The following is a 111660-nucleotide window of genomic DNA, read 5'->3' on the forward strand; positions in this document are numbered from 1 at the left end:
TTTCTTCGCGGCTGCGGGTGAAACGTTCGGCTGGCACACGCCGCTTCTGGACGGCACCGAAGTCAGCATTGCGTATGACGACGGCAATATCGACCGCCCTTATATCGCCCATGCGTTTCACGACGCTGAACATGCCGACATCGTCTCGCGCGACAACCGTAGCCAGAACATCCTGCGCACCGCGGCGCACAATGAACTGCGGCTGGAGGATCTGCGCGGGCAGGAGCACGTGGCGCTCTCCACTCCATTCGGTGCATCTTCTCTGAATCAGGGCCACATCACGGATGAACAGAGTCAACAGCGTGGCGCGGGTTTTGAACTCAGAACGGATGAATATGGCGTTATCCGCGTGGCGAAAGGGCTGTTTGTCACTGCAGACGGCCAGACGAAAGCCGCAGGCGAGGTGCTGGAGAGGGAGGCGGCGCAGAGAGAAATAGAAATTTGCCTTAACCAGATCCAACAGTTAGCTGACGCCGCAGCGCAGGCACAGGCGCTGGAAGCAGATATTGCCAGCCAGATTGCGATGTTTAATGAGCGGCTAAAGCCGTTAAACCAGATGGTGCATTTCCACGGCCCGCAGGGAACGGCGTTCACCAGCGGCGAACATCTACAAATGACGGCCAGCAAGAATGTGGTAATGAATGCCGGCGGCTCTCTGAGTATGGGCGCAATGGGCAACATGACCCTGAACGCCGGTGAAAAAATCGGCCTGTTTGCCCGAACGGGCAAACTGAATGTTATTTCAGGCGAAGGCCCGGTGCAGTTTCAGGCACAGAACGGTGCGATGTCTTTGAGCGCGCAGCAAAAAATCAGTCTGGTTTCGACAGGCGATATGCTGTTTGCCGGCAAGAAGAAGGTGACGCTGATTGGCGGCGGCAGCTACCTGAAAATAGAGCAAGGGAAAATAGAGTACGGAACGACGGCCACCTATTTACGCAAGGTGGAGCGGACGTTTGTTGCTGGTTCTGCCTCTCAGCCTCTGACGTTCCCCGAAATTCATCCGGTGATACAGAGCACTATTTGCATTCCATGTCTGCTCAAAGCGATTCAGGCGAATGATGCCATTATTGAGGGATTATAACGATGGACAATACCGCGCTATTCACGGCACTGAGTGTCGCCAGGGAAGAGAACATAAGCCTGCTTTTTGAAGCGGGGGCGCAACCGGAAGCCGATTTCCTGGCATTCAGGGCGAAAAACGAGAACAGGCTGCACTCGCTCTATATTCACCCGCAACTTACGGCACTCCAGAATTACGGACCATGGTTGCTTGACGTTGATGATACGGAGCAACTACAGAGCGACATGAACACGCTGCCGGGCAGTGTGGCCGTCATTGTCTCCACACTCAACCGCCCCTTTCTGGCGATTCAGTTGTCCCGCGCCTGCACTATCGTCCAGCCAGAAGGAGCCACTGCGCTGGTGCGCTTCTATGCAAATCATGTCATTACCGTACTCGCCGCCTGCGCAGATTATGGCTGGCATGCGTGTTTATTTGATGGCATCACGCAGTGGTGGTTACCCGAAGGCACGCAGTGGCAACCTCTTCACATTCCACCATCACAAGCAGAAACGGCCGACAACCCGATTATTCGGCTTGATGAAACCACCTGGCAGCAGATTGCGGATAATCCACTGGTGAAGAGTGTGCTGAGCGAATGGCGGAAAATGGCGTCCAGTCACGCTTTCCCGGCATGTACGCAGCGACGAATGGTTATCAGGGCACTGGACAAGGCGAAAAGCTTCGGGCTGGATGCGCCCGCCGACCGGCAACTGTATGCGCTTTGTTATCTCAATGGCGGGAAGAAGATACTGGAGTCAAAGACGGTTCGCGCGTTATTGCCCGGAGTTGTGACCGGGAAGGAATCTCTGGCAAACGTGTTATCCCGGGCGTCTGAATGCTGATGATTCGATAAAAGGGATTTTGGCGCTAATGAATTCAAGGAAAACATATGGAGTTATATAACCTTGTGAAACGTGCTGATAGCGAGCTAACGCAACTCTACGCCCGGCGTAAGCGCTGGCTATGGGGGTTTTTACTTACCCCTTTTATCCTGTTGTTTGCCTGGACGTTTTGGGTGGCAAACGGGGGGGAGACAGCGGGCGGGGTGACGCTAATAATCCACAGCAGGCTGGATAGACCTGTTCTCGGGTTCAGTGTAAATGGTGTCGCCGGAGGTAATGCAGGTGCTTTTAATCCTAAGAATAAATATGCTGGTGAAAATGGCGCATCAACTTGCTGTGGAGTAATCGAAGGGAAAATGGCGGAGGTTATCTGGACGCTAAGTGTTACTGGCCCGCAATATGAAGCGGGTATGCGACCAGAAAAACACCGGGTAGTGATTCCGCTGCCCGAGAGAAAGCGTGGTGAAAACGATCTTCATGTGCACTTTTTACCGGGGGATAAAGTGTTACTGGGCTGGAGCGATAATGCCTGGTCGCCTTATGATGAACATAATCCGAATTATATCTCACCTTCACAGTAATAATTGAATATACGCTAGGGATTAATAATGCGGTGTTATTCCTGCAAAACATAAGGATATGCAATGAAATCAAATAAAATATTTAAGCGAATTGACGATGCTCTCAACCAGTTTTATGCACGGCGTAAGCGCTGGCTATGGGGGTTTTTACTTACCCCTTTTATCCTGATGTTTGCCTGGACGTTTTGGATGGCAAACTCGGGAGAGCCAGCGGGCGGGGTGACGCTAATAATTCACAGCAGGCTGGATAGACCTATTATAGGTTTTAGCGTGAATGGAGCTGCTGGCGGAAATTCGGCTGCATATGATCCTCACAACGCTTATGCTTTAGAAGGTGGGAAAACCACTTGTTGTGCATCAATTAAAGGGAAAATGGCTGAGGTTATCTGGACGCTGAGTGTTACCGGCCCGCAATATGAAGCGGGTATGCGGCCAGAAAAACACCGGGTGGTGATTCCGCTGCCCGAGAGAAAGCGCGGTGAAAACGATCTTCATGTGCACTTTTTACCGGGAGATAAAGTGTTGCTGGGCTGGAGCGATAATGCCTGGTCGCCTTATGATAAAAATAATCCTGAGTTTGATTTATCCGCTGATGATAAGGAGTAACTTATATGGATATAGATGCAATAATTGCAGCGGCAAGCCGTGCAAACCAGTCAATTCAGTATAATTTAGGGAGCTGCTCCCGGATTTTGCATATTGGGTTTTTCTTTGATGGGGTGGGGCGCAATGTTGAGCAGGATGTACCCAATCAACGGTTGAGTAATATTTCCCGGTTATATAGAGCGTTTCCATTACCAGAGAAAAGTACCGATAGTGAGGTATATAAAGCACACTATATCTCCGGCTTAGGCACGCCCTTTAACGACGACCCCGCAGAGTTTTTGCAGTCTCAAATGGATAAGGCGCGCGATGATTATCAGGGCGGTTTGCCCACGGACCCGAAAGACGCGGCAGAGGATTTTGCCAAAGACGCGCTATCGGGTAAAAGCCCGAAAGAGACGTTGACTGAAATGAGAAATAAACTTCTGTCTCCTGTCGGGCGCCTTGATTCACTTAAACAATCTTATATGGGAAACCTTAAGAAAATTGTTACGGAAGCGACTCCCTGGCTACGCGACTCTCGCATCATGGCTTATAATTTTGCGACAGGTGTTGATAGCCGTCTGGAAAGCGCGAAGTCACGCTTTGCCTCTTCCTTTAAGGAGGCCGTCAGCACGGGAGAAATTCCTGTTAAGCTCATTTCTGTTTCGTTCTTCGGATATGATCTTGGCGCAACGTTAGCGCGTCAGTTTATAGACATGTTATTGACCGAAATATGTAAGAAAAATGGCGAGCAGTATATCTATGAGTCGGTGCCTGTTGATATTGTCTTTACCGGACTATTTGATTGCTCAAGAGATACGCCTGCAAGTAGCAATAATGGTATGGAATATGCCGGTACCGCCGCTGCGTTTATTCCTGGAGGTATTGCGAAAGTAGCGGCTACGATATGTTCTATGTTGGGACGTAAATATATTGATCATATGTCCCCTCTACCAGAGCAGGTTAAAAAGTCTCTGCATTTGGTTGCAGCCCATGAACGCAGACCGTGGCGCTGTCTTTACCGAACAGGACAAAATGATCGTCATTGCGAAGAGCTGATGCCGGGATGTAGTGAAGATATCGGAGGTGGGCTGAAACCCGATGAGCAGAAACCCAGCGCGGAACTGAGCCGTGTAGCTCTTAACCGGATGTATCGTGAAGCGATGAAAGCAGGTGTGCCTTTCCCCGATTTAAGTTCTCTGTACCAGACGGACGCAATGGTGTGGTCATATTTTGCGATGAGCGATACCGTTAACGGGTTAACAGCCTCTGAATGGACTGCGCGTTACCAGCGTGCCGTGTCGCCAAAACGTGTGACATATCAGGCATTGAATCGACATCTTGATAGCTATTTTGAATGGCTGGGTGCGCAGTATTATCTATACAGAAAAAGATTACGACTGCTTGAGGCGCAACATAGCGCTATTTACAGATCGTATGAAGCCGCCAACGGGCTGCTGGGCATTTCATCTCAGGCGAAAAGCGCAGCGGATGATATTGTTGAGGATATTGCCATCCTTAAAAAGCACTGGGGTTGGCTTGATGAGGTTCGTGATGCGGCATACCAGCAATTAAGGGATGACCAGGATCTTCCGCCAGTTTATTACGAGAATGTTTACGAACCCGCTTGTATCAGAGCGCAATATTTTATCGACTGTGGTGGCTTTGGTTATCGAGGGGAACCTGCTCCGCCGAAATGGGATCGCGCACCTTCTGAAATTTACTCATGGTTTGTGCATGACGTTCAGACGCTACGGAATGGCGATAGTATTACCAACGAATTCTTTTGCATCAGATGGATGGAGCCTCATTAATGGCAGCGATTAACTCACCCTTATAGAAAATGATTTTATTTTCCAGAGTATATGGCTGGCATTTTAATGGGGAACCTGAGCGCTGGCCCTTGTGCAAATTGCATAAAGGGTATTATCAAAGCTGGCGGAAAATTGTACCCGATAAGCCTTAAACAGCTCATGATGAGCGGACTTATCCGCGCGGATGAAATCGCCCGTAATTACTACTGGTATTACAAAGCAGAAGTGCCGTTTGATATGCGCACCACGCCGCCACGTCCGTTTCTTAGTCATACATTGAAGCGAGACGACGGCGCTCGCAGACGCCACACCACCAATCTCTTCCCGGTACCCGGTAAAGGAATTTATCGTCGTCCTGACGTCATTATCGTGAAAGACAAACAGGATCGCTGGCCTGGGCTGGCGGGGCCGGATCATGATGATCCTCCGGGTATGCATGGCGACAATCTGGCCCGTCTGGTAGAGGTCAAGTTTCCGGGGGATGAGCTAAAACGTGGGCAGTACGACGAATATATGCAGATTGTTGGTGACGATCCCACACGCATGACCATTCTGGAGATCCACGACTGCCGCCCGCAAAAGCAGCAGTGGGTGGATCAGGTCGTGAATGTGACGATGAAAGCCTGGCAAACCAGCGGGGCAAAATACTGGCCGCTGTTTCTCTACCCGCCGATATTTATGCCTCGCCCGCCTTCCACGCCAGTAGCCGCACGAATTGAGCCGTGGACATACGCCGGGCAAGCCGTGGCCAGTCTTAGCGATGGCGTGATTCGTGGCGTCGCTGAAGGCTGGAGCTCGCTATCAAAAGAGACACAACAGCTCCTGAACTCGACGGCAGGCTGGCTTAACGACAGCGGGGAGTGGATCTACCGGCAGGGAAGTGAAGTCTGGATATGGGCCAGTAAAACCGGTAAGGCGGTGAAATCCTGGAGCAACACCCGGATAAAAGCTGCATGGGCGGAAATCCAATACGCCACGGATATGACGCTGGACCTGCTAAAGCAGGTGGACTGGGTACAAATTTTAACGAATGTAGCGAAAACGGTGGGCGTTATCCTGGTGGCTGTTGGCGTCGGCGCGCTGGTAGTGACGCTGGGTATCCCGGAGGCCATTATTAGCGCATTTCTTCTGATTATTCGTCTGGCTATAACCGCCTGGGAAACCCTTGTAACAATTCTCGGCGGTGGCGCAGGCGCAGCGGCGCTGGGTGCCGGTTAAAAGGAGCAGGTATGGTATTACGGGATGTTGAGCTGAACTACCTTGAGAAGTGGCTGCCGGAAGCGTCAGTGAAATATAAAAACGGCAGCCCGGCAGTTAATCTTGGTCTGATTATCACGGTATTTTTTAAGGGCGGGCATACGCCTGACGTGCGCCGCAGGATGGTGGAGTGTGTCGATCGTTTTTATACGGAATTTAAGCCGTATCTGAAAAAGCATCTCACCCAAAACTGGGTTGGAATTACGGAGAAAAATTACGCCAGAAAGCGGCAGGAGATTATCGATTCAACACCTGAAGAGATCTTTTCCTGGTATATGGGCAGCGCAGAGAAAGACTTTTTAGCGCCCGATTACGACATTCTAATTATGGGCAAACGTATCTTCCATAAAGATACTGATCGCTCCGTTATTAAACTGACATTTCCGCTCTCGCTGCTGAAAGAGCCTGACGGTAAAGCGGGATATGAAGGCTGGCTGCTGTGGCTGTGTAACACCTTTGCCGTGGAAAGCGGCTATGCGGGGCTGTCCTTTGTTCTTCCTTACGCATTCGAACGGATGTTCCCCTATGAGTACGCCCTGGCGCAGCGTTTCTCCGGTGTGATGGTGGATTCTATTGGTACGCTTGAAGGCAGAGTTGCAGTGAATAGTTTAAAAGGCGCTTGCTGGTACACCATTCTCGGCACCCCGTGGCTGGAAAAGCTGGGGGGTGCAGAACAGTTAACGCATCGCCTGGTTGAAACGCCGGAAATCAGGCTGCTGCCCTACAGCAATGGTGTGATCCTTAAGGCCGGAGAGCTTCCTCCGCCGTTGGGTGACATGAAAACGGAAGGGTTGCTGTCATTGCTGGTGAAAGTTAATCAGCTTATTAAGCCAGTGCGGTTTAATGAATCGCGTTCCCTTCATTTCTATTCCGAGTATGAAGGGCTTCAGTTCGACAAAGACTCTACCATGGCCTGGTTTGCCCGCTTTGACGACGCCAGCGCTCAACTGGATAAAGCCGAAGCAGAGACATCCCGCGAGCCGTGAGGCGAGTAAGTAAATTTAAGATACAAAAAACCCGGCGATCTTGAGCAGAAGCGCCGGGTTAATTTGTTTTTAGCATCCCGGGATTGACTAACACATCACAGGATTAAAATCTGGCTCCTCTGACTGGACTCGAACCAGTGACATACGGATTAACAGTCCGCCGTTCTACCGACTGAACTACAGAGGAATTGCGAGAACGGGGCGCATAGTAACGGCAGCGTTTCGGGTTGTCAAAGCCTGAATGTGAAATGCTGAACCGTTTGCTGAATAATTCCGCAAACCCCGGCGCGGACAGCGCTACGCCGGGGTTGCGTTAATCAGCGGAAGGGCGGCTCGTTAAAGGTACGCAGTTTACGCGAATGCAGGCGTTCGCCTTCGGCGCGTAGCAAATCGATGGCGCGAATGCCGATCTGCAGGTGTTCGGAAATCGCGCCCTCATAGAAGCGGTTCGCCTGGCCCGGCAGCTTGATTTCACCGTGCAGCGGTTTATCGGAAACGCACAGCAGCGTACCGTAAGGCACGCGGAAGCGATAACCCTGGGCGGCGATAGTCGCGCTTTCCATATCGATAGCCACCGCGCGGCTCAGGTTAAAACGCAGCGCCGAGGCGGAGTAGCGCAGCTCCCAGTTGCGGTCATCGGTCGTTACCACGGTGCCGGTACGCAGACGCTGTTTCACTTCCTCGCCCGGCATATTGCTGACAAGCTTCGTGGCGTCATAGAGCGCGCGCTGCACTTCGGCGATGCTCGGCACAGGAATATCCGGTGGTAGCACGGCGTCCAGCACGTGATCGTCGCGCAGATACGCGTGCGCCAGCACGTAGTCGCCAATCGACTGGCTTTCACGCAGGCCGCCGCAGTGGCCAATCATCAGCCAGACATCCGGGCGCAGCACCGCGAGATGATCGCAAATCGTTTTGGCATTCGACGGCCCGACGCCGATATTCACCAGCGTAATGCCCTGACCGTCAGCGGTAATTAAATGCCAGGCGGGCATCTGGTGTTTTTTCCACGCGAGATCGGAAATCGCCGCTTCCGGCGCTTCGGTATCCGCAGTTATCCAGCTACCACCCGCGCACGAGAGCGCCACGTACGGGCTGTCCGGATCGAGGATCTGGCTGCATCCCCAGCGCACAAACTCATCGACGTAACGCGTGTAATTAGTAAAGAGCACGAAGGGCTGGAAATGCTCGACCGGCGTGCCGGTATAGTGGCGCAGGCGCGCCAGCGAGAAGTCAACGCGGCGAGCGTCGAAGTGCGACAGCGGGTAGAATTCGGTCGGGTGGAAAATCCCGTCGGCGGTCTCATCGCCAATCTGCGCCAGTTCGGTGGTCGGGAAGTGGCGGGTCAGGCCAGCGCTCATCGAGCGGTCCAGCGTCAGCGCCGAGCCGTCAATCACATACGGGTAGGGGATCTCATGCTGCGACGGGCTGACTTCAATCGTCGCGCCGTAGTCTTCATACAACAGAATCAGCTGTTCGCGCAGATAGCTGCCAAACAGCCCCGGGCGCGTGATGGTCGTGGTGTAGCAACCCGGATGTGTGAAGCGCCCGTAGGCGCGCGTCTTCTGCGCTTTGCTGCCGTCGCCGTCCCAGCATACCCGCAACTGCGGATAGACAAATAATCCTTGCGCGCGCTGCGTCTCATCCGGCAGGCGACCTTCGTTAATATAGGCGGCGATCGCCTCGCGCAGCGCGTTAACCGCGTCATCGTATAACGCTTCCAGTTTGTCGAGCGCCTCATCGGGCGTCAGAGGTGTTGCAGTGGTCGTCATCTGGTCTCCTGATCCCACGTGGCACAGCGGGAAGCTGTACTATGTGACTGATAATATGGCACAGATTTATGAAACTTATGGGAATGGCACAATGGCATTAATCTGTAAAATGTTTATTCGTTGAGATTATGCGCACTATGCCCCCTCTGGCTGCCATTCCTCCTTTCTGATGCATTCGCGCTTTAAATAAATATTTTCACTGGTTATACATCTGTTTTTACTCATTAAAGGCGCGATTGCTCCTGGTGAACAATTTTTTGTGGTCATTTTCGCGGCTTGCGATGAAAGGCGACAGGGTATACTGCTTCTTTATGTGACCTTAACATGCAGGAAAACGATGCTATCTACCCTGATTTACCGCAGCCGGCTGAAAGGCGATATCGACCAGGCAGGCCTGGAAGCGATTGTGAGACAGGCACAGACGCGTAATGCGCAGATGCAGGTGAGCGGCATTCTGGTTTTTGATGGCCATCAGTTTTTACAGGTGCTGGAAGGGCCGCTGCATTCGGTGGAAGCGCTTTTTGAACGTATCAGCCTGGACGCGCGGCACGATTTCGTTGTTGAACTGATGCGCGACTACGCCCCCCGCCGACATTTTGAAAATGTCGGTATGGCGCTGTTTGACCTGCGCTATGTCAAAGCACACACGGTGCTGAAGGCGGTGGTCAAATCAAGCGTGGTGCCGTTTAATCTCGCCCGCGAAGCGCGGGTGTATCAGTTTATTCGCTCTTTTTTGCGTCGCCAGGACAACCTGCCGATCTCACGCCAGTTTAATCCGGATGCCTGGCGGGTCGATGCTGCGCCGCCGCCCCCGACACCTACCGTAGTACCTGCCGTAGCGGATATCGCCTGCCAGTTTGCCCTGCAGCCGATTGTGGAGCCGACGACCTGCAAAATTAAAGCGTATGAGGCGCTGATCCGCTCCCCCGAAGGTGGCTCGCCCGCCGCGTTGTTTGCATCATTATCCAGCAAAGCACTGTATGACCTTGATCTCCATTCCAAAGAAATCGCGTTCGCGCTGGCGAAAGCGGTCAATATCGGCAGCCAGATGATCTCGGTTAACCTGCTGCCCGGATCGCTGGTGCAGTGCCCGAATGCGGTGGAGATCCTGCTGGCGCAGATTGCGCGCCAGGGCTTGTTGCCGCAGCAGGTGATTGTTGAGGTTACCGAGAGCGAGGTTATCTCGCGCTTTAATGAGTTTGAGTGCGTCATCCGCCAGCTGCGTGCCGCGGGCATTAACCTGGCGATAGACGACTTTGGCGCCGGGTTTGCCGGTCTGTCATTGCTGACCCGCTTTCAGCCAGGGCGCATCAAAATCGACCGCTGCATCGTCGCAGATATCCATCTTCACGGCCCGAAACAGGCCATCGTGCACGGCATTATCCGCTGCTGCGCCGAGCTTGAGATAACCGTGGTCGCTGAAGGTGTCGAAAAAGTGGAAGAGTGGTGCTGGCTGGACGCGGCAGGTATTAAATACTTCCAGGGCTATCTGTTCGCCAGGCCGCTGGTGAATTGTGCGCCGACGGTAAGCTGGCCGACGGCAAGATAAGAATATGTCACGGAGGCTGGTTCAGGGAACTGTCGCCAGCCTTAATCTGCCGACCCGTTATATCCTCTTAACTGCCGCGCCAGGCGGTCCTTCAGGAAATTTGAACCTTTATGTTAAACAAAGGGCATTTATTCTTTCCCGTTATCGGCACAGAGTAGGGCATCTGAACCAGACAACGCGGCGGGCATGGCACGATTGATATCGGTTGCGCCATTCATGCTCGCTCTGAAAACGGGATTAACATGAAAAAGATAGGCTTTTTGTCATTTGGCCACTGGACGCCGTCGCCGCAGTCCGCCACGCGAACCGCCGCGGATGCGCTGCTGCAATCCATCGATCTGGCCGTCGCGGCCGAAGAGCTGGGCGCGGATGGTGCCTATTTCCGCGTGCACCACTTCGCCCGTCAGCTCGCTTCGCCATTTCCGCTGCTGGCCGCCATCGGGGCCAGAACACGCAACATTGAGATAGGCACCGGCGTTATCGATATGCGCTATGAGAACCCGCTCTATATGGCGGAAAGCGCCGGCGCTGCGGATCTTATCGCTGGTGGTCGCCTGCAACTGGGTATCAGCCGCGGATCGCCGGAACAGGTGATCGATGGCTGGCGCTATTTTGGCTATGAGCCTGCCGCCGGTGAAAACGAATCCGATATGGCGCGCCGTCATACCGAGACGCTGCTGGAAGTGCTGCGCGGGGAAGGCTTCGCCAAACCCAATCCGCAGCCGATGTTCGCCAATCCGCCTGGCCTGTTAAGGCTCGAACCCTGGTCTGAAGGACTTCGCGAGCGCATCTGGTGGGGCGCAGGCTCCAACGCCACTGCGGTCTGGGCGGCGAAACTCGGAATGAATCTGCAAAGCTCTACCCTGAAAGACGATGAAACCGGCGAGCCATTCCACATTCAGCAGGCGCAGCAGATCCGCGCCTACCGCGCCGCCTGGGCAGAGGCCGGGCATACGCGCACGCCCCGTGTGTCGGTGAGCCGCAGCATTTTTCCGCTCATGGACAGCCGGGATCGCGCCTGGTTTGGCAACAGCCGTGACGACAGCGATAAGGTCGGTTTTCTGGATGAGAAAACGCGCGCCATTTTCGGGCGCAGCTACGCGGCTGAACCGGAGAAGCTCATCGAACAGCTTAAGCAGGACGAAGCGATTGCCGAAGCGGATACCCTGCTGCTGACGGTGCCGAATCAGCTGGGCGTGGAATACAACGTGCATGTGATTGAGTCGGTGCTGCGTCACATCGCCCCGGCCATGGGATGGCGCGATTAACGCACCGCAGAAAAGCAAAAAGCCCGCTTAAAAGCGGGCTTTTTTGAATTTGGCTCCTCTGACTGGACTCGAACCAGTGACATACGGATTAACAGTCCGCCGTTCTACCGACTGAACTACAGAGGAATCGTGTGAACGGGGCGCATAGTACCGGGGTCGCCCGGCGTTGTAAAGCCCTGAACGCGCCAGAAAATTTGTTTGCTGAGAAATTCGTCAATCAGCGCATTCCTCTCGCCTCTGCACCGTTCTGGTGCAAACGTACCTCTTATGGGGCATAAGCAAAACAGTGTTTCAACGCTGTAAACCGATAAGTTATCGCTTTCTCTTATAATTTAAGCATTTATATTAGCCGCTCACGCTTTTAAAAAAACTGGCAAGCATCTTGCAAAACCTGTTACGACATCATTGCCGGCATTGGCTCTGGCATTCCGTACAGGAGGCAAAATGAACTTAAGACGACTGAAATACTTCGTGAAAATCGTCGATATCGGTAGCCTGACGCAGGCGGCGGAAGTGCTGCACATCGCACAGCCCGCGTTAAGCCAGCAGGTTGCGACGCTCGAAGGGGAGATGGATCAGCAGCTGTTGATTCGCACCAAACGGGGCGTCACGCCAACGGAAGCCGGGAAAATTCTTTATGCGCATGCCCGCACCATTTTGCGCCAGTGCGAACAGGCGCAGCTCGCCGTCAACAATGTCGGCCAGACGCTGCAGGGCCAGGTCTCTATCGGCCTCGCGCCTGGTACGGCCGCTTCCTCGGTGACCATGCCGCTGCTGCAGGCCGTGCGCGCTGAACTCCCGGACGTGCTGGTGTATCTGCATGAAGACAGCGGTGCGACGCTCAACGACAAACTACTGAGCGGTCAGCTCGATATGGCCGTGCTGTATGACCGCGCGCCGGTGGCCGGGCTCACCAGCCAGCCGCTGATTAAAGAAGATCTGTTCCTCGTTGGTACGCGTGATTGCCCTGGGCAGAGCGTGGATCTGGCGAGTGTCGCGCAGATGAATCTCTTCCTGCCGCGCGACTATAGCGCCGTACGCAAGCGCGTCGATGAAGCTTTCTCGCTGCGTCGCCTGACGGCGAAAATCATCGGCGAGATCGAGTCGGTGTCCACGCTGAGTGCCGCCATCGCCAGCGGCATGGGCGTGACGGTGCTGCCGGAATCCGCCGCGCGCTCGCTTGCCGGTTCAACTAACGGCTGGCTCGCGCGTATCACCAGCCCCTCGATGACGCTGCCGCTCTCGCTGAATGTCTCCTCCCGCGTGCCGTTAACGCCGCAGGCGCAGGCCGTGAAAGATATTCTGCTGTCGCTGGTGGCGCGTCCGGCGCTGGAGAACCGCGAGCTGATGCTGGTGGGCTGACAGATATTCCCCAAAGGAATAACAGACAGTTTTTTATTATTTGTGATGCCCGCCGGGGGACTTTAACAATAGCGTCATGTTGAATCGCTCCCGGGGGCGCTGTGAATTTCCAGCAACTGAAAATTATTCGTGAGGCGGCAAGGCGGGATTTTAATCTCACCGAAGTGGCCAACATGCTTTATACCTCGCAATCTGGCGTCAGCCGCCATATTCGCGAACTCGAAGAAGAACTCGGCATTGAAATTTTCATTCGCCGCGGCAAACGGCTGCTGGGCATGACGGAGCCCGGCAAAGCGCTGCTGGTGATTGCCGAGCGCATTCTTAACGAGGCCAGTAATGTCCGCCGCTTAGCCGATCTCTTTACCAACGACGCCAGCGGCGTGCTGACTATCGCCACGACGCACACCCAGGCCCGCTACAGCCTGCCGTCGGTGATTAAAACCTTTCGCTCGCTCTTTCCCGAGGTACGTCTCGAACTGATTCAGGGCACGCCACAGGAGATAGAATCGCTGCTGCAAAGCGGCACGGCAGATATCGGTATCGCCAGCGAACGCTTAAGCGCCGATCCGGGGCTGGTGGCCTATCCGTGGTTTCGCTGGCATCACAGCCTGCTGGTGCCGAAGGATCATCCGCTCACACAGGCCAGCCCGCTGACGCTTGAGGAAATTAGCCGCTGGCCGCTTATTACCTACCGGCAGGGCATCACGGGACGCTCGCGTATCGATGAAGCCTTCAGCCGTAAAGGGCTGACGCCGGATATCGTGCTGAGCGCGCAGGATTCCGACGTTATCAAAACGTATGTTGAACTGGGGCTTGGCATTGGGCTGGTGGCGGAGCAGGCGAGCGAACCCCATGAAGAGAGCCTGCTTACGCGGCTCGACACGCGGCATCTGTTCGATGCTAACACCGTCTGGCTGGGCCTGAAACGCGGGCAGCTTCAGCGCAATTACGTCTGGCGCTTTATTGAGTTGTGCAACGCCGGGCTGTCGGTTGACGAGATCAAACAGCAGGCGCTGGAGCCTGCCGGTGAAGTGGTGATCGATTATCAGATTTAGCGGTAAATGCCCCGCCAGCGGTCGGCTGGCGGGGATAAATGTTTAATGCTGCTGCGGCGTTTTGATAAAGATCGCGGTCAGCGCAGAAAGCAGACAGCCCACCATCAGGTAAATCGCCACCGTATGCCACGCGCCGCCGGAAAAAGTCAGCAGGGCAGCGGCGATAAACGGCGTAAAGCCGCCACCCACCACGCTTGCCACCTGATACCCGACGCCCGCGCCGCTGTAGCGATACCCCGCGCCGAACATCTCAGTAAACATCGGCTGCTGCACGCAGACCACCATATCGTGCGCGATGTTCGCAAGCATCAGCGAGAAAATCACCACGCCGACAATCGAACGGGCTTCCAGCGCCATAAAGAATGGGAAAGCGCTCAGCGCGCCGAGCAGTGCGCCGGTGATGTATATGCGACGCCGTCCGTAACGATCCGCCATCCAGGCGAACAGCGGAATGGTCAGGCAGCTCACGCCGCCCACCAGCAGACCGATATTGAGAAACAGCTCGCGCGGCAGGCCCAGATTCTGTGTGGAGTAGCTAAGCGCAAACGCGGTGACGATATACATGGTCAGCAGTTCGCACAGGCGCAGGGCGATGATTTTCACAAACGCGCCGGGGTGACGCACCAGCGCCTCGAAGACCGGCGGCCGTTTTTTCGCGTCAGCAGGATTTGCTGCCTGCGCGCGCTCAAATTCCGCGGATTCTTCCATGCCGTTACGCACCCACAGCGCCGCCAGCACCAGCACAATGCTGAACAGGAACGGTAAGCGCCAGCCCCAGCTCAGGAACTGCGCATCGGTCGTCAGATAGCTGATAAGCGACACCAGCCCGGTGGCGAGCAGCAGGCCAACGCCATACCCCACCTGAACGCCGCTACTGTAAAACGCTTTTTTACCGCTGGGTGCGCTTTCCACCGCAAGCAGCGCCGCGCCGCCCCATTCGCCGCCCACGGCGAACCCCTGAATGGCGCGCAGCGTCACCAGCAATACCGGTGCCCACCAGCCAATGGTGGCGAACGACGGCAAAATACCGATGCAGGCGGTGGCGATGCCCATCATCCAGACGGTCATCATCAGCATCCGCTTGCGGCCGAGGCGATCGCCAAAGTGCCCGAAGACAATCCCGCCGAGCGGGCGGAATAAAAAGCCGACGCCAAAGGTGGCGAAGGCGGCAAGCGTGCCCATCGCCGGTGAGATCTGCGGGAAAAACTCGGTGTTAAACACCAGCGCCGCGGTAATGCCATAGAGTAAGAAATCAAACCAGTCTACTACCGCGCCGGCAAAGCTGCCCCAGGCAGCACGGCGCGCGCGGTTGCAGGCAGGGAGCGCCTCATCAGGGCGGGGAGTCGTGATTGTGGAATCCATCGTTGTCCTGTCCATTCGTCAACATTCTGTATTTTTATTGTTATCAAAGCAGATTGAAGGTTACTCACATCGTACGCAGCCAAAAAAAGCCGTTACTGAGACTACAGCGCTAACCGCCGGGTGAAAACCGTTTTGCGCCGTGACGGGCGTGAAAGGACCATTTGACTCAGAGAAGCCGGGTGGGCAGAGGATTATGCGGTGATAATGGCGACAAGACGCGCAGGCAGAAAAGCAAAAAGCCCGCTAAAAAGCGGGCTTTTTTAAATCTGGCTCCTCTGACTGGACTCGAACCAGTGACATACGGATTAACAGTCCGCCGTTCTACCGACTGAACTACAGAGGAATCGTGTGAACGGGGCGCATAATAATCATGCCCCGTATCGGTGTCAACGCAAAAAATTACACTATATATTCAAACGCTTAATTCTGCGTCAGTTTGTGCTTTTAATGTACCTGACCGCCTTCGGAAAGGGCAGATGTTTCACGCTGGCGCAGGCGCAGCAGCGGATCCTGACCGTAAAAGTGACAAAAGCGCTGCCACAGCGACGGGAAGCGCGGCGCGAAAAGCTCCGGCGCGCTGAAGAAATATTCGGAGAGCACCGCGAAGCACTCCGCCGGATCGGTGGCGGCGTAGGCGTCAATGCTGGCAGCGCTTTCGCCCACCAGATCTATCTCATCCTGAATATTTTCCATCGCCGCGTGCAGATCATGCTCCCAGCCTGCGACTTCACGCAGCGCGATAAGCGGGATGCCGCTTGCGCGATCGCCGTTACGCATATCGAGCTTATGCGCCACTTCGTGAATGATAAGGTTAAAACCGGAGGCGTCGAACGAGTCCTGAATATCGAGCCAGTTAAGGATAATCGGCCCCTGCTGCCAGCTCTGGCCAGACTGTACCACGCGCTGGTTATGCACCAGACCGATGTCGTCTTCCCATTCGTCATCCACCACGAACGGCGCGGGGTAAATCAGCACTTCGTGAAAGCCGTCGAGCCACTCGAAACCGAGCTCCAGCACCGGCAGGCAGAAGAGCAGGGCGATGCGGGCGCTTTTCAGCTCATCCAGCTCAAAACCCTGTAAGGGAACCAGCCGCTTCTGCTGTAAAAAACGCTCGCCTAAGCGCACCAGCTTCTGCTGCTGTTCGTCGCTCAGGCCCGCCAGTAACGGAATGGCGAGCGCCGCTTCCCAGGGAAGAGGTGCCAGCTCGGCGGTGTGATTTGCTTTCCAGGGCCACTTAATCATCTTATTGCTCGCAAACTCGTCACTTGAACAAAATCGAAGAGGCAGGGACTGTTAAAATGCCAAAGATCCTGGCATCATGGCAACCTCAAGTACGGAGAGATGCCGGAGCGGCTGAACGGACCGGTCTCGAAAACCGGAGTAGGGGCAACTCTACCGGGGGTTCAAATCCCCCTCTCTCCGCCACTATTCAAGCACTTACCGCCTCGTTTTTCAGTGATAAAAATCCCGTTGAGAAAAGATTGAGACTATTCACGTCGTGAATTGTGCCCGGGTTCGCTTCTTGTCTGCGTTCTTTTTACCTTTCTTTGCAGTTTTCACTCTCTTTCACTTTACTGATGGTCTGTCTTTTAAACGCTAAAAGGCACGTCAGTAGCCCAAAACAACTCTTAACGATTACCACTGATTTGCGCCATAAAAGTGCGGCCTGTGATGCGATCGGGTCTATTCTTATCTGATGCATGCTGATGTTAACTCGCGGAATTCACAGGGGTGTCGTCCGGCGGCTTTCAAAGCGGGCTAAAAATGGGGCTGACGCGGCTTCCGATAAACTTCAGTAAAATTAATGCAACGCGGGCAGGATACGCAGGAGGTGGCCGTCGTGCCTGAGAAAAAACAGTTTATCCGCATTCTGGCGCTGGATACGCCGCTCGGGCGCAGTCTGGCGTTCTTTCTGTTTATTCTGCTGGCGGGCAGCATTGCGGCCAATGCGGTAACGCTGTATCTCTCCTGGGAGCGCACGGTTGAAGATGCCGAGAGCAAGGCGATTAACCTGTCGCTTTCGCAGGTGCGGCAGGCGGACGATACCTTTCTCCAGACGGAGCTGACCTTACAGGAGATCCGCCGCAACCTCGCCTATGGTTATCTTCCCGATAAGGAACTCAACGCGTCGCTTGCCGAGCTGGAACAGCGGCTGCCGCAGCTTGACGGGCTGTTTATTTACGATGCGCATGGCGCATGGCGCAACAGTTCTTTCGGGCAGGAACCTGCTGAGGACAACATTGCGGACCGCGATGATTTTCTCTACCACAAAGATCATGGCTGGATGGGCGTGCATATTGGTCATGTGGTGCGCAGTAAAATCAGCGGCCAGCTGGTGATACCCGTTTCGCTACGCCTCAATGACATCACCGGCGGCTTTGCGGGCGTGGTGATGGCCACCGTGAAAATGGACTATTTCCGCCAGTTTTACAGCTACTTTGAACTGACGAATAACGACATTCTGGCGCTGCTGCTGGTGGACGGTAAACCGCTGTATATTCGCCCGTTTGACGAAAGCGTGCTGAATAAAGATCTCTCTGACAGCCCGCTTTTTACGCAGGTGTTGCTGCGATCGCGGCAGGGCAGCGCCACCTGGCTGTCAGCGCTCGATCAGGTGGTACGAATTTATGGGTTTGCGCGCTCGACGCGTTACCCGATTGTCGTGGTGGCCGGGTATGACAAAGACAACCTGCGCGCGACCTGGCTTAAAAACAGTATCCCCGATTTGCTTATTAACGGCGCGCTGCTGACCGCCATTATCCTGATGGGCATGGTGCTGTTCAGACAGGTGAGGGTGAATATCCGCGACCGCAACGAGCTGGCGACGCTGCGAGATGAGCTGGTGAAAATCAACCAGACCCTGCATTCTATGGCAATGATCGACGGCCTGACGGGGCTTGCCAACCGGCGGCGTTTTGATGCCTTTCTTGAGCAGGCGCTGGCCGACTCCGCCGTTACCGGCCACCCGGTTTCTCTCATTCTTATCGATGTCGATTTTTTCAAGCGCTATAACGATAACCGCGGGCATGTGGCCGGGGACGCCTGCCTGCGCCGTATCGGCGGTGTGCTGCAACAGGCGTCTTTTAACCACAGGGATCTGGTGGCGCGCTATGGCGGGGAAGAGTTCGCCATTATTCTTTCCGGGGCTTCCTCCGATGACGCGCTGCGCGTGGCTGAACAGGTGGTCAGCATGGTCAGGGAACAGGCGCTGCCGCACCCGAATACCGATCTGCCTGAAGGTGTGGTCACCATCAGCGCGGGCTGTTACAGCCTGACCTCAGACGGCAGAATGGCGTGCCTGACCGAGCTTATCAAAGGCGCGGATGAGGCGCTGTATCAGGCCAAAAGCACCGGCCGTAACCGCGCGGTACGTCTGGCATAACAGGCGTTAGCTCGTCGCCTGCTGCATAAAGCGAATAAATGCTTCACAGGCGGAGGACAACCCTTTGTGCGGCGCGTAGATAAGCGAAAAGGGGCGCGTGCGTCCGCGGGTCTGTGGCAGGATCTCCGCCAGTAGGCCGTTTTCCATGAGCGGGCGCGCGATAAAATCGTAGGTCTGACAGATACCCGCGCCGCTGACGGCAAGTGAGATAACGCCCAGAATGTCATCCGAGACCTGAATCTGCCCCTTTGGCGTCCACTCAATGGGTGCTCCCTCCTCGCACAGGCTCCACTGCGCGATACGCCCGCTGCTCGGCATGATAAACGGCAGGCAGCGGTGGTTTTCAAGCGCGGCTAACTGGTGCGGCTCGCCATGCTGGCGCAGGTAGGACGGGGCGGCGACCAGACACAGCGGTGCCTCTTCCAGCTTGCGCGCCACCAGCCGGCTGTCCGGCAGCGTGCCCAGACGGATAGCCAGATCGTACCCTTCGGCCACCAGATCCACGTTTCGGTTAGTGATGTTCAGCTCTACGGTAATCCCCGGATAGTGCGCGGCGAAACGCTGCAACAGCGCCGGAAGCCGGTAGTGCCCGTAGGTAGTCGGCGCGCTTAGCCGGATATGTCCGACCGTCTGTGCGCCGCGTCCCTGGATATCCCGCTCGGCGCGTTCGAACACACTAAAAGCGCTACACGCCTGCTCGTAATAGTGTCTTCCGGCCTGCGTCAGGCTGAGCTGGCGCGTGGTGCGTCTCATCAGCTGTACGCCAAGCCGCGTCTCAAGCCTTGTCAGCGCCCGGCTCAGTACCGAAGCGGTGGTGCCGAGCGTCACCGCCGCCGCGGTGATCGAGCCTTTCTCAATAATCGTTACGAAGATTTCCACATCGCTGAGATGGGCGAAGCGTCGGCTCATTATGTCTCCTGAAGAACAAATGAATGTCTTTTGCGATAGTTTATCGACTTTTAAGGAAACACTACAGTGTGCGCATCTCGCAGGCGAGGCTTGCGAACCATCCGAATAGCAACAGGAGCATATTGTGAAAATTGTTCGTCATCTCGCGCTCGCCGCAGCGCTTGGCCTTTCTGCACTCAATGCGCACGCCGCCAGCGTTCTGGTGGTGCTGTCGGATTCTGATCATCTGGATCTGAAAGACGGCAAGGTATTCCCGACAGGGTTTTACCTCAATGAACTGATGCAGCCGGTAAAACGCCTGCTGGACGCCGGGCATCAGGTCACGTTTGCCACGCCGAGCGGGCTGGCGCCGACGCTCGATAAATCCTCTGACGACAAAATGTACTTCAACAATGACGTAAACGCGTGGCGCACGCACCGCGCGTTGCTCGACAAGCTGAAACTGACGTCGGCCGCGTCCTCACCGGTTATCAGCCTGGCGCGCGCCGCGCAGCGGGGTTACGGCGAGTTTGACGCGATTTACATTCCGGGTGGCCATGCGCCGATGCAGGATCTGCTGACCAGCCCGGCGCTTGGCAAGGCGCTGGCCGCGTTTCATGCAGCCGGTAAGCCGACGGTGCTGGTCTGCCACGGCCCTATCGCGCTGCTCTCCACGCTGCCGGACGCGCCGGCGTTTACCCGCCAGCTGGCGGAAACCGGCCATGCCGCGGCGCAGTCCGGTTGGATCTACGCAGGTTACCGGATGACGGTTATCAGCAATGCTGAAGAGGAGATTGCCAAAGGTCTGCTGCCGAAAGGCGGTGCGATGAAATTCTATCCGCAAACCGCGCTCGAGCAGGCGGGCGGCAAATACAGCAGCAATACCGAACCGTTCACGTCGCATATTGTGACGGACAGAGAATTGATCACCGGGCAGAACCCGGCCTCAGCAACGGCAGTGGCGCAGGCGCTGCTGGAACGTCTCCATTAATTTTATGCACTGAGGAACCACCATGGATCTGCAACTGAACACTAAAACGGCGATAGTGACGGCGGCGACGGCAGGCATTGGGCTTGCGATCGCCCGGACGCTGGCGCGGGAAGGCGTGGCGGTGACGATTACCGGCCGTGACCGTGAAAAGCTGGCGGCTGCGGTCGCGGCTATCGACGCGGAGGCGAAAGGTGCCTCCGTGACTGGCGTGCTGGCAGACGTCAGTACCGCAGAAGGCGTCGCGGCGCTGACGGCGCAACAGCCGGAAACCGATATTCTGATTAACAACCTCGGCTTTTATGAGGCGACGCCGTTTGCGGAAATTACCGACGACGCATGGCTGCGGATGTTTGACGTTAACGTGATGTCCGGGGTGCGGCTTTCCAGGCACTATTTCCCGCAAATGCTGACAAACAACTGGGGCCGCGTCATTTTCATCTCCAGCGAAGTCGGCGCGTTTACGCCGCCGGATATGGTGCACTACGGGATGAGCAAATCGGCGCAGCTTGCCGTCTCGCGCGGGATGGCCGAATTAACTAAAGGCACCGGCGTGACGGTGAACAGCGTGTTGCCTTCGGCCACGCGGTCGGAAGGCATTATGGACTATCTGCGACAGACCGCGCCGCAACCGGGCATGACCGACGCCCAGGTGGAAGCGAATTTCTTTGCGACCTATCGCCCGAGTTCGCTGCTTGCGCGCATGATTGAAGCAGATGAGATAGCCGCAATGGTGGCGCTGCTGGCAAGCCCGCTGGGAGCGGCGTCAAACGGCGCGGCCGTGCGCGTGGAAGGCGGTACGTACCGCTCGATTCTGTAATCAGAAATGTAGCAGGAGAAAAACGCTGGCCGGGCGTTGCGCCGGGTGAGCCTTAGTAATAAAAAACCCGCTGTGGCGGGTTTTTTATTGTCGCTTATTCGTTGACCAGCCACATATCGGCTTCGTCGAACATCTCTTCCAGCATCCGGTTCAGCTTTTCACGATCGTTTTTGTTAGCGTCGGAATTGAGACCGTTTGTCTGCATTGGCTTAACGCGCACGTCAGCATCCGGAAAAATGCGGTGTACGCGGCGGGTCAGCTCGGCCAGGATAATCTCACGCGCGCCGGGCAAGCCTGCGACATTGCGTTTGTCATAAACCAGTTCAACAAACATGGAAAACTCCACAGTATGGATATATATACAGTCCTGGCACACTATAGCGCCCGCCAGGCATCCGGTAAAGTAGAGAGTGAAGGGGCGCGCGAAGAAGTGTGGAAAATAAAAAAGGCCCGCACGCGGCGAGCCTGAAAGGGGAAGAGTAAAACACTTAGAACTGATACACCATACCGATGCCGACGATGTCGTCCGTTGCGATGCCGTTGTCTTTGTAGAAGTCGTCGTCTTCATCCAGCAGGTTGATTTTGTAATCAACATAGGTCAGGAAGTTTTTGTTGAGGTACCAGCTGGCACCGACATCCGCGTATTTAACCAGATCGTTGTCCTGGTACTTACCGGCATACCAGAGATCTTTACCGCGGGATTGCAGGTACGCCAGAGACGGACGCAGGCCGAAATCGAACTGATATTGCGCCACGATTTCGATGTTCTGCGTTTTGTTGGCAATACCGTCGCCGTCGCCATACGGCGTCATGTTGCGGGTTTCGGCATAAGTCGCGGCGAGATAGATATTGTTGGCGTCATATTTCAGACCGGTCGCCCACGCATCAGCGCGATCGCCGCCTGCGACGATGGAGTCACCACGGCCATAATTGACCTGTTTTGACGTACGGTCAGCGGTGGAGTAAGCGGCAGAGGCGCTAAAGCCCATACCGAAATCGTACGTTGTGGAGAGACCGAAGCCGTCGCCGTTTTGCGTCTGAATGCCGTGACCGTTGGTGGTGCCTTCGTTACCGTTGCCGTCGTCTTCGTTATTGCCCTGGTATTGCAGCGCAAAATTAAGCCCGTCTACCATACCGAAGAAATCGGTGTTGCGGTACGTCGCCATGCCGTTACCGCGGCCTACCATGTAGTTGTCGCTGTAGGTGTAAGAGTCACCGCCGAACACTGGCAGCATATCGGTCCAGGCTTCAACGTCATAAATCACGCCGTAGTTACGGCCATAATCAAAAGAACCGTAGTCGCCATATTTCAGGCCCGCAAACGCGAGTTTGTTGTAAGAGGTGTTGCTGTCCTCGGTGCTGTTGGCCATGATTTTGTAGTTCCACATGCCATAGCCGGTCAGCTCCGTGCTGATTTGGGTTTCGCCTTTAAAGCCGAACTCCATATAGGTGCCGTCGCCATCGTCGCCCGGGTTATCGGAGAACGTATGGCGCGCGTCGACTTTACCAAACAGATCGAGTTTATTGCCGTCTTTATTATAAATCTCTGCCGCATTCGCAGCGCCTGCCACTAATAAAGCGGGCACCACAAGAGCCAGTACTTTTCTTTTCATTATTAATTTCCTTATCGTCATAAATAATATCAATGAATGGTTTAATTGAATGACGTGACGGAGAGTCGTCCGCGGCACGCATATTAGCAAGAATGAAAAAACGCCACCAAAATTATTTCGGGGGTGGGAATGTGACTGTGATTAATAATTTGCGGGGGTTATTTGATATTTGTTTTTATTATTTTTATCTATCTTTTACGCAGAAGGTTGAAATTCTTTACAAAGAATAACTCTGGGTGGGGTTGATGCCCGGGGCGCATGACAACTGGTTTTTATGAAGATACTTATCATCAAATAACTACCCATTAAAGGTATCAATAATAATAGATGGTTGCCAGTTGAATTATTATTCGGATAATTAATTTTCAGAAAAAAGAACGGTGTGAAAATAATTTTTTTTGGTCAACAAGTCCGGTTTCGGCGTGTGAAAATTAAAACCAGATTAGATGCTGAATGCTTCATCTTTTTCGTGTGCCATTTCTACGGTGCATTAATCATTATCCACGTTGCCCGGTATGCTCTTTTTACTTATCTGTATGTTACGGATGCAGAAAGCCGCTCGCGCAAAAGCGCGTAAAGCATGCTAATTTTGTGATCTGCCTTACAGAAATGAACCGGGTTGACCCGCGCAAAGGAGACGTTATGTCGCTCACCCACTGGCAGCAGCGTTTTGAAGACTGGCTGCACCAAAGCTGGAATCAGGATGATAAAGCTCATGATGTCGCGCACTTTCGCCGCGTCTGGAAAACGGCCCAGCAGATTATGGCTGGCAGCGAAGCTAACCGGCTGGTCGTGCTGACCGCCTGTTATTTTCACGATATCGTCAACCTGCCGAAAAACCATCCACAGCGGCATCTGGCCTCGACGCTCGCCGCCCAGGAGACGCTGCGCATTCTGGAAACCCACTTTCCCGATTTCCCGTACGACAGGTATGACGATGTGGCCCACGCGGTGAGAGCGCACAGTTTCAGCGCCGGGATTACGCCCACGACGCTGGAGGCGAAAATTGTGCAGGATGCCGACCGGCTGGAGTCGCTGGGCGCTATTGGTCTTGCGCGCGTCTTTTATGTCTCCGGCGCGCTTGGCCGCGCGCTGTTCGACAGCGACGATCCGCTCGCGTCAGCGCGTGAGCTTGACGACACCGCCTGGGCGCTCGATCACTTCCAGAAAAAGCTGCTGACGCTGCCTTCCACGATGCAAACCGAAGCGGGCAGGGCGCTGGCGCGCCATAACGCCGACTTTCTCGTGCACTACATGGCCAAGCTTTGCGCCGAGCTGAAAGGCGATTATTGCCAGCTTGATGAAGAGGTGCTGCGCCGCTTTATTCAGGTCACGCCTTAACCGTAGCCCCGCGCGAAAGTGTGTTACTCTGTCGTATATCGGTTTTGTATGGCGAAAGTAATGCTCGAAAATCACTCTGTTACTGAGGACGTACTGGCAGGCGCGGATTTCAACGCCGCCCCTGGGCTGAGCGCGCACGCGCTGCTGCAAAAAGTGCTGGAGATTTACGACACCAAAACGCTGGTGGCGATATTAAATGAGGCGGGCGAGAGGCGCTGGAGCCGCGCCAGGCTAAAACGCCAGATGCTCATCCCGGGCGGCGCGCGTCTTGGCGACGAAGAGTATCGCCGTCTTCTCGCGCTGCTTCCCACGCCGCCGCGCCATCATCCGAACTACGCCTTTCGCTTTATCGATCTCTTCGCCGGTATCGGCGGCATCCGCAGCGGGTTTGAAGCTGCGGGCGGCCAGTGCGTGTTTACCAGTGAGTGGAATAAACACGCGGTGCGCACCTATAAAGCCAACTGGTATTGCGATCCGCAACTGCATCAGTTCAATGAAGATATCCGTGATGTCACGCTAAGCCATAAGCCAGAAGTCAGCGACGAGGCCGCCGCCGAACATATCCGCGCGTGCATACCGCAGCATGATGTTCTGCTGGCGGGCTTTCCATGCCAGCCATTTTCACTGGCGGGCGTGTCGAAGAAAAACGCGCTGGGTCGCGCGCATGGCTTTGCCTGCGAAACTCAGGGCACGCTGTTTTTCGACGTGGTGCGTATTATCGCCGCGCGCCAGCCGGCGATTTTCGTGCTGGAAAACGTTAAGAATCTTAAAAGCCATGATAAAGGCAACACCTTTCGCATCATCATGCAGACGCTGGATGAACTGGGCTACGAAGTGGCAGATGCCGCCGAAATGGGCAAGGACGATCCGAAAATCATCGACGGCAAACATTTTCTGCCGCAGCACCGCGAGCGCATTGTGCTGGTGGGCTTTCGCCGGGATCTGAATCTGCACGAGGGCTTTACGCTGCGCGCGCTGCCTGAGTTTTACCCGGCGCGGCGCCCGGCGTTTGGCGAACTGCTCGACCCGACCGTTGACGCGCGCTACGTGCTGACGCCGACGCTGTGGAAATATCTCTACCGCTACGCCCAGAAGCACCAGGCGAAGGGCAACGGCTTCGGCTTCGGCCTGGTGGACCCGCAAAACCCGGCAAGCGTGGCGCGCACGCTCTCGGCGCGCTACTACAAAGACGGCGCGGAAATTTTAATCGACCGCGGCTGGGATAAAGCGCTGGGCGAGCGGGATTTCGACGATGCCGCCAACCAGCAGCGCCGCCCGCGCCGCCTGACGCCGCGTGAATGCGCGCGTCTGATGGGCTTTGAATCGCCGCAGGGCCACGCGTTCCGTATTCCGGTTTCCGATACCCAGGCCTATCGCCAGTTTGGTAACTCGGTGGTAGTGCCCGCTTTTGCCGCCGTTGCGCAGCTACTGCGCCCGCGTATCGCGCAGGCGGTGCGGCTGCGTCTGGAGAACCGCGATGGCAGACGTTCATAGCAAGGCCGTTCGCAGCAAAAATATGCGCGCCATCGGCACCCGCGATACCGCCATTGAAAAGCGGCTCGGCGCGCTGCTCACAGAGCAGGGATTTACCTTTCGCGTGCAGGATGCCGCGCTCGCCGGACGCCCCGATTTCGTGCTCGACGACTATCGCTGCGTCATCTTCACCCACGGCTGCTTCTGGCATCACCACAACTGTTATCTCTTTAAAGTCCCCGCCACACGCACTGAGTTCTGGCTCGATAAAATCGGTAAGAATGTGGTGCGCGATAAGCGCGATGTGGCGACGCTGCTCGGCCAAGGCTGGCGCGTGCTGTTAGTGTGGGAGTGCGCGTTACGCGGTCGTGAAAAGCTCTCTGACGCAGCGCTTGGCGAACGGCTGGAAGAGTGGATTTGCAGCGGCGTGGCGCATGCCGAAATAGACATTCAGGGCATTCACGCCCTTGAGGGCGAGCGGCCCGCGCCGCCCGCCGGTTAAGCGTTACTTCTCAATATTACAGGGCGTCACCACCGGTTTGGCCGGCAGCAGATATTTGCCGAGCGTCACCAGCAACACCGCCACAATGATCACGCCAAGCGCAATCCACTCAATCTGTGACAGGCTTTCGCCGCCAAAGCCGGTGCCGAGCAGCACCGCCACCACCGGGTTGACATAGGCGTAGCTGGTGGCGACCGCAGGCGAGACGTTGCGGATAAGATACATATAAGCGTTGATGGCGATAACCGAGCCGAACAGCGCCAGATAGCCGACCGCGAGGAAGCCGGAGAGATCGGGCATCGCGGTCATCCGCTCGCCGGTCAACAGCGACGCCGCCATCAGCACCAGACCCGCCGCCAGCATCTCAATCGCGCCCGCCATCATCCCTGTCGGCAGTTCAATGCGTGAGCCGTAGACCGAGCCGAACGCCCAACTTAGCGAGCCAATCAGAATCAACAGCGCGCCCCATGGATTACCGTTCAGGTTGCCGCCGCTGTTTAACAGCACGATGCCCGCAAGGCCGATGGCCACGCCCAGCCACTCCAGCTTGCGGGTCTGAATGCCAAAGAAACGGCTAAAAATCAGCGCGAAGAGCGGGACGGTGGCGACCATCACGGCGGCGATGCCCGACGGCACATGCTGATGCTCCGCCACCGTCACAAAACCGTTGCCGACGGCCAGCAGCAGCACGCCAATCAGCGCCGCGTTCAGCATCTGGCGACGCGCCGGGAGTTTATGGCCGGTCGCCAGCAGATATGTCAGCAGCAGAACGCCCGCGCAGAGAAAGCGCACGCCTGCCATCATAAACGGCGGCCAGCTTTTCACGCCGACGGCAATCGCAAAATAGGTAGACCCCCAAATGATATATAGCGCGAACAGCGCGCCAAGCAGCGGTAATACTCGACCGAAACGCATACTCCCTCACGACGTGAAATAAAGAACGCTTATAGTGAACGCTAAAATTATTGCCGAGGCGAGGTTTTTAATTGTTTCGCTTAGGTTAATTTTGCGTTGACAGAAGGTGGTAGTTTCGGGGCCACGGCTTTTGCTCCATACTTAACACTCCAGAATCACAACACGAAGGAATGAAATTTTGGCCGGAAGTAGTTTATTAACGCTGCTGGATGATATCGCCACGTTGCTGGACGATATCTCAATGATGGGAAAACTTGCGGCAAAAAAGACCGCGGGAGTGCTGGGCGACGATCTCTCGCTTAACGCGCAGCAGGTGACAGGCGTGCGCGCTAACCGCGAACTGCCGGTGGTCTGGGCGGTGGCGAAAGGGTCGCTGCTCAATAAACTGATTCTGGTGCCGCTCGCGCTTATCATCAGCGCCTTCGCGCCGTGGGCTATTACCCCGCTTCTGATGGTGGGCGGCGCGTTTCTGTGCTTCGAAGGCGTGGAAAAGGTGATGCACAGCATCCACGCGCGCAAACACAAAGAGACGCCGGAGCAGAAGCAGCAGCGTCTTAACGACATCGCAAAGCAGGACCCGAAGCTTTACGAGCGCGATAAAGTCAAAGGCGCGGTGCGCACCGACTTTATTCTCTCGGCGGAAATCGTTGCCATTACGCTGGGTATCGTGGCCGAAGCCCCGCTCCTAAACCAGGTGCTGGTGTTGAGCGGCATCGCGATTCTCGTCACGCTCGGCGTGTATGGCATCGTCGGGGTTATCGTAAAGCTTGACGACATGGGGTACTGGCTGGCGGACAAGCGCTCGGCGCTGGCGCGAGGCGTAGGGAAAGGGCTGCTGGTTACGGCGCCGTGGTTGATGAAAGCGCTGTCTGTCCTCGGTACGGTTGCGATGTTCCTGGTAGGCGGCGGTATTGTGGTACACGGTATCACGCCGCTGCACCACGCGATTGAACACTGGGCGCAGGGCCTGGGCGGAGCAGGCGCGGCCATCATGCCGACAGTGCTGAATCTGGTGCTTGGTTTTATTCTCGGCGCTATCGTGCTCGCGGTCGTTACGCTTATCGGCCGGCTGCGCGGTAAACCCGCGCACTGAGAATATTCCTGAAACTGTACGCATGACAGGCGAAAATCGCGCGCGTTGACTATCTTCTGGATGTTTTCACACTGATAAAGGAGGCAGGCATGGTCTTTTTAGTCAGCGATGAAGTCCGGCGCAAAAACAGCGGTCAACGCATGGTGGTGACCGGTTATTCAAGCGGCATGGTGGAATGCCGCTGGTATGACGGTTACGGCGTGCAGCGGGAAGCGTTTCGTGAAGACGAACTGCTTCCCGGCGAAAGGAAATCTCGCGAAGAACGTCGTTGAAATAACGCCCGGCCAGTGTGCCGGGCGTTTTCTTTCCCCTCCATCCTGCAACAGATCAACGACATCCTTTCACTTTCCAGGCGACAATACGTAAAAAAACGGCCACACTTTTAATATCCGCGCCGCCTGGTATTATCTGAGCCGCCTGACCTTCACTCTGCCTCATCCAGTCGAGCCATTATCAGTACAGGGAGTCTGACGTGCCTGACAAGTTACTCATCAGCCGCTGGCGGACCAAAAACCCTATCCGGGTCGTCAACTTCTGCTTCTGCGCCGTTTTCATCTTCTCCACGCTACTGACATGGCGTGAAGGAGTGATCCTGCAGGATGCTTTTATCTCCGCGCAGCGCAACCAGCTTGACAGCACCGCCACGGCGATGGACCGCAACCTACAATACAGTGTCGATAAGCTGCTGTTTTATCGCGCCGGTATGCGTTATGCCATGCATAATCTGCTAGAAGGGCCGCAGACCGACGCCCTCATCGACGGCTTTAAGGCTGAGCGCGATAAACCCGAATGGACGCTGCCGACCGGGCGCGAGCTGGCACCGGAGATCCAGGGCGTCTCTGACGCATTTATCGGTCAAAGTACGCTGCTTGAGCGCAACGACGCGCTGTTATACAGCGAGCTGAACGCAACGCTGGCGCTCGGCCATATGCTGAGCATTGCCGATGCCCGCAGCGAGCGCCCGGAAGTGCGCACCTTTTATGTGTCACGCGCCGGGTTTTACCTCACCAATTTGCCTTTTTTCGACCACGGCAGCATACCGGAGCTGTATTACCAGCAGGTCAGCAGCCGCTGGTTCATCGATCAGTCGCAGCGTCGCAATCCGGGGCGCGGCGTGCGCTGGCTGCATGGGCGCGATCTCAGCATGCCGTCCGGGCAGCGCGTTACCGCCAGTATTCCCGTTGATGACAACGGCCGCTGGTTTGGCGTGCTGGCGATGGATTTCCCCGTCAGCGCGATGCGCGATTTCCTGAAAAACGCGCTGAATGATGACGACAGCGGCGGTGAAATCCTGCTGTTTGACAGCCAGTTAAGCCCGATCGCCACGACCGCTTCCGGTAATGATGCCGCGCTGCACTTTACGGCGCAGGATAAAGCGATGCTGGCGCGCCAGATGGAGCTTGATAATGAGGGCGACGCGCGGATAGATACCCGGTTTATCACCTGGGCGAAGCTCGACTACTTCGACGGCGTGCTGGTGAAAGTCACCACGGTCTCCCAGAGCGCGGAAGGCAGATTCGGTAAGGTGGCGATGGTGCTCGGCCTGCTGTGGCTGCTTTTTACCGCTATGCTGTTTCTCTCCTGGCGGGTGATCGTGGGTATGGTGCGCAATATGCTGACCATGCAGCGCTCGCTCAAATGGCGCGCCTGGTATGACACGCTGACGCGCCTGTACAACCGCGGCGCATTCTTTGAACGCGCGCGTATGGCCGCGAAAACGTGCTTTGCGCAAAGTGAACCCTTTTCTGTTATCCAGCTCGATCTCGATCACTTTAAAAGCATCAACGACCGCTATGGACATCAGGCGGGCGATAAAGTGCTGACGTGGGCGGCGGGTATGTTAAGCCGTTCGCTGCGCGTACAGGATGTGGCGGGGCGCGTCGGTGGGGAAGAGTTCTGCGTTATCCTGCCGGGTACGCCCGCCGAAGGGGCGCGACAGGTCGCCGAGCGGATACGCCAGCGCATTAACAGCCAGGAGATCCTGGTGCGCCCGGACACCACTATTCGTATCAGCGTGTCGGTGGGGGTGAGCGAAGCGCGACGCGACGGCGATTACGATTTCGAGCATCTGCAGTCGATAGCCGATCACCGCCTCTATCTGGCCAAACAGCGCGGGCGCAACCAGGTGTGTGACGAAGGGTAAGGCTTATGCCTTATCCAGAAAGTGATCCAACCCTTCGCGAAACCCCGCCGGGCCGCTCTCTGTGGTGCGGTAGACACGATCCGGGTCGTCATGCTTAAGCATCACGCCCTGGCGGCTGAGACCTTTCACCACCACCGCCAGGTCGACATTATCCAGCAGCGAGGCGTCGTCTGGCCCGTCGCCAAGCCCCAGCGTGGTGCGCAGTTTGCCTTCACGCTTGCGGTACTGCTCCTTGAGCCAGTTCACCGCCTGGCCTTTACCACCGCGCGCGTCCAGCACGTGCCAGAAGCGGCCGCCTTCAATCATCATCAGGCCAAGCGCCTCAAGGCTTGCGGTAAAGCGCGCCAGATTTTCGTCGCTGTCGCGCCAGATAACGGTCTCGGAGGCTTCCAGCAGCTTCGCCATCGCGGCAAGTTTCGGGCTGAACCCGGTCCATTCGGCAATGGTTTTCTCATCCACGTCGCTGAAGCAGAAGAGCTTATAGCCGTGTTCATTGCGCAGGCGGTTAATCACGGCAAGGATGTCATCATGGGGAACGCCGTTCAGCAGGCGAGGGAAGTCGGGGCTATCTTCCCAGGCGGCGTCGAGCTGGATAATTGCACCGTTCTCGGCGATAAAGGGCTGTCCGGAGAGGCCCAGAGCGTCCTGGATGGCGATGATTTCCGCCGCCGTTTTGGTGCTGGAAAGAATCACCGGCACCTGATGGTCAGTCAGGCGCGCAAGCCAGCTTTGCGCGGGTTCCCACTCGTGCGTGTTGGGATCAAGCAGCGTGCCGTCCAGGTCGGTAATCACCAGCAAATCGTCATTCAGATGCGCCATGTTGGCTCCTTTTTGCGCGCTGCCGCCTGCCCGGTTAGCCAGGAATAATCTCAATTAATCGGCCTTTTTTGCAGGGTTATTTCGGGATCGTTTCCACGAAAGGCGCGCGGTTGTTGGCTTGCAGTGAATATATGGTTCCATAATATTAGCAACGTATTATTCACCAGGAAAATATATCCTTGTGCGAGAAAAATTTTGCGGTATGTTGTTCATCGACATCAGTTTCCCTGGTGTAACGAATTTTAAGTGCTTCTTGCTTTCGCAAGCTTATCCCGGCTCCCCAGGCCGGGATATTTTTATGTCTAGCGGTTCACCTCGCTCGGCCCCGCATCGCGGATATCCAGTTCAAACTCCTCGCCAAGCTCCCGACACGCATCCTGCCTGCGCGCATCCGCCAGCGTCGGGGAGACGCGTTCTGGCGTATGCCGCTCGTCTTCGCTAATCACCTCAATCGCGCCCAGCAGAGCGTCGATATCGGCCTGTGGCGTTGCTGGCGTCAGGTCTTCCGGTTTCATGGTATTCACCTCAGGCGGCCCCATCACGCTAATTATAGCTGCCCGCAGGCCGTCGCCACTCTGCGCCCGGTGCCAGCAAAGCGGTTTTGTTCTACACTGGCACAATAGTGAGAAGAGGAGCAGTTATGAACGTTAACGATCGGGTTACCGTTAAGACGGATGGCGGGCCGCGCCGCCCAGGCGTTGTGCTGGCCGTGGAGCCTTTCAATGAAGGTACGATGTATCTGGTTTCGCTTGAAGAGTATCCGCTGGGAATATGGTTCTTTAATGAGAAAGATCATCCCGACGGGATATTTGTCGAAAAGGTGGAATAACACATCATACTTTCTGCTTATTGTTACGCCGCTCCGTTAATACGGGGCGGCGTTATTTTACGGCAGGGTTCATCCTCGCCTGAGCGATACGATGAAGAATTGATTTATCCTTCCGGCGAGCGCCAGAAGCAAAGCGTGTAGGATACAGGGTAAAATTAACGCGCTGCGTTAGCGCATATTCACAAAAATGCCGTTGGTGACGTTATCGGTCAACCGCACAACATGATAGATCACTTGCTTATTATGGGTCTTGATTTTACGTTTTATATTCCCTTTATGAGACGATACTGTCTTGGCCTTAATATTCATCTGATCGGAAATCTGAATCGTATCCTGGCCCGACATCCACATTCTCAGCATACTGGATTCAGTACGGCTTAAAGAAAGTGTAGGCAAACTGATTTTACCAATGCACTGCATATCTTTGGTTAAATAATCTCCCAGAATGGCGTCCAGCGACTCTGGTTTAATCGATTTAGAGCTAATTAAAAGATTCTTACGCACCCGTAAATATTCATCGAAGTGAATATTGGCAATCGCCATAAAAACGATAAATAACGTACCGGGATGCTGATTAATGATGTGCTTTATATGCTGACTGCTTTCGGGATCGTGAATAAAACAGTCTTCATTAATAAACACCACATGGGGCTTACGTAGCTGACAGGCTTCTTCCAGAGTTTCTACGCTATCAGCATGAAATATCTGGCGTTTTCTCACTCCTCTTGTCGATAAATAACCGGTTAGCCCGAGCCTGGTATAGCTGCAGAGATCCATAATAATCGTTGACATAGCCTACCCTCACTAAACGCGTTATCCGTTAAAGCACAACGATTGCTCCACCAGCCTGAGAACGACCGCCGTTCTGCCAAGACCAGCATTTACGGGATAATAAAGCGTCAAACGGCGTACCGCAGACCGATAGCGTGAATCGTATCAGCCGGGTATCGAAGTCATTCAGGCGACCCCAACTATCCCGTAAAGTTACGTATAATTTGCCAGGAAAGTTCTTAAAGTAAAGAGGCGATCCGGTTCTGTGAGAGGCGTAAAATCATTAATTCCGCCTGGGATGTATGGTCAGCCAGAGAATATATTTTCCATATTAGGAATATCCTTAGGATGACCATTTAAAAAGAAAGGTTAACCTTTAGCAGGAATTTCACTAACGATATCAGTCAACAAGTGAAATATTTCTGCGAATAAATGTTCACAGAACGGTGCTATTAAGGGCATTAACGCGGCCATCACGATCATTCCGATGCTCAGGGTCAGCGGAAAGCCAATCGCGAATACCGTCAACTGTGGTGCCATACGGTTTAACAGGCCAAGCGCCAGGTTTAATGCGAGCAGAAGCGTAATCAGCGGCAGCGCCAGCATCACGCCGTTAACGAAAATTAAACTGCCGGCGCGGGTGAGCGCCATAAACGCGTTACTGTTAATCGCTTCGCCGCCAATCGGCAGCGTATGAAACGTATCGGCAAGAATGGAGATAAGCCACAGATGGCCGTTCACCGTGAGAAACAGCAGCATCGCCAGCATATCGATAAAGCGCGCCAGCACCGGCATATTCAGTCGGCTGCCCGGATCGAAAAACGTGGCGAATGATAGCCCCATTTGCAGGCCAATAAGCTCGCCCGCGGTACGCACCGCTGCGAACGCAAACTGCATCGTAAAGCCAATGGCGACGCCGATGAGAATCTGCTGCAATCCCAGCCACAGCCCTTCGAGCGAGAAAATCGGCACATTACTGCCGGGAATATTTGGCGCGAGCGCGATGGTAATCAGCAGCGCCAGACCAATCTTGACGCGGATGCTGATGGAGCGCTCACTTAAGATAGGCGCGGTGCTGATAAGCGCCAGCACCCGCAGCAGCGGCCAGAAGTACAGAGTCAGCCAGTGAAGATACTGGTCGCTGGTGAATTGCAGCATGGGTGCGGCCGTCAGCCGATGATATACGGCAGGTTAGAAAACAGGGTGCGCATATAGTCGAGCAGCAGGTTAAGCATCCACGGGCCTGCCGCCACGATAACCACAAACACCGCCAGAATTTTCGGAATGAACGACAGCGTCATTTCGTTAATCTGGGTGGCGGCCTGCAAAATACTGATAAACAGGCCGGTCACCAGCGCCACCAGCAGCAGCGGTGCGGCGAGCGCGAGCGCGACTTTCATGGCTTCCGTGCCCATCATCATGACCGATTCTGGCGTCATCATGCACCTCGTTAACTGTAAAAGCTTTGGGCAAGCGAACCGACAAGGAGCTGCCAGCCATCAACCAGCACAAACAGCATCAGCTTGAAGGGCAGGGCGATAGACGCAGGCGGCACCATCATCATCCCGAGCGCCATCAGCACGCTCGCCACCACCAGATCGATGATCAGGAAGGGGATAAACACGGTAAAGCCAATCTGGAACGCGGTTTTCAGCTCGCTGGTGACATACGCGGGCAGCAGGATGCGCATCGGCACCGCTTCCGGCCCCTGAATCGGCTGCGTATTGGCAAGCTTCGCGAACAGCGCCAGATCGGCCTCGCGGGTCTGACGCAGCATAAATTCACGCAGCGGTTGTGCGCCGCGATCGAGCGCCACTTCCATGGAGATTTTATTCTCGCTAAACGGCTGATAGGCGTCGGTATAGATCTTATCGATAACCGGCGACATGATAAAAAAGGTCAGGAACAGCGCGAGACCCAGCAGCACCTGGTTTGGCGGCGCGGACGGGGTGCCGAGCGCGTTTCGCAGCAGGCCGAAAACGATAATGATGCGCGTAAAGCTGGTCATCATTAACAGAATGGCGGGCAGGAACGTCAGCGAGGTGATAAACACCAGCGTCTGTACCGGCAGCGACCAGCTCTGACCGCCGCCCGACATCGGCTGGCTGACCAGACCTGGCAGTTGTGCCATCGCCGGCGCGGCCAGCAGGCCGAGCGCGAGGAAAGAAAGATTTAACCAACGACGCATTACTTTCTCCCGCTACGCTTAAGCAGATTTTTCATCAGGTTCTGGAATTCAGCGCCCGGCACGGTTTCCGGCTCCTGCGCGGGTGGCGCAGGCGGCAGGGTGTGCAGCGGCGTGATAGAGGTGGCGGTCACGCCCAGCACCAGGCGGGCGTCTTCCACTTCGACAATCACAATCTTTTCACGAGCACCAAGGCTCAGGCTGCTGTTGAGCTTCAGACCACGTATCCCGGTGGTTTTAGCCGCGAAGCCAAAACGCTTTGCCATCCAGGCAAACAGCAGAATAAAGAGGATAATCAGCGTCAGCGCGCCGCTTACCTGGATTAAGGATGAGCCGGCGTCGGGCATTGCCGGCTGTGCAACAGTGGTCTGGTTTTTCATTTAACGACTCAGGCGACGCATACGTTCTGACGGGGTGATGATGTCGGTGATGCGCACGCCATATTTATCGGCGACGACCACGACTTCACCCTGAGCAATCAGATAACCGTTAATCAGGATATCCAGCGGCTCGCCGGCGAGACCGTCCAGCGCGACCACGGAACCCTGCGTCAGACGCAGCAGCTCTTTAATGGTCATGCGGGTGCGGCCCAGTTCCACGGTGAGTTTGACCGGGATATCCATAATCAGGTTGATATCCTGGAGCGCGCCGACCATGTCGCCACCTTCCAGCGCGCGGAACACGCTGTCCGCCGAGCTTTTGCCTGCGGTTTTCTGCTCGCTCAGCGCATCGGCCCACAGATCGTCTGCGGAGTCGCCGGTGCTTTTTTGTTCTTTCAGTGCATCAGCCCACAGATCGTCCATTTCACCAGCATTTTCATCGGACGGTTTGTTAATGTCACTCATTGGGCTGTTCCTCATTCAGCGAATTCAAAATTGGGTTGATCAAATGTTCAACGCGCAGGGCATATTGCCCGTTTACGGTGCCGTACTGGCTGGTGAGAACCGGTACGCCATCCACATGCACCAGAATGCGATCCGGCTTATCAATGGGCAGCACGTCGCCTGGCTTCAGCTTCAAAATCTTCGAGAGTCGCAGCGGGATCTCGGCGAAGTTAGCAATTAACTCCAGCTCCGAGTGCTGCACCTGCCGTACCAGAGTATCGCGCCAGTTCTGATCTTCCTGACGGGAGTTTTCCAGCGGCGGGTTAACCAGCAATTCGCGCAGCGGCTCAATCATGCTGAACGGCAGGCAGATATTAAACTCGCCGGTCAGGTTACCAATCTCGACGTGAAACGGGGTGTTAACCACGATATCGTTCGGCGAGGTGGTGATATTGGTGAATTTCACCTGCATCTCTGAACGCACATACTCCACGTCCAGCGGGTTAATCGCTTTCCACGCGTCGCTGTAGGCTTCAAGCGCCAGCTTGAGCATACGGTTGATGACGCGCTGTTCGGTGTGGGTAAATTCGCGGCCTTCCACTTTGGTCGGGAAGCGGCCATCACCGCCGAACAGGTTGTCCACCGCGATAAACACCAGGCTTGGCGAGAACACAAAAAGCCCGGTGCCGCGCAGCGGTTTTAAATGAATCAGGTTAAGGTTGGTCGGCACCGGCAGGTTGCGGGCAAACTCGTGGTAGGGCTGAATACGAATCGCCCCCACGGTAATGTCCGGGCTGCGGCGCAGCAGGTTAAACAACCCCATACGGAACTGGCGCGCGAAGCGTTCGTTGATAATCTCCAGCGCCTGGAGGCGCTCGCGCACCACGCGACGCTGGGTATTGGGATCGTAGGGGCGAATGTCGCCATCGCCACCTGTCGCTTGCTGTTCCGCGCTCTGCTCGCTGTCGCCGTTTAACAGCGCATCGATTTCGGCCTGAGAAAGAATGCTGTCGCCCATGGCTTTACCGCAGAATAAAGGCAGTGTAGAGGACGTCAGTCACTACCTGCTTCGGTTGTCCTGCCACCAGCGGCGCGGAGAGCGTCTGTTTAATCGCTTCCACCAGCTTCTGTTTGCCTTCGTCGGTTGCGAGCTGCGAGGCATCCTGACGCGAGAAGAGCAGCAGCAGACGGCTGCGTACTTCCGGCAGGTAGTCGCTCAGACGCTGGCGGGTCGCCTCGTCCTTCAGACGCAGCGTAATACCGACGTACAGCACACGGTCGGCATCACCCAGGTTCACGGTGAAGGTATCCAGTGCGAAAAAGACCGGCGCTGGCGGCGGTTCTGGCGCCGCTTTAGCCGCGGTGGTGCCGTGCTGCTGCATACGCCAGTAGCTGTAACCTGCCGTCGCACAGGCAGCGAGAGTTATAATGACCAGTAACGGGATCCAGATGGAGCGTTTACGGCCTTTACCTTTGGTGATTGCGCTGTCAGTCATCAGACTCGGGTTTCCTGTATCAGTACTGCGATAGAGTGATTATCCCGTCTCTGCGCGCAGTCAAAGCCTGGAAAAAACGGGAATAATCACGTTACCTCTGGCGTTAGGCAAAGATATCGACCGCGCCGTTACCGCGAGCGGCTGCCTGAAGGCTTGCCGGAGCGGCAATCGCTTCTTCTTCACCATTCAGGCTAAAAGCGCCGCCGGAACGGGATGCGGCAGACTGTTGCGGGTTGTTTTGCTGCTGCTGACCGCTAAAGTTTTCGCTGCTGATGCTGCTCTGACCGAGCTGAATGCCGTTCTCCGCGAGCTGCGCACGCAGCGTCGGGAGGGCCGCCTCCAGCGCTGCACGCACGTGACTGTGCGGCGACACCATCTGCACCTGCGCCATGTTGTCATCAATCTTCAGGCTAATCTGTACCGCGCCCAGCTCTTCCGGATGCAGGCGCAGCTCGGCGCTCTGCTGGCCGTTGCGGGTAAACAGCGTGATGTGCTGGCTCACCGAGTTCTGCCAGTCCGGGGTGCCGAGCGGTGCGGTGACCTGCGGGGTCGGCATCGTCATTGCCGGCGTGGTGTTCTGGGCACCTTGCGTGGTCGTGGAGGCCAGCGCGTGCAGGTTCAGGTTATGCGGCACCTGCGTGCTGCTCACATCCGCGGCGGTTTTATCGAGCGTCGAGACGGGCGCGACAACATCCGCAGGCGTCTGGCCGGTGACCGGCGCAGTCGCAGCGGCGGCCATCAGCGGGGTGGCGGCGTCATCAGTTTTCGCGCTGGTTTTGGCATCGCTTTTGGCGTTGCCGAGCGTCTGGGTCAGGCTCGCCGCCGGGCTAAAGCCGCTGGCACTCAGTGCGGCTACGCCCTGGGCCTGGGTCTGCATTGTTGCACCCGCCGCCGCGTTCGGCTGCTGTGTCTGCGGCAGCATCGCGAAGAGGGCGCTTAACGCGGCCATATCTTCATCGCTGAGTTTTTTATCATCGTCAAGACCAGCGGTTTTCAGCGCGGGCTTCTCAGCACCCGGCATTACCGTCTGCGCGTCGCCGGCGGCAAGCGTCAGGTCGGCCGGGGTGATTTCGCCGTTGGTCAGTTGATCCAGCAGACGCGCGAGATCGTTCTGCACGCCTTGCTGGCCCGCCGTGGCATCAGCCAGCGTTTTACCCGCCAGCGTCTCTTTACCGGCACCCTGCAACTGCGCGAGCGACAGCGTTTTACCGTCGTCAAACGGCAGCTTGCCTGAGAAATGCTGGCCTAACAGCGCCAGGAAATCCTGCGCCGAGCCGCCGCCTTTCGCATCGGCGCCTTTCAGCCCGGCACCGGTGCCTGTCGCATCGACGTCACTGGTAAGCACAACATTGGGCAACGTAATCATTCGCCTTTCCTCATTGATGCCCGCTGGGCAAATTCATCCATTCTTTTTTGATCGAGCCGGTTTTCCGCCAGCAGCGCCGCGCTGGCGTGCCGGTCCTGGAGCGTTTGCCAGGCCTGAAGACGCTGCTTTTTCTCTTTCCAGAACGAGAGCGCCTGATCGACTTTGGTATTCCACTGCGTAAGCTGGAGGCGATGCTGTTCAATCGCTTTCTCCAGCGTCTGAATAAACTGCTGGTAATTGACCCAGCGGTTACTGGCAATCCCCTGGGTCATGGTCTGATTCAGGTTATTGCGATATTCCTGCTGATAATTCATCAGCATCGACAACTGCTCTTCCGCCTGCTGACAGCCGCGACGCATTTCGCCAAGCCGCAACGCGGCATCGTCGACTTCTTTCTCAGCCATATCTTTAAGCGTGTTCAGCGCGCCATTTTGTTTCATGGCTACCTCCCTCATACCTCATCATACTGACGGGAAGATAAGCTCCAGTGCCTGCAACGCATCCTCTACACCGGAACGTTCGTAAATACCCTGCTGCAGAAACGCTTCCAGTTGCGGCCACAGCGTAATGGCGCGATCCAGCATCGGATCGCTGCCTTTGGCATAAGCCCCAACGCTCACCAGATCGCGGTTGCGCTGGAAACTTGAAAGCAGCTGTTTGAAGGTCCGCACGCGCGCGTAATGCTCTTCGCTGATGATGGCTGTCATCACGCGGCTGATGGACGCTTCGATATCAATCGCCGGATAGTGACCGGCCTCCGCGAGGCGACGCGACAGCACGATGTGGCCGTCAAGAATGGCGCGCGCGGAGTCGGCGATCGGGTCCTGCTGGTCATCGCCTTCGGTCAGTACGGTATAAAACGCGGTAATCGAGCCGCCGCCGCTGATGCCGTTACCGGCGCGCTCGACCAGCGCGGGCAGTTTGGCGAACACCGAAGGCGGGTAGCCTTTGGTCGCGGGCGGCTCGCCGATGGCCAGCGCGATTTCACGCTGCGCCATCGCGTAACGGGTCAGCGAATCCATGATCAGCAGGACGTGCTGACCGCGGTCGCGGAAATCTTCTGCGATGCGGGTGGCGTAGGCGGCACCCTGCATACGTAATAAAGGAGAGACATCCGCCGGGGCGGCAATGACCACCGAGCGGGCGCGCCCTTCGGCGCCGAGGATGTTCTCGATAAAGTCTTTAACTTCACGGCCACGCTCGCCGATAAGCCCCACCACGATGACATCCGCCTGGGTGTAGCGCGCCATCATGCCGAGCAGTACCGACTTACCGACGCCGGAGCCCGCGAACAGGCCCATACGCTGGCCGCGACCGACGGTCAGCAGGGCGTTAATCGGGCGCACGCCCACATCCAGCACATCTTCAATGGCGGTACGTTGCAGCGGGTTAAACGGCGGGGTGATAAGCGCGCCGGTGGTTTCGGTGTCAGGGGAGGGCAGACCGTCGAGCGGCTTGCCCGCGCCGTCCAGCACGCGGCCAAGCAGTTGCGGGCCGAGCGGCAGCTGTTTGCTGCTCTGTAACCCTTCGCCACCCCCCGAACGGGCATAGACGCGCGCGCCCGGCAGAATGCCTTCGACTTCTTCGAGCGGCATTAAAAACAGTTTCTGGCCGTTAAAGCCGACCACTTCGCTTTCCACTTCCTGGAGCTGCGTGCCTTCCTGACGTTCGATAATGCAGGTCGCGCCGAGCGGCAGTTGCAGCCCGGTCGCCTCCAGCACCAGGCCGGTGGCGCGGGTCAGGCGGCCGTAGCGGCGCACCGACGGCAGTTGCGCCATTTTGGTCTCGAAGTTATCGAGCGTATTGAGCCAGCGGGTCAGACGGGCGGTCATTACACCACTCCTGGTGCGGCCAGGCGGCACAGTTCCTGCCAGCGCGTCGCCACGCTCGCATCGAGATCGCCTTCATCCGCGGAGACTTTGCAGCCGCCCGGGTGGAGCGTCGGGTCGCCGCGCAGACGCCAGCCGTGCAGGCTTAAGGTCGCGCCCAGCATCTCTTCGACGCGCTGTAAATCGTCCGGATGCACGCGCAGCTGCGGTTTGCCGCTGAACAGCGGCTCCTGCTGCAACAGCGTCTGGATCTGCTTAATCAGATGATTGTTATCCACCTGAACGTGGCCAATCACCTGGCGCGCGGCTTCCAGCGCCATCTGCATCAGGCGCGAGGCGATGACGCTGTCGAGCGCGTCCAGGGTGTACTGGAACTCGCTCACCAGCTGCTGCATACGCGCGTGTATTGGCCCCTGCTGGGCGCGCGCTTCGGCGAGCCCTTGTTCAAATCCTTTGGAATGGCCTTCCTGGCGGCCCTGCTCGAAGCCCTGCTGACGCCCTTCGGCGAGCCCGGCGTTAAAGCCTTGCTCATGCGCCTGGGTTTGCATCATCACCAGCGCCTGCTGCTGTTGCTGCAGGCGTAACTGCTCTTCGTCGACTTCTTCGCTTTCGCCGCTGACCGTCTCGTCGAATGCCATAAATTCCGGCATTACAGGCGGGGAGAGGTCATCCGGCATCCAGCGCTGCCAGGGAAGCTTATTAGACATAGGTATCCTCGCCGCTGCCAATTACCATCTCGCCGGTTTCCGCCAGACGACGGACAATGAGCAGGATAGCTTTCTGTTCGTTTTCCACCTGAGACAGACGCACCGGCCCGCGGTTGGCCAGATCGTCGCGCAGGATATCGGCCGCACGCTGCGACATGTTGCGCAGGAATTTCTCGCGCAGCGGCTGCTCGGCGCCTTTGAGGGCGATAAGCAGAGATTCGGACTCCACTTCCTGCAGCAGGCGCTGGATGGAGCGGTCGTCGACTTCCACCAGGTTTTCGAACAGGAACATTTCGTCGATGATTTTCTGCGCCAGATCGCCGTCGAATTCGCGCACTGCCGTAATAACGGCTTCTTCCTGCTGCGTTTTCATCAGGTTGATAATTTCTGCCGCCGTTCTCACGCCGCCCATTTTGCTGCGCTTGAGGTTCTGGCCGTCGAGCAGGTTGTTCAGCACTTCTGTCAGCTCCGCCAGCGCCGCCGGCTGGACGCCGCCGAAGGTGGCGATACGCAGCATCACATCGTGACGAAGACGCTCGTCGAACAGCGCCAGGATATCCGCCGCCTGAGCACGTTTGAGGTGCACCAGAATGGTGGCGATAATCTGCGGGTGTTCGTCGCGAATAAGGTCGGCGGCGCTCTGCGGCTCCATAAAGTTGAGCGTTTCCATACCCGAAGTGGTCTCTTTGGAATCGAGAATATCTTCGAGCAGGCTGGAGGCGCGCTCTTCGCCCAGCGCTTTGACCAGCACCGAACGCAGGTAGTCGTTGGTGTTGATGCTCAGCGCTGCGAACTGTTCCGCTTCCTGTTCAAACTCCGCCAGCACGTCAGTCAGCTGTTTGTTAGAGATCTGACGCACGCTCGCCATCGCGGCACTGAGGTGCTGCACCTCGCGAGGCGAGAGGTGTTTGAACACCTCCGCCGCGCGGTCTTCGCCGATGGTCATCAGCAGAATGGCGCTTTTATCGGTACCCGACAGACCATTGGCATTAGCGTTGGAATTAGCGTTACTCATAGCTCGTTACTCATCCACTGGCGGATGACCAGCGCGACCACGCGCGGATCGTTGTCTGACATTTCGCGGATACGCTGGCTCATTACTTCGGCGCTCAGGCGCTGGTTCGCGCGGCGCTGCTGCGTCTGTTCGTCTTTGCTCAGGCGAACTTCCACGGACTCTTCCACTTCTTTACGCTGCTGCTGCATTTCCTGAACGCGCTTCACTTCTTCAGCGCGGCGCTGGAACTGCGGACGAACCGCTTTACGCCACAGCAGCCAGGCGACAATCAGCACCACCAGCCAGCGGCCTGCGGACAGAAGCTGATCGATGAACGCTTGTTGCTTCCAGAACGGCAGTTCGCCACCGGATTCATCGCTCGCGGTAAACTGCGAGTTGACCACGTTCAGGGTATCGCCGCGCTTGTCGGAGTAGCCCATCGCTTCGCGGGTCAGGTCTTCAATCTGTTTCAGCTGCTCGGCGGTCAGCGCGAGCGGCTTACCGTTGCCAAGCTGACGGTAGTTCACGACTACCGCGACGGAGAGACGCTGCACGTCGCCCACGTTCATTTTGGTATGGCGAATGGTGCGATCCACTTCGTAGTTCGTGGTTTCATCACGCTGGCTGCTGTGCGGGCCGCTGCTCGCACCTGCCGTGCTGGTGCTCTGGGTACGCTGCGCGTTCTGACCATTCGCATTCTGACCGTTGGCGTTCTGAGCATTGTTCTGGCCGGCAGGCGCGTCAATCGGTGCGCTATTCGCCGGTGCAGGCTGGTTAGAGAGCGCGCCCGGTACGCCGCCCGGATAAGCGCCACCCACCTGGTCGTTGGTGTTCAACTGACGAGAACGGACGGCCATCTGCGACGGGTCGCTGTTCGGGCGGTACTGCTCTTCGGTCTGTTCTTTATTAGAGAAATCGATCTGCGCGGTAACCTGGGCATGGACGTTGCCGGTGCCGACGATAGGCGCAAGGATAGATTCGATACGGCGCTGGATACGGCCTTCAACATCGGAGGCGTATTTGAGCTGCGCGTCGTTAAGGTCACGAGCGCCGGTGCCGGACTGCGTCAGCAGGCGACCGGTTTGATCGACCAGCGTCACGTTACCCGGCGGCAGGCCCGCGACGGCGCTGGACACCATGTGCACGATGGCGGCGACCTGGCCATCATCGAGCGCGCGGCCCGGCTGCAGGTTAAGCGTGACCGACGCGGAAGGGGATTTCTGCTCGCGAACAAATAAAGAGGGCTTCGGCATGGCGAGGTGTACACGCGCATTCTTCACCGGACCTAACGTCTCGATGGTACGCGCCAGCTCGCCTTCCAGCGCGCGCTGGTAGTTAACCTGCTCGCTGAACTGGCTGATGCCGAATTTTTCCTGATCCATCAGCTCAAAGCCCACGGCGCCGCCTTTCGGCAGCCCCTGCTGGGCGAGACGCAGACGCAGATCGTATACCTTCTCGGCAGGCACCATGATAGAAGCGCCATTATCCGCGAAGTTGTAAGGAATGTTCATCTGAGTCAGCTGGGTGACGATAGCGCCGCCGTCCTGATCGCTCAGATTGCTGTAAAGCACGCGGTACTCCGGCTGTTTTGCCCAGAGCACCAGAGCCACAATAATAGCCACCGCGGCGGCCCCGGCCACCATTAAGGGGATCTTCGGGTTTGCGCGTAAGCGGTTGAGCCACTCTACGGTTTTATTTTGTGGCGTTTGAGTTGAAGCTGCGGCAGTCATTGCGCCCCTCTTGACTCAGCGTTGACAGAATAATGCGTGTTATGAAGCAAAACGGACTCCCGGGTCGGCAAGCACGACTAAAGTTCCACTTGGATGGCGAGGGTCATTATTGGCTGTCGCGCGTTTTTCTATGGGTCAAATAGGTTGGTTTTTTATCGTTATTTAGAGCCTTTATCCCATTGACAAAGTGTTACTCTGCACCCCGTTGAAAAATCATCCAGGGGTAAAAGATGGCTATTCAGGGTATTGAAGGGGTACTCCAGCAGATGCAGGCCACCATGCAGGTGGCGCGCAATAATGCTGTTGAGACGCCGCCCTCCGTGAGTTTCGCCGGAGAGTTACAGGCCGCGCTTGGACGTATCAGCGATACGCAAAACGCCGCCCGCACTCAGGCGGAAAAATTCGCAATCGGCACGCCGGGCGTGGCGCTGAACGATGTGATGGTCGACCTGCAAAAATCGTCTATCTCGCTGCAGATGGGCATCCAGGTGCGCAATAAGCTGGTTGCGGCGTACCAGGACATTATGAATATGCAGGTTTGATAGGTTTAACTCGCTGATAAGTTTGAAATTAACTAATCTGAGCCCATCACCTGGGGCATGGGTGGGGCAAAGTCAGATAATTTCTGGTTTAGCATGGTGATCTGTTCACGGTTGTTATCGGACATCCAGGAACCGTACACCTGATACACCATTTGCGAGTTAGCATGCCCCATCTGGTTTGCGATAAAATTGGGGTTTGCTCCTGCTGTTAATGACCAGCATGCGTATGTATGGCGCGACTGGTAGGCTTTCCGATACCGGACGCCAGCGCGTCGCAGTGCCGCTTCCCAGCTCTGGTTTACTGAAGCCACAGCATAGTGATGGCCCGCTTTTCCGTTGGTGGCGCTCAGGGATGGATTGAAGACAAAAGTGCAAGGGTGGATGGTAGAGCGTCCGAATTCCCGCAGCTTAACTTCGATCTGATATTGCTTACCAAGACGTGTCATTTCTGCCTGGCGTTTCAGTACATCCAGTGCAGGCTTGATCAGGTAAACGATCCTGTCTGTGCCAGCCTGAGTTTTCGGTAGCGTGAACTCTTTCATCATCGTGTGGTTTCTTCTAACCATCAGCGTTCCAGCCTTTAAATCGATATCTTCCCAGGCCAGTCCGCAAAGCTCCCCATGTCTTAATCCGGTATATACAGCGAGCGACCAGAAGTTTTTTATCTGCAGATTGCCGCAGGCTTCGATCACCCTTGAAAACTCCTCCCGCGTTAGCGGATCTGGTTCAGGCTTTGCCTTTTTAAGGGGGGATATTCCCTCAAACGGGCTTTTCTCAATGTAACCACCGCTAACGGCAAATCTGAAAATGCCATGCAGAACTGACATGTACGCGTTAACAGTTGGTACTGATCTGCCTTTAACCGGCTTTGTTTTTCCGGCTGAAAGGATCTGGTAGCCTGTCAGCAACTCTTTTCGCAGGTAAAGCAGAGCTTCAGTGTTAATCGCCGAAACCAATTTTTTTTCACCAATCATCGGGATCACATTTTTTACGATTGAGTCGTAACGTCGCATGGCATTGGTTGTTATCTCCATACGTTTGAGGCCAAGCCATCTTTCAGCCAGCGCCCCGATGGTAATTTCTCTTTTGTTTACCCCAAATTTCTCCAGATTTGGCGAGTCAGGAAACTGATTCGCATAATCAAAGCAGCCCGTTTTGATAGCAAAACAAACAGAGGCCCGCAGAACCCCGGCCACTTTGCGGTTTTTAGCGGTGTCAGGGACACCGAGGTTTTCCCTGACACGCTTTCCTTTATACAGAAACCATATGCGCAGCTTGCCGCCATGGTTTTCTACACCCGTTGGGTAAGACGTATTACTCATTGAAGCCTCCCAACGTCCAAGAGCGCACCATAGCTTAAGCCTTTCCAGACAAAACAGCACCAGGCTGTTTTGCAGCCTGTCGTTCAATCCACGCATTTATCGCTTCGCAGTTATAAACGCATTCGCTGTTTGGCTTCGGTTCACCATCTGGAGCGATATGAAGGTATTCCCGGCCCTGCATCCAGGATGTTTTGCGCGCTTTGGCGATCGTGCCGGGGCGGAGCCCGGTAACGGCGACGAGCTTATCTTCGGTGATCCATTTGTTTGGCGTTACCGCAGGTCGCAACTTATTGCGCTGCCGGTACCGGGCGGAGCCGGTCCGGTGCAGTACCGGTATGCAGTGAGAGTATCAGGCCACTGCGTGCCCGTCAGCTACCAGCTCGTTCAGCAGATGGTAGGGGAGTTTAACCGCCAGGCGGAGGCTTTCGCGTGCAGGAACTCAACAGACGATACCGCGACTGGCGGGGAACTGAAGTCCACGTCACCGGTTACGACCCAGAAAAACGACAGGTTATCTTCCGGCGCGCGGGTTACCCGCACGACTGCATGCAGCCTGTTGAGCGGTTCCGCGAGAAGTTCAAAAGGGTGGATGCATGAGCGTTAAGTTATCAGCGTACGTGTGGGATGGCTGCGCGAGTGCCGGAATCAAAGGCACGAAGCTGCTGATCCTGGCGCGCCTGGCTGATTTCTCCAGCGATGAAGGTATCAGCTGGCCCAGCGTCGACACCATCGCGCGCCAGATTGGCGCCGGTCGCAGCACCGTAATTACCGCAGTTGGTGAGCTTGAGCGTGACGGATGGCTGACCCGTAAAGAACGCCGTCAGGGCCAGCGCAGTGGTACCAACATCTACACGCTGAACGTGCCGCGCCTGCGCCAGGCGGCTGCCGGTGCTTATTCTCAGGGTCCGGTTTCTGAACATTCAGAATCTGGACGTTCAGAATCTGAAGGTTCAGAAGCTGGACGTCCAGAATCTGAACGTCCGGAAAACCGCAAAAACAGCGCTTCTCAGGGTCCAGAATCTGGACACGATCCGTCAGTAACTTCAAAACAAGAACCATCAGATAAAAAACCTTCTTGTCAGGTTGCCGGGCAACCCGACGCTGAGCAGCTGATCACCGATAAAGCGATTGCTGTGCTGAAGCACCTGAATCTGGTCACCGGCGCGCGTTACCAGAACTCGAAATCCTCACTGGAGAACATCCGGGCCCGGCTGCGCGAAGGGCATTCCGTGGAAGACCTGCAGCTCGTGGTCGACTACAAACACGAGCACTGGCACGACACGGAAATGTACGACTACATGCGCCCGCAGACGCTGTTCGTCCCGGGCAAGCTTGAAGGCTACCTGCTGAGCGCCACCCGCTGGAAAGAGCGCGGACGCCCGTCCCGCCAGCAGTGGAAGCAGCGCAGTGTGCAGCGTGACAACAGCGCATTTAAAGCCAGCTATGCCGGTGTTGATTACAGCCAGGTTCCGGAGGGGTTCAGATCATGAAAAACGAGAAGCTGAAACACGAGGTTTTTGAAGAGCTGGCCTGCCAGCTGGAAAGACAGCATCTGTGGCGCCGCGCCGCGCATGTTTACCTGGCTGCGTTCGATGCTTCGAAGAGTAACCGGGACCGCGAACGGCTGGCGAAGAAGCGAACCCAGTGCCTGAAGATGAGTAACCGCGTTGGTTACGTGGAAGGCCGTTGCTATCTGGCCGGTAACTATGTGGGGGAACTGTGATGCACGCGTTGAATACTTATAACCAGGCGCTGGCGGCGCTGCGCAGCAAACCGGCTCACGAACTTAAGGAAGTCGGCGATCAGTGGCGCACGCCGGACAATATTTTCTGGGGCATCAACGCCATGTTCGGCCCGCTCGTACTGGACCTGTTCTCTGATGGCGAGAACGCCAAATGTGAGGCTTATTACACAGCGGAAGATAACGCGCTGACGCAGGACTGGTCCGCGCGTCTGGCCGAGCTCAACGGCGCCGCGTTCGGCAACCCGCCGTACAGTCGCGCGTCCAGGCACGACGGTCAGTACATCACCGGCATGCGCTACATCATGCAGCACGCCAGCGAGATGCGGGAAAAAGGCGGGCGGTACGTCTTTTTGATTAAAGCGGCCACCAGCGAGGTCTGGTGGCCGGAAGACGCGGATCACATCGCCTTTATCCGTGGCCGCATCGGTTTCGATCTTCCGTCCTGGTTTGTACCTAAAGACGAAAAGCAGATCCCGTCCGGCGCGTTTTTTGCGGGTGCCATTGCGGTATTCGATAGGACCTGGCGCGGCCCGGCAATGAGTTACATCAGCCGCGACGAGCTGGAAGCGCACGGCGACGCGTTTATTGCACAGATACGCCGTCAGGCTGAACGCCTTCTGATGAGTAACCGCCTGGAACCTGATGAGGATGAAACAGATCCGCATTCAGAAACTGAGCCGCAACTGCAGGCTGCTGAAACAGAGTTGCCACTGACAGCAGCCGACATCCTGGAACGAAGCGGCGTTGAGGTATGGGCCTGTGCTTGCGCGGCGTTCGGCAGCAAAGAGGCGTATGCGTTCCATGAATCCCGCTTTGCTCACAGCTGGGCCGCGGACTCCGTAGAAAGCCCGATGCTGGTGACGGTGACCGCAGACGTCATTTCGCGCGCGCAGTCGCTGATTAAAGAGCATCACAACGGCGTCAAGCTGCGTGCTTTTATGGCCCTCAATGATTTTGTTTTTCAGGACGATGCGGAGCGGAAAGACATGCACGAACGGCTTGCGACGGTCGCTCGCGAAGCTGAAGAGCAGCATGGCCTGGCGATGGATGAGTTTCTGCTGGTTGTCGGGGCAATTGACACCACGCACTGGCGGAACATTCGGCAGCTTAGAGCCTCCATTCGCGAAATGGCTGGCGCGCGGGAGAAAGCGGCATGAATTCCACCTCTGCTTTGACCGCCCGCCAGCAGGAGGTGCTGAATATGCTCGCGGATTTCCAGAGACGAAACGGTTACCCGCCGACGCAGAAAGAAGTGGCCCAGCTTATGGGGGCCGCTTCACCCAACGCTGCGACCGATATGCTGCGTAAGCTGGAGAAGAAAGGCGCCATATCGTTATCAAAAGGCGTCGCCCGCGGCATCACCATCAACGGCAGGGCCAAAGAAGATGAGGCAGTTACTTTGCTGCGCGCGATGGTTGCTGGTGATGAGAACGCGAAAGCTAAGGCTGTATTGTTTCTTGAAAGGCTGAGGAGGATATCTTGATCCATTATCACGGTGGACCAATCACTCCTGATACCTGCGCCATTCGCGCATGGAAAGGAAGGCATGCCTTTGTCTCGTTTGCACATCCGGGCCAAATAAACCTTGTATCTGAATATTGCCAGTCATTCGCGCTGGACAATGGTGCATTCACTGCATGGAAGGCTGCAGGACGTAACAAAATCGACTGGCGAGATTATTACGAATTTGTAGCACGCTGGAAAAATCATCCCGGTTTCGATTTTGCAATCATCCCGGACGTGATCGATGGTGGTGAAGCTGAGAATGAGGCTTTACTCAATGAATGGCCACATGGTGCCTTTTTCGGGGTTCCTGTTTGGCACATGAACGAGAGCGATGATCGCTTTATTCGCCTCTGCAAACACTATCCGCGGGTGGCAATTGGTAGTTGCGGAGAATATGACGTTAAAAGTCCGAATCTGGCTGTGGCACGCATAAAAGACCTCATACGTCATATAACGGATGATTTCGGACAACCAGTAACGAAACTGCACGGCTTGCGCATGCTGAACCCGCTCATTTTTACAAAGCTACCACTTGCCAGTGCCGACAGCACAAACGTTGCAAGGAATATTGGGATTGATAAAGCCTGGTCAGGAGCCTACGCGCCAGCTTCCAAAGAAACCAGAGCCGCTGTGCTTGTTGAACGTATCGAATCCTTTAACAGTCCCGGCTCACTCAGCTATTGCGAGCAGAGGGATAAGCTTGTAATGCAGCTGCAATTAGCGGTTTAGGGAGGGTTATGAATATGAAACTCATCCTGCCATTCCCTCCCAGTGTTAACAGCTACTGGCGCGCCCCGACTAAGGGGCCGCTAAAAGGCCGTCACCTTGTCAGCGCCGACGGGCGCAAATATCAGAGCAATGCCGCAGCGGCAGTTGTTGAGCAACTGCGGCGCATACCCAGGCCTGTCACCAGCCTGCTGGCGGTGGAGGTGGTGCTTTATCCGCCTGACCGGAAACGCCGCGATCTGGATAACTATCTGAAGGCACTTTTCGATGCGCTGACGCTGGCCCATGTCTGGGAGGACGACAGCCAGGTGAAAAAGATGCTGGTGGAATGGGGCCCGGTAACCAGCAAAGGGAAGGTGGAAATAACGATCAGTAACTTTGTGGCGGGTGCAGCCGCCTGACAGATGGAGAAACCTATGAACCAGACACACCCGATTTCATTTTGCCCTAAGCATCATGCGGCGCTGGCAGGTCAGGAGCTTTTTATGTCCAGCCGGGAAATAGCCTCGCTTGTAGGTTCACGTCATACCGACGTATGCACCGCCATTGAGCGGTTAATAAAGAAGAGCGTCATTGATGGGTAGAGGAAGTGGAAGAACTCTGTAATCACTGCGGTGGTAAAGGGGTTATCAGTACGGCCTGCCGGGACTGCTCGGGACGGGGAACGGCGCTTGACCGTAAGCGTACCGAGTTACACGGCGTGCCGGTGCAAAAGCTGTGTGAACGATGTGGCGGTAAAGGGTTTGCACGTCTTCCCACCACTCTGGCGCGCCGTCAGGTGCAGGTGCTGGTGCCTGATATGACCGATTACCAGTGGTACAGCGGGTTTGCTGACGTCATTAATCTGCTGGTGACGAAATGCTGGCAGGAAGAAGCATTCGCGGAAAAAATGCTGCGAGAAGTCACACGTTAGAAGCCTGATTAAACATTTTAGCGACACGATGCTTGCTAAATTCAAAAAAATTGGGTAGGATTTTTCTAACGATGGGCGTTGTATATCTACCGTTCAGAACCCGCCATTGAGCGGGTTTTAAATTTTGTAGCGTAAACTTAGCTTCGATCAAAAATTCAGCTCTATAACATTCAAACTTTTCGAGGGTAATGAGATGCTACTATCTCCCCAAGCAACAGAGTGAAGAATGATGCATATCACATTTGACGATATTGTTCAGGCAAGACAAGATGTTGAGGATAAACTTAATAACCTGACACAAATTATGCGTAAAGAAGCGGGTGAGTTTCTCACGCAATACAGGAATTCCTTATCTACAGGCAGAGAGGTTTGGTCTGATGGTAATAGGACTTATCCATTTGCAAGAATAACTAACTGTAATGAACAGGGCCTTTCTCGACTTCAGCCTGTAAATGAGTTAGTTCTTGATGCAAGGAATTCTGTATCCTTTGTACTTGAAACCGTAGTTGACATTAATACTAACGGTGGCTCTTGGGAAAGTATTGATATTCGAATGTATCAGCAAGGGCGCAGCATCATTATTGAAATACATCCAGGTAATCGCTGCGTGGAAATTCCTTTTAATAGCGGTGATAATAGCTATTTCGAAGCGTGTAAGGCTGTTAAAGAAACCGTGGTTGAAAAGATTAGGTCCAGACTATCTAATTAAAGTAACTAATTTTTAAATAGGCCGCCGAGAGGTGGCCTTTTTGTTATTCAATGTATCCAATATAAAAATCATCATCAAATATATCCGCGTAACCTTATATTAATTACCGTTCACATTTCCCCTCGCTCAGAGAGGATGCACAGCATATAGAGGGGGCTAAATGTCCGATCCGGTTTCGGGAACTGTCGCGACAGGGGCTGCGCTTACTGGTGCAAGCATCTACGGACTGCTGACCGGCACAGATTACGGTGTAATTTTTGGCGCGTTTGCCGGTGCGGTCTTTTATGTTGCCACCGCGGCAGACCTAACGCTGATCAGACGCGCGGCCTATTTCGTTGTTTCGTATATCGCTGGCGTTTACGGTGCCGGACTGGTGGGCTCCAAACTTGCCAGCTGGACGGAATACAGCGACAAGCCGCTTGATGCACTGGGGGCCGTTATCCTCTCTGCGCTGACGATTAAAATCCTGACGTTCGCCAGCCAGCAAGACCCCGCGCAGTGGTTCCAGCGATGGAGAGGGGGAGCCAATGGTAATAAGTGATCCTCTGGTGCTGACCAACGTGGCGACGTGCTCGGCCATTGTGCTGAGGCTGATGCTGTTCCGTAAGCCCGGTGCCCGCCATCGCTGGTGGGCGTCGTGGCTGGCATACCTGATTATTCTGGCGTATGCCTCGGTGCCGTTTCGCTACGCCTTCGACTTTTACGTCCACACACACTGGGCGTCGGTCATCATCAACTTAATCATCTGCGCCGCCGTGTTCCGTGCCCGGGGCAACGTAGCGCGTCTGTTCAGGTACTGAGGCCCGAATGAACCAACAACAATTTCAGCAGGCGGCTGGTTTAAGCGCCAGCTTAACTGTGCGCTGGTTTCCGCACATTGACGCGGCGATGTGCGAGTACGGCATCACTGCGCCGGTCGCTCAGGCAATGTTCATTGCGCAGGTCGGCCATGAAAGCACTGGCTTTACCAGGCTGGTGGAGAGCTTCAACTACAGCATCGCAGGGTTGAACGGTTTTGTCCGGGCTGGCCGGCTAACTCAGGATCAGGCCAACATGTTGGGCCGCCGCACGTATGAAAAGGTGCTCCCCCTTGAGCGTCAGCGCGCGATTGCCAATCTGGTTTACAGCAAGCGCCTCGGTAATAACGCCCCGGGTGATGGCTGGAAATATCGCGGACGCGGGCTCATCCAGATCACCGGGCTCGAAAATTACCACAACTGCGGCGCCGCGCTGAAACTCGACCTTGTGAGCTCGCCGGAACTGCTTTCCGAAGACGCCACCGCAGCGCGCTCTGCAGCATGGTTCTATACCAGCAAAGGCTGCCTCAAATATCCGGGCGATGTGCTGCGCGTCACGCAGATTATTAACGGCGGGCAGAACGGGCTGGAAGACAGACAGGCCCGCTATGCGGCAGCGCGCCGGGTGCTCTGATGGCTGCGCTATGGGGCTTTGTTCGGACATGGTGGAAGCCGCTACTCTTCCTAGCAGCTGTTGGATTCGCGCTTTATTACCGGGCCTCGCTCACAAAAGCAGAGGCATCTTTAACCAAAGTTAATCGTGAATTAAAACTGGCTAAAGATGACATTGAGGATATGCAGCGCCGTCAGCGCGACGTAGCGGCTCTTGATGCGAAATATACGAAGGACTTAGCGGATGCTCAGAAAAATATTGCTCAGCTTGAGCGCGATGTGGCTGCTGGCCGTAAGCGGTTGCAGCTTAACGCCACCTGCCCCGCGAACGGAGCGTCCGGCACCACCCGCATGGATGATGGCACCGGCCCCCGACTTAATTACGCCGCTGAACGGGATTATTTCATACTCAGACGTAGAATAAATAGCGTTACTCGCCAATTGGTTGGTCTCCAGGAATATGTTCGCGAGCAGTGTCTAAAATAATCAATGCAGTATGCCCTTAAACAAGGAAGGGCTAGATAAACAGGCATCCTTAGTTTCAATGCTGTAAAATAAGCAGCTCTTATAATGCTACCGTTACTCATTTCTTTTCTAAATAATAATATGTTTTATCTAATTTAAAACTAAATTTAAGATTTAAAAAATCAGGGCCCGCTTCGGGAAGAAGTTAGGGCCTTTTTTATTAAAAATTAAATCTGCTTTTGTATATAATCCCTTTGTCAAATCGCGTTCCAACATATTTTCTTAAGTTGGCTTTAGGTGATGTGACAGAGGATGAGTCTAGTTTATAATCATTATCCGAAACATGTATGATCATACCATCGTAACGAGGTTCAAATGTTGAATCATTATTTATCTCTTTAATTTTCTTTATTAATAAGTCGCTAAGCTCTTCAGTGGTGAGTTTTTTGGCCTCGTCATGAATGTCGGTAAGAATACTTATTATTTTGCTTTTAGGGGAGAGTGACCGATAAGCCTTCTTGGCATCATCTATATCTTTTTGAAGCTCAGAAGCTTTTTCTTTATAACTCTCAATTTCAATATCTTTTTCATTCGACTTGCAGACGACTCGATAAGTAGTAAACCAGCCGCTAAAAAACGCTCCTACAAGATAGGTGATTACAGTTATACGGTCGCCATAACTTGTTACTGCTTCAGGGTAAAGATGTTTAATAAATATTAGCGCTCCAGTAGGCACTCCGACTGCAAGTGTGGATGCTGCCCAGCCTACAATAAAGATGTAAAGATCACTTTTCTTTTTTTGTGTTTTCATCAGTCTTTCTCTTTATCGACGGCTGGTAATATATCTACAGCTGACTTGACTAAGTCGAGGGCAATATTAACTCTGAGTTCAACTATGTCATTATTTGAGACATCACTAATAGTGATTACTTCCTCACGAGTGAATATGAACTGATTTTTTTCTTCATTAGAAACTATACATTTTGTTCCAACTGCATAGATGTTGAATTTATTAATGAGGTCAAATATTGGCGTGTTGAATTTATAGTCGGGCAATGCAATTGGATTAGAAACATTTATTACAATATATTCATCGCTGAGAGGTTTAAGCATCATAAAGAAAAGTTCTTCATCATGTTCAAAGCGAAACATTAAAGCACCCTCATCAAGCTCTCTTTCCTCGGTCACTTTAATGAAATTGATTTTTTTTATGGTTTCGCTCAATGTCTTTAAATATTTATTCACTTTTATCTCTCTATATTTTCATTTCTGTTAGTAAAATTTACTGTCAGAAATTCTATAAAATTTAACCAAATGAGTATAGTTAAATCTTTGCCAATCCAATTGGGCGTTTTTTAATCGCAAACCAGTTGTTATTTATTCGCTTGTAAATTATAGGTGTTATGCATGCCATACGCTATCCCTCGTGCCTGCCGCAAATGCGGATGTCCTGACACCACCATTGACCGTTCGGGCTACTGCGAGGCGCATCGTAATGAAGGCTGGCAGCAGCATCAGCGAGGAATGAGCCGCCACCAGCGTGGTTACGGCAGCAAATGGGATATCATCCGCGCCCGCATCCTTAAACGTGACAGGCACATCTGTCAGGAATGTCTGCGCAATGGCAGGCCGCGCCCGGCTGAAACCGTCGACCATATCATCCCGAAAGCTCATGGCGGCACGGACAACGACAGCAACCTTCAGGCGCTGTGCTGGCCATGCCATAAACGTAAAACCGGCAGAGAAAATACCAAAAATTGATAGTTTTCTTTTGTTAGCAATTGAACAACGATTCTCGTTCATTTGTTAAAACAGGAGAAAAGTATGTCTTTCCAAAAAGGCGAAGCCTCAGCCTTTATGACTCGTATGGTTAACAATACGGCCAGTTATGTAACATTAATTGCTGCCATGACATTTATTGTCATTATGGCCGATAAGAAAGGCTATCCCGGAGTGGGAGTGCCCATGGCCATTATTTACGGGCTATGTGCAATAGCTCTTCTTGCATATTGGATTAAAAATGTCATGGATGAATGCAGAAAATTTAGAGTTGATAAGGAAGGGTTTTGGGCTGGTTTACATGTATCCATCATTGGTTTAGTTACCGTATTAGGTTGTTCTGGCGCAGTCATCGTCACCATCTATACGCTTACGCGGAAGAGCCCGGCCAGAAAAAGGCTGATTCCGAAAAAGACCCCGATCCGAAAGGAAAGGGCAAGGCCAAATAAGGGGCGCAAATGCTGACCAAAGAGCAGGTTAAGCATCACTGCAATATCGAGCCGGATTTTACGGAGGACGACAACTGGATCGAAAACAGCATAAAGGCGGCTTCGCGGTATGTGGAAACGTGGACCCGCCGCCGGCTTTATGATTCATCTGAAGATCCGGGCTACCTTTCCGACCCTGACCACCTGCTTTACAGCGATGATATTGAAATGGCGATGCTGATGCTTATCGGGCACTGGTACGCGAACCGTGAAGCGGTCAACGTGGGTAACGTCACCTCTGCGCTGGCCCTCTCCACCAAAGCACTTCTTCAACCTTACCGGGTGTATGGCGTATGAAAGCAGGAAGACTACGGCACAGGGTAAGCCTGCAAAAACCAGCTACCGGGCGGCTATCGTCCGGGCACCCGCCATGAAGAGGCCACGCAAGTGGCTTTGCAGCGGATGAATCAGGCGATCGATGAGGTGCTGGCGAAGTGACGGAGGCTGATATCTACGCGCGACTCAGTACACTGGCAGGCGGCAATGTTTTCCCGTACGTCGCTCCCCAGGGCACAGCAGCCCCGTGGGTGGTTTTTCTTCTGCCCTCGTCTGCCAGCGAGGATGTTTTATGCGGACCGGCAGAAATCGCCTGCACGGTTCAGGTAGATGCCTGGGCCAGCTCGATTGACGACGCCCGCGCGCTGCGCGAGCAGGTTAAATCAGCTCTCTCTGATCTGCATCCTGTTGGTCTGAACGAGATTAACGCATACGAGCCTGATACTGCGCTGTACCGCGCCACGCTGGAAGTTCAGATCTGGCAATAATCCACTCTGCCGCCTCCGGGCGGCTTTTTTATATCCGGAGCTCTCTATGTCCTCAAAATACGAAAAAACGCAGGGAACGAAAATTAACGTTTCCGCCGATCCGGCAACGGTGCCTAATCCCACCGGTGCGACCTGGCAGTCCATTAACTGTTCGACCAAAGAACTCAGCTATACCGGCGGGCAAAAATCGGATATCGACACCACCACCCTTTGCTCCACCGAGCAGGAGATGACGAACGGCCTGGCTGCGCCCGGGGAGATGACGGTTTCCGGTAACTGGTCAGCAGATGAAGAAGGTCAGAACACGCTTCGCGCCGCCTACGATACCGATGCACTGCATGCGTTTCAGGTGATTTTCCCCTCCGGTAATGGTTATGCGTTCCTGGCAGAAGTACGCCAGAACAGCTGGAGCTTGGGCACGGCCGGGGTGGTGACGGCGTCGTTTACGCTGCGCATCAAAGGAAAACCCGTCCCGATCGTACCGGCCCCGGCAGCAGGTTAATCACAGCGGCGATAGCCGCTTTTTTAATGCTAAAACGAGAGTTATGAAATGGAAAAGCAGGTTTCACAGAGTTCACTTCGCGCGCTTGCGCTGGCACCGATGGCGGGCTTCCGTACAAAAGTCGTGACGGTACCTGAATGGGAAAACGCCACGGTAAAACTGCGTGAGCCTTCCGCTCAGGCCTGGCTGGAATGGCAGCAGGTGCTTAACCCTAAGCAGACAGATGGCGAAACGGATGAATTGACGGCTGCAGAGCGCGCGCTGCGTAACAAGAGCGCTGACGTCGTGTTGTTTATTGATGTACTTCTTGAAGAAGATGGCACGCAGGTCTTTTCTGAAGAAGACAAGCCGCAGGTGGAGCTGTTTTATGGCCCGGTGCACGCCCGTCTTCTTAAGCAGGCGCTCGATCTGACCACCTCGGCCTCCGAAGTGGAAAAGCCGTAAGCCAGCCCGGCACCTTCTTCCTGATGACGCTGGCGCTGCGTCTGGGCCGTACGCTTCACGAACTGAAGCAGACAATGACGGCGAGCGAGTTGCGTATACCGGCTTTACTCGTGGAACATATCTGGTGTTTGGTAAATGGAGCGCCGATGGTGTGACGGTTGAATATGATGGCACCAGAGTGATCGCCACACAGGAGCGTAACGGCGCAAATGTGAACGCTACAGTCACCATGGACATCGTGATATTTGCGACGGGTGTGGCCCCAGTTGCAGGTCCCGGCCTTAATTTCTTTAATGCGGCGGGTCAGTGCACATTCTCTACAACGCGCCGCCCTTTTTTATACAGCAATGCGTATTGCCGGGCGTCTAAAACCTCAACGGATATCGGCAACCGGTTCATTATGCTTGGACGTTATGGCGCTACGTCTGATATTCAGGGCGGCTGGTGTTACGCGAAATATTGCGGGATTGTCAGAAGCGGAAATTCGGTGCGAATTGGCCGCGGTTACGTGGCAACTTTCTGGACCAGTGACTATCCGGTTACGTTCGATATTGTCAGCTCTACCAATATTTTACTGCTTGAAAGCATGTATTAAGCATCACCGCGTCGGCCATTTATACTGTCAGGAGAATACCATGTCGGCAGGCAATCTTACGCTCACAAATAAATCAGCAGTGGTTACTGGAACTGGTACAACATTCACGACTGAATTAAAAGTTGGTGATTTTATTGTTTTTAATGTGGGTGGGGCGCCATACACAATTCCAGTTAAATCAATTACCAGCAACACGCAGTTAATTCTTATCAGTAATTATACAGGCCCAACACAAAGTGGTGTTGCATGGTTTTCTGTGCCGCAGGAAGCGCAGAGCCTGATTTCCTCGGCGCTTGCCACTCAGTCAGCAGAAGCGTTGCGCGGGCTTAATTATGACAAGATGAACTGGCAGCAGGTATTCAGTTCGAATGACAATATAACTGTCACTCTTCCTGATGGATCTACATTCACAGGTCCGGCATGGCTTAAGTTGGTGAGCATGCTAAATAATGGGCTAGCAAAGGACAAAAACCTATCAGACCTGCCAGACAAATCTGCAGCGCTGATCAATCTTGGTTTAGGGGACGGAAAGGGACGATTGATTGGACTGAAAGTCATTACGGCTTCTGGAATTTACTCCCCCACACCAGGAACGTCATTTATATATGCTGAGCTGGTAGGCGGTGGTGGAGGTGGGGGCGGTGCAACAACTACCACATCCGGGCAGTATTCTCCTGCAGGCGGAGGTGGTGGAGGTGGTTACACGGCAAAATTAATCCGATCCGGATTTTCTGGCCTGCAAATAAATATTGGCGCGGGCGGGCTCGGCGCTACTGGAGGATCAGCTTCGGGGGATCCAGGTGGTCCTACAACTTTTGCAGGAATGACAGCGCCTGGGGGCGGTGGTGGACAGCCAGGAGGGACCACAACCAGCAATAATACCGGCGGTGGAGGTGGGGGCGGTGGTGCGCTTGGTTCAGGTGGGGATATTAACAAGTCCGGTCAGCCTGGCGAAGGAGGCGTTTCATACTCTGCATCATCATTTGCCGGTTCCGGTGGTGGTAATGCTAAGTTTCCTTTCGGTGGCGGCGCAAGACGTGCCTCGAACAACCCTAGGATCGCCCCGACAGAACCTGGTTGCGGTGGAGGTGGTGGGAATAATAATGCGAACCAGACAGCAACCAGAACTGGCGCTTCAGGATCTGCTGGAGTGGCAATAATTTGGGAGTATGCGTAATGGTAGATATTTACGGTGTTATTGTGGATGGTGTTGTTGTTAACAGCATTATGTGGGATGGGGAAGGGCAACTGGACATGGAAGGCGATATTGTCCTGATGGGAAGCAATGGCGGTATTGGATGGGCCTATGACGGAAAAGAGTTCAGCCCGCCACCGCCTCCGCAGAAAACCCATGAAGAACATGTGGCCCTTGCTGAAAATCAACGCCTGGGGTTGGCAGCTGCCGCTGAACAGTCAATCAGCCTGATGCGGACCAAACTGTTGATGGGGCGCAAACTTACCGAAGCTGAAACGGCTAAGGTGAATGCGGTGCTGGACTACATCGACGAACTCAACTCACTGGATATGTCGGAAGCTCCCGACATCGAATGGCCTGCTATCGTTTACGATTAATAGGCCGCTTCGTCTTGATTTCGTTACCTCCTGAAACTACTGTATAAATACACAGTAATTTTACCGGGAGGTACATAATGAAAATACACCCCCTCGTCTGGCCGGTTACGCCAGTCAACATTCCATTCTATGCAGACCTGATTTCAGCTGGCTTTCCGAGTCCTGCTGCCGATTATATCGACAGCGGCATTGACCTCGTTTCCCACCTTATTGCACATCCTTCATCCACCTATGTCCTGCGGGTTGCTGGCGACTCGATGCGCGACGCTGGCATCCTTGACGGCTCGCTTTTGCTGGTGGACTTCAGTCTGCACGCGAAGCATAACGACATCGTGGTCGCCAATATTGGCGGGGAGTTCACCGTGAAAAGGCTGGTGACGTACCCGGTGGCGCAGCTGCGCGCCGAGAACCCGGCTTACCCGCCTATAGCTGTTTATGACGCCGACGACCTCGAAATCGTCGGCGTTGTCATTTGCGTGATAAATACCCTGCACCGCAATGTTCGCGCTGGTTGATATGAACTCGTTTTACACGAGTTGCGAGACGGCATTCCGTCCTGATCTGGCCGGTAAGCCCATTGTGGCGCTTTCGAATAATGATGGCTGCGTGATAGCGCGCAGCCGCGAAGCCAAAGCGCTTGGCATAAAAATGGGCATGCCCTGGTTCCAGCTTCGCGAGATGCAGTTTCCACAGCGGATTATAGCCTTCTCAAGCAACTATGAACTCTATGGCGACATGAGCCAGCGGGTGATGACCACGCTTGAGGAAATGTGCCCGCGCGTTGAGGTATACAGTATCGATGAAGCATTCTGTGACCTGACGGGTGTGCGGAACTGTCGCGACCTGGCTGATTTTGGCCGGGAGATACGCGAGACGGTGCGGCGTAACACCCGGATTCATTGTGGTGTCGGTATCGCCCAGACGAAGACGCTGGCGAAACTCGCCAATCGCGCGGCGAAGGAGTGGCCGCAGACGGGCGGGGTGGTGGACCTGTCAAACCAGGCGCGCCAGCGGCGGCTGATGGCGCTGATGCCGGTGGAGGAAGTCTGGGGCGTCGGTCGGCGTATTGCCAGAAAGCTGGAGGCGATGGGCGTTAAAAACGCTTTACAGCTCTGTGATAGTGATATCCGCTTTATCCGCAAACACTTCAATGTCGTACTGGAACGCACCGTGCGCGAGCTGCGCGGTGAGCCCTGTCTGGAGATAGATGAGTTCGCCCCGGCGAAACAGGAAATCGTCTGCAGCCGGTCCTTCGGGGAGCGAATCACCGACTATGAGGCGATGCGCCAGGCTATCTGCAGCTATGCAGCGCGCGCGGCGGAAAAACTCCGCGGCGAACATCAGTTCTGCCGGTACATTTCGGTGTTCGTGAAAACGTCGCCGTTCTCTGCTGAACCGTATTACGGCAACCACGCCGGGACTAAGCTGCTGACGCCTACACAGGACACGCGCGACATAATTGCCGCGGCGACGCGCTGCCTCGATGCAGTGTGGCGTGATGGACACCGGTACCAGAAGGCGGGGGTTATGCTGGGTGACTTTTTCAGCCAGGGCGTGGCGCAGCTGAATCTGTTTGACGAGAACGCGCCGCGCGCGAACAGCGAGGCGCTGATGTCACTGATGGACAAACTCAACCGGCAGGGGCGGGGAACCCTGTATTTTGCGGGGCAGGGTATCCAGCAGGCGTGGCAGATGAAGCGCGAGATGCTGTCGCCGTGTTACACGACGCGGCTTGCTGATGTACCGACCGTGCGGGCATGATAAAAGTGGTAGTGTTCACACCTTTATAATGCATGATAACGTTCGCTTTGAGTGAAAAGCGAATATTACATTCTGCAGCTGTGAGGATTCGGGCCGGTGGCACCGAAACTCAGTTCTCGTTGGTAATGACTAACACCACGATAAGGTAGTTGCGCAGCTCCGCCTGCTCTAAACGAAGTCGGATCTCTGCTGGCCACTATAAAATGCCACTCAGAGATCCGGGGTAATGTCCTTCTCTATAAGGGATTGAGCCAGAGCATGCCGTATTTCTGCTCCCTAGCCTCAAATGCGTGACGCCCCCCTTCAAGCACATCGCAGATTGCTCTGCGCATGCTGTTTGGTGCGTCATGATCGCCGTACTCCAATGCCCCGGCCCGGTAACTGATCACTTCATCATCATTTGTGGCAATGATCACCTGTTCCGCATCACAGTTCACCACCAGGTTAGCATTATGAGTCACTATGATGACCTGACGGTACTGTTTAATTTTTCTGAATAGCGGCACGAGATTGTGCATGATAAAATCGTTATCCAGATCATCTTCCGGCTGATCAAAGACAAAAGGTGAGCCAAAAGCATCCGTAGCCAGTTTGAGGCAGACGTAAAAGGTTCCGCGCTGACCGGCAGACAGTTTCTCGACGGTTTTTCCTTTGTATTCAAATTCTGCCCTGACGCTTAAGTACTGCTGGATATGTTCCGGATTAAAGAGGAAGTTCAGGAGAGCATACGGCCCCTGACTGTTAAAATACTCACTGCGCCACAGAAATTCTTCAATGGAAAGTTTCCTATCAGGGCATTCCGGCAGTGCCATTACGGGAGCGTTGGAGAGCAGTGCATGTAAATCAGAAATGGTTTGCACCCGGAACACATCGCGCAGCCGTTCAACAGACGTCTGTTCAGCGGAAGCCCTAAATCGGCCGCGGTTAATATGATCTAGGATACCATTATAAAACGCCTCCACATCAAAATGCGGCTGGCCATAAATACGAATGTCGGTCAGAATATTCCGGATTAGCGCCTGTTGATCGTCAGTCAGGTGCGGTTTGTTAGCCAGAGAGGCATATGAAGTATCGATGACCGCCTGCTTTGCCAGCAGCGAGTCAATAAACGTGGTAGCCAGTTCGCCTCGCTGGAGTAACTCCTGCTGATACTGTGTCTCCCGGGCGTCGATAGTGCCCAAATGTTCCTCAGCCCGATCCGCCTGCAGTTGATATTCCTGCACCTTTTCCAGTAATCCCGGGATATCCTGCCCCAGCCCCTGCTCCTGAAACGACGCCATGATACGGCAATTATCCTCAGCAAGCCGTGTAGCCTTCTCGTCAATGCTGGCCAGCTTAGTCCCGACAGCGGCGGCAAGCAATGACAGATCGGGGTACGGGATAACTGTGCCGTCATCAATAGCAGCGTTGACGGTGTCAATCTTTGTAATCAGATCCCGGGCGGATGTATCAATCGCTGTTTGCAGCCCGGATGCATGTTTTTTGACCTGTGTTAGGGTGGCCTGCTGCCCGCTGTTGTCACGAAATTGCTCGATCAGTTCCTTGTTACGAGTGCTGGTCAGGACATCAATTTTTTCCCGGGCCGTTCTGGCAAGCGCTTCCTGAAATGCACGCGTATTGATCGGCTCGCTACGCTCATTTTTAAATGTAAGAAACTCGCGCCATGCACGCCAGGCACTGAGGTTTTCGGTGAGTAGTTCCCCCGTACTGTCAGCCTCATGGTGAGAAGACAGTCGCAGCATTTTTTTAATCTCATCGCTGATAAGACCGGGCTCTTGGCAAAGTTTTTTGATCTCGCCTTGGGATACATGAAGGTATTCATATCCTTCTGAATATGCATCAAAGCGCACCTTTTCCCCGTTGGCCTTGTCCAGTTCAACGCATAGATTTTGCACATTCACCGCACGTTGCTCACTTCCCCTAGTTGCGGCTCCGGCAAACCGAGAGCGAAGCGCATCCAGGAGCAGACTTTTTCCAGTTCCTCGGCCTCCGATAATGGCAACCATGTCCTGGCTCAGGGGGATTACCAGTTGCCGGAAGCGGATCTTCTGACCATCAAAAATGGTGCCTTCCACCTCGATCTTACTGAAGTGAGCCTTGGGTGTGCGGTTGGTCAGCCAGTCATCACCGATCCTCAGTCGCGATTCGGGTTCAAGCAGAGCCTGCCGGAGTCCCTCAAATGTCGGCAGCGCCTTAACCCACGTATAACGGCCGCCAATCTGTGCCACGCTGTGCGCGTCCGAACACAGAAATACAGGTTTGATTGTGGCACCAGGATAACGGTCGGTCTGCAGGTAAAATTCACGATCGGCCGCACCACCGAAAATAATCTGTCCCTGGCGGTCAATTTCGGTCGCGGCAGCAGCCGATCGGCCTGTGGCTCCCGGACGATATCCGCCATAGCCGTTGGGGCACACTGCAATTAGAAAGTCTTGGAATGGACGCAGCACGGAATTGAGATGGGAAGTCATATCTAACAGTGCAACCGTAATAGTATCAACACCGTGACCGCTGTCGCCAACGCTTTTCTCGCAACAGTAGACATTCTTCCCCCCACCATCCGTCAGCCTGAGCGGCAGGTGGGAAAGGGCTTCATTGATGCGCTCCGTTGAAAGCTTCTCTGAAAAGAGAATATGGATGTTAATGAACTGGTCATCCCGGTTCTGCTGATCGAGACGAAATTCCACGTTGGCAAGTACTGTGATCGACAGACGCTGCCGGGCAATTTCATCCCGGATGATTTCCAATTCGTTCTGCCGCAAATAAAAGTAGTTCGTCACGGCGATAAGGGATAGCTGATGCGCCCCCAGCGTCCTAACATAATCCTCGATATTAACATTATCATAACTATTGGCCAGCCACGTCAGTGGACTGTGGATATGTAAATCCCATTTATTCCATTGTGAGCCTATCACTGGCGGATCCTTCATACAGAAAGTGTATTCGCCATCTTAATAGGGTTAAAAATTCCCGGCTACGGGATTAACGCACTTGCGTGAAGCAGATTTGATCCGGCGCGCTTTTTTCGTTTTATGAAGTCAGAAAAATGAAGTGGCCTGTTCCTCATTGAACACAAATGGTTATAAGCTAGTTTCGCTTTTGGCACATAGTAGAAAGTATTGACATTCTACAATTCTCTCTGGTTTCGGTACTTTCAGGAACCTCGCGAAGCTTGGCTTACGTATTGTGTGACAGCGACCTGTAAAAGGTGAGCTATATGCTGGGTGGCCTTTTAGGCAGTCTAACGCGTGCGCAGCTGAACCCTTTTGACGAGAACGCGCCGCGCGCGAACAGCGAGGCGCTGATATCACTAATGGACAAACTCAACCAGCAGGGGAAGGGAATACTGTATTTTGCGGGGCAGGGTATCCAGCAGTCGTGGCTGGAAATGCTGTCGCTTGCTACACAACATGACTGTCTGATGTGCCTATTGCGCGCACCTTAGAAGAACAGGCGGGATATTTCAATAAAAGGTTATTGTAAGTGAAGAACAAACTGACAATGAAAATGTAACAATTAATTTTTGACTCTAATACGATTGTCATTTTAATTAAGCTGCGATGAAGCCATAGTCCTGTGGCTTCATCGCTGTGACAGGTGAAAAAACATCAGGCGCTTTTTTCCAATTCCTTCGAGTACCGCAACATTTCCATCGATATGAACATTGGGATTGTATCGTTGATGCTAATCTCTTCACTGGTAGCCTCAAAATCAAAACTTTCGTAAAAAGCGCGGGCACCAACTTTAGCATCCAGATAAACCCCTTTAATGCCACGCACTAAATTCGCACTATCAATACAGTAATCAAGAATAGCGCGAAACAACTCATCACCCCAGCCCTGCCTTTGGTATTGCTTATCGATAGCGATCATAGGGATTTTCATTACTGCAAATACAGGTGGGACCGAATGAGGAAATATTTCTTTGGGAATTTCATCCCGGCCCAACTGATACAAAGAAGCCGTCACAAATCCCACCACTTTATCGCCTTCAAGAAGCAATAAGCCATTGATGTTGTCACGGCTATACTGGCGCTTTAGCTGCTGTAAATAGTCATTAAGCACCTTATCGCCACAATCAAACTTTTTAACCCCGGTGATTTTTACATCGGAATCAGCTTTTACAACACGAAAAATATTATCAATATTCTCGGACATATCTCGGTTTCCTCGTCATTAGCGTGCGCAACTTCTCTCTTGGCTGACGAGGTGAATTGATAAGGTCATTTAAATGATTCCACTCTTCTTCGCTGAGCTTTCGCATTCGCTGTTCGTCTAGCGCCTGCTGAGCTGCGCGTGTAGCAGCCATCAAAATAAACGCACTCATATCCACCCCAACCAGAGAGGCTGCTTCACGCAGTTTCTCTTTTATATCGACGCTGGTTCTCAGCTCGACACGTGTATCTTTGGCTCCGGCCAAAGCCAAGCTTGCGGAACCACCATTTGAATAGGTGTTTCTCATAACTTAAACCTCACAATGTAATAAATCTTATAAAATCAATATATTGCCTCCTTTGTTAATTCATCTGTAACGCTTAAAAGATGTGTTGACATTTTTCACATTCATACGGGTTCCTTACTTTTTCAGGGTCTACGGGTCTACGGGTCTACGGGTCTACGGGTCTACGGATTCTACGGGTCTACGGATTCTACGGGTCTACGGGTCTACGGGTCTACGGGTCTACGGATTCTACGGGTCTACGAGTTTAATCTTAAGCGCCACATTTCTATTAAATGTTACATATACGAACAGTTACAGGATGAATAATGCACAGAGGATTAAAAAATGTCAAGCAAGAACCGTACAATGTCCGTACATAGTGTACGTACAGCATACGGATAAAAAAGAGCGGAGCTAACGCTTCAAGGATCGACGACCATGAAGAGCAAAACATATTCTTGATCAGCATCCTGTCCACAGACAGGGTTAGTGTAAGGTTGGAACCATATCCCGTTATGCTTTTGCATTACGTATGAGGTTCATGTTTTAACTGAATTTGCGCGGGAAAGTTTTGGGGCACATATGGGACACAAAAAGGTGCACGAACTACGACGAACTACAGCGCCTCGCGAAAGCGGGGCACCTAAGAACCTGTTATGTAATGCGCTCTTGGACGAACTTTAACGTTTATAAAAAGTAGTGTTGCATATTATGAATATGCAGGTGTAGTGACCCGCAAAACGCGTTGATAGAAATCTATCAGGCACGCTTTTACGAGCAGGTGGCGATGAGCTGGCAGAGAATCTCTGTCTGTTCATGGCTGCCTGCTTTTTTGTTTTATGGGCCAGGGACTGCAGGCGGGTTGGCGGTGTGGGCGAATCCGTTTAATGCAAGTTTGTTGAAGTCACTTTGTTGGGCATATATTGGTATCAATGCAGGTTTTTAAAATATATAAAGCCTATGTTTTTATACTGACCCGGTGAATTTCAGAAACGTATTGGTGTAGCATGTTAAATCCGAAGTAAAAACGGTTCTGTATTTCCTGAGGCAAACTCAGCACATTTTAAATGATAATTTAGTCTGCTCCTCGCGTCCTCTCCGGGGTAGATGCGATATTGTGCGGGTGAAGGATTGATTCTGATTATCTGGCGTATGGAGTCAATATGAAGAGCGAGGGACGCACCGCATCAGAGAAGCGCCCATGATTCTGGCTTCAGACGTTAAAAAACGATATCTCTTTAACGTCAGCTTCAGGGTTGGCTTGTTTTACCGCAACAAGAAACTGCGCGAAATTGTGGTTAAACAGCGTGGTATTATGAAAAAAACGCGCTTCTTTTTGCAGTCCATTTTTACTATAGACCACCACCCAGTTACGGCGGTTATTGACCTCGGTATAGCCTGGTTTAACGCTGATGATTTCAGAAAGGTTAATTTCTTCCGTGGTATCACCCTTTATTCTGTATAAATAGTGCTTGTCAAAACAGAAGCGTTCTTTCGTCAGGCCCCAGCCAAACAGCGAAGGATGATAAGATATCTGTTTCATTTCATTGCTGGCTGAAAAGGCAGGTTTTGGGTTGCGCAGCTTGCGAAGAAAAAGCCTGAGCAGCAGACACATCACAACCAGGGGTAATAATCCTAATAAAACATTCACTATTTGCTGCATTTGCTTTTCCTTGCATTGTTTATATTAATCCTCACCGATGCGTACACGGGTTGTCAATCTGCTAAAAATCGTCAGCGCGAGCAGCTTGTTATACACGATAAGGTAACAAGACTGGACGCCATTCATGGTCGCGTAACCTGTGATGCGCTTACTGTAACCCACCTGGAATCCGTGGCTTCAGGCGCTCGCCCTTGTGCGTATACTCTGTTTTTCCATTTCATCCAGGATACGCCTTATGAACCATCCTTCCTCAAAGACCGTCGCCCATTTTTACCGTCAGCATGGCCTGCAATGGGACGAGATAAGACAGGCGCGATTTGTTGAGCAGCCGTGGCTCGATGCCGTACTGGAGGGGCTGGAAGAGGGCGGCACCGTGCTGGATATCGGCTGCGGTTCCGCAAGCCCGGTTGGTATGTATATCGACAGCAAAGGGTTTGATATTACCGGCGTTGATATTACGCCTGCGCTGATTGCGCTTTGCCGGGAGCGACTGCCGCGCCACCGCTGGTTAACCGGTGATATGCGAACGCTGTCACTTAACGCGCGTTTTGACGCGCTGATTGCCTGGGACAGCTTTTTTCATCTTACCCGTGAGGATCAGCGCGCCATGTTTGCCATTTTTCAGCAGCACGCAAAGCCGGGCGCGAAACTACTCTTTAACAGCGGGCCGGAAAATGGCGAAGCGGTAGGAGAATTTCTGGGGGAGCCTTTATATCACGCGAGCCTGTCGCCGGAGGAGTATACGCAATTGCTGAACGCGCACGGGTTTGACGTTCTCACCTTTCGCCCAAACGACGCGGCGAGCGGTGGGCGCACCGTCTGGCTGGCGGTGGCGCGCTGAGCTTATTGACGCCGCGGCCCGTCTCGACGGGCCATATTATTCGGCGTTACAGCCAGCCCATATAATCGGCGCTCCAGACCACGGCCGCCACCAGCAGTAAAATAATCGTTGTTTTGCGCATCGTATTTCTTCTCTGATTAAGTTCTTCCTTAACATCATACCCGTAATAGTGCGGCTTCTCTCATAACAGCGTCACACGATCGGATTATCAATGGGGGCGAGCAGATCAGGGCTTTGGTTTCTGATATTCCCGACCGCGCGATCCACCGGGTGCCAGATAAACGCCTCCGGTCCGAGCGCGCCGTCACTGGTGAGCGTTTTGGCGCGCGCGTCCGAGGTCTCCGGGCTGAGCCAGGCAAGCGCGGCCTCTGCCGTCAGCGCCACCGGGCGGCGGTCATGGATGTCGATAAGCCCTATGTCCGCCGCCGCGGTGACAATCACAAAACCTTCGCTATCGCTGCCGCTTTCAAATGGCGCTTTGCCGATCGCGGCGAAAAACAGCGGCTGACCATCGGCGCGGTGAATAAAATAAGGCTGCTTTTTGTCGCCCCGGCGTTTCCACTCATACCAGCCGTCGGCAAAGACAATCGCGCGTCCGTGCTGCCACAGCGGCTTAAACATACGGCTGGTGGCGGCCGTCTCCACGCGCGCGTTAATCAGCGGCGCTTTGTGCCACCACGGCGGCGCATAGCCCCAGTGCACAGGATCGAGATGCAACAGATCGTCGCGCTGGTTAAGGAGCAATACACGGGTGCCGGGCGCGACGTTATAGCGCGCCAGCGGCTCCGGGTCGAAAGCGATGTCGCGCTCCGTCGTTTCATCAAGCGCCGCCAGGTATTCTTCACGGCTTAAGGTCTGGGCAAATCTGCCGCACATAGCGGGCTCCGGTTAACAGGCTTTACCGAAGTATAGGGCAGGAACCGCGCGCCCTCCCGGCGGGGAGGGCGCTGAGGGTTATTTCTGGATGAGATAACGGCTGGTGGGGCCATCCTGCTGGATATTATGAATCAGCATTCAATACTCACCACGTTTGTTTCATCTCTTTATAAATCTATTTCTATATACGAGAGGCTATTGCCTGTTAAAATTTGTGACTGTGTATATGAATAAATTACTTTATAATAATAAGTTACAGGGGCTGCATGATTTTAAAAGGAGGTTTTTATGACACAGCAAGCTCAACAGGAAGGAAGTCTCAGGCTATTAACCCTTGGTGAAATCAAATTAGCAAAATCTGTATTTGATAATTCTATTGAGTACCATAAAGTCTGGATCCATCATGACAGTTACCAACCTTTCTTACGATGGCGAACTTGATGAAGCCACAGTCAGCGCGCGATACGCTTACACCCTGAAAGGATTTCCTTATGTTTAAAGCGCCGAAATTATGGCTTCTGACGGTATTTATGCTGGCGGGTTGTCCAGGGCAGGGGGACAGATTAACTCCCAGCGAAACGACTACCGTAAAACGGATTGCGCAGAATGTCTGCTTTAGTGCTCCGGATGCAGAGCATTATCAGCCCTCTGTTATTATCATCGCGCCGCGCAATACACCGCCCAAAGAAAGATGGTATCGCGAAAAGCCTGCGCTTAACGTTGAAGATGAGCAATTGTGTCTGCCACCGTCTTTTTACGCTTTCAAAAAGCAGACGCCTTATATTGTCGAATATGCGCTGATTCCCACGCGGGAAAATAAAAATGGCGCGTCACGGCATGTTGTGGTGGGGTTTGAACTGACGGATGACAAGGTTCAACCATTGACGCTGAATGAAAGCGAGATCAGTCAGTAATCGCCGCCAGGTGAAATACCGCTGATAACACGACCGCCTTCACGGCGGTTTTTTATTTTGCAGGGCAGGAACCGCGCGCCCTCCCGGCGGGGAGGGCGCTGAGGGTTATTTCTGGATGAGATAACGGATGGTGGGGCCATCCTGCTGGATATCCAGCACCGTATAGCCGTGGTTGCGGGCGTCCAGTGGAATGTTATTAATCGACTGCGGGCAGTCGCTGATCACTTCCAGAATCTCGCCCTTTTTCAGCTGCGGCAGCGCTTCGAGCGTGGCGACCGCCGGGTAAGGGCAAGGCTCGCCGGACATATCCAGGCGATAATCAGGGGTAATGGCGCTCATGCGCCCTCCTTAATAGCCGCAACGGTGGCGGCGGGTTTCTGACGGCGGAAAAAGCGTTTCTCCTGGGCAATGACCAGCATCAGCGCGACGAACAGCAGCAGATATGTCACCAGCAGACCGCCGAGCGGCCCGAATGTATTCAGCAGGTTGATTTTGTCCCAGCTTGTCGCAAGCGACGGCGCAAGGTCGTCCCAGAAATACGCCAGCACGGTGGAGCCAATTACATTGCCAAGCCCCACCCACCAGTAATGCACCTGGCCTTCCACGGCGCGATACATCCAGCCGGTTTCACAGCCGCCCGCCAGCACAATACCGAAGCCGAATAAGAGGCCGCCGAGCACCGCATTCGGGCCAGCCCACATAATTTTTGGCGTAGCGCCCATTTGCACATAGCTGAAGATGCCGATGGCGCTCGCCGCCATGCCGAAAATAATCGCTTTGGCCATATGGGTGCGTCCGGTTATCCACATATCGCGAAATGCCGAGGTAAAGCAGATCTGCGCGCGCTCGATAAGCAGGCCGAATCCGACGCCGAACAGCATCGCGAGACCCAGTTTCGGCGCGTTCATGGCGGTGAGCAGCGCCCAGCCAATCATGCCCGCAAACACCAGCATCCCGATGCGAAAGCGGCGCTTCGCCTGGTCAGGCTTTTGCGTCAGCGGCGCGGCGGCGCTCACTTTTTGCATTTTCACCGGAATGCGAAACATCGGCAGCAGGGTAAAACGCGCGCCGAACCACGAGCCGATGGCCGTCGCCAGCGCAAAAAACCAGGCGTGCAGCGAGAACTGCGGAATGCCGGTAAAAAATGCCGCCAGGTTGCAGCCCATCGCCAGACGCGCGCCGAAGCCCGCAATGATGCCGCCCGCCACCGCCTGAATAATGCGGATGCGGTGCTGCGGCATACGCAGTTTCACATTGTTGGCCCACAGCGCCGCCGCGAAGCAGCCGCCGAACATGCCGATAATCATCATCCCGTCGATGCGGGTCAGCGGGGTGCCTTCCAGATGAATCAGCTTGTAGTAACCCCAGTTTTCGGCGTGCACGCCGAAGAGCTGTAAGAGCTGTCCGCCCCAGCGGGTGAATTCGCCGGTGACGGCCCAGAAGGTGCCGGTGATGCCGAAATAGTAAGTGGAGAGGATGCCTGCGGCGATTACGGCGGGCAGCGGTGCCCAGAAACGAACGAGGTATTGCTGTTTAAAGTCGTGCCATGACATGAATTTTAGCCTCTGAACTCAGACGGAACTAAAAGGCGCTGTGAGCGCGCCAAAAGAAGCCCGCATCTTACGCCGCTGGCGGTTTTCGCACAGCAAAAATTCGGCAAAAGCGAATCTGGATCAATTCCCGCGCCGCCGCGTTGGGGTGGAAGCGTTAATGCTTTAATGCCACAATCTTTTTTTCTTCACGGGCAGGACAAACGATGAAAAAAATCGCACTGGGATTGATGATGCTGGGGCTGAGCGGATGCGTTCAGGTGGAGAACTATAACGAGGTGGTGAAAACGCCGCCGCCGGCGGGGATAGCGGGGTACTGGCAGTCGAAAGGGCCGCAAAGTGAGCTGGTAAGCCCGGAGGCGATCGCAAGCCTGGTGGTGACGCCCGCTGGTGATACCCTCGACTGCCGTCAATGGCAGCGGGTGATTGCGCTGCCAGGGAAGCTGATGCGTCGCGACGATACCCTGTATAACGTGACCAATAAGCTTGAAGTTTATAAGCTTTCTCGCGAGGGTAACACACTGGAATACGCCGGAATGACGCTTGAGCGCGTGGACCGTCCGACGACAGAATGCGCGGATTTCCTCGCCAAAAATCCGCTGGAGACGCCGCTGCCGTAACCGTGCGTTGGCAGTGAAAGTGAGCCTGGCGCGTGTCTGCGTGCCGGGCTTTTTTATGGGCGTCTGGCGGTGGGGTTGGGTATGGATTTGTGATGGCGGGTGCGCTTCGCTTACCCGCCCTACGTCAGGGTTGGGCCTGGGTTTATGAATGGCGGGTGCGCTGCGCTTACCCGCCCTGGGGACCGGAGTGTCTTTTGTAGGGTGGGTAAGCGTAAGCGCACCCACCGTTTTTTTCGCCCGCCCATAAAGCGGACGCCAGAGTGGATGGTTTTGCTCCGGCTAAAAAAATCGGCCCCTGAGGGCCGATTTCCGCCGGGAGCCGGGATTGCAAAGGGGGCGGCGGCGAGCCCCCTTTGCACGTTCGCGTGAGAAAAGCGTCCATATAAAAGTGACGTTCAGGCGAACGGAGCATATTCTTCAGCCCTGTATATCCTTTTATCCGGCGCTCTGTATAAAGGTGAGAGTGAAAATCTGGCGGCGGGTGCGCATACGCTTACCCGCCCTACGACAGGATTGGGTCTGGGTTTATGAATGGCGGGTGCGCTGCGCTTACCCGCCCTACGGCAGGATTGGGTCTGGGTTTATGAATGGCGGGTGCGCTGCGCTTACCCGCCCTACGGCAGGATTGGGTCTGGGTTTATGAATGGCGGGTGCGCATACGCTTACCCGCCCTAAAGGCCGGAGTCTCTTTTGTAGGGTGGGTAAGCGAAGCGCTCCCACCATCAGGCAAAACCCCACCATCGGGCCAGACACCTGCTTCACACATCACACTGAAATATTCACATTCCCGGACGGGAGAAAAGCGCAGGGCCGCGGCGTTAAACCACGGCCCTGAATGACAGGAAATTATTGATTAAAATCGTTTGGCATCAAAACGTTGCCGGAAAGCTTACCATAGGTGGACACCAGCGATTTCTGATTGCCGTTCTGCTCAATCAGCACGCGTAACTCTTCCATTCTCGCCTGCAGTTTGATTTTCAGCGCTGCCTCGTTGGCCAGCACCTTTGTCAGCAGCTCACGCGCTTTCTCATGAAACACGCTGTTGTCCGGCTCGATCGGATTGCGGGCAATCGCTTCCACCAGGGTAACGTACTTTACTTCCTGTTCAATCAGCTCATCCCACTGTCCTGAGTTCGCCAGGCTGAGCATGGTATTACTAAGCGCATACAGCGCCTGCCAGTTATTTAGGGATGAGATGAAATCATTCATCAGAACGTTTCCTGCGCGAGAGTGGTGCCGGGACCAATCTGCTTCCAGGCGTCAGCAATATTGGTCATCAGGGTTTCAACTTCATTGATGGCATCAACATCGTTACGCAGGTTCGCATGCAGTAAACGTCGCACCATGTATTCGTAAAGCGAGGCCAGATTACGCGGCAGGTCGCCGCCGATATCCATATTCAGGCCAGCTTTGAGTCCGTTATCGATAATGTTAATGGCCTTGGTCAGCGCCTGACCTTTCGCCACGATGTCGCCCTGTTCGATAAACAGGCGCGCGCGAACAAGGGCACTGAGTGCCCCGTCAAATAACATTACGACCAGCTGGTGTGGGCTTGCGCTCATTACCGCACTTTCCAGGCCCACCTGCTGGTAGGCCTGAACACCAGAGCTATTGTACATATCCGTTCCTTAACTGCTTGAAGAGGAGAACTGTTTAGTCAGGTACGTTGAGGTACTGTTCAGTTTATTCACCAGGGAATCCAGGTTGCTAAACTGCGACTTATAACGCGCCATGGTGGCTTCAATAGAAGCTTCCATCGCGGTATAGCGCTTATCCAGCGATTTCAGCGTGTCGTTAATACTGTCTTTCGCATTCTGAATCACCCCTTCTTTGCCGGTGGTGGTGCTCAGCATAGAGGTGAGGGTGTTATTCATCTGCGTGGCCATACCGGTCGCTTTACCATCGCCCACAAAGTACGCCTGAACGGCGTCCGGGTTTTCGGTCAGCGCTTTGGTCAGTTTCGCATCATCAACTTTCAGCACGCCAGCGGCGCCGTCGGCAGCCAGAACCGGGTCCTGCGTGATACCGAGCTGCGCCATGATAGCGATACTGCCGCTCTGCACCTGCGTCAGCGTGCTGCGCAGCTGAGACTGAATGGAACGCACGTTACTGTCGCCAATCAGCGCGCCGTTGTTGGAGGATTGCGTATCGCCTGCATCCACTTTGACGTACTTGGTCACAGACGCGATGGTTGACTGCAGCGCGTTATACGCGGTCACCCAGTCGGTCACGGCCTTTTTGTTGGCGTCGGTCGCGCGGGTCACAGAGAGCGTTTCGTTAGCGGTGCTCTGCGCTTTCAGCGTCAGCGTGGTGCCAGGCAGCGCGTCAGAAATCACGTTGGTGGAACGTTCGATTTCGATATCGTTCACCACCACTTTGGCGTTCTGAGAGGCCGTCTGGATGGAGAGCGCGCCGGTTTTGGTGCTGGAATCGAAGCCGATAATCCCCTGCAGGGTATCGTCGCCGGTGACCGTGACGGTCATGTCATTGCTGGTGCCTGTCGTTTTGGAGGTCAGCATCAGGCGGTAGTCGCCATCAGACGCTTTAATCACGCTTGCGGAAACATTGCCGCCCGCTTTGTTAATCGCTTTTGCGATGCCGTTCAGCGAGGTATCGCCATCAGCCAGAGAAACGGTCAGCGGTTTGGACGTGCCCGGCTGGCTGATGGTGACGGTTCGGGTCGTGCCAGTGGTGGCACCCAGCTGCGTGGTGTTGCTGGCGATAGAGCCAGAGGTCAGCACCTGTGCTTTCGCCATCTGTTTTACGTTGACGGTGTAATCACCGGTCATCGCATCGCTGGTGGTGGTTGCCGCAAACGCGGTGTTAGTACTGCTGACCGAGGTTGAGTTCCATGTTGCGGTTTTACCGAGCGCAGCCGTCGCGGTCTGCAGGCTCTGCAGGGAACTTTGCAGCTTGCTGTAGGCGCTCAACTGCGTGTTATAAGTTGTCTGCTGTTTGGTAATAACCGTCAGTTTGGTTTGTTCTGCCGCTTCCAGCTTGTCATACAGATCGGCAAGCCCAAGATTCGAGCCTACCCCGAGATTACTGATTGTAGCCATGCGTGATTTCCTTGAAGTCGATGGTCGTTTCAGTCTCTTATCGGCGACGCAAAGCAAAAGTTTACTCCTGGCGCTAAAAAATAATCCCAGGAATAGATGATGCAGAGAGGGGCTATTGATCCGATGGCCTGCCTTAAGTGAAATATTTCCCTTCTTTATATGTCTGCAAAAAAGTCAGAAAAAAATGACTACTCCGCATTAATAAAAGGGAAATAGCAGCCAGAATTTATTTATGCAATACATAAGAAAAATCTTAGTTCTGAGACTTATAAAAAGACATTAAATAAAACAATTCTTTAAAAAACAATAACATGTAAATTTTTTGAGTTTGTTTCTAAAGTCTTTTTAAGAAGCGTCGATAACCTTGTTGACGGTGAGAGACGCCGTGAGTGTTAGGCACCGAACCTAAACCCAATTTTTGAAGGAATTAAATTATGTCAGTTATCAATACTAACCTTTTGTCCCTGACCACTCAGACCAACCTGAACAAATCTCAGTCTGCTCTGGGCACTGCTATCGAGCGTCTGTCCTCTGGTCTGCGTATCAACAGCGCGAAAGACGACGCTGCTGGCCAGGCGATTGCTAACCGTATGACCTCTCAGGTTAAAGGTATGACCCAGGCTGCTCGTAACGCAAACGACGGCATCTCCCTGGTTCAGACCGCTGAAGGTAACCTGAACGAAATCAACACCAACTTACAGCGTATCCGTGAGCTGGCTGTTCAGGCTGCAAACGACACCAACGGTTCTACCGACCTGACTTCCATCAACACGGAAATCACTCAGCGTCTGTCTGAAATCGACCGTATCGCTGGTGGTGCTAACTTCAACGGCAAAAAACTGCTGGACGGTTCTGTAAGCACCGCTCTGAAAATTCAGGTTGGCGCTGGTACTTCTTCTAACGATACCATCTCCATCGACAGCAACGCACTGATCAACGCCACTTCCGGTACTCTGGACTCTGCCCTGAGCACCTCTATCGCAGACAACTCCTCTGCACAGGCTGTGATTTCTGCTGCTGACGCTGCTATCGCTAAGATCGATACCGCGCGTTCTAACATGGGTGCGATTCAGAACCGTTTTGAATCTACCATCAACAACCTGAACAACTCTATCAACAACCTGTCTGCGGCACAGTCCCGTATCCAGGACGCTGACTACGCGACCGAAGTTTCTAACATGTCTCGCGCTCAGATCCTGCAACAGGCTGGTACTTCTGTACTGTCTCAGGCAAACCAGGTTCCGCAGTCCATGCTGTCCCTGCTGCGTTAATAGACGCTCAAGCTTTCAAAAAGGTTGCTGGAAACAGCAACCTTTTTTTTTGCCTGTCAGTTATCGGCATTTACCTTAAATGCAATCTCCAAAATAAGCCGCTATTCGCGGGGTTTTTCACTCCATTATGCCCGCGACCCCGATGTTACCCTTTCAGGAAAGCTTCCTCTTTGCGTGTCGCGAAGGGCGATCACCTCCATGTTGCGACAGATATGGCCGGGTTGACTGGCAAAACGCCGTCGCGCGTTGCAATTAATGATGAGTTAAAACCGATGAATCAGTTTGCCCAGTGTCGTGCAATGCATCAGTACTACCGTGACATCTTCACCCGCGCCATCTATCTCCCGGAAGCGGATGTGATCCCGTCGCATCTGGTGGCGGAAGTGCTGCACTTCTGGAGCACCGATTATGCCGCGATGGAGCCTGCCATTATGGCGGCACCAATGCCGCCCGAGCTGGACGCTGAAAAAGCGCTGGCGATTAAACATCTGCTGTGCGCCGCAACGCTTGCCAACCAGGCGTTCGACAGTAAAAAGCAGGGGCATCAGATTGCCGCCGTGGAAGGTTTCGGCGATCGAGTGACCGCGCACGTGGTGGAAGCGCTTAAGCGCGACGACTCGGTTAATCTCGTGGTCGCCGCCATTCAGCTGCTGTTTCGTGTGGGCGAAATTGATGGCGCGGTCTTTTTAATCTCGAATCATCTCTCCCGTCTCAGCAACAGCGCGCCGGTCCTGAAAATCCTGCTGCTTATCTGCCTGATGGAAGAAGATTACAACCAGGCGCACGTGGTGATTCAGGCGCTGACCAGCGATTCTTCCTTAATAGAGGAAGAGTCGCTGGTGCTGCTGATGATCGTCTGCGGGATTTATAAGCTTGGCGGCTGCCCGGATTCCTTTATCGATTTCCGCCCGCTCAACGAACCGCTGCCGCTGCCGGATTACAGCCGTTACACCTGGCATATCCCGAAAGCCGCCACCGGTAACACCACGGTACTGGTCTCCTGCGATCCAAAATATTTCTTCGATCATGCCCAGGCGCTGGTGGCGTCGGTCTATGACACCAACGGCACCGCGCTGGATGTGCATCTGCACATCTATAACTGCGATGCGCGCTGCGAAGCTCGCGTGCGCGAGATGCAGGCGGCGTTCCCTGGCCTGAACTTTTCTCTCAGCAGTGAAGTTATCGCGCCGGTGCGTGGCATTAACGTGCATTACGCCTCGCGCCGTTTTGTTTTCCTGCGTTACGCGCTGGAGCAGTTCGACGCGCCGGTGATGCTGCTCGATGCCGACTGCCTGGTGCGCAAACCCTGGGCAGATGTGCATTCGCGCCTTGACGATGCTGACCTGATCCTCACCTGCAGCGACGGCGCGCCGCTCTGGGAGCGCGTGCTTGGCGGCTTTATCTATGCCCGTCCGACAGAGGCGAACTTCCGTTATCTGGATATCGTGGCCCGTTTTATCGACCGCAACCTGGCGGCGGAAAACAACGAGTGGTTCCTCGATCAGGTGGCGCTCTCCTTTGCGCTCGACACCTTACCGGCGGTGGAACAGATGCAGATCCGGCGCGAAGAGGCCGCGCGCCTTATCAGTATTAACCACACGGCGCAGGCGTTTAGCTGGGTAGTGACCACCTCTAAAAACGGCGGCGGCGCATACAGCGACTACAAAACCAGCCTGATGGCGAAATACCTCGCCGCGTAAGCTCTGGACTATTTAAAACGGATGAATGATGTGAAGACGCTCTACCCGGAACACCGCATTAGCCCTCTCGCGCTGCACGCCAGCGCTGCGCTTAACCACGTGGCGGCGGCGTCGCCTGCGTTCGCACGCGTGCTGGAGATTGGCTGCGGGGCAGGCGAGGCGCTCATCGCCCACGCCCGCGCCTGGCCGAACAGCATCGCGCTCGGGATCGATCTTGATGAAGCGCGTATCGGTGAAGGGCAACAGCAGATTCAGGCCAGTGGACTGACCAATATTGAGCTGTTCGCCGCGGGCCTCGGCGATCTGCTGGCGGTGTCGCCGGGCGAGTTTGACTACATCATTATTCACGGGCGTTTTTCTCACACCGACGACGACACGCGCGACGCGCTGCTGCGCTGGTGCCGTCAGCATCTCTCGGCACAGGGCATGATCGCGTATTACACGACGCTTGCAGAGTATGACGATGACGCCACGCTTCGCGACGCGCTCGCGTTTCACAGCCAGCGCGCCGCAAACGAGGCAGAACAGCTCAATTGCGCGCGCGCCATGCTCGGCTATCTGGCGATGACGCTGCCCGATGGCGCGCTCAAAACGCAGGTGCTGGCGGCGGAAGCGCTGGACGATGCATCGCTGATGCAGCGCTATCTGGCAGACGATACGGCTGCCCTCAACTACACCGATTTCGCCCGTGAGATGCAGGCGCTGGATCTGGCGTGTATCGGCGATGCGCTCCCGCAGACGGAACTTGCCGCGTCCTGGGGCGAACGCCAGCAGCAGCTCCATGCGATGATCGCCGGGCAGAGCGATCGCCACAGCGCGCGCCAGTATCTCGATTTCGCGGTCAACCGACGCGAGCGCTTCACGATGCTCTGCGCCAGAGACGCGGCAGAGCCGTCCTTCGTGCCGGATCTGGCAATCCTTGAGTCACTGCACTGGGCGGGCAACTTCACCCGCGTGTTCACGATTAACGGAAACGTCGTCAGCGGCCATATTTCACAGTCCGGCGTACCGGTGCGTACGGAAAACCCGGTGACGCTGCAAATTCTCGACGTGCTGGCGGGTGCCTGGCCGATGAGCCTCAGCGTCGAACAGCTGATTTTTAACTGCCGCCTGCCGGAGCGTCCGGGCGACGACACCCGCAAGCAGGTGCTGGAGTCGCTGCGCGATCTCTTTCTCAATAATCTCGACGGTCTGTTCTGGAGCGCCATGCCGGGGCCGTATAACCTGGCGGAAAACGATGTGCTGGCACCGGTCGTGCCGCTGCCGGTGACCGATGAAGAGAGCCGCGTGCTGAATCTGTGGGGCGAGGCGGTTACCGTTGCGCCCGCGCACTGGCGCTGGCTGCGCGACGGCATGCGTACGACGGATGATGACGCGTGGGCGAGTTTTACCGCGCTGCGTATTCGCGGCGTACTGAACGGCTCGCCACTTGCCTGGAAAAACGCCATTCAGCCATTTCTGCGCACCGGCAACGTGGCGTGGCTGAAACAGTGCCTGAATACGCTGCTGCTCTTAAGCGTCAGCGAGCGGCGCGGCGGCCTGCTGCAAAGCGAAGCCAATATGGACGCCGACAGCCAGACCGACAGCAGCGAGATGGATGCCGTCTATGAAGAGGCCAACCGGCTGATTGTCAAAGGTATGGCAAAAGAAGCGCGCGAGTATACCCGCGAACTGCTGGCGCAGGACCCGCAGAATATGCACATCCTGCGCTGCTATTCGCGCACCTGCGTGCTGACCGGCGCGTGGGACGAGGCGCTGGACGCGCTCTGCCGCCTGATGGGCCATTACTTCTCAAGCCTCGACATCTATTACGATCTGGCGACGGCGCTGCAAAAAACGCTCGACCACTTCAACGCCAAAAAAGTGGTGCAAGGGCTGCTGCGCCTCGATGAGAAAAACGCGGGCTTCTGGAATTCGCTTGGCACGCTCTACCACGCGCGTGGCGATATGACGCTTGCTGAAAAATGCGCCCGCGAGGCGTTCCGCTTCCAGCCGCGCAACCCGCGCTATCTGGCGATGATGGGCGTGGTGCTGAGCGATAACCAGAAGCTCGACGAAGCGCGTTATTTCCTGGAGAAATCCCTGGAACTGTCGCCTGAAGATTTTGACTGCTTCACCAGCCTGCTGTTTGTGTTGACGCACGACAACCGTGTCAGCGCGCAGGAACTGCTCGCGAAGCACCGCGACTATGGCGAGCGCGTCACGTCGTACGCCGAACGCTTAGCGCTCAATCTGCCGCTCAATAATGTGAAAGATCCGCACCGTAAGCTGCGCGTCGGGTTTGTCTCGGGCGACCTTCGCACGCACCCGGTCAGCAACTTCCTGCTGCCGTTCTGGGAGTCGTTTGACCGTACTCAGTTTGAACTGGTGGGCTATAACGCCGCGCCGATGCACGACGAGGTGACCGATCACCTGCGCGCGGGCGCGGTGCTGTGGCGTGACGTTTATCAGTTAAGCGATCGCGAGCTGGCGCGCCTGGTCAACGACGATGGCGTGGACATTCTTATCGATCTCTCCGGGCACACCACCTGGACGCGGTTGCCGATGTTTGCGCTGCGCCCGGCGCCGCTGCAAATGACCTGGATTGGCTACCCTGGCACGACGGGCGTGCCGGCGATGGATTACCGCCTGCTGTCGTCTACGCTTGCAAGCCCTCCTGGGCTCGCTGAGCAGTTTACCGAGCAGATCCTCTGGGTGCCGATGCGCAAAATTTTCGAGCCGCACCCGCAAAGCCCGGATGTGAATCCGCTGCCGGCGCTGCGTAACGGCCATCTGACGTTTGCGAGCTTCAACCGCCCGAAAAAAATTAACGATGAGGTGCTCGAACTCTGGGCGCAAATTCTGGTGCGCGAACCAGGCGCAAGACTGCTGATGGGCTTTATGGCCGATGACGAGATGATTGCCATGATGACGCGCCGCCTGACGCATTTCGGCGCGCGCCCGGAACAGCTCATTTTCAGAACGCGCACCGGGCTTATCGAGTATCTCGAATACCACCATCACATCGATATTTTGCTCGACGCCTTCCCGTATACCGGCGGCACCACCACCAACCACGGCGCGTGGATGGGCGTGCCGACGCTCACGCTCTGCGGCGAGACGATGGCGGGGCGTCAGGGCGTTGAAACAATGAATGGCTACGGACTGCCCGAATTCGTGGCGAGCGATAAAGCGGACTACGTCGACAAAGCACTCTCCTGGCAGGGCCGCTTTGAAGAACTGAACGCGATTCGTCTCTCCATGCGCAGCCGCATCCCGACGGATAACGCTGACGGGTTCCGGGTGGCTGAGACCTTTGAAAAAGGGCTGCGCGACGCGTGGAAAATTTACTGTACCGGAGAGGCGCCGCGTTCGTTCTTCGTCGAGGAATAACGCGTCGCGACGGCATTACCCATACCGGCCGGGGCCGGCAACGTTTGGTGTAAAACACCGAGGTGTATCATGCAAAATCTTTTTGTCACCAGCCCGCTGCTGCCGCCGCTGGAAGAGTTTATCCCGTATCTTGAGCAGATCTGGGAAAATAAATACCTGACCAACGGCGGCCCGTTTCATCAGGAGCTGGAGACCCGGCTCGCGGAGTATCTCGGCGTGGAACACCTCTGCCTGTTTTCCAACGGCACGCTGGCGCTCCTGACCGCGCTGCAGGCGCTGCGCATTACGGGTGAAGTGATTACCACCCCGTATTCGTTCGTCGCCACCTCGCATTCGCTGCTGTGGAACGGCCTGACGCCGGTTTTCGCCGATATCGACCCGGTCACCTGCAACATCGATCCGAACAAAATCGAACAGCTGATCACGCCAGCCACCTCGGCTATTCTGCCTGTCCACTGCTACGGCCTGCCGTGCGATGTCGACAAAATTCAGTCCATCGCTGACGCCTGGGGCCTGAAGGTGATTTACGACGCCGCGCATGCGTTCGGCGTGAAGAAAAACCACCAGAGCATCCTGAACTGCGGCGATCTGTCGATCCTGAGCTTCCACGCCACCAAAGTTTTCAACACCTTTGAAGGCGGGGCAATTATTTGCCCGGACGCGCGCATGAAACAGCGCATCGACTACCTGAAAAACTTCGGCTTTGCCGGGGAAACGACCGTGGTCGCGCCCGGTATCAACGCCAAAATGAATGAAGTGCAGGCGGCGTTCGGCCTGGTCCAGCTTGGGCATATCGATCAAGCGCTGGCGAACCGCGCGGCTATCCACGACCGCTACTGCGAGTGGCTCGCCGATATCCCTGGCATCGAAACCTTCAGCGCGCCGGATGATGTGGAGTGGAACCACTCTTACTTCCCGATCCGCGTAAACGACGACTTTCCGGTCAGCCGCGACGCGCTCTATGAAGCGCTGAAAGCCGAAAACATCTACTCGCGCCGTTATTTCTACCCGCTTATCAGCGCGTTCTCGATGTACCGCCATCTGCCGTCGGCGCAGCCGCAACACCTGCCGATAGCGACCGGTATCGCCGGGCGCATTTTGTGTCTGCCGATTTTCCCGGATCTGACCGAAGACGATCAGCGCCGCGTGGTAGACGCCATTCGCGCGCAGGCCGCGCTCGGCCTTGCGGAGAAAGTGGCATGAAGCTTGGCATTTACGGCGCAGGCGGGTTAGGGCGCGAGGTGCTGATGCTGGCGCGCGCCATTAACCAGTGTACGTCGCGCTGGAACGAGATTTTCTTTATTGACGACGTGACCGACGCGCAGGAGGTCTACGGCGCGGCGGTGGTGCGTTTCGACGCGCGTCCTGCTGAGTGCGAAGTGGCTATCGCCATTGGCGAACCGGCGCTGCGCCAGCGTCTGGCGCAAAAGCTCGCAGGCAACGCGCCGCTTGCGACGCTTATTCACCCCAATGTCGATGTTCCGTCGCAAAGCGAGATCCGCACAGGTGCAATCCTCTGCGATGGCGCTTTCATTTCTTGCGGTGTGACGATTGGCAAAAACGCACTGATCCTGCCGCGCGCCTGCGTCGGTCACGACTGCGTAATAGGGGAAAATAGCGTCGTATCAGGAATGGTGGCGCTGGCGGGCCACTGCGTGGTAGGCGAGCGCGTATTCATCGGTATGAACAGTTGCGTAAAAGAGCAGACCCGCATCGGCGATGACGCCATCGTCGGGATGGGGTCTGCGGTCTTCAGCGACGTGGCGGACGCCACGATCGTACTGGGCAACCCGGCCAGGGCGATGCGCCAGAATACCGAAGGCAAGGTGTTTAAATAAGCGCCGCGACAGAACATTTTTTATCTGGAGTATGACCATGACTAACTTAGTGAAATACAACACCATTTTTATGGAAACCTTTGAAGTGCCGGAAGAGGCGCTGGTGGATTACAAATATCAGGACACCCCGTCCTGGGATTCCGTGGGCCACATGACCATGATCGCCGCACTGGAAGAAACCTTCGACATCATGATGGATACCGAAGACATCATTGACTTTACCTCCTGGCAGAAAGGCAAAGAGATCCTGCAAAAATACGACGTAGAAATCGCCTGATATGACGGAGGTCAGCATGCTGCTCGCGGGAAAAAACGCGGTGATCACCGGCTGTTTGCAGGGGATCGGCAACGCCACGATGGTCGCCTACGCGCGCCACGGGGCGAATATCTTCGCCTGCGTTCAGCAGGAAGACGCGGCGTTCAGCGCGCAAATCGCTGAACTCTCTTCGCAATATGGCGTGACTATCACGCCAGTCTGCTTTGATCTGCTGGACGACGCGTCCATTAAGCAGGCGGCGATGGCTATCCAGAAAGCGAAAGTGCCGGTGGATATCCTGGTGAATGTGGCGGGCGTGACGCTCGACGCGCTGTTCCCAATGGTCACCATGGAGCAGTTACACAAGACCTTCGCCATCAACTTCTTTTCACAGATGGTGTTCACCCAATACCTGACGCGCCTGATGCTGCGCAATAAACGCGGCAGCATCATTAACATCGCGAGCATTTCCGGGCTCGACGGCAATAGTGGGCAGCTCGCCTACGCGGCCTCGAAAGCCGCGATGGTGGCGGCGACCAAAACGCTCTCCATTGAGCTGGCACCGCAGGGCATTCGCGTGAACGCGGTGGCGCCGGGCGTTATCGCCACGGCGATGACCGAAAACCTTGCAAACAGCGTGGTGGAAAGCAAGCTCGCGCAGAGCGCCCTGCGCCGTACCGGTCGCGCCGACGAAGTGGCCGACACGCTGGTATGGCTCGGCTCTGACGCGGCGAGCTACGTGACAGGCCAGGTGCTGCGCGTCGATGGCGGGATCGGTTACTAAAAGGAGAAGCCCATGTTGTTGAAAGACAAAAACGTCATTATCACTGGTTGCGCGCGCGGTATCGGGCGCGCGATGGTGGAGGCTTTCGCCGCCGAAGGCGCGTGCATTTACGCGCATGCGCGCAGCGAAACGCCGGAATTTCTGGCCGACATGGCAGCGCTTGCCGATCGTTACCAGGTGGAGATCTGGCCGCTGTGCTTTGATCTGACCGATAACGACGCGATGAAAGGTGCGGTAAAACGGCTGATGAGCGACAAACGTCCGCTGCACGCGCTGGTTAACAACGCGGGTGTTATCTGGAACGCGCTGTTCCAGATGACCACGATGCAGACGTTGCGGGAACAGTTTGAGGTGAATTTTTTCTCGCTGTTCAGCCTGACCCAGATGGTGTCAAAACTGATGACCCGCCAGCGTTTTGGCAGCATTGTGAATATCGCTTCGACCGCCGCCGAGGATGGTAATTCAGGTAAAGCGGCCTATGGCGCGGCCAAAGCGGCGGTTGTCGCGCTGACCCGCACCATCGCCACAGAGCTCGGCGAGCAGGGCATTCGCGCCAACTGCATCGCGCCGGGGATGACCGAAACTGACATGCTTTCAGCCATGCCGGATTACGTCATCGAAGAGACCCGTAACGGCACCGATCTGCGCCGTCTCGGCGCGCCGCAGGAGATAGCCGCCGCCGCCGTCTGGCTGGTATCGGATCTTTCATCGTATGTAACCGGCCAGACGATACGTGTTGACGGTGGTATGCGATGAAGGGCTGTGCTGCTAAAAATGTTCAGATCGATTTCATCATTCCGCAGGGCTACGGCCCGGCGGGCGAATACGCCTGGATGCTGGAGCAGTGCGGCCTGACCGCGCCACAGGTTACACAACAGATTCTGGACGCGTTGTTATGACGGATACGCCTTTCTGGCAACTGAGACACGCGCCGCGCGACGCCGTGGCGCTGACTGAAGACGGCGGCGCGACCCTTTCGTATGGCGAGCTGGCCGAGCGCGTGGCGCAGGTGCGCGCGCATCTGCCCGCCCGCGCGCTGATGTTTTGCTTTTGCGAAAACAGCGCGGCGTCGCTCACCGGTTATCTGGCGGCGCTCAATGCCCGCACGGTGCCGGTGATGCTCGACAGCCAGCTTGATGAGACGCTGGCTAATGCGCTGTTCGCGCGCTGGCGGCCGGGTTTTCTCTGGCTGCCGGAAGCCCGCGCGTGGCCGGGCGAGGTGCTGCTGTGCCAGGACGGGTATCAGCTTATCGCGACCAATGAGCCGGCTCCCGCGATGGACGACGCGCTGGCGCTGCTGATAACGACCTCCGGCTCGACCGGCAGCCCGAAACTGGTGCGCCAGAGCTATGACAATCTTCTCAGCAACTGCGCGAGCATCTGCGACTATCTGGCGATTGACGCAAACGAGCGTCCACTCGTCTATCTGCCGATGAACTATGTGTATGGTTTGTCGGTGATTCATTCCCACCTGGCGCAGGGCGCGAGGCTGCTGATGACCCGCAGCGGCCCTGTGCAGCCGGGTTTCTGGGCGTTCGTGAAAAGCCAGCAGGCCACGTCGCTCGCGGGCGTGCCATATACCTTCGAAATGCTCAATAAGCTGCGCTTTATGCGCATGACGCTGCCGTCGCTGCGCACGTTGACGCAGGCGGGCGGCAAGCTCCCGGCAACACTTCATGAGGCGTTCGCCGCCTGGGCGAAAGAGCAGGGCAAGCGTTTTGTGGTGATGTATGGCGCGTCGGAAGCCACCTCGCGAATGGGCTATCTGCCTGTTGAGCACGCGGCGGCGATGCCGGGCGCGATGGGCGTGGCCATTCCGGGCGGGCGCTTTACGCTTGAAGATGAAAACGGCGCGGAAATTACCGCGGCGGGTGTGGCTGGCGAGCTTATCTATTACGGCCCGAACGTCTGTCATGGTTATGCGCTGGAACGGGCGTGTCTCGCGCGCGGCGATGATTTCAAAGGGCGGCTCGCGACAGGCGATCTGGCCCGCCGTGATGACAACGGCATTTACACCATCGTCGGGCGTAAAAAACGGTTCCTGAAAGTGTTCGGCAACCGCGTCGGGCTGGATGAGCTGGAACAGCTGGTGAAAAACCATTTTGTGGGGCTGGAGTGCGCGACTGGCGGCGTTGATGACCGCATCACGCTGTTTCTCACCGATGACACCCAGGCCGAAACGGTTAAGAGCTGGCTGGCGCAGACCTGTCAGCTACACCACAGCGCGTTTCGCGTGGTGATCCTCGATGCCATCCCGAAAAACGCCGCCGGAAAAACGCTTTACGCACAACTGGAGGCGCTCAGTGCTTGATTACGCGCAGTGGTTACAGCAACCCCCTTATTCGCTGGCGCGCGATGAAAAGCGCGCGCTGATGATGCAGCGCCTGCAGTGGCTGACGGAACATCACCGCGCGAACTGCGCGCCGTACCGCGCCATGCTTGACGGCCTTGGCGTGGATGTCGCCGCGCTGAACGCGCCGGAGGACGTGCCCTTTCTGCCGGTGTCGCTGTTTAAAACCCTGACGCTTGCGAGCATGCCGCCCGACGAGGCCGTGAAGGTGATGACCTCATCCGGCACCACGGGCCAGGCGGTGTCGCGGATCTATCTTGATAAGCAAACGGCGGCCAACCAGCAGAAAACGCTGGTGAAGATCGTCAGCGCCTTTACCGGCGCGGGGCGTTTGCCGATGCTTATCATCGACGCACCGTCGGTATTGAAGGATCGCACCATGTTTTCCGCGCGCGGCGCGGGCATTCTGGGCTTTTCTATCTTCGGGGCCGATCGCGCCTTCGCGCTTGATGACGAGATGAATCTCGATATTGACGGTATTACCGCGTTTCTTGCAAAACACGCGGGCAAACCGGTGCTGCTGTTCGGGTTCACTTTTATGATCTGGCAGCATTTCTGGCGCGCGCTTTCGCAACGCGGCCAGCGGATCGATCTCAGCCAGGGCATTTTGATCCACGGCGGAGGCTGGAAAAAACTCGCCAGCGAAGCGGTGTCGCCGCAGGAGTTCGCGCGCCGTCTGCACGACGTGTGCGGGCTGACGCGCATTTATGACTATTACGGCATGGTGGAACAGACCGGCTGTATTTACATGCAGTGCGAACAGGGCCACCTGCACGCCAGTATTTTTTCCGATGTGATTATCCGTGATCCGCACGATTTCTCGGTGTGCCCGCCGGGACGCGCCGGGATCGTACAGGTGCTGTCGCTGATCCCGGAATCCTATCCGGGGCATTCGCTGCTCACGGAAGATGAGGGCGTTTTGCTTGGCGAGGATGACTGCCCCTGCGGGCGGCACGGTAAATATTTCCGCATCAACGGACGCCTGCAACAGGCCGAAATCAGAGGATGTAGCGACACTTATGCAGCCCAGTTTTGACAACCTCACTTTTCTGCTGGGCGACGCCGCACAGCTCGCCGCCCTTGAGCGTTTTCGCCCGCGCGCGCCGTTTGATGACGAGACGCTGACGTTTTTAAGCGAATTTTCCCGCCAGCTGCTGGCCGACCCGCGCGTGCGCGCCTACAGCGACGTGGTGAGCCTCGCGTTCTGGTGTCGTCCGGCGTCGCTGGAAAAACTGCGCCAGGAGTTTATGCCCCAGGGCATCACCCAGGGCCGCGGCGTGGCGTTTCATATCGCGCCGTCCAACGTGGCGGTGAATTTCGCGTTTTCGCTGGCGGCGGGGCTGCTCACCGGCAACGCCAATATCGTCAGGCTTTCTTCAAAACCGTTCCCCCAGACCGCGCTGATTTGCGACGCGCTGAAAGGGGCGCTGGCGCATGTGCCGTCAATGGCGGCGAGCCTTTGTCTGGTACAGTACCCGCACGACGCGGCGCTGACCGATTATTTCTCCGCGCTTTGCGACGCGCGGCTTATCTGGGGTGGCGATCGCACCATCAGCGAGGTGCGCCGCTCGGCGCTGCGGCCTCGCGCGGTGGATATCGCCTTTGCGGATCGTTACTCCTTTGCGGTGATCGACGCCGACGCGTGGCTTGCCGCGCCTGATAAAGCGCGCCTGCTGGAAGCGTTTTATAACGATACCTTGCTGACCGCGCAACAGGCGTGTACGGCCGCAAAAATGGTGGTGTGGACCGGCGAGCGTACCGATGAAGCGCGCGCGCAGTTCTGGCCCGCGTTTCGCGACTGGTGCGGCGAACGCTACGCGCCGCTGCCTGCGACGGCCGTGAGCAATCTGGCGTGGTTTTGCGCCCAGACGGTTAACGACCCGACGCTCAGGCGCATCGCGCAGCCGGATAATCGTCTTTTCCTGGCGCAAACTGACGCGCCGGATGGCGCGTTGCTGGCGGATCATCACCAGAGCGGAATGTTTATTGAATATGTCGCGCAGGATCTGCTGGACATCGCGCCGCTGTGCGGGGAGAAGTGCCAGACGATCGTCACGTTTGGCGTCGATCCTGAGGAATTTCAGTGCTTTCTGGCAAGCGCGAAACCGCGCGGGGTCGATCGCGTGGTGCCGCTGGGGCAAAGTATGCAGTTTTCTTTGCTATGGGACGGGTATCCGCTGGCCGAAATGCTGACCCGCCGTTTAACTTTAATTTCTTATTAATCAAATTATTTTCAGTGATTTAGCGCATAACCTGAAAATAACCCCTTATTTAGACCATTATTCTCCCGATTAAAAAGCGCTGTAGAATTAGATAATCACGCCGATAACTCAACTAACGCAGGGCTGTTTATCGTGAATTCTCTCTATACCGCTGATGGTGTAATGGATAAACACTCGCTCTGGCAGCGTTATGTCCCGCTGGTGCGTCACGAAGCGTTGCGCCTGCAGGTGCGTTTGCCGGCGAGCGTCGAACTGGACGATTTGTTACAGGCGGGCGGCATCGGCTTGCTGAATGCTGTAGAACGCTACGACGCCCTGCAAGGAACGGCATTTACCACTTACGCAGTGCAGCGTATACGTGGCGCGATGCTGGACGAGCTACGCAGCCGTGACTGGGTGCCGCGCAGTGTCCGACGCAACGCGCGCGAGGTGGCGCAGGCAATAGGCCAACTGGAGCAGGAACTGGGACGTAACGCGACGGAACTGGAGGTCGCAGAGCGACTGAGTATCCCGCTTGAAGAATATCGTCAGATGTTGCTCGACACGAACAACAGTCAGCTGTTCTCGTATGACGAATGGCGTGAAGAGCATGGCGATAGCATCGAACTGGTGACGGAAGATAACCAGAACGAAAACCCGCTGCATCAACTGCTGGAAAGCAATTTGCGCGAGCGTGTTATGGAAGCGATTGAATCGCTGCCGGAGCGCGAGCAGATGGTGCTGACGCTGTACTACCAGGAAGAGCTGAATCTCAAAGAGATTGGCGCGGTACTGGAAGTGGGCGAGTCGAGGGTGAGCCAGTTGCATAGCCAGGCCATCAAACGTCTGCGTACCAAGCTGGGTAAGCTATAGGTTGTTGATTCGTCATCATCCTGGTAATGCCGCATACAGGAACGACAACCAGGAGTTATCATGACGGCGCAGCAACCTAAAAGGCGGCCCCTGAGCCGCTATCTGAAAGATTTTAAGCACTCACAGACGCATTGTGCGCATTGTCACAAGCTGCTGGACCGCATTACGCTGGTCCATCGCGGCGAGATTGTGAACAAGATAGCGATCGCTGCGCTCGACACACTGCTTGACGAGGCCACCTGGGAGCAGGAAAAGCAGGACTGGGTGGCGCTCTGCCGCTTCTGCGGCGATTTGCACTGCAAAGAGCAGAGTAACTACTTCGATATCATCGGCTTTAAGCAATATCTCTTCGAGCAAACCGATATGAGCCACGGCACGATCCGCGAATATGTGGTGCGCCTGCGCCGTCTCGGCGCGCATCTCACCCAACGCCAGGTGCCGCTCTCGCTTGCCCGTCAGGATAATCTCGACGAGCATCTTGAGGCGTGGCTGCCGCTCACCAGTACCAACAATTACCGAATTGCGCTTCGTAAGTATGCCCAGTATCAGCAGCTCTCGTCACTGCCGACGGAGAAAACCGACTCAACGGCAACTTCTGATATATATTAAAAAAGCATAAGTTGTAGCACAGTGGTTTTGATTTCTTTGCGTAACTACTTACACTAGCACTCAATTTCGTTAATTCGGGGTACTTATGAAACTTGCACGTTTGGGTCGTCAGGCAGTGATGGGCGTCATGGCGGTCGCACTGGTCGCAGGCATGAGCGTAAAAACCTATGCCGCGGAAAATTTGCTGAACAAAGTTAAAGAACGCGGCACGCTGCTGGTGGGGCTTGAAGGCACCTATCCACCGTTTAGCTTCCAGGGCGATGACGGCAAGCTGACGGGCTTTGAAGTGGAGTTCGCCGAGGAGCTGGCGAAGCATCTGGGGGTTAAAGCCTCTCTTAAACCGACCAAATGGGACGGGATGCTGGCGTCGCTGGATTCAAAGCGTATCGACGTGGTGATTAACCAGGTCACTATCTCCGACGAACGCAAGAAAAAATATGATTTCTCAACGCCGTATACCGTTTCCGGTATTCAGGCGCTGGTGAAGAAAGAGAACGCGGGCAGCATTAAAACCGCCGCCGATCTCAAAGGCAAAAAAGTGGGCGTCGGTCTTGGCACCAACTACGAAGAGTGGCTGCGCCAGAACGTGCAGGGTGTGGATATCCGCACCTATGACGACGACCCGACCAAATATCAGGATCTGCGTGTAGGCCGTATCGACGCCATTCTGGTAGACCGTCTGGCGGCGCTGGACCTGGTGAAGAAAACCAACAATACGCTGGCGGTAGCCGGTGAGCCGTTCTCTCGTCAGGAAGCGGGTGTTGCGGTGCGTAAAGGCAATGACGATTTCGTCAAGGCCGTTGATAACGCCATCGCCGAAATGCAGAAAGACGGCACGCTCAAGAAAATCTCTGAGAAGTGGTTTGGCGCGGACGTCACCAAATAACGGTTTCGCTGCGCAAAAAAGGTGCTGATATCAGCGCCTTTTTTTATGCCTGCGAAAAATTGCTGCATAATGACGGTTTAACCGCTGAACTGGCATGAGGTTTACCATGCAAAATCTTACCCGCTATGCGCGCCTTGAGCTTATCGGCGCGCCCACGCCGCTGGAGTTTCTGCCGCGCCTGTCTGACTACCTGGGCCGCGAAATTTTCATCAAGCGCGATGACGCGATGCCGGTGGCGATGGGCGGCAATAAGCTGCGCAAGCTGGAGTTTCTCGTAGCCCAGGCGCTGCGCGAAGGGGCCGACACGCTGGTGACGGCGGGCGCGATACAGTCTAACCATGTGCGCCAGACGGCGGCGGTGGCCGCGCGCCTCGGCCTGCACTGCGTGGCGCTGCTGGAAAACCCAATCGCCACGCGCGAAGAGAATTACCTCACTAACGGCAACCGGCTGCTGCTCGATCTTTTTAATGTGCAGGTTGAGATGTGCGATGCGCTGGACGCGCCTGACCAGCAGCTTGACGAAATGGCGGTGCGCCTTGAAGCGCAGGGCTTCCGGCCTTATGTCATTCCGGTTGGCGGCTCGAACGTGCTGGGCGCGCTCGGCTATGTCGAAAGCACGCTGGAGATTGTGCAGCAGTGCGAAGGCATTGTGCGCCCGTCATCCGTGGTGGTCGCCTCCGGCAGCGCCGGAACGCACGCCGGGCTCGCCGTCGGGCTGGAGCAGGGGATGCCGGAGGCCGAGCTTATCGGCGTGACGGTCTCGCGAAGCGTCGCCGCGCAGAAGCCGAAAGTCGTCGCGTTGCAGCAGGGCGTTGCAAAGGCGCTGGAACTGGAAGCGCGCGCTGACATTGTGCTGTGGGATGACTATTTCGCGCCGGGTTACGGCGTGCCGAATGACGAAGGCATGGAAGCGGTGAAGCTGCTGGCGCGTCTCGAAGGCATTTTGCTTGACCCGGTTTATACCGGCAAAGCGATGGCCGGGCTGATTGACGGCATCGCGCAGAACCGTTTTAAAGATACCGGCCCGATTCTCTTTATTCACACCGGCGGCGCTCCGGCGCTGTTCGCGTACCATCCGCATGTCTGAAAACGCAGGGTGAAACCAACATAATGCAGGAAAGTATCCAACTGGTAATTGATTCGGCGCCCTTTCTTCTGAAAGGGGCCGTATTTACGCTACAGCTCAGCATCGGCGGCATGTTTTTCGGCCTGGTATTAGGGTTTCTGCTGGCGATGATGCGCCTTTCGCCTTTCTGGCCGGTGTCGTGGCTGGCGCGCTTTTATATCTCTATTTTTCGCGGCACGCCGCTTATCGCACAGCTCTTTATGATCTACTACGGTCTGCCGCAGTTTGGCATTGAGCTGGACCCGATCCCGGCGGCGATGATTGGCCTTTCGCTTAATACCGCGGCGTATACCTCCGAGACGCTGCGCGCGGCGATTTCGTCGATTGATAAAGGGCAGTGGGAAGCCGCGGCGAGTATCGGCATGACGCCGTGGCAGACGCTACGCCGCGCCATTCTGCCGCAGGCCGCCCGCGTGGCGCTTCCGCCGCTCGGCAACAGCTTCATCAGCCTCGTGAAAGATACGTCGCTTGCGGCCACCATTCAGGTGCCGGAACTCTTCCGCCAGGCGCAGCTTATCACCTCGCGCACGCTGGAAGTGTTTACGATGTATCTGGCCGCATCGCTCATCTACTGGGTGATGGCGACGGTGCTTTCCGCCCTGCAAAACCATTTTGAAAACCAGCTAAACCGACAGGAGCGCGATCCGAAATGAGTGCCATTGAGGTCAAAAACCTGGTGAAGAAGTTCCACGGGCAGACGGTGCTGCACGGCATTGACCTGCAAGTGCAGACCGGGGAAGTGGTGGCGATTATCGGCCCGAGCGGCTCCGGTAAAACCACGCTTCTGCGCAGCATTAACCTGCTGGAACAGCCTGAAAGCGGCACCGTGCGCGTGGGCGATATCACCATTGATACCGCCAAATCGGTGCGCGAACAGCGTGGACTGGTGCGCGAGTTGCGACAGCAGGTCGGCTTTGTGTTCCAGAGCTTTAACCTGTTCCCGCACCGTACCGTGCTGGAAAACATCATCGAAGGGCCGGTTATCGTGAAAGGCGAGCCGAAAGCGGAGGCAACAGCACGCGCCCGCGAACTGCTGGCGAAAGTGGGGCTTTCCGGTAAGGAAAACAGCTATCCGAAGCGGCTTTCCGGCGGACAGCAGCAGCGCGTGGCGATTGCCCGCGCGCTGGCGATGCGCCCGGAGGTGATTCTGTTCGATGAACCAACCTCTGCGCTCGACCCGGAACTGGTGGGCGAAGTGCTGAATACGATCCGCCAGCTTGCGCAGGAGAAGCGCACGATGGTCATCGTCACCCATGAGATGAGTTTTGCGCGTGACGTAGCCGATCGCGCCATCTTTATGGATCAGGGGAAAATCGTGGAGCAGGGCGAGGCGAAAGCGCTGTTCACTAACCCAACGCAGCCCCGCACGCGCCAGTTTTTAGAGAAATTTCTTAATAACTGATCGCTTACCCGGCGTGTTTACCGCGCCGGGCACCTCACCGAAACCATGCAAAAAATAAGCCTTAAAAACGCCTGACTAATTAATCAGCATCAACAGTCCCTTAGCGATTTAATTTGCCTTAAAGCCTGTGTCTGGCGCAATGTCGCATGCGGAATGCGGATTATTGATATTAATAATTATGAAGAATGTGTTATTTTGTCATATCACAAAAAATAATGCTTACAGCACGACAGGAGTTCCGCCCCACAGCATGAAGGAAAGTGACTTTTTTAACTGGCGTCGGGAAATGACGACCCGCTTTCAGGAAATTCAGGATTCCGGCGACATTTATTCGCTCCTGAAAACTGAAACGCAGAACATGGAATATGATTATTTCGCACTTTGCGTTCGTCATCCTGTGCCTTTCACGCGCCCAAAACTGACGCTGCACACCACCTATCCTGAAGCCTGGTTTGAGCATTATCAGGCGGAAAATTACTACGTGATAGATCCGGTGCTGAAGCCTGCCAATTATCTGACAGGACCGCTCTCCTGGAACGACGCGCTGTTCGCCGGCGCCGCAGAAGAGCTTTGGAATGCCGCGCGCGACCACGGTCTGGTCAAGGGCGTAACGCAGTGCATCATTGCGCCTAACCGCGCCCAGGGATTTTTATCTGTTTCTGGAACCAGCCCGCGTGGACACTCCATGGCGGATGACGAACTGGCGTTGCGACTTCAGCATTTAGTGGAACAAAGTCTGGTCACCATGATGCGACTGGAAGACCCAGCGGCGACCGTGCTGGAAATGAAACTGAGTAAGCGAGAAAAAGAGATATTGCAGTGGACGGCGGAAGGTAAAACGTCTGCGGAAATAGCGATAATATTATCTATCTCGGAAAATACAGTTAATTTTCACCAGAAAAATATGCAGAAGAAGTTTAATGCTCCAAACAAAACGCAAATCGCCTGTTATGCTGCTGCAATAGGGCTGATTTGAGCGGGTAATTTGTTCTGCGTGTCAGACATTCGAACCGGCTGGTAGAATAACCGTTCTCCAGCCGGTTTTTTTATTAGCGGCGGTAAGCCTGTTTAATTTGCTTAACGGTGTTGGTGTAAACCGCCGCCTGCGTTGCGTCTTCCATTTCGGCGATCTGTTTTTCCATTTTAATGATCACCCGGCCCGCGTCTGCCTGGCCCATCGCCTGCAGCATCAGGGTCAGCAGGGATTTCAGGCAGGACACCTCGGTGGCCAGTTCCTGGTTGTTCTCTGCGGTTGAAATATCGGAAGCGCTCATGTTTTGTCCTCTGTCAGTGTAACGGCATGCGCCGGGCACGCCTGTTGATGTTTTAAGGCGGCGGAGTATACCACAAGGTCTGAAAAAGTAATCAGCGCCGTTTTTTTGAGCGTTTGGCGGCGCGTCTGACTTATTTTAAAAAGCTTTCACTGATAAGCCGGATTTCACAAGGTTCGCTGACGCAGCGGTGAAAATATATGTTTCCAATAAGTTTCTTCGTTGTAAATTTAAAATTTGCTTATTAGCGCTTTTAAATTGTCAGTAAGTAATAAGTTATATCCAAAAATGCTGTGCCTTGATTTTAATGCGGTTTTCAAGTGCCTGCGCCGTTATCACAGGGCCCAAAACGCGTTTTAATAGGATTTAACCCGCCCATCTCTTACAGAAGTGCATTTTTTGCGTTTCAAAGTTGAGTTAAAAAACGCTAATATGGGGCGAATAAGTTACCAGCAGCGTTATCCCTTTTTGAGGAGTGTTTTCCTTTGATCAACGTTCTTCTTGTTGATGACCACGAACTGGTGCGCGCAGGGATACGACGCATACTTGAAGATATGAAGGGCATTAAAGTAGTAGGCGAAGCCTGCTGCGGCGAGGATGCCATCAAATGGTGCCGCATTCACCCGGTGGATGTGGTGCTGATGGACATGAACATGCCGGGCATTGGCGGCCTGGAGGCGACTCGCAAAATCGCCCGTTATTCTTCAGACATTAAAGTGATCATGCTTACCGTACATACGGAAAATCCGCTGCCGGCTAAAGTGATGCAGGCCGGTGCCGCGGGGTATCTGAGTAAAGGTGCGGCTCCCGCCGAAGTGGTGAGCGCTATCCGTTCGGTTCACGCCGGTCGGCGCTATATCGCTTCCGACATCGCACAGCAAATGGCGCTCAGCCAGATAGAGCCCGACCGCAGCGAATCCCCCTTCGCGAGTTTGTCGGAAAGGGAATTGCAGATTATGCTGATGATTACCAAAGGCCAGAAGGTCAATGAAATCTCTGAGCAGCTTAATCTCAGCCCTAAAACCGTCAACAGCTACCGCTATCGTATGTTTAGTAAGCTAAACATTCATGGCGACGTTGAGTTGACGCATCTGGCCATCCGCCATGGCCTGTGTAACGCGGAGACCTTATCAAGTCAGTGAGTGAAGTTTTTGATTCCAAATCGTTCCTGAAAACCGTCACCAGCCAGCCTGGCGTCTACCGTATGTATGACGCCAGCGGGACGGTTATCTACGTCGGCAAGGCCAAAGATCTCAAAAAGCGCCTTTCCAGCTATTTCCGAAGCAACCTCGCCAGCCGTAAAACCGAAGCGCTGGTGGCGCAAATCCAGAATATCGACGTGACGGTGACCCACACCGAAACCGAAGCGCTGCTGCTGGAGCACAACTACATCAAGCTCTACCAGCCGCGCTATAACGTATTACTGCGCGATGATAAATCCTATCCATACATCTTCCTGAGCGGCGATACGCATCCGCGCCTGGCCATTCATCGCGGCGCCAAACACGCCAAAGGCGAATATTTCGGCCCGTTCCCGAACGGCTACGCGGTGCGTGAAACGCTCGCGCTGCTGCAAAAAATATTCCCGATTCGCCAGTGCGAGAATAGCGTCTATCGCAACCGCTCGCGCCCGTGTCTGCAATACCAGATTGGCCGCTGCCTTGGGCCGTGCGTCGAAGGGCTGGTGAGCGAAGAAGATTACGCGCAGCAGGTGGAATATGTGCGGCTGTTCCTCGCCGGTAAAGATGACCAGGTGATTAATCAGCTGGTATCCCGGATGGAAAAGGCGAGCCAGAATCTGGCGTTTGAAGAGGCTGCGCGCCTGCGTGACCAGATTCAGGCGGTGCGCCGCGTAACGGAAAAACAGTTTGTCTCCAATAACGGCGACGATCTGGATGTGATCGGCGTGGCCTTTGAATCCGGCATGGCGTGTGTGCATGTGCTGTTTATCCGCCAGGGGAAAGTGCTCGGCAGCCGCAGCTACTACCCGAAAGTGCCGAGCGGCACCGAACTTGCGGAAGTGGTGGAAACCTTTGTCGGGCAGTTTTATCTGCAGGGCAGCCAGATGCGCACGCTACCGGGCGAGATCCTGCTCGATTTCCCGCTCACTACGCCAGAGCTGCTGGCCGAGACGTTAACGGAAATCGCCGGACGCCGGGTGAATGTGCAGACGCGCCCGCGCGGCGATCGCGCGCGCTACCTTAAGCTTGCGCGCACCAACGCGGCGACGGCGCTGACCACGCGGCTTTCTCAGCAATCGACCATTAGCCAGCGTCTGACGGCGCTGGCGCAGGCACTGCATCTGCCGGAAATAAAGCGCATGGAGTGTTTCGACATCAGCCATACGATGGGCGAGCAGACCGTGGCGTCCTGCGTGGTGTTTGACGCCAACGGGCCGCTGCGCGCGGAATATCGCCGCTATAATATTACCGACATCACGCCGGGCGATGATTATGCGGCGATGAATCAGGTGCTGCGCCGTCGCTACGGCAAAGCCATTGAAGAGAGCAAAGTGCCGGATATCATTCTCATTGACGGCGGTAAAGGGCAGCTTGGCCAGGCGAAATCCGTTTTTGCCGAGCTGGATGTGCCCTGGGACAAACACCATCCGCTGCTGCTCGGTGTGGCGAAAGGGAGCGATCGCAAGGCGGGGCTGGAAACGCTGTTTCTGGAGCCGGAAGGGGAGGGCTTCGCCTTGCCGCCGGACTCTCCGGCGCTGCATGTGATCCAGCATATTCGCGATGAATCGCACAACCATGCGATTACCGGGCATCGTAAAAAACGCGCCAAAGTGAAGAACACCAGTACGCTTGAGACGATTGAAGGCATCGGGCCAAAGCGCCGTCAGATGTTGCTCAAATACATGGGTGGATTGCAGCCGCTTTTGAACGCGTCGGTTGAAGAAATTGCGAAAGTGCCGGGCATCTCTCAGGCCCTTGCAGAAAAGATCTACTACTCGTTGAAACATTAAGGGCTATGTAGCAACATAGCGGTAATCTCAAATTATGACAGATAGTTACCTGCACTATGCGATTTAACATCCCTACATTGCTGACGCTGTTTCGAGTCATTCTGATCCCGTTTTTTGTGCTCGCGTTCTATCTGCCTTTTCACTGGGCGCCTTTCGTCTGCGCGTTAATCTTCTGTTTTGCGGCGGTGACCGACTGGTTTGACGGTTTTCTCGCCCGCCGCTGGAATCAAAGCACGCGATTTGGTGCGTTTCTTGATCCGGTCGCGGATAAAGTGATGGTGGCTATCGCGATGGTGCTGGTTGCCGAGCACTACCACAGCTGGTGGATAACCCTGCCGGCGGCCACCATGATCGCGCGTGAAATTATCATCTCCGCGCTGCGTGAATGGATGGCGGAGCTCGGTAAACGCAGCAGCGTGGCCGTCTCCTGGATCGGGAAAGTGAAAACCACCGCGCAGATGATGGCGCTGGTCGGTTTGCTGTGGCGTCCGAATCAGTGGGTTGAGTACGCTGCGATTGCGCTCTTTTTCGTCGCTGCAGTGCTGACGTTCTGGTCAATGTTCCAGTATTTGAACGCCGCGCGCGGCGATTTGCTCGAACGTTGATCTATACGGCGCAAAATTCAGCAAACGAATCGCGTTGCCTGAAAATTTCGTTGACTCGTTGCGTCAGGTAAGTAGAATGCAACGCATCGAACGGCGGCACGGTTCGCCGGACGGTAAGTAAATCAAGTAATTAGATTAAGCGATTCGCTTTCAGTTACTTCGATAAGCGGGAATAGCTCAGTTGGTAGAGCACGACCTTGCCAAGGTCGGGGTCGCGAGTTCGAGTCTCGTTTCCCGCTCCAAATTTTGATATCAGCCTCTTTGCTGGTATCTGCCTGAAAAGGCAACGCAATTCTGGCGCGTTAACAAAGCGGTTATGTAGCGGATTGCAAATCCGCCTAGTCCGGTTCGACTCCGGAACGCGCCTCCACTTTCTTCCCGAGCCCGGGTGGTGAAATCGGTAGACACAAGGGATTTAAAATCCCTCGGCGTTCGCGCTGTGCGGGTTCAAGTCCCGCCCCGGGCACCATGGGAAAGACAAGAATAATCAAAGCAATAAGCAGTGTCGTGCAAACCACCTTCGGGTGGTTTTTTATTTTGTCGCGCCGCTTCCTGCTTCTTTCCTGACACCTGTCCTGACCTCATTTCACGCTTCTTTCTGACTTGCTCGGGCTCATCTGTTTAATCCTCAACAGATTTGCCTTAAGCGCGCAGCTTGAATGCCGTCACATCTGGCTAATAAATCTTCGATTGTCGATATATCATGTATTACTTTTCCCGTTCTGCTGCTACGTTTTAATGGCACCCCATCATGGTGCTCTCTACTCGCTGCAATGAGTTTTCCAGGTCAGCGTTCAGCCCCAGGGTTGAGCCATTCTGACGCTGACTCACACGGGGGAAAATCGTACCTTGCAGAATAAGGGCCAGGACGGCGCAAACCTTCACAGACTAAGCCAGTCCATGAGGACTGGCTTCTTTTTTCCTCCGGGCCCGCGCACCAGGCCCTTTCCAGAAAAAGCGCCTGCCGGATTTCGGGGGTTACGCCATCTCCCTGTAACCCTTAAGGTTACAAAAGATAACGAGGAGAAGACGATGGAATACCAGTTAACGCGCACCCCGGATGAAGAACTCAAAGCACGCATAAAGAAACAGGTCGGGCTTTATAACGCAAAGCATATGACGTCTGATCCGCAAGAGCTTATCATCAGCGTCACCGACGCGCAGGGCAATCTGACAGCCGGTCTGACCGGGCGTAGCTACTGGGGCTGCCTGCATATCGAGTTTCTGTGGGTCGATGAAAGCCTTCGTGGACAGGGTACGGGCGCGTCGCTGATGGCGATGGCCGAAGCAGAAGGGCGTAAGCGCGGTTGTAAACGGGTATTTGTGGATACCTTTAGCTTTCAGGCACCGGATTTTTACCGCAAACAGGGGTATGACATCTACGGTGTGGCGCCCGATTACCGCGATGACCACTCCCGTTTTTATCTCAGTAAAGCCCTCACGGAAAAGTAAAAAGCCCCGAAAATGGGGCTTTAACCTGCTCAGCCGACCTCGCGCAACACACCGGCGCTAATTAAAAACTGGATAGCCACAATAGCGATGCCACAGGCGAACACCACGGCCAGCATAAGGCTGCCGCCCGTGACCTGCCAGCCTGCCGTGTGGCGTTTACGGCTCTGCCAGGCGAGCAGGGAAGGGAGCAGCAGCGCCAGCACCGCCAGCGCCACGCCCGCATAGCCGAGCGCCATGACAAACCCCTGCGGGTAGAAAAGCGAGAAAGCGAGCGGTGGCACAAAGGTCATCAGCCCACTCTGGGCGCGGCCCGCCACGGTACGGCGGCGTTTAAACATATCCGCCAGATAATCAAACAGCCCGAGCGACACGCCAAGAAACGAGGTGGCGAGCGCCAGATCGGCGAACAGATGCACTGCCAGCTCCACATGCGGCGAGGCGACAACATCGCGAACCGCCTGCAACAAACCATTCAGGCCGGCATGGGTGGCGAGCAGGCCCATAAAGGTGTCTGACGGGATCGCACCCAGCGTGGCGAGCTGCCAGAAGAGATACGCCACCAGCGGGATCGCGCTGCCGGTGATAAAAATAAGCTTAAGCTTGCGCACATCGCCCTTCATATAGCTGACGATACTCGGCACGCTGCCGTGAAAACCAAACGAGGTAAAAATGACCGGCAGCGCGGAGAGCGCGAGGCCTTTTTCCACCGGCAGCGTTAGCAGATTCACCTGATGAATATGCGGCATCATCATTGCCAGCATCACCACCAGAAACACCGTTTTGGCCGTAAACAACAGGCGATTCACCAGATCCACGCTGTGCGTGCCGATGCTGACAATCAGCCCGCCCACGAGCGTAAACGCCAGTACGCCAGTGGCAGGCTTGATGTCGATGCCCGTCCACTGGCTCAGGCTCGATGCCAGCAGTTCGCCCGCGCCGCTGATATAAGCCGCTGTCAGCGCATACATCAAAAACAGCATGCTAAAGCCCGCCAGCCACTGGCCGGGTTTACCAAGATAGTTCAACGCCAGCGTGCCAAGCCCTGTTGATGCGGGCTGATGCTGATAGACCTCCACCAGCAGCAGTGCGGTGTAGCACATCAGCCCCCAGAGTAAGAAAAGCAGCAGCGCGGTAATGCTAAAGCCAACGCCCGCCGCAGCCAGCGGCATCGCCAGCATCCCTGCGCCGATAGTCGTACCGGCGACGATAAAAATACTGCCAAGAGTGCGGTTCTTCACGCGGTGTACTGTCCTGCAATCATCAACCAAGAATTTATGCTGCGCAGGGTAAAGAATTCTGCTCACGTCGTCAAACTGACGTTACGTAGGGTGTAATCTTTTATTTACGAAAAGCCAGAAAAGAGACGTTGTCCGGCATCACTGATGCAGAGCGGTTCAATAAAAAAGGAAATAACCAGAAAACAGAGGGAAAATAAAAACCGGTAACGGCGGACGCCATTACCGGAAAAATATCACGGTTGAGCGTCGAGCGTCGCCAGCTCTTTATCGATGAAATAAAGCCCTTCACCGCTTTTACCGGCCAGGCTCAGTTTATCCAGCACTGATTTAAACAGTTTCTCTTCTTCATGCTGTTCGGCCACATACCATTGCAGGAAATTAAAAGTGGGATAATCCTGCGTCGTCATCGCCACGTGCGCCAGTGCATTAATCTGGCGGGTGATCAGTTGCTCATGCTCGTAAGTCGCCTGGAAGAGCGCATCGAGAGACGCATATTCGGCAAAGGGCGACGGCACAGCGTTAATGCGCGGGAAACTTCCTGTATCTGTCAGATAGTTAAAGAGACGCTGCATATGTGTCATCTCTTCCTGCGCGTGACGGCTTAAAAACGCCGCCGCCCCTTCAAAGCTGTGATAGCTGCACCAGGCGCTCATCTGTTGGTAAAGCAGAGAAGAATAGAGTTCAAGATTCATCTGCTCATTGAGTTTTTCAATCATATCTGGCTTCAGCATATTTTTCTCCGCGATAACAGGGGTAATTATCGCCGCACTATAATTTGTTATTAAACTGTTTGCAAAAGATAAAATTAAAAAATCATGGCGTTAATAATGCAAATGGGAATTAAATTCATTTATTAATTAAATGAGAATTATTATTGCGGATAAACGAGAATAAATAGGGTGATAAGAATGAACGTAAAAGAAAAATAATGGCGGAAATAAACCCAGGAACGCAGCCACCGCCTGGCGACGGTAGCTGTAAAGCCACTTTACCAGCCGCTGACCGCGCGGTTATTGATGGTAAAGCCACGGCACTGATACTCCAGCACGATAGATTCCGTCATGCACTGCGTGCCGGTGATAACCGAACACGTTTTGACCGGCGCGCCGTAGGCTTCCGCAACGGCATAGCCCCAGTCCTGGCACTGGCGGTTCGCAATAGACTGCGCGACGTAGTTATCCACTTTCGCATGTTGCAGCGGTTGTTCGCTGATACCGAGCCTGACGGTGCCGGTAACTTTACTGCCGCCGACCACTTCCGGCGTTTTGGTAATGGTGCATCCGCCCAGCGCGAGCAGCGCGGTAATGAAAATGACCTTGCGCATCGGTGTTCTCACAAAGTTTGCCTTCATAACATCATGCCACGCCATAGCCTCTCGCAATCGCCTGAAAAGCCCCCGGATCACCCCGTATCCCGCGCTTTTAGCAGAACGCTGACGCTGCGTTACTTTAAATAATCACTTAACTTAATTGTTTCGTTGCTTAAGTTTTGCATGCCCAGGCCGACAACTACGATACGGGCAGTCTTTATCTGTGACGTAAAGAAATGCAGAAAAGGCAAGGATGAGTACCGTCATGATTGCGCAGGGATGGTTTCTTCACACCGGGAATCGACATATGAACTTTATTCGCAATGTAAAAATCCGTGCGATGGTTGTATGGGTTTTGCTGTTATCCACAATCGCCTGGGTGGGGGTCTCCGGAGCAACGCTCTGGTTTCTTCATCACCTGGAAAATAGTCTTACATTGAATGCTGAACAGGCGGGCTGGGTTAACACCGCGCAATGGCTGTTGAGTCTCTCCGTCGTGGGCAGTATTGCCCTCACTATCCTGATGGAGCGCTACCTCTATTTCTGTCTGGTGCGCCCTGTCGAGATTATTCGCGGGCATCTGCACATACTGGCAGACGGGAATCTGGAGGTAAAACTTCAGGATCTCGGCCGCAACTGTGTCGGGCTGATGGTGCCCTATATCCAGCGGATGCAGGATAACTGGGAGAAAACGGTCAGCGCCATTCGCACCAGTGCGGAGACCATTCGCAGCCATTCGGGCGAGGTGTCGGGCGTCAACACCGAGCTTTCCACTCGATCGGAAGAGCAGGCGGCAGCGCTTGAGCAAACCAGCTCCAGCATGCAGCAGCTTAGCAGCACGGTAAAACTCAACGCCGAAAACGCGAGCCATGCCAGCAAGCTTTCCGGTAACGCCACGCGCACGGCGCAAGCCGGCGGAGACTCCGTGAAGCAGGTCATGGAAACCATGTCGCGTATCTCCAGCAGCTCCAGCAAAATCGTCGATATCACGACGGTGATCAACAGTATCGCGTTCCAGACCAATATTCTGGCGCTCAACGCCGCTGTGGAAGCGGCGCGCGCGGGCGAGCAGGGGCGCGGTTTTGCGGTGGTGGCGGGCGAAGTGCGCAATCTCGCCAGCCGCAGCGCACAGGCGGCGAAAGAGATAGAAACGCTGCTTAACGAATCGGTCAGTAATATTCAGACCGGCTCCGGGCAGGTGAAGAAAGCGGGCGAGGCGATGGATGAAATCCTGGCCGCCGTGCGCCAGGTCAACGACATTATGGGCGAAATCGCGAGCGCGTCCGGCGAACAGAGCGACGGCATCAGCCAGGTGGGTATCGCGGTGAAAGAGATGGATGCCGTGACCCAGCAAAACGTACAGCTGGTGCAGCAGTCCGTACTGGCGTCAAACGATCTGGAGCGTCAGGCGACGCATCTGACCGAAGTGGTGGGTTTGTTCCGCCTGCGCGGACAGACGGATCGTGCAACGCCCGCCGCTGCAGCGCCGCTTTTGCGCCCTGCGCTGGCCAGCAGCGCTGGGCCAGAGGCAACTGCCACAGAAACCAACTGGGAAACCTTCTGACGAACGGGCATGAGAGAAAACTGTGAGCATCACTCTATTTTTTAAAACAATATTTCATTTAATTTGAAAGTTTGTTTGGTGAATAGTATGGTTTACTCACAGTTTGCTATTCATAGCCTTTTCAGGAGAGAACCCAATGAAAATTGCACTGATGATGGAAAACAGTCAGGCGGCCAAAACCGCGATCATCCTTAAAGAGCTGAAAGCGGTGGCGGATGAAAAAGCGTTCCCGGTGTACAACGTCGGCATGAGTGATGAGAACGATCATCATCTTACCTATATTCACCTCGGGATTATGGCGAGCATCCTGCTGAATTCCAGAGCAGTGGATTTCGTGGTCACGGGCTGCGGCACCGGGCAGGGCGCGCTGATGTCCTGAATATTCATCCGGGCGTGGTGTGTGGCTATTGCATCGATCCGGCGGACGCGTTCCTGTTCGCGCAAATCAACAACGGTAACGCGCTGGCGCTGCCGTTCGCGAAAGGTTTTGGCTGGGGTGCGGAACTGAACGTGCGGTTTATTTTCGAAAAAGCGTTTACCGGACGTAAAGGCGAGGGCTATCCGCCGGAGCGTAAAGAGCCGCAGGTGCGCAACGCGGGCATTCTGAACCAGGTCAAAGCGGCGGTGGTGAAAGAGAACTATCTCGATACCCTGCGCGCCATCGACCCCGAACTGGTGAAAACCGCTGTTTCCGGCGAGCGTTTCCAGCAGTGTTTCTTTGATAACTGCCAGGATAAATCGATCGAAGGTTTCGTGCGTGAAATCCTCGGCTGATAACGTCTGATGAAAAAGCCAGCCCGCGGGCTGGCTTTTTTACGCCTCTTTGCCAGAGACGCTATGGCCCGCGTGCGCGGCGAGGCGCAGCGTATCAAACATCCCCGCCAGGCTTATCAGGGCAATCATCACGAACGCCAGCCGGAAACTCGCGCCCGGAATATCGGCGCTTAAAAAAGAGGTACTTATTACCTCGCCAAGCCGGATGCCGATAGCGCCCAGCGTCACGCCAAGCCCCACAGCGAGCTGCGTGGCGGTGCTGAACAGCGTATTGGCGTAACTCATTTCGCCCGAAGGTACATCCGCAAAGGCCAGCGTGCTGATGCCGGTAAACTGAATCGAGCGAAACACGCCGCCCAGGAAAAGTATCAGCAGAATAAGCCACACCGGGGTCTGCGGCGTCAGCAGCGCGCAGGCAAGCAGCGCCAGCACATTCAGCAGGCCGTTAATCAGCAGCAGTTTTTTGAATCCCAGCCAGCGAATGAGCGGCGTGGTGGCGGGCTTGATTGTCAGGTTGCCTGCGAAAACCGCCAGCACCAGCAGCCCGGAATGAAATGCGTCCATGCCGAAGCCCACCTGAAACAGCAGCGGCAGCAAAAACGGCACGGCGCTGATCGAGGCGCGAAACAGCGAGCCGCCATACATCGTGACGCGAAAGGTCGGCACCGCCATCGCATCAAGGCGGATCATCGGGAACGGCGCGCGGCGAAAATGGCGCAGCGCGAAGAGAAGCGCCCCGCATCCCGCCAGCAGCAGCGCGCCTGCGAGCAGACCGTTCGCGTCGCGCGCTGCCAGCATCTCCATCGCGCACACCAGCGCCACCATCGCCAGCGCGGTGGCGAGAAAACCGGGCGTATCGAACGGGCGGCGATCGCTGTCGTGGCGATCGGGAATAAGACGCCAGGCGAGCGCCATCGCGATAAGCCCCGCAGGCAGGTTAATAAAGAAGATCCAGCGCCAGTTCGCGTAGCTGGTGATAAACCCGCCAAGCGGCGGCCCGATAATGGGCGCCACCAGTGCGGGCCAGGTCAGTGTGGCGATAGCCGTAATCAACTGATGTTTCGGCGTGACGCGCAGCACCGCGAGACGGCCAACCGGCACCATCAGCGCGCCGCCCGCGCCCTGTAATACGCGCATCAGCACAAACATCTCAAGCGAGTTCGCCAGCCCGCACAGCACCGACGCGCCGGTAAAAATCCCCAGCGCCAGCGTAAACACCTTGCGCGCGCCGAAGCGGTCGGCAATCCAGCCACTTGCCGGGATCAAGACCGCGAGCGTCAGCAGATAAGCGCTGATACCGATATTGAGCGCGACGGCTTCGACGCCGAAGGTGTGCGCCATCGTCGGCAGGGCAGTGGCGATCACCGTACCGTCGAGGAACTCCATAAAAAACGCGCCCGCCACCAGCAGCGCGGCGGGAGAGACGCCGCCTGCACCTGCTTTCGCCGTTTTCTGTCCCATGCCAGCCCCTAAAAATTTCTTATAAAAATTCACCAAAAGATACAACGCTTAACCGCCGGAATTTACAGCATTTTATTAACATTAAGCTCATTTTCATTAACTATGAGGTGTGATTTTAATCACAAATTGGTTGATTTTTGTGATGCAAGTCATATTATTGACCGGTAGCAACACGCTAACCAGAATGAATAAAACCGGAGCACGCCATGAAACTGCGTAAAATCCTTAAAAGCATGTTTGAAAATTACTGCAAAACCTTCAAAGATGTTCCGCCAGCCGGGATGTTCTGATAAAAAACCTGCCGCTGGCAGGTTTTTTTATGTCCGCATTTCTTCTTATACCCGCCATTGCCTCGTTCTGAAACCCTTACTGCTGTTTTCTGAAATGATGGTTCATTTTCAACCCTCCAGTGTGCCAGGTTCGCAATCGCCGGGCTTTGCCGCTACTATGTGCGCCTTGACGCTAAGGAGAACGCAATGTCCCAATCCCTCACTGCCGAAGATGAACTGGTTTCCGACGTAGTCGCCTGCCAGTTGGTGATTAAACAGATCCTGGACGTTATCGACGTCATCGCGCCGGTAGAAGTGCGCGACAAAATGGCGAGCCAGCTGAAAAGCATCGATTTCTCCGGTCATCCCTCCGCCGATCCGGTGACGCTGCGCGCTATTCAGAAAGCGGTGGCGCTGATTGAGCTGCGCTTTACCCCGCAGAGCGAAGCGCACTAAGCAAAACGGCCCCGCGGGGCCGTTTTCAGTTAAAAAATGCCATCCAGGCGCAGGCCAGCAGCCAGAGCGCCATCAGCCGCTGAAAGCGCACCAGCGATGCCGGGCTGCGAAACACCCGATGCACGCCGCTGCCAAGCCAGGCCCACGCGGCGAGGCACGCCAGTGAAATCACGAGAAAGCCCAGCGCCTGAAACGAAAGCGTGGTCAGTACGCGGCCGTTATGCGGCGCGAAGACCGTCACAACCGCCATCGCCATCATCCAGGTTTTCGGGTTAATCAGCTGTAATGCCGCCGCCGCGCCAGCGCTAAAGGGCTTACTCGCCTCGCCCGAGAGCGATACCGCAGGTGCACGGAACAGTTGCCAGCTCATCCACGTCAGCCACAGCGCGCCAGCGAGCGCCATCAGACGCGCAAGCCAGGGGGCGTGGCGCAGCGCTTCGCCAGGCCCTACGCCGCACATCAGCACAATAGCGCTGGAGGCCAGGCACGCGCCGACGACCGCGGGCAGCGTCGCGCGGGTGCCGTAACGCTGGCTGTTGGTGAGGATGAGAATATTGGTCGGCCCCGGCGTAATCGAGGCCACAAAAGCGAAGAATAAAAAGGGCAGTTGTTGTGTAAGCAGGCTCATGGCATCTCCCGTTGTCTGAGCCTTTATCTTCCGGCGATCAGGCTCCGGCGTCTGGAAGATTCGTGCAGAGTTTGCGGTAGTGGGCGGGCGAGAGCCGGTAGGCGCGCTGAAACCAGCGCCCCAGATGGCTCTGATCGGCGAAACCGAGCGCCGCCGCCACGTCTACAGGCGTCATGCCGCGCGCGAGCATCGCTCTGGCGCGGGCGAGGCGCAGTTGCACCAGCCAGGCGTGGGGCGCCATACCAAAGGCGTGTTTAAACGTGCGCGACAGCGTAAAGCGATCGGTGCCGAGCGCCTGTGCCAGTTCCGCCAGCCCGATATTCTCACCGAGATGCGCATAAAGATAATCACGGGCGCGCTGCGCCATCTGCGCGTCGCGAATTTCACCTGGCAGCCGTTTGCGCCACTGGCACTGGTGCGTGAGCTGGCTTAACAGGTTATCCATCACGCCCTGCTGCACAATGCGCATTTCGTCGTGATGCAGCGCGGTGAACGTCGAGGCAATCGCCTGGACCAGCGCGGGATCGCGGGCGATGGTGCTGGCGAAATGCAGCTCGTAGCTGTCCGGCACAGCGGCGTACAGCCCGCCGAGCGTTTCCCGCAGCCAGCCTTCATCGAGATAAAACGTGAGATAGGTAAAGCCGCCTGCAAGCGGCGCGTCGCCGTCGTGGGTTTCGCCAGGCTCCAGCAGAAATGCCGCGCCCGGCGTGCTCTGGTGACGCTCACGGCGGCAGTGAAACTGCTGGGTGCCGGCGAGCGTCATGCCCACCAGATAGCTGTCGTGCCAGTGCGGATCGTAAGCGTGGCCTTCAAAATGGGCGCGGATGGTTTCGATGCCGGTGTCAGCGTGCTGACGTAATTCAATCCAGTCTTTAGCCATAGCGTCTCCTGTGAAAGGAAACTTTAGCATAACGAGTCTTTAACAAAAGTCTGGAAGATTTGTGCAGGCGGCCCGCAGGCCGCCTTGTTTCCGAAGAGCCGTCAGAAGAAGAGTTGCACCAGCAGATAGCTGGCAGCGCAGGCGCAGCTTACGCCAATCAGCCCCGGCAGGATAAAGCTGTGGTTTAAGATGAATTTGCCGATGCGCGTGGTGCCGGAGCGGTCAAAACCGATGCACGCGAGGTCGCTTGGGTAGGTTGGCAGCACGAAATAGCCATAAGAGGCCGGGAAAAACGCCACCAGCATTTTCGGCTCGACGCCCAGCATCAGCCCCATCGGCGCGACGGCGGTCAGCGCCGCCGCCTGGCTGTTCACCAGTTTCGAGACCAGAAACAGCACGATCGCGTAGGTCCAGGGATGGCTTTTCACCACGCCTTCCAGTGCCAGTTTCAGTTCATTTAAGTGCGCCTGGAAAAAGGTGTCGCTCATCCACGCCACGCCAAATACTGAGAAAATCGCCACCATCCCGGCCTTAAACACCGCACCGCTGGAAATGGACGCCGCGTTCACTTTGCAGACCACCAGCATCACGGCGCCCGCAATCAGCATCATCATCTGGATAACCAGGTTCATGGAGAGCGGGGCGATTTTGCCTTTCACCTCAAACGCCGGGCGCAGCGCGGGCAGCGCGCCGAGTAGCACCACCAGCGCTATCGCGGCGAAGAAAATCCAGGTTGACCACCAGGCGTGTTTATCAAAGCGCTGATTCATCAGCGTTTCACTGCCACCATAGATGTATTCACGCTGTTTCGGGTCGCGCAGACGCGCCTGGAACGCCTCGTCGTCTTTTAAATCTTTACCGCGCCGCAGGCTCCAGAGCGCGGCGACCAGTACGCCAAAGAGCGACGCCGGTACGGAAACGGCGAGGATCTCCAGAATGCTCCACGCCTCGCCGACGCCGTGCTGCGCGCCCAGAATCGACACCAGCGACACCACGGCGACCGAGACCGGCGAGGCGGTGATCGCCATCTGAGAGGCGACGGACGCCACGGCCATCGGGCGTTCCGGGCGAATATTTTTCTTCAGCGCAATGTCGGCAATAATCGGGAACATAGTGTAGACCACATGCCCGGTGCCGCACAAAAACGTCAGCGTCCAGGTGGTGAGCGGCGCCAGCAGCGTGATGTGCTGCGGGTGACGGCGCAGCAGGCGCTCGGCGAACTGCATCATGACGTTCAGGCCGCCCGCGGTTTGCAGCGTGGCGGCGCAGCCAATCACCGCGAGGATGGTCAGCATCACGTCCACCGGCGGCTTGCCCGGCTCCAGCCCAAAGATAAAGGTTAAAAGAAACAGCCCGATGCCGCTGATGAGGCCAAGCCCCATCCCGCCGAAACGGGTGCCCGCCAGCAAACACAAAATAATGACGATAAATTCGAGGGTTATCATAAGGCTCCTGCCACACAACGTTGGATGAATCGCTTAAGCATTACAAATCGTGAGGTTAATCAACGGGAGCCAGATCGGATTTATAAAAACCTAACAAAAACAATACATTGTTAACTTGTGGTTAACGTTGTGGCGGCGAAGGAGGAGCGAATGGGCGAGGGGAGAATCGTAAGCGCCCCCGGGCGAGGGCGCGGCTAAATTAAAATGTCAGCTGGCCTGTTCCACGATGTCCAGCAGGCGTTGATCCGCTTCTTCAGCACATAAGCCAGCCTGACGCGCCTGGGCCAGTTCCTGAAGAATGGTCGCGAGCAGCGCGTCGTCCTGGCGCAGCTCCTGTTCAAAGTCGCCAAGCATAGCGAGCATCTCGTCGTCACGTGCCGCCTGCGCTTCCATCATCAGGCGTGCCAGTGCCGCATGGCGGCCATTCAGTTCATCCTGCATCTGGCGGAAAATCGCCTCCAGACTTGAGCAGTCGGGTTTCACCGATTTCAGCGCGCCGACCACCGGGTTAGCGCCGGTCTGTTTAAGGTAATCGAACAGCCGCATCATCTGGGTTACGTTGTGCTGCGCCTGCTGGCGCAGTACGGTCGCGCTGCCGTTCAGGCTTTGCTGCGCGCACCAGTCGCTGTAATAAAGGCACAGGTTAGATGCGTAAAATTCCTGATTCATTTGTGCATTGAGTTTCTGCACCACGCCGAGGGGAGCCATAGAAATATCCTTATTGACAGGGTGTAAGGGGAACGGTCATTGACCGCGACAAGCGCGCCGATGCCCGTCATCTCCCGGCGGGTGGCCGCTCGTCAGCCGTTATTACGAAGCGTGCATTATCGTTCCCTGATGTATTAAGCCTGGTATAACTGTGGCTATTTGCCAGTCCAACCCTTTCTTTCTTAAAACGTGACGCAGCGCCGGAATGTTTTTAAAACATTGTTTCATTATTGGCGTTCCCGGTGCGCCGGGCACTGATTATCCACAGATAAGGAGCAAGAAATGAAAAAAGCAGCGGTACTGCTGGCACCAGGATTTGAAGAAGGCGAGGCCATTGTCACTATCGATATATTACGACGGCTAAACATTGCCGTCGAAACGCTCGCCTGCGCTGACTCGCGGGCGGTCGTAAGCTATCACTCGATTCCACTGGTGGCCGATGCGCGCCTGACAGAACGCGCTGAGGAAACCTATGACGCGATTATTCTGCCGGGCGGCCCGCAGGGTAGTGTCAGGCTGGCGGCAGACGCGCAGGTCATCGCGTTTGTGGCGC

General features: G+C 55.3%; 118 protein-coding genes, 7 tRNA genes and 10 pseudogenes (1 of these 135 cut by a window edge). 86 read left to right on the forward strand and 49 right to left on the reverse strand.

What is annotated here, in order from left to right; translation table 11 throughout:
* Positions 1-13 precede the first annotated feature (13 nt).
* The 7 genes and pseudogenes from AFK66_RS22960 to AFK66_RS06660 all read left to right on the forward strand — a co-directional run.
* Positions 14-1081: pseudogene (locus AFK66_RS22960) on the forward strand (DUF2345 domain-containing protein); the annotation flags it as partial.
* Positions 1082-1083: 2 nt separating this feature from the next.
* Positions 1084-1905 (forward strand): DUF4123 domain-containing protein, encoded by an 822-nt coding sequence (locus AFK66_RS06635; protein ID WP_007776186.1) that lies wholly within the window; start codon positions 1084-1086, stop codon positions 1903-1905.
* A gap of 47 nt (positions 1906-1952) precedes the next feature.
* The gene (locus tag AFK66_RS06640) at positions 1953-2486 is read left to right on the forward strand and encodes a DUF3304 domain-containing protein (protein WP_032972255.1); all 534 of its coding nucleotides are present in this window, start codon (positions 1953-1955) and stop codon (positions 2484-2486) included.
* A 63-nt stretch (positions 2487-2549) separates the two neighbouring features.
* On the forward strand, positions 2550-3092 hold the full coding sequence (locus tag AFK66_RS06645) for a DUF3304 domain-containing protein (protein WP_032983013.1): 543 nt from the start codon (positions 2550-2552) through the stop codon (positions 3090-3092).
* Between the two features lie 5 nt (positions 3093-3097).
* Positions 3098-4885, forward strand: coding sequence for a DUF2235 domain-containing protein (locus AFK66_RS06650; protein ID WP_007776185.1), 1788 nt, complete (start codon positions 3098-3100; stop codon positions 4883-4885).
* A gap of 126 nt (positions 4886-5011) precedes the next feature.
* Positions 5012-6103: pseudogene (locus tag AFK66_RS06655) on the forward strand (VRR-NUC domain-containing protein); the annotation flags it as partial.
* An 11-nt stretch (positions 6104-6114) separates the two neighbouring features.
* A pseudogene (locus tag AFK66_RS06660) lies at positions 6115-7125 on the forward strand (DUF3396 domain-containing protein); the annotation flags it as partial.
* Positions 7126-7239: 114 nt separating this feature from the next.
* On the opposite strand, the gene AFK66_RS06665 reads toward AFK66_RS06660, so the two are convergent.
* A tRNA-Asn gene (locus AFK66_RS06665) sits at positions 7240-7315 on the reverse strand.
* Positions 7316-7445: 130 nt separating this feature from the next.
* Positions 7446-8900, reverse strand: coding sequence for an AMP nucleosidase (locus AFK66_RS06670; RefSeq protein ID WP_038882369.1), 1455 nt, complete (start codon positions 8898-8900; stop codon positions 7446-7448).
* Between the two features lie 337 nt (positions 8901-9237).
* Between AFK66_RS06670 and AFK66_RS06675 the strand changes: the two genes are divergently transcribed.
* Together AFK66_RS06675 and AFK66_RS06680 are read left to right on the forward strand one after the other, a co-directional pair.
* Entirely contained in the window at positions 9238-10449 is a 1212-nt protein-coding gene (locus AFK66_RS06675) for a diguanylate phosphodiesterase (RefSeq protein WP_007776390.1), read from the forward strand.
* Between the two features lie 242 nt (positions 10450-10691).
* Positions 10692-11717, forward strand: coding sequence for an LLM class flavin-dependent oxidoreductase (locus AFK66_RS06680; RefSeq protein ID WP_007776389.1), 1026 nt, complete (start codon positions 10692-10694; stop codon positions 11715-11717).
* Positions 11718-11767: 50 nt separating this feature from the next.
* Here AFK66_RS06680 and AFK66_RS06685 read toward each other — a convergent pair.
* Positions 11768-11843: transfer RNA gene (locus AFK66_RS06685), tRNA-Asn, on the reverse strand.
* Between the two features lie 318 nt (positions 11844-12161).
* On the opposite strand from AFK66_RS06685, the gene nac reads away from it, so the two are divergent.
* Positions 12162-13079 carry a nitrogen assimilation transcriptional regulator NAC gene (gene nac, locus AFK66_RS06690; protein ID WP_007776388.1) on the forward strand — a complete coding sequence of 306 codons (918 nt, stop codon included), beginning with the start codon at positions 12162-12164 and terminating at the stop codon, positions 13077-13079.
* Positions 13080-13180: 101 nt separating this feature from the next.
* The gene (gene cbl, locus AFK66_RS06695; protein WP_007776387.1) at positions 13181-14134 is read left to right on the forward strand and encodes an HTH-type transcriptional regulator Cbl; all 954 of its coding nucleotides are present in this window, start codon (positions 13181-13183) and stop codon (positions 14132-14134) included.
* A gap of 42 nt (positions 14135-14176) precedes the next feature.
* On the opposite strand, the gene shiA is transcribed toward cbl, so the two are convergent.
* The 3 genes from shiA to mtfA form a co-directional block, all read right to left on the reverse strand.
* On the reverse strand, positions 14177-15496 hold the full coding sequence (gene shiA, locus AFK66_RS06700; protein ID WP_007794739.1) for a shikimate transporter: 1320 nt from the start codon (positions 15494-15496) through the stop codon (positions 14177-14179).
* A 267-nt stretch (positions 15497-15763) separates the two neighbouring features.
* Positions 15764-15839: transfer RNA gene (locus tag AFK66_RS06705), tRNA-Asn, on the reverse strand.
* Positions 15840-15940: 101 nt separating this feature from the next.
* Positions 15941-16738, reverse strand: coding sequence for a DgsA anti-repressor MtfA (gene mtfA / locus AFK66_RS06710; protein WP_007776178.1), 798 nt, complete (start codon positions 16736-16738; stop codon positions 15941-15943).
* Between the two features lie 93 nt (positions 16739-16831).
* Here mtfA and AFK66_RS06715 point away from each other — a divergent pair.
* Positions 16832-16921 (forward strand) — tRNA-Ser (locus AFK66_RS06715).
* Positions 16922-17300: 379 nt separating this feature from the next.
* Complete coding sequence (locus AFK66_RS06720) at positions 17301-18878, forward strand: GGDEF domain-containing protein (RefSeq protein ID WP_023898465.1); 1578 nt, start codon at positions 17301-17303, stop codon at positions 18876-18878.
* 6 nt (positions 18879-18884) lie between these two features.
* On the opposite strand, the gene AFK66_RS06725 is transcribed toward AFK66_RS06720, so the two are convergent.
* Positions 18885-19787, reverse strand: a complete 903-nt coding sequence (locus AFK66_RS06725) for a LysR family transcriptional regulator (RefSeq protein ID WP_007776175.1) — start codon at positions 19785-19787, stop codon at positions 18885-18887.
* A gap of 124 nt (positions 19788-19911) precedes the next feature.
* Here AFK66_RS06725 and AFK66_RS06730 point away from each other — a divergent pair, with 124 nt between their 5' ends.
* Together AFK66_RS06730 and AFK66_RS06735 are read left to right on the forward strand one after the other, a co-directional pair.
* Positions 19912-20757, forward strand: coding sequence for a type 1 glutamine amidotransferase domain-containing protein (locus AFK66_RS06730; RefSeq protein ID WP_023898467.1), 846 nt, complete (start codon positions 19912-19914; stop codon positions 20755-20757).
* 22 nt (positions 20758-20779) lie between these two features.
* A complete protein-coding gene (locus tag AFK66_RS06735; protein WP_023898468.1) occupies positions 20780-21574 on the forward strand; it encodes an SDR family NAD(P)-dependent oxidoreductase in 795 nt (264 codons plus the stop codon).
* A 94-nt stretch (positions 21575-21668) separates the two neighbouring features.
* On the opposite strand, the gene AFK66_RS06740 is transcribed toward AFK66_RS06735, so the two are convergent.
* Both AFK66_RS06740 and ompC read right to left on the reverse strand, forming a co-directional pair.
* Positions 21669-21908, reverse strand: a complete 240-nt coding sequence (locus AFK66_RS06740) for a DinI family protein (RefSeq protein WP_007794693.1) — start codon at positions 21906-21908, stop codon at positions 21669-21671.
* A gap of 154 nt (positions 21909-22062) precedes the next feature.
* A complete protein-coding gene (gene ompC / locus AFK66_RS06745) occupies positions 22063-23187 on the reverse strand; it encodes a porin OmpC (RefSeq protein ID WP_007776171.1) in 1125 nt (374 codons plus the stop codon).
* Positions 23188-23829: 642 nt separating this feature from the next.
* On the opposite strand from ompC, the gene AFK66_RS06750 reads away from it, so the two are divergent.
* From AFK66_RS06750 to AFK66_RS06760, 3 genes are read left to right on the forward strand one after another with little or no spacing between them, the layout of a single operon-like run.
* Positions 23830-24528 carry a phosphohydrolase gene (locus AFK66_RS06750; protein WP_007776167.1) on the forward strand — a complete coding sequence of 233 codons (699 nt, stop codon included), beginning with the start codon at positions 23830-23832 and terminating at the stop codon, positions 24526-24528.
* Positions 24529-24588: 60 nt separating this feature from the next.
* Positions 24589-26022 carry a DNA cytosine methyltransferase gene (locus AFK66_RS06755; RefSeq protein ID WP_007776166.1) on the forward strand — a complete coding sequence of 478 codons (1434 nt, stop codon included), beginning with the start codon at positions 24589-24591 and terminating at the stop codon, positions 26020-26022.
* Positions 26006-26503 (forward strand): very short patch repair endonuclease, encoded by a 498-nt coding sequence (locus AFK66_RS06760; RefSeq protein ID WP_032968279.1) that lies wholly within the window; start codon positions 26006-26008, stop codon positions 26501-26503. Before AFK66_RS06755 ends, AFK66_RS06760 begins: the two co-directional genes overlap by 17 nt.
* A 3-nt stretch (positions 26504-26506) precedes the next feature.
* On the opposite strand, the gene yedA is transcribed toward AFK66_RS06760, so the two are convergent.
* A complete protein-coding gene (yedA, locus tag AFK66_RS06765; protein WP_007776162.1) occupies positions 26507-27418 on the reverse strand; it encodes a drug/metabolite exporter YedA in 912 nt (303 codons plus the stop codon).
* Positions 27419-27596: 178 nt separating this feature from the next.
* Here yedA and AFK66_RS06770 point away from each other — a divergent pair, with 178 nt between their 5' ends.
* From AFK66_RS06770 to dgcQ, 3 genes are all read left to right on the forward strand, one after another.
* Entirely contained in the window at positions 27597-28511 is a 915-nt protein-coding gene (locus AFK66_RS06770) for a DUF808 domain-containing protein (RefSeq protein ID WP_023898472.1), read from the forward strand.
* Between the two features lie 89 nt (positions 28512-28600).
* Positions 28601-28783 (forward strand): YodC family protein, encoded by a 183-nt coding sequence (locus AFK66_RS06775; RefSeq protein WP_004388133.1) that lies wholly within the window; start codon positions 28601-28603, stop codon positions 28781-28783.
* 200 nt (positions 28784-28983) lie between these two features.
* Positions 28984-30654, forward strand: a complete 1671-nt coding sequence (gene dgcQ, locus AFK66_RS06780; protein ID WP_023898473.1) for a cellulose biosynthesis regulator diguanylate cyclase DgcQ — start codon at positions 28984-28986, stop codon at positions 30652-30654.
* Positions 30655-30657: 3 nt separating this feature from the next.
* Here dgcQ and AFK66_RS06785 read toward each other — a convergent pair whose 3' ends face one another.
* Positions 30658-31473: a mannosyl-3-phosphoglycerate phosphatase-related protein gene (locus tag AFK66_RS06785; RefSeq protein ID WP_007774730.1), complete on the reverse strand. Its 816-nt coding sequence runs from the start codon at positions 31471-31473 to the stop codon at positions 30658-30660.
* Between the two features lie 302 nt (positions 31474-31775).
* The gene (locus AFK66_RS06790; protein ID WP_007774733.1) at positions 31776-31988 is read right to left on the reverse strand and encodes a DUF2525 domain-containing protein; all 213 of its coding nucleotides are present in this window, start codon (positions 31986-31988) and stop codon (positions 31776-31778) included.
* A gap of 125 nt (positions 31989-32113) precedes the next feature.
* On the opposite strand from AFK66_RS06790, the gene dsrB reads away from it, so the two are divergent.
* The gene (dsrB, locus tag AFK66_RS06795; RefSeq protein ID WP_004388136.1) at positions 32114-32302 is read left to right on the forward strand and encodes a protein DsrB; all 189 of its coding nucleotides are present in this window, start codon (positions 32114-32116) and stop codon (positions 32300-32302) included.
* 168 nt (positions 32303-32470) lie between these two features.
* Here dsrB and rcsA read toward each other — a convergent pair whose 3' ends face one another.
* The 14 genes from rcsA to fliF all read right to left on the reverse strand — a co-directional run bounded on the left by rcsA (position 32471) and on the right by fliF (position 44204).
* Positions 32471-33094, reverse strand: a complete 624-nt coding sequence (rcsA, locus tag AFK66_RS06800; RefSeq protein ID WP_004388137.1) for a transcriptional regulator RcsA — start codon at positions 33092-33094, stop codon at positions 32471-32473.
* A gap of 348 nt (positions 33095-33442) precedes the next feature.
* Entirely contained in the window at positions 33443-34231 is a 789-nt protein-coding gene (gene fliR / locus AFK66_RS06805) for a flagellar biosynthetic protein FliR (RefSeq protein WP_007774737.1), read from the reverse strand.
* An 11-nt stretch (positions 34232-34242) separates the two neighbouring features.
* Positions 34243-34512 (reverse strand): flagellar biosynthesis protein FliQ, encoded by a 270-nt coding sequence (fliQ, locus tag AFK66_RS06810; RefSeq protein WP_004388139.1) that lies wholly within the window; start codon positions 34510-34512, stop codon positions 34243-34245.
* Positions 34513-34523: 11 nt separating this feature from the next.
* Positions 34524-35261: a flagellar type III secretion system pore protein FliP gene (fliP, locus tag AFK66_RS06815; RefSeq protein WP_007774739.1), complete on the reverse strand. Its 738-nt coding sequence runs from the start codon at positions 35259-35261 to the stop codon at positions 34524-34526.
* Positions 35261-35638 (reverse strand): flagellar biosynthetic protein FliO, encoded by a 378-nt coding sequence (gene fliO, locus AFK66_RS06820; RefSeq protein ID WP_007774741.1) that lies wholly within the window; start codon positions 35636-35638, stop codon positions 35261-35263. Before fliO ends, fliP begins: the two co-directional genes overlap by 1 nt.
* On the reverse strand, positions 35639-36103 hold the full coding sequence (gene fliN / locus AFK66_RS06825) for a flagellar motor switch protein FliN (protein WP_004388142.1): 465 nt from the start codon (positions 36101-36103) through the stop codon (positions 35639-35641).
* Positions 36096-37100 carry a flagellar motor switch protein FliM gene (gene fliM / locus AFK66_RS06830; RefSeq protein ID WP_004388143.1) on the reverse strand — a complete coding sequence of 335 codons (1005 nt, stop codon included), beginning with the start codon at positions 37098-37100 and terminating at the stop codon, positions 36096-36098. The genes fliN and fliM overlap by 8 nt, the downstream gene beginning before the upstream one ends.
* A gap of 4 nt (positions 37101-37104) precedes the next feature.
* Positions 37105-37578, reverse strand: a complete 474-nt coding sequence (gene fliL / locus AFK66_RS06835; protein WP_004388144.1) for a flagellar basal body-associated protein FliL — start codon at positions 37576-37578, stop codon at positions 37105-37107.
* A 103-nt stretch (positions 37579-37681) separates the two neighbouring features.
* A complete protein-coding gene (fliK, locus tag AFK66_RS06840; RefSeq protein ID WP_007774812.1) occupies positions 37682-38944 on the reverse strand; it encodes a flagellar hook length control protein FliK in 1263 nt (420 codons plus the stop codon).
* Positions 38941-39384, reverse strand: coding sequence for a flagellar export protein FliJ (gene fliJ, locus AFK66_RS06845; protein WP_004388146.1), 444 nt, complete (start codon positions 39382-39384; stop codon positions 38941-38943). The genes fliK and fliJ overlap by 4 nt, the downstream gene beginning before the upstream one ends.
* 21 nt (positions 39385-39405) lie before the next feature.
* Entirely contained in the window at positions 39406-40776 is a 1371-nt protein-coding gene (gene fliI, locus AFK66_RS06850) for a flagellar protein export ATPase FliI (RefSeq protein ID WP_012124387.1), read from the reverse strand.
* A complete protein-coding gene (fliH, locus tag AFK66_RS06855) occupies positions 40776-41480 on the reverse strand; it encodes a flagellar assembly protein FliH (protein WP_007774932.1) in 705 nt (234 codons plus the stop codon). The genes fliI and fliH overlap by 1 nt, the downstream gene beginning before the upstream one ends.
* On the reverse strand, positions 41473-42495 hold the full coding sequence (gene fliG / locus AFK66_RS06860; protein ID WP_004384858.1) for a flagellar motor switch protein FliG: 1023 nt from the start codon (positions 42493-42495) through the stop codon (positions 41473-41475). The genes fliH and fliG overlap by 8 nt, the downstream gene beginning before the upstream one ends.
* Entirely contained in the window at positions 42492-44204 is a 1713-nt protein-coding gene (fliF, locus tag AFK66_RS06865; RefSeq protein ID WP_023898476.1) for a flagellar basal-body MS-ring/collar protein FliF, read from the reverse strand. Before fliF ends, fliG begins: the two co-directional genes overlap by 4 nt.
* A 230-nt stretch (positions 44205-44434) precedes the next feature.
* Here fliF and fliE point away from each other — a divergent pair, with 230 nt between their 5' ends.
* Positions 44435-44746, forward strand: a complete 312-nt coding sequence (gene fliE, locus AFK66_RS06870; RefSeq protein ID WP_004384862.1) for a flagellar hook-basal body complex protein FliE — start codon at positions 44435-44437, stop codon at positions 44744-44746.
* Positions 44747-44778: 32 nt separating this feature from the next.
* Here the strand turns inward: fliE and AFK66_RS06875 are convergent, their stop codons facing one another.
* Complete coding sequence (locus tag AFK66_RS06875; RefSeq protein ID WP_007774940.1) at positions 44779-46068, reverse strand: tyrosine-type recombinase/integrase; 1290 nt, start codon at positions 46066-46068, stop codon at positions 44779-44781.
* A gap of 34 nt (positions 46069-46102) precedes the next feature.
* Positions 46103-46354, reverse strand: a complete 252-nt coding sequence (locus AFK66_RS21245; protein WP_071603019.1) for an excisionase family protein — start codon at positions 46352-46354, stop codon at positions 46103-46105.
* A 143-nt stretch (positions 46355-46497) separates the two neighbouring features.
* Between AFK66_RS21245 and AFK66_RS21250 the strand changes: the two genes are divergently transcribed.
* The 14 genes and pseudogenes from AFK66_RS21250 (at position 46498) to AFK66_RS06935 (ending at position 53561) form a co-directional block, all read left to right on the forward strand.
* Complete coding sequence (locus AFK66_RS21250; RefSeq protein WP_015386538.1) at positions 46498-46665, forward strand: DUF4222 domain-containing protein; 168 nt, start codon at positions 46498-46500, stop codon at positions 46663-46665.
* Positions 46662-47558, forward strand: coding sequence for a conserved phage C-terminal domain-containing protein (locus AFK66_RS06885; RefSeq protein ID WP_032983760.1), 897 nt, complete (start codon positions 46662-46664; stop codon positions 47556-47558). The genes AFK66_RS21250 and AFK66_RS06885 overlap by 4 nt, the downstream gene beginning before the upstream one ends.
* Positions 47555-47791, forward strand: coding sequence for a PerC family transcriptional regulator (locus AFK66_RS06890; RefSeq protein WP_007776158.1), 237 nt, complete (start codon positions 47555-47557; stop codon positions 47789-47791). The genes AFK66_RS06885 and AFK66_RS06890 overlap by 4 nt, the downstream gene beginning before the upstream one ends.
* Positions 47791-48969, forward strand: a complete 1179-nt coding sequence (locus AFK66_RS06895; protein ID WP_007776157.1) for a phage N-6-adenine-methyltransferase — start codon at positions 47791-47793, stop codon at positions 48967-48969. The genes AFK66_RS06890 and AFK66_RS06895 overlap by 1 nt, the downstream gene beginning before the upstream one ends.
* Complete coding sequence (locus tag AFK66_RS06900) at positions 48966-49295, forward strand: LexA family protein (protein WP_007776155.1); 330 nt, start codon at positions 48966-48968, stop codon at positions 49293-49295. The genes AFK66_RS06895 and AFK66_RS06900 overlap by 4 nt, the downstream gene beginning before the upstream one ends.
* Positions 49292-50047, forward strand: coding sequence for a hypothetical protein (locus AFK66_RS06905; RefSeq protein WP_032968278.1), 756 nt, complete (start codon positions 49292-49294; stop codon positions 50045-50047). Before AFK66_RS06900 ends, AFK66_RS06905 begins: the two co-directional genes overlap by 4 nt.
* Before the next feature lie 14 nt (positions 50048-50061).
* On the forward strand, positions 50062-50445 hold the full coding sequence (locus AFK66_RS06910) for a RusA family crossover junction endodeoxyribonuclease (protein WP_032968904.1): 384 nt from the start codon (positions 50062-50064) through the stop codon (positions 50443-50445).
* 15 nt (positions 50446-50460) lie between these two features.
* Positions 50461-50625: pseudogene (locus AFK66_RS21255) on the forward strand (phage regulatory protein/antirepressor Ant); the annotation flags it as partial.
* 2 nt (positions 50626-50627) lie between these two features.
* A pseudogene (locus AFK66_RS06915) lies at positions 50628-50957 on the forward strand (antitermination protein Q); the annotation flags it as partial.
* Between the two features lie 226 nt (positions 50958-51183).
* Positions 51184-51666, forward strand: coding sequence for a hypothetical protein (locus AFK66_RS22270; RefSeq protein ID WP_105609544.1), 483 nt, complete (start codon positions 51184-51186; stop codon positions 51664-51666).
* Positions 51667-51826: 160 nt separating this feature from the next.
* Complete coding sequence (locus AFK66_RS06920; protein ID WP_032983761.1) at positions 51827-52207, forward strand: phage holin family protein; 381 nt, start codon at positions 51827-51829, stop codon at positions 52205-52207.
* Positions 52194-52466, forward strand: a complete 273-nt coding sequence (locus AFK66_RS06925) for a phage holin family protein (protein ID WP_007776138.1) — start codon at positions 52194-52196, stop codon at positions 52464-52466. Before AFK66_RS06920 ends, AFK66_RS06925 begins: the two co-directional genes overlap by 14 nt.
* A 7-nt stretch (positions 52467-52473) precedes the next feature.
* A complete protein-coding gene (locus tag AFK66_RS06930; protein ID WP_032983762.1) occupies positions 52474-53097 on the forward strand; it encodes a glycoside hydrolase family 19 protein in 624 nt (207 codons plus the stop codon).
* Complete coding sequence (locus tag AFK66_RS06935; RefSeq protein WP_032968274.1) at positions 53097-53561, forward strand: lysis protein; 465 nt, start codon at positions 53097-53099, stop codon at positions 53559-53561. Before AFK66_RS06930 ends, AFK66_RS06935 begins: the two co-directional genes overlap by 1 nt.
* Before the next feature lie 199 nt (positions 53562-53760).
* Here AFK66_RS06935 and AFK66_RS06940 read toward each other — a convergent pair whose 3' ends face one another.
* Positions 53761-54351 (reverse strand): hypothetical protein, encoded by a 591-nt coding sequence (locus tag AFK66_RS06940; RefSeq protein ID WP_032968273.1) that lies wholly within the window; start codon positions 54349-54351, stop codon positions 53761-53763.
* On the reverse strand, positions 54351-54785 hold the full coding sequence (locus tag AFK66_RS06945) for a hypothetical protein (protein WP_032968271.1): 435 nt from the start codon (positions 54783-54785) through the stop codon (positions 54351-54353). The genes AFK66_RS06940 and AFK66_RS06945 overlap by 1 nt, the downstream gene beginning before the upstream one ends.
* A gap of 162 nt (positions 54786-54947) precedes the next feature.
* Between AFK66_RS06945 and AFK66_RS06950 the strand changes: the two genes are divergently transcribed.
* From AFK66_RS06950 to AFK66_RS07000, 13 genes and pseudogenes are all read left to right on the forward strand, one after another.
* Complete coding sequence (locus tag AFK66_RS06950) at positions 54948-55301, forward strand: HNH endonuclease (protein ID WP_032968269.1); 354 nt, start codon at positions 54948-54950, stop codon at positions 55299-55301.
* 63 nt (positions 55302-55364) lie between these two features.
* Positions 55365-55784 (forward strand): hypothetical protein, encoded by a 420-nt coding sequence (locus tag AFK66_RS22600; RefSeq protein WP_032968268.1) that lies wholly within the window; start codon positions 55365-55367, stop codon positions 55782-55784.
* On the forward strand, positions 55778-56104 hold the full coding sequence (locus AFK66_RS06960) for a head-tail connector protein (RefSeq protein WP_007776129.1): 327 nt from the start codon (positions 55778-55780) through the stop codon (positions 56102-56104). Before AFK66_RS22600 ends, AFK66_RS06960 begins: the two co-directional genes overlap by 7 nt.
* Before the next feature lie 66 nt (positions 56105-56170).
* Positions 56171-56245: pseudogene (locus AFK66_RS23275) on the forward strand (HK97-gp10 family putative phage morphogenesis protein); the annotation flags it as partial.
* A complete protein-coding gene (locus AFK66_RS06965; protein ID WP_007776127.1) occupies positions 56242-56571 on the forward strand; it encodes a DUF3168 domain-containing protein in 330 nt (109 codons plus the stop codon). The pseudogene AFK66_RS23275 and the gene AFK66_RS06965, both read left to right, overlap by 4 nt.
* A gap of 46 nt (positions 56572-56617) precedes the next feature.
* Positions 56618-57073, forward strand: a complete 456-nt coding sequence (locus AFK66_RS06970) for a phage tail tube protein (RefSeq protein ID WP_004388601.1) — start codon at positions 56618-56620, stop codon at positions 57071-57073.
* Between the two features lie 48 nt (positions 57074-57121).
* Positions 57122-57517 carry a phage tail assembly chaperone gene (locus AFK66_RS06975; protein ID WP_007776123.1) on the forward strand — a complete coding sequence of 132 codons (396 nt, stop codon included), beginning with the start codon at positions 57122-57124 and terminating at the stop codon, positions 57515-57517.
* A 23-nt stretch (positions 57518-57540) separates the two neighbouring features.
* Positions 57541-57615: pseudogene (locus tag AFK66_RS22965) on the forward strand (phage tail assembly protein T); the annotation flags it as partial.
* Between the two features lie 26 nt (positions 57616-57641).
* The gene (locus AFK66_RS06980) at positions 57642-58112 is read left to right on the forward strand and encodes a DUF6453 family protein (protein ID WP_080629967.1); all 471 of its coding nucleotides are present in this window, start codon (positions 57642-57644) and stop codon (positions 58110-58112) included.
* A 40-nt stretch (positions 58113-58152) separates the two neighbouring features.
* Positions 58153-59289: a glycine-rich domain-containing protein gene (locus AFK66_RS22970; RefSeq protein WP_230586648.1), complete on the forward strand. Its 1137-nt coding sequence runs from the start codon at positions 58153-58155 to the stop codon at positions 59287-59289.
* Positions 59289-59684 (forward strand): tail fiber assembly protein, encoded by a 396-nt coding sequence (locus tag AFK66_RS06990; protein ID WP_032983697.1) that lies wholly within the window; start codon positions 59289-59291, stop codon positions 59682-59684. The genes AFK66_RS22970 and AFK66_RS06990 overlap by 1 nt, the downstream gene beginning before the upstream one ends.
* Before the next feature lie 77 nt (positions 59685-59761).
* Positions 59762-60199, forward strand: coding sequence for a translesion error-prone DNA polymerase V autoproteolytic subunit (umuD, locus tag AFK66_RS06995; protein WP_014728470.1), 438 nt, complete (start codon positions 59762-59764; stop codon positions 60197-60199).
* A complete protein-coding gene (locus AFK66_RS07000; protein WP_032983696.1) occupies positions 60183-61445 on the forward strand; it encodes a Y-family DNA polymerase in 1263 nt (420 codons plus the stop codon). Before umuD ends, AFK66_RS07000 begins: the two co-directional genes overlap by 17 nt.
* Positions 61446-61681: 236 nt before the next feature.
* Here AFK66_RS07000 and AFK66_RS07005 read toward each other — a convergent pair whose 3' ends face one another.
* Positions 61682-64360 carry a TrlF family AAA-like ATPase gene (locus AFK66_RS07005; RefSeq protein WP_007776115.1) on the reverse strand — a complete coding sequence of 893 codons (2679 nt, stop codon included), beginning with the start codon at positions 64358-64360 and terminating at the stop codon, positions 61682-61684.
* 290 nt (positions 64361-64650) lie between these two features.
* Between AFK66_RS07005 and AFK66_RS22975 the strand changes: the two are divergent.
* Positions 64651-64859, forward strand: a pseudogene (locus AFK66_RS22975) (DUF4113 domain-containing protein); the annotation flags it as partial.
* Positions 64860-65053: 194 nt separating this feature from the next.
* Here AFK66_RS22975 and AFK66_RS07015 read toward each other — a convergent pair.
* From AFK66_RS07015 to AFK66_RS07025, 3 genes are all read right to left on the reverse strand, one after another.
* Entirely contained in the window at positions 65054-65602 is a 549-nt protein-coding gene (locus tag AFK66_RS07015) for a GNAT family N-acetyltransferase (RefSeq protein ID WP_007776109.1), read from the reverse strand.
* On the reverse strand, positions 65586-65906 hold the full coding sequence (locus AFK66_RS07020) for a type II toxin-antitoxin system TacA family antitoxin (RefSeq protein WP_032968267.1): 321 nt from the start codon (positions 65904-65906) through the stop codon (positions 65586-65588). Before AFK66_RS07020 ends, AFK66_RS07015 begins: the two co-directional genes overlap by 17 nt.
* Before the next feature lie 1192 nt (positions 65907-67098).
* Positions 67099-67548: a hypothetical protein gene (locus tag AFK66_RS07025; RefSeq protein WP_007776108.1), complete on the reverse strand. Its 450-nt coding sequence runs from the start codon at positions 67546-67548 to the stop codon at positions 67099-67101.
* A 235-nt stretch (positions 67549-67783) separates the two neighbouring features.
* Here AFK66_RS07025 and AFK66_RS07030 point away from each other — a divergent pair, with 235 nt between their 5' ends.
* Positions 67784-68389 (forward strand): class I SAM-dependent DNA methyltransferase, encoded by a 606-nt coding sequence (locus tag AFK66_RS07030; RefSeq protein WP_007776106.1) that lies wholly within the window; start codon positions 67784-67786, stop codon positions 68387-68389.
* A 192-nt stretch (positions 68390-68581) separates the two neighbouring features.
* Here the strand turns inward: AFK66_RS07030 and AFK66_RS07035 are convergent, their stop codons facing one another.
* Positions 68582-69265: an SOS response-associated peptidase gene (locus tag AFK66_RS07035; RefSeq protein WP_007776104.1), complete on the reverse strand. Its 684-nt coding sequence runs from the start codon at positions 69263-69265 to the stop codon at positions 68582-68584.
* Positions 69266-69553: 288 nt separating this feature from the next.
* On the opposite strand from AFK66_RS07035, the pseudogene AFK66_RS22980 reads away from it, so the two are divergent.
* Both AFK66_RS22980 and AFK66_RS07040 read left to right on the forward strand, forming a co-directional pair.
* Positions 69554-69688: pseudogene (locus AFK66_RS22980) on the forward strand (type IV secretion protein Rhs); the annotation flags it as partial.
* Positions 69689-69756: 68 nt separating this feature from the next.
* Positions 69757-70179 (forward strand): putative T6SS immunity periplasmic lipoprotein, encoded by a 423-nt coding sequence (locus AFK66_RS07040; RefSeq protein ID WP_007776103.1) that lies wholly within the window; start codon positions 69757-69759, stop codon positions 70177-70179.
* Positions 70180-70284: 105 nt separating this feature from the next.
* On the opposite strand, the gene yedF is transcribed toward AFK66_RS07040, so the two are convergent.
* Positions 70285-70518, reverse strand: coding sequence for a sulfurtransferase-like selenium metabolism protein YedF (gene yedF / locus AFK66_RS07045; protein ID WP_023898478.1), 234 nt, complete (start codon positions 70516-70518; stop codon positions 70285-70287).
* Entirely contained in the window at positions 70515-71732 is a 1218-nt protein-coding gene (gene yedE, locus AFK66_RS07050) for a selenium metabolism membrane protein YedE/FdhT (protein WP_023898479.1), read from the reverse strand. The genes yedF and yedE overlap by 4 nt, the downstream gene beginning before the upstream one ends.
* A 203-nt stretch (positions 71733-71935) precedes the next feature.
* Here yedE and yedD point away from each other — a divergent pair, with 203 nt between their 5' ends.
* The gene (yedD, locus tag AFK66_RS07055) at positions 71936-72349 is read left to right on the forward strand and encodes a lipoprotein YedD (protein ID WP_007776098.1); all 414 of its coding nucleotides are present in this window, start codon (positions 71936-71938) and stop codon (positions 72347-72349) included.
* A gap of 846 nt (positions 72350-73195) precedes the next feature.
* Here the strand turns inward: yedD and fliT are convergent.
* From fliT to fliD, 3 genes are read right to left on the reverse strand one after another with little or no spacing between them, the layout of a single operon-like run.
* Entirely contained in the window at positions 73196-73558 is a 363-nt protein-coding gene (fliT, locus tag AFK66_RS07060; protein ID WP_007776096.1) for a flagella biosynthesis regulatory protein FliT, read from the reverse strand.
* On the reverse strand, positions 73558-73968 hold the full coding sequence (gene fliS / locus AFK66_RS07065; RefSeq protein WP_007776094.1) for a flagellar export chaperone FliS: 411 nt from the start codon (positions 73966-73968) through the stop codon (positions 73558-73560). The genes fliT and fliS overlap by 1 nt, the downstream gene beginning before the upstream one ends.
* A gap of 9 nt (positions 73969-73977) precedes the next feature.
* Positions 73978-75408, reverse strand: a complete 1431-nt coding sequence (gene fliD / locus AFK66_RS07070) for a flagellar filament capping protein FliD (protein WP_007776091.1) — start codon at positions 75406-75408, stop codon at positions 73978-73980.
* 434 nt (positions 75409-75842) lie between these two features.
* Between fliD and AFK66_RS07075 the strand changes: the two genes are divergently transcribed.
* From AFK66_RS07075 to sdiA, 19 genes are all read left to right on the forward strand, one after another.
* Positions 75843-76679, forward strand: a complete 837-nt coding sequence (locus AFK66_RS07075) for a flagellin N-terminal helical domain-containing protein (RefSeq protein ID WP_007776089.1) — start codon at positions 75843-75845, stop codon at positions 76677-76679.
* A gap of 212 nt (positions 76680-76891) precedes the next feature.
* Positions 76892-78379 carry a hypothetical protein gene (locus AFK66_RS07080; protein WP_023898480.1) on the forward strand — a complete coding sequence of 496 codons (1488 nt, stop codon included), beginning with the start codon at positions 76892-76894 and terminating at the stop codon, positions 78377-78379.
* A 21-nt stretch (positions 78380-78400) separates the two neighbouring features.
* On the forward strand, positions 78401-81751 hold the full coding sequence (locus AFK66_RS07085; protein WP_007776080.1) for a bifunctional class I SAM-dependent methyltransferase/glycosyltransferase: 3351 nt from the start codon (positions 78401-78403) through the stop codon (positions 81749-81751).
* A gap of 69 nt (positions 81752-81820) precedes the next feature.
* The gene (locus AFK66_RS07090) at positions 81821-82954 is read left to right on the forward strand and encodes a DegT/DnrJ/EryC1/StrS family aminotransferase (protein WP_007776079.1); all 1134 of its coding nucleotides are present in this window, start codon (positions 81821-81823) and stop codon (positions 82952-82954) included.
* Positions 82951-83589: a NeuD/PglB/VioB family sugar acetyltransferase gene (locus AFK66_RS07095; RefSeq protein WP_023898481.1), complete on the forward strand. Its 639-nt coding sequence runs from the start codon at positions 82951-82953 to the stop codon at positions 83587-83589. The genes AFK66_RS07090 and AFK66_RS07095 overlap by 4 nt, the downstream gene beginning before the upstream one ends.
* A gap of 37 nt (positions 83590-83626) precedes the next feature.
* Positions 83627-83866, forward strand: a complete 240-nt coding sequence (locus tag AFK66_RS07100; RefSeq protein WP_007776072.1) for a hypothetical protein — start codon at positions 83627-83629, stop codon at positions 83864-83866.
* Between the two features lie 16 nt (positions 83867-83882).
* Complete coding sequence (locus AFK66_RS07105; protein WP_032982474.1) at positions 83883-84629, forward strand: SDR family NAD(P)-dependent oxidoreductase; 747 nt, start codon at positions 83883-83885, stop codon at positions 84627-84629.
* A 12-nt stretch (positions 84630-84641) separates the two neighbouring features.
* Positions 84642-85385: an SDR family NAD(P)-dependent oxidoreductase gene (locus AFK66_RS07110; RefSeq protein WP_007776068.1), complete on the forward strand. Its 744-nt coding sequence runs from the start codon at positions 84642-84644 to the stop codon at positions 85383-85385.
* Complete coding sequence (locus AFK66_RS22720; protein ID WP_007776063.1) at positions 85382-85528, forward strand: hypothetical protein; 147 nt, start codon at positions 85382-85384, stop codon at positions 85526-85528. The genes AFK66_RS07110 and AFK66_RS22720 overlap by 4 nt, the downstream gene beginning before the upstream one ends.
* On the forward strand, positions 85525-86940 hold the full coding sequence (locus AFK66_RS07120) for an AMP-binding protein (protein ID WP_023898484.1): 1416 nt from the start codon (positions 85525-85527) through the stop codon (positions 86938-86940). The genes AFK66_RS22720 and AFK66_RS07120 overlap by 4 nt, the downstream gene beginning before the upstream one ends.
* Complete coding sequence (locus tag AFK66_RS07125; RefSeq protein WP_007776061.1) at positions 86933-88015, forward strand: LuxE/PaaK family acyltransferase; 1083 nt, start codon at positions 86933-86935, stop codon at positions 88013-88015. Before AFK66_RS07120 ends, AFK66_RS07125 begins: the two co-directional genes overlap by 8 nt.
* On the forward strand, positions 87999-89201 hold the full coding sequence (locus AFK66_RS07130; protein ID WP_007776060.1) for an acyl-CoA reductase: 1203 nt from the start codon (positions 87999-88001) through the stop codon (positions 89199-89201). Before AFK66_RS07125 ends, AFK66_RS07130 begins: the two co-directional genes overlap by 17 nt.
* 132 nt (positions 89202-89333) lie before the next feature.
* Positions 89334-90053: an RNA polymerase sigma factor FliA gene (locus tag AFK66_RS07135; protein WP_004387973.1), complete on the forward strand. Its 720-nt coding sequence runs from the start codon at positions 89334-89336 to the stop codon at positions 90051-90053.
* Positions 90054-90113: 60 nt separating this feature from the next.
* A complete protein-coding gene (fliZ, locus tag AFK66_RS07140) occupies positions 90114-90662 on the forward strand; it encodes a flagella biosynthesis regulatory protein FliZ (protein ID WP_004387974.1) in 549 nt (182 codons plus the stop codon).
* A gap of 85 nt (positions 90663-90747) precedes the next feature.
* A complete protein-coding gene (gene tcyJ, locus AFK66_RS07145) occupies positions 90748-91548 on the forward strand; it encodes a cystine ABC transporter substrate-binding protein (protein WP_023898487.1) in 801 nt (266 codons plus the stop codon).
* Between the two features lie 94 nt (positions 91549-91642).
* Positions 91643-92635: a D-cysteine desulfhydrase gene (gene dcyD, locus AFK66_RS07150; RefSeq protein WP_168161119.1), complete on the forward strand. Its 993-nt coding sequence runs from the start codon at positions 91643-91645 to the stop codon at positions 92633-92635.
* A gap of 23 nt (positions 92636-92658) precedes the next feature.
* A complete protein-coding gene (gene tcyL, locus AFK66_RS07155; RefSeq protein ID WP_004387977.1) occupies positions 92659-93327 on the forward strand; it encodes a cystine ABC transporter permease in 669 nt (222 codons plus the stop codon).
* The gene (gene tcyN / locus AFK66_RS07160; protein ID WP_023898489.1) at positions 93324-94076 is read left to right on the forward strand and encodes an L-cystine ABC transporter ATP-binding protein TcyN; all 753 of its coding nucleotides are present in this window, start codon (positions 93324-93326) and stop codon (positions 94074-94076) included. Before tcyL ends, tcyN begins: the two co-directional genes overlap by 4 nt.
* A 250-nt stretch (positions 94077-94326) precedes the next feature.
* The gene (gene sdiA, locus AFK66_RS07165) at positions 94327-95052 is read left to right on the forward strand and encodes a quorum-sensing transcriptional regulator SdiA (RefSeq protein WP_032968261.1); all 726 of its coding nucleotides are present in this window, start codon (positions 94327-94329) and stop codon (positions 95050-95052) included.
* A gap of 73 nt (positions 95053-95125) precedes the next feature.
* Here the strand turns inward: sdiA and AFK66_RS07170 are convergent, their stop codons facing one another.
* On the reverse strand, positions 95126-95350 hold the full coding sequence (locus AFK66_RS07170) for a DUF2594 family protein (protein ID WP_007776056.1): 225 nt from the start codon (positions 95348-95350) through the stop codon (positions 95126-95128).
* 482 nt (positions 95351-95832) lie between these two features.
* Between AFK66_RS07170 and uvrY the strand changes: the two genes are divergently transcribed.
* From uvrY to AFK66_RS07205, 7 genes are all read left to right on the forward strand, one after another.
* Positions 95833-96489: a UvrY/SirA/GacA family response regulator transcription factor gene (gene uvrY / locus AFK66_RS07175; RefSeq protein ID WP_007776055.1), complete on the forward strand. Its 657-nt coding sequence runs from the start codon at positions 95833-95835 to the stop codon at positions 96487-96489.
* Positions 96486-98318, forward strand: coding sequence for an excinuclease ABC subunit UvrC (gene uvrC, locus AFK66_RS07180; protein ID WP_023898491.1), 1833 nt, complete (start codon positions 96486-96488; stop codon positions 98316-98318). The genes uvrY and uvrC overlap by 4 nt, the downstream gene beginning before the upstream one ends.
* 56 nt (positions 98319-98374) lie before the next feature.
* Complete coding sequence (gene pgsA / locus AFK66_RS07185; RefSeq protein ID WP_004387984.1) at positions 98375-98923, forward strand: CDP-diacylglycerol--glycerol-3-phosphate 3-phosphatidyltransferase; 549 nt, start codon at positions 98375-98377, stop codon at positions 98921-98923.
* A gap of 166 nt (positions 98924-99089) precedes the next feature.
* A tRNA-Gly gene (locus AFK66_RS07190) sits at positions 99090-99165 on the forward strand.
* 54 nt (positions 99166-99219) lie between these two features.
* Positions 99220-99293: transfer RNA gene (locus AFK66_RS07195), tRNA-Cys, on the forward strand.
* A gap of 12 nt (positions 99294-99305) precedes the next feature.
* Positions 99306-99392: transfer RNA gene (locus AFK66_RS07200), tRNA-Leu, on the forward strand.
* Between the two features lie 563 nt (positions 99393-99955).
* A complete protein-coding gene (locus AFK66_RS07205; RefSeq protein ID WP_023898493.1) occupies positions 99956-100375 on the forward strand; it encodes a GNAT family N-acetyltransferase in 420 nt (139 codons plus the stop codon).
* A 29-nt stretch (positions 100376-100404) separates the two neighbouring features.
* Here AFK66_RS07205 and tyrP read toward each other — a convergent pair whose 3' ends face one another.
* From tyrP to yecR, 3 genes are all read right to left on the reverse strand, one after another.
* Positions 100405-101613: a tyrosine transporter TyrP gene (gene tyrP / locus AFK66_RS07210; protein WP_007776052.1), complete on the reverse strand. Its 1209-nt coding sequence runs from the start codon at positions 101611-101613 to the stop codon at positions 100405-100407.
* Positions 101614-101846: 233 nt separating this feature from the next.
* Positions 101847-102344: a non-heme ferritin gene (ftnA, locus tag AFK66_RS07215; RefSeq protein WP_004387987.1), complete on the reverse strand. Its 498-nt coding sequence runs from the start codon at positions 102342-102344 to the stop codon at positions 101847-101849.
* Positions 102345-102601: 257 nt separating this feature from the next.
* Complete coding sequence (gene yecR, locus AFK66_RS07220; RefSeq protein WP_234005162.1) at positions 102602-102949, reverse strand: YecR family lipoprotein; 348 nt, start codon at positions 102947-102949, stop codon at positions 102602-102604.
* Positions 102950-103229: 280 nt separating this feature from the next.
* Here yecR and AFK66_RS07225 point away from each other — a divergent pair, with 280 nt between their 5' ends.
* Both AFK66_RS07225 and AFK66_RS07230 read left to right on the forward strand, forming a co-directional pair.
* Positions 103230-104486: a methyl-accepting chemotaxis protein gene (locus AFK66_RS07225; RefSeq protein ID WP_023898496.1), complete on the forward strand. Its 1257-nt coding sequence runs from the start codon at positions 103230-103232 to the stop codon at positions 104484-104486.
* A gap of 136 nt (positions 104487-104622) precedes the next feature.
* Positions 104623-105260 (forward strand): annotated as a pseudogene (locus AFK66_RS07230) (RpiB/LacA/LacB family sugar-phosphate isomerase).
* Between the two features lie 39 nt (positions 105261-105299).
* On the opposite strand, the gene AFK66_RS07235 reads toward AFK66_RS07230, so the two are convergent.
* Positions 105300-106721, reverse strand: a complete 1422-nt coding sequence (locus AFK66_RS07235; RefSeq protein WP_032983147.1) for an MFS transporter — start codon at positions 106719-106721, stop codon at positions 105300-105302.
* Positions 106722-106927: 206 nt separating this feature from the next.
* Between AFK66_RS07235 and azuC the strand changes: the two genes are divergently transcribed.
* Both azuC and AFK66_RS07240 read left to right on the forward strand, forming a co-directional pair.
* Positions 106928-107011, forward strand: a complete 84-nt coding sequence (azuC, locus tag AFK66_RS22300) for a stress response protein AzuC (RefSeq protein ID WP_015386592.1) — start codon at positions 106928-106930, stop codon at positions 107009-107011.
* Positions 107012-107197: 186 nt separating this feature from the next.
* Positions 107198-107446: a DUF2766 family protein gene (locus tag AFK66_RS07240; RefSeq protein ID WP_007769747.1), complete on the forward strand. Its 249-nt coding sequence runs from the start codon at positions 107198-107200 to the stop codon at positions 107444-107446.
* 25 nt (positions 107447-107471) lie between these two features.
* Here AFK66_RS07240 and AFK66_RS07245 read toward each other — a convergent pair whose 3' ends face one another.
* The 4 genes from AFK66_RS07245 to AFK66_RS07260 all read right to left on the reverse strand — a co-directional run bounded on the left by AFK66_RS07245 (position 107472) and on the right by AFK66_RS07260 (position 111107).
* A complete protein-coding gene (locus AFK66_RS07245; protein WP_007776041.1) occupies positions 107472-108074 on the reverse strand; it encodes a LysE family translocator in 603 nt (200 codons plus the stop codon).
* A 37-nt stretch (positions 108075-108111) separates the two neighbouring features.
* Positions 108112-108954 (reverse strand): AraC family transcriptional regulator, encoded by an 843-nt coding sequence (locus tag AFK66_RS07250; protein WP_007776031.1) that lies wholly within the window; start codon positions 108952-108954, stop codon positions 108112-108114.
* Between the two features lie 101 nt (positions 108955-109055).
* On the reverse strand, positions 109056-110399 hold the full coding sequence (locus AFK66_RS07255; protein ID WP_007776030.1) for an anaerobic C4-dicarboxylate transporter: 1344 nt from the start codon (positions 110397-110399) through the stop codon (positions 109056-109058).
* Positions 110400-110606: 207 nt separating this feature from the next.
* Positions 110607-111107, reverse strand: coding sequence for a non-heme ferritin-like protein (locus tag AFK66_RS07260; RefSeq protein ID WP_007776029.1), 501 nt, complete (start codon positions 111105-111107; stop codon positions 110607-110609).
* A gap of 282 nt (positions 111108-111389) precedes the next feature.
* On the opposite strand from AFK66_RS07260, the gene AFK66_RS07265 reads away from it, so the two are divergent.
* Positions 111390-111660, forward strand: the start of a protein-coding gene (locus AFK66_RS07265) for a DJ-1/PfpI family protein (RefSeq protein WP_023898499.1). Its footprint extends 287 nt past the window's final position; only the first 271 of its 558 coding nucleotides appear in the window; its start codon is at positions 111390-111392; its stop codon lies beyond the right edge, outside the window.

The sequence above is a fragment of the Cronobacter malonaticus LMG 23826 genome, from assembly GCF_001277215.2.
GTDB classification, from domain to species: Bacteria; Pseudomonadota; Gammaproteobacteria; order Enterobacterales; family Enterobacteriaceae; genus Cronobacter; species Cronobacter malonaticus.

Bases quoted from the DNA above. Each gene is read 5' to 3' on its own strand.
- AFK66_RS06750 (WP_007776167.1), top strand. From the start codon at position 23,830: ATGTCGCTCACCCACTGGCAGCAGCGTTTTGAAGACTGGCTGCACCAA.
- mtfA (WP_007776178.1), bottom strand. From the start codon at position 16,738: ATGATTAAGTGGCCCTGGAAAGCAAATCACACCGCCGAGCTGGCACCT.
- AFK66_RS07035 (WP_007776104.1), bottom strand. From the start codon at position 69,265: ATGTGCGGCAGATTTGCCCAGACCTTAAGCCGTGAAGAATACCTGGCG.
- AFK66_RS06645 (WP_032983013.1), top strand. From the start codon at position 2,550: ATGAAATCAAATAAAATATTTAAGCGAATTGACGATGCTCTCAACCAG.
- AFK66_RS06675 (WP_007776390.1), top strand. From the start codon at position 9,238: ATGCTATCTACCCTGATTTACCGCAGCCGGCTGAAAGGCGATATCGAC.
- AFK66_RS06940 (WP_032968273.1), bottom strand. From the start codon at position 54,351: ATGAAAACACAAAAAAAGAAAAGTGATCTTTACATCTTTATTGTAGGC.
- tcyJ (WP_023898487.1), top strand. From the start codon at position 90,748: ATGAAACTTGCACGTTTGGGTCGTCAGGCAGTGATGGGCGTCATGGCG.
- rcsA (WP_004388137.1), bottom strand. From the start codon at position 33,094: ATGTCAACGATTATTATGGATCTCTGCAGCTATACCAGGCTCGGGCTA.
- AFK66_RS06950 (WP_032968269.1), top strand. From the start codon at position 54,948: ATGCCATACGCTATCCCTCGTGCCTGCCGCAAATGCGGATGTCCTGAC.
- tcyL (WP_004387977.1), top strand. From the start codon at position 92,659: ATGCAGGAAAGTATCCAACTGGTAATTGATTCGGCGCCCTTTCTTCTG.
- fliJ (WP_004388146.1), bottom strand. From the start codon at position 39,384: ATGAAACAAAATGGCGCGCTGAACACGCTTAAAGATATGGCTGAGAAA.
- AFK66_RS07235 (WP_032983147.1), bottom strand. From the start codon at position 106,721: ATGGGACAGAAAACGGCGAAAGCAGGTGCAGGCGGCGTCTCTCCCGCC.
- AFK66_RS07110 (WP_007776068.1), top strand. From the start codon at position 84,642: ATGTTGTTGAAAGACAAAAACGTCATTATCACTGGTTGCGCGCGCGGT.
- AFK66_RS07130 (WP_007776060.1), top strand. From the start codon at position 87,999: ATGCAGCCCAGTTTTGACAACCTCACTTTTCTGCTGGGCGACGCCGCA.
- AFK66_RS07120 (WP_023898484.1), top strand. From the start codon at position 85,525: ATGACGGATACGCCTTTCTGGCAACTGAGACACGCGCCGCGCGACGCC.
- AFK66_RS07170 (WP_007776056.1), bottom strand. From the start codon at position 95,350: ATGAGCGCTTCCGATATTTCAACCGCAGAGAACAACCAGGAACTGGCC.
- AFK66_RS06925 (WP_007776138.1), top strand. From the start codon at position 52,194: ATGGTAATAAGTGATCCTCTGGTGCTGACCAACGTGGCGACGTGCTCG.
- AFK66_RS06720 (WP_023898465.1), top strand. From the start codon at position 17,301: ATGCAACGCGGGCAGGATACGCAGGAGGTGGCCGTCGTGCCTGAGAAA.
- AFK66_RS07000 (WP_032983696.1), top strand. From the start codon at position 60,183: ATGTTCGCGCTGGTTGATATGAACTCGTTTTACACGAGTTGCGAGACG.
- AFK66_RS07090 (WP_007776079.1), top strand. From the start codon at position 81,821: ATGCAAAATCTTTTTGTCACCAGCCCGCTGCTGCCGCCGCTGGAAGAG.
- yedE (WP_023898479.1), bottom strand. From the start codon at position 71,732: ATGTCATGGCACGACTTTAAACAGCAATACCTCGTTCGTTTCTGGGCA.
- fliK (WP_007774812.1), bottom strand. From the start codon at position 38,944: ATGATTACGTTGCCCAATGTTGTGCTTACCAGTGACGTCGATGCGACA.
- AFK66_RS06725 (WP_007776175.1), bottom strand. From the start codon at position 19,787: ATGAGCCGACGCTTCGCCCATCTCAGCGATGTGGAAATCTTCGTAACG.
- AFK66_RS06895 (WP_007776157.1), top strand. From the start codon at position 47,791: ATGCACGCGTTGAATACTTATAACCAGGCGCTGGCGGCGCTGCGCAGC.
- fliS (WP_007776094.1), bottom strand. From the start codon at position 73,968: ATGTACAATAGCTCTGGTGTTCAGGCCTACCAGCAGGTGGGCCTGGAA.
- fliE (WP_004384862.1), top strand. From the start codon at position 44,435: ATGGCTATTCAGGGTATTGAAGGGGTACTCCAGCAGATGCAGGCCACC.
- yedA (WP_007776162.1), bottom strand. From the start codon at position 27,418: ATGCGTTTCGGTCGAGTATTACCGCTGCTTGGCGCGCTGTTCGCGCTA.
- AFK66_RS06920 (WP_032983761.1), top strand. From the start codon at position 51,827: ATGTCCGATCCGGTTTCGGGAACTGTCGCGACAGGGGCTGCGCTTACT.
- yedD (WP_007776098.1), top strand. From the start codon at position 71,936: ATGAAAAAAATCGCACTGGGATTGATGATGCTGGGGCTGAGCGGATGC.
- shiA (WP_007794739.1), bottom strand. From the start codon at position 15,496: ATGGATTCCACAATCACGACTCCCCGCCCTGATGAGGCGCTCCCTGCC.
- fliH (WP_007774932.1), bottom strand. From the start codon at position 41,480: ATGTCTAATAAGCTTCCCTGGCAGCGCTGGATGCCGGATGACCTCTCC.
- nac (WP_007776388.1), top strand. From the start codon at position 12,162: ATGAACTTAAGACGACTGAAATACTTCGTGAAAATCGTCGATATCGGT.
- AFK66_RS06785 (WP_007774730.1), bottom strand. From the start codon at position 31,473: ATGGCGCATCTGAATGACGATTTGCTGGTGATTACCGACCTGGACGGC.
- dcyD (WP_168161119.1), top strand. From the start codon at position 91,643: ATGAGGTTTACCATGCAAAATCTTACCCGCTATGCGCGCCTTGAGCTT.
- dsrB (WP_004388136.1), top strand. From the start codon at position 32,114: ATGAACGTTAACGATCGGGTTACCGTTAAGACGGATGGCGGGCCGCGC.
- fliF (WP_023898476.1), bottom strand. From the start codon at position 44,204: ATGACTGCCGCAGCTTCAACTCAAACGCCACAAAATAAAACCGTAGAG.
- AFK66_RS06670 (WP_038882369.1), bottom strand. From the start codon at position 8,900: ATGACGACCACTGCAACACCTCTGACGCCCGATGAGGCGCTCGACAAA.
- AFK66_RS07225 (WP_023898496.1), top strand. From the start codon at position 103,230: ATGAACTTTATTCGCAATGTAAAAATCCGTGCGATGGTTGTATGGGTT.
- fliT (WP_007776096.1), bottom strand. From the start codon at position 73,558: ATGAATGATTTCATCTCATCCCTAAATAACTGGCAGGCGCTGTATGCG.
- pgsA (WP_004387984.1), top strand. From the start codon at position 98,375: ATGCGATTTAACATCCCTACATTGCTGACGCTGTTTCGAGTCATTCTG.
- fliL (WP_004388144.1), bottom strand. From the start codon at position 37,578: ATGACTGACAGCGCAATCACCAAAGGTAAAGGCCGTAAACGCTCCATC.
- AFK66_RS22600 (WP_032968268.1), top strand. From the start codon at position 55,365: ATGTCTTTCCAAAAAGGCGAAGCCTCAGCCTTTATGACTCGTATGGTT.
- AFK66_RS06790 (WP_007774733.1), bottom strand. From the start codon at position 31,988: ATGAAACCGGAAGACCTGACGCCAGCAACGCCACAGGCCGATATCGAC.
- azuC (WP_015386592.1), top strand. From the start codon at position 106,928: ATGAAACTGCGTAAAATCCTTAAAAGCATGTTTGAAAATTACTGCAAA.
- AFK66_RS07030 (WP_007776106.1), top strand. From the start codon at position 67,784: ATGAACCATCCTTCCTCAAAGACCGTCGCCCATTTTTACCGTCAGCAT.
- AFK66_RS22270 (WP_105609544.1), top strand. From the start codon at position 51,184: ATGATGCATATCACATTTGACGATATTGTTCAGGCAAGACAAGATGTT.
- AFK66_RS06740 (WP_007794693.1), bottom strand. From the start codon at position 21,908: ATGTTTGTTGAACTGGTTTATGACAAACGCAATGTCGCAGGCTTGCCC.
- AFK66_RS06650 (WP_007776185.1), top strand. From the start codon at position 3,098: ATGGATATAGATGCAATAATTGCAGCGGCAAGCCGTGCAAACCAGTCA.
- AFK66_RS06735 (WP_023898468.1), top strand. From the start codon at position 20,780: ATGGATCTGCAACTGAACACTAAAACGGCGATAGTGACGGCGGCGACG.
- AFK66_RS06885 (WP_032983760.1), top strand. From the start codon at position 46,662: ATGAGCGTTAAGTTATCAGCGTACGTGTGGGATGGCTGCGCGAGTGCC.
- AFK66_RS07255 (WP_007776030.1), bottom strand. From the start codon at position 110,399: ATGATAACCCTCGAATTTATCGTCATTATTTTGTGTTTGCTGGCGGGC.
- AFK66_RS07095 (WP_023898481.1), top strand. From the start codon at position 82,951: ATGAAGCTTGGCATTTACGGCGCAGGCGGGTTAGGGCGCGAGGTGCTG.
- AFK66_RS06760 (WP_032968279.1), top strand. From the start codon at position 26,006: ATGGCAGACGTTCATAGCAAGGCCGTTCGCAGCAAAAATATGCGCGCC.
- AFK66_RS06755 (WP_007776166.1), top strand. From the start codon at position 24,589: ATGCTCGAAAATCACTCTGTTACTGAGGACGTACTGGCAGGCGCGGAT.
- tcyN (WP_023898489.1), top strand. From the start codon at position 93,324: ATGAGTGCCATTGAGGTCAAAAACCTGGTGAAGAAGTTCCACGGGCAG.
- fliI (WP_012124387.1), bottom strand. From the start codon at position 40,776: ATGACCGCCCGTCTGACCCGCTGGCTCAATACGCTCGATAACTTCGAG.
- AFK66_RS06910 (WP_032968904.1), top strand. From the start codon at position 50,062: ATGAAACTCATCCTGCCATTCCCTCCCAGTGTTAACAGCTACTGGCGC.
- AFK66_RS07250 (WP_007776031.1), bottom strand. From the start codon at position 108,954: ATGGCTAAAGACTGGATTGAATTACGTCAGCACGCTGACACCGGCATC.
- AFK66_RS06635 (WP_007776186.1), top strand. From the start codon at position 1,084: ATGGACAATACCGCGCTATTCACGGCACTGAGTGTCGCCAGGGAAGAG.
- ompC (WP_007776171.1), bottom strand. From the start codon at position 23,187: ATGAAAAGAAAAGTACTGGCTCTTGTGGTGCCCGCTTTATTAGTGGCA.
- AFK66_RS06680 (WP_007776389.1), top strand. From the start codon at position 10,692: ATGAAAAAGATAGGCTTTTTGTCATTTGGCCACTGGACGCCGTCGCCG.
- AFK66_RS06930 (WP_032983762.1), top strand. From the start codon at position 52,474: ATGAACCAACAACAATTTCAGCAGGCGGCTGGTTTAAGCGCCAGCTTA.
- fliO (WP_007774741.1), bottom strand. From the start codon at position 35,638: ATGAAAAACCAGACCACTGTTGCACAGCCGGCAATGCCCGACGCCGGC.
- fliN (WP_004388142.1), bottom strand. From the start codon at position 36,103: ATGAGTGACATTAACAAACCGTCCGATGAAAATGCTGGTGAAATGGAC.
- AFK66_RS06875 (WP_007774940.1), bottom strand. From the start codon at position 46,068: ATGAGTAATACGTCTTACCCAACGGGTGTAGAAAACCATGGCGGCAAG.
- AFK66_RS07075 (WP_007776089.1), top strand. From the start codon at position 75,843: ATGTCAGTTATCAATACTAACCTTTTGTCCCTGACCACTCAGACCAAC.
- fliG (WP_004384858.1), bottom strand. From the start codon at position 42,495: ATGAGTAACGCTAATTCCAACGCTAATGCCAATGGTCTGTCGGGTACC.
- AFK66_RS06890 (WP_007776158.1), top strand. From the start codon at position 47,555: ATGAAAAACGAGAAGCTGAAACACGAGGTTTTTGAAGAGCTGGCCTGC.
- sdiA (WP_032968261.1), top strand. From the start codon at position 94,327: ATGAAGGAAAGTGACTTTTTTAACTGGCGTCGGGAAATGACGACCCGC.
- AFK66_RS07025 (WP_007776108.1), bottom strand. From the start codon at position 67,548: ATGCAGCAAATAGTGAATGTTTTATTAGGATTATTACCCCTGGTTGTG.
- AFK66_RS07080 (WP_023898480.1), top strand. From the start codon at position 76,892: ATGGCCGGGTTGACTGGCAAAACGCCGTCGCGCGTTGCAATTAATGAT.
- AFK66_RS06960 (WP_007776129.1), top strand. From the start codon at position 55,778: ATGCTGACCAAAGAGCAGGTTAAGCATCACTGCAATATCGAGCCGGAT.
- AFK66_RS07240 (WP_007769747.1), top strand. From the start codon at position 107,198: ATGTCCCAATCCCTCACTGCCGAAGATGAACTGGTTTCCGACGTAGTC.
- AFK66_RS22970 (WP_230586648.1), top strand. From the start codon at position 58,153: ATGTCGGCAGGCAATCTTACGCTCACAAATAAATCAGCAGTGGTTACT.
- umuD (WP_014728470.1), top strand. From the start codon at position 59,762: ATGAAAATACACCCCCTCGTCTGGCCGGTTACGCCAGTCAACATTCCA.
- fliR (WP_007774737.1), bottom strand. From the start codon at position 34,231: ATGCTGCAATTCACCAGCGACCAGTATCTTCACTGGCTGACTCTGTAC.
- yedF (WP_023898478.1), bottom strand. From the start codon at position 70,518: ATGAGCGCCATTACCCCTGATTATCGCCTGGATATGTCCGGCGAGCCT.
- AFK66_RS07020 (WP_032968267.1), bottom strand. From the start codon at position 65,906: ATGAGAAACACCTATTCAAATGGTGGTTCCGCAAGCTTGGCTTTGGCC.
- AFK66_RS06970 (WP_004388601.1), top strand. From the start codon at position 56,618: ATGTCCTCAAAATACGAAAAAACGCAGGGAACGAAAATTAACGTTTCC.
- AFK66_RS07205 (WP_023898493.1), top strand. From the start codon at position 99,956: ATGGAATACCAGTTAACGCGCACCCCGGATGAAGAACTCAAAGCACGC.
- AFK66_RS22720 (WP_007776063.1), top strand. From the start codon at position 85,382: ATGAAGGGCTGTGCTGCTAAAAATGTTCAGATCGATTTCATCATTCCG.
- AFK66_RS06775 (WP_004388133.1), top strand. From the start codon at position 28,601: ATGGTCTTTTTAGTCAGCGATGAAGTCCGGCGCAAAAACAGCGGTCAA.
- ftnA (WP_004387987.1), bottom strand. From the start codon at position 102,344: ATGCTGAAGCCAGATATGATTGAAAAACTCAATGAGCAGATGAATCTT.
- fliD (WP_007776091.1), bottom strand. From the start codon at position 75,408: ATGGCTACAATCAGTAATCTCGGGGTAGGCTCGAATCTTGGGCTTGCC.
- fliZ (WP_004387974.1), top strand. From the start codon at position 90,114: ATGACGGCGCAGCAACCTAAAAGGCGGCCCCTGAGCCGCTATCTGAAA.
- fliQ (WP_004388139.1), bottom strand. From the start codon at position 34,512: ATGACGCCAGAATCGGTCATGATGATGGGCACGGAAGCCATGAAAGTC.
- AFK66_RS07040 (WP_007776103.1), top strand. From the start codon at position 69,757: ATGTTTAAAGCGCCGAAATTATGGCTTCTGACGGTATTTATGCTGGCG.
- AFK66_RS07015 (WP_007776109.1), bottom strand. From the start codon at position 65,602: ATGTCCGAGAATATTGATAATATTTTTCGTGTTGTAAAAGCTGATTCC.
- AFK66_RS06975 (WP_007776123.1), top strand. From the start codon at position 57,122: ATGGAAAAGCAGGTTTCACAGAGTTCACTTCGCGCGCTTGCGCTGGCA.
- AFK66_RS06990 (WP_032983697.1), top strand. From the start codon at position 59,289: ATGGTAGATATTTACGGTGTTATTGTGGATGGTGTTGTTGTTAACAGC.
- AFK66_RS06935 (WP_032968274.1), top strand. From the start codon at position 53,097: ATGGCTGCGCTATGGGGCTTTGTTCGGACATGGTGGAAGCCGCTACTC.
- AFK66_RS06640 (WP_032972255.1), top strand. From the start codon at position 1,953: ATGGAGTTATATAACCTTGTGAAACGTGCTGATAGCGAGCTAACGCAA.
- AFK66_RS07100 (WP_007776072.1), top strand. From the start codon at position 83,627: ATGACTAACTTAGTGAAATACAACACCATTTTTATGGAAACCTTTGAA.
- AFK66_RS07260 (WP_007776029.1), bottom strand. From the start codon at position 111,107: ATGGCTCCCCTCGGCGTGGTGCAGAAACTCAATGCACAAATGAATCAG.
- AFK66_RS06900 (WP_007776155.1), top strand. From the start codon at position 48,966: ATGAATTCCACCTCTGCTTTGACCGCCCGCCAGCAGGAGGTGCTGAAT.
- AFK66_RS07085 (WP_007776080.1), top strand. From the start codon at position 78,401: ATGAATGATGTGAAGACGCTCTACCCGGAACACCGCATTAGCCCTCTC.
- AFK66_RS07245 (WP_007776041.1), bottom strand. From the start codon at position 108,074: ATGAGCCTGCTTACACAACAACTGCCCTTTTTATTCTTCGCTTTTGTG.
- fliM (WP_004388143.1), bottom strand. From the start codon at position 37,100: ATGGGCGACAGCATTCTTTCTCAGGCCGAAATCGATGCGCTGTTAAAC.
- AFK66_RS07105 (WP_032982474.1), top strand. From the start codon at position 83,883: ATGCTGCTCGCGGGAAAAAACGCGGTGATCACCGGCTGTTTGCAGGGG.
- fliP (WP_007774739.1), bottom strand. From the start codon at position 35,261: ATGCGTCGTTGGTTAAATCTTTCTTTCCTCGCGCTCGGCCTGCTGGCC.